The following is a 113857-nucleotide window of genomic DNA, read 5'->3' as shown; positions in this document are numbered from 1 at the left end:
GGCGCCGGCCTACCTCAAGGCCCTGCGGGTCAAGGACGGGCGCGGCGAGGACGTGTCGCGCCTCTCCCTGCGCATGGTGGCCCTCGCCGTGGCCATCGCGGTGTTCTGCGCCGTGGCCCTCGCCCTCCTCGGGATGCAGGGATAGCCCGTGGCGGCCCTCAAGCGGGACCGGACCCCGCAGAACCCCACCGGCCAGAGGCGCCCGGCGCCGGCGGCCCCCAAGGCCATGCGCGTGGGCACCGTGCTCGCGGCCATGGGCCCGGGCCTCATCGCCGCCCTCTCCGGCACCGACGCCGGCGGCATCGCCACCTACTCCAACGCCGGCGCGCTCTTTGGCTTCGGCCAGCTCTGGACCGTGCCCATCATGGGGTTCCTCATGATCGTGGTCCAGGAGACCGCCGCCCGCATGGGCTGCGTCACCGGCAAGGGCTTCGCAAGCCTCATCCGGGAGCAGTTCGGCGTGCGCATGAGCGCGTTCGCCATGCTGGCGCTGCTCGTCTCCAACACCATGGTCACGCTGTCCGAGTTCGCCGGCATCGCGAGCGGCATGGCCCTCTTTGGCATCCCGGCCGCCGTGAGCGTGCCGACGGCGGCCATCGTCATCTGGCTGCTCACCATGAGCGGCAGCTACAAGCGCATCGAGAAGGTGCTGCTGGCCATCTGCTGCGTCTTCATCACCTATGTGATCGCCGGCTTCATGGTGGGCCCCGACTGGGGAGACGCCCTCAACGCCACCCTGGTGCCCCGGGTCCAGGCCACGCCCGAGTACCTGAGCCTGCTCGTGGCCAACATCGGCACCACCATCGCGCCGTGGATGATCTTCCTCGCCCAGTCCAACGTGGTGGACAAGAACGTGGGGGCCGCCGAGATCCCGTTCCAGCGCATCGACACCGCCACCGGGGCCATCCTGGCCTCCGCCATCTCCTGGTTCATCATCATGGCCACCGGCGTGACCCTGCACCCGGCGGGCATCGCCGTGGACGATGCGGCCCAGGCGGCCCAGGCCCTGGTCCCCATCGCCGGCGCCTACGCCGAGAGGCTCTTCGGCCTGGGGCTCGTGGGGGCCTCGGTGCTCGCCGCCTCGGTGCTGCCCGGCATCACCTCGAGCGCCGTGTGCGAGGCCTTTGGCTGGGAGCACGGGGCCGACCGCACCTGGGGAGAGGCCCCGGTGTACCGCGGCATCATCACCGCCATCATCGCCCTCTCGGCCGGCGTGGTGCTCGTCCCCAACGTGGACCTCTTTGGCATCATGATGGCGGCCCAGGTGGTCAACGGCGTGCTGCTGCCGGTGCTCATGGTCTACATGGTGCGCATCGCCAGCGACCGGCGGATCATGGGCCGCTACGTCAACGGCCGCGTGTGGACGGCCATCACGTGGGCGACCATCGGCGTCATCGCGGCCCTCACCGTGGTGATGTTCGTGCTGCAGGCTCTGGGCTACTGAGCCCCTGTCCCAACAGTCGGACACTTTTGTCCCAATGGTCGGACACTTTTGTCCCACATTGACCGGGCGCCCCGGCCGGTCGCACCCCCTGGTGCGCCCCCGCCGCACCCCCGGGCCCCTCGGTCCCTCGCCCCTTCGGCACCTGAACGCGGTCGAGGGCGCCCCTCCCCGCACCTGAACGCGCCTGAGGGCGGATTCCGCCTCCCTGAACGTGGATGAGGGCGACTTCCGGCACGTTTCCGCGCTGGAAGTCGCCCTCAATCGCATTCAGGTGCCGATAGGGGGGTGCCGGTGGGGGGCGCCGATCGGTGGCGGCCGATGGCAGCCGGGGGCAGCCGGGGGCAGCCGCCCTACTCCGCGGCGGACACCTTGGCCCAGTCGGCCTCGAAGGCGGCCAGGCCGGCGTCGGTCAGCGGGTGGTGCAGGCACTTCTCCATGGCGGCGAAGGGCACGGTGGCGATGTCGGCGCCGAGGAGGGCGGCCTGGGTCACGTGGTTGGGGGTGCGCAGGCTCGCCGCGATGATCTCGGTGTGCTCGGGGCCGTAGTAGTTCTTGACGGCGGTCACGATGGCGGAGAGCTGGTCGATGCCGTCCTCGGCGATGTCGTCGAAGCGGCCCACGAACGGGGAGACGTAGCGGGCGCCGGCGGAGCAGGCCATGAGGGCCTGGGGCACGGTGAAGATGAGCGTCATGTTGACGTCGACGCCGTGCTTCTTGAGCTCCTTGGTGGCGGCGAGGCTCTCGGCGCAGATGGGCAGCTTCACCACGATGTTGGGGGCGAGGGCGGCCAGGCGCAGGCCCTCGGCCACCATCTCCTCGGTGGTGGTGGCGGTGGACTCGGCGGACACCGGCACGTCGGGGCAGGCCTCGGCGATCTTGACCATGTGGGCCTCGAAGTCGGCGAGCTTGCCGCCGGTCTTGGCGTAGAGGGAGGGGTTGGTGGTCACGCCGGCGACGCAGCCCCAGCTGTAGGCGGTCTTGATCTGCTCGAGGTCGGCGGTGTCGATGAAGAACTTCATAGTGTGTCCCTTCTCGGAAGTGCCGGGTCACGACGTTGGTACCCAGCCTGATTGGTTGAAGAACCCACCCGGGTCGGCTGACGGCCGAACGGTCGTGGCCGCGGGCTACCCAGCGACGATGGCGATGCCGGAGCTGGTGCCGATGCGGTCCGCGCCGGCCTCCACCATGGCGGCGGCCTCCTCGGCGGTGTGGATGCCGCCCGAGGCCTTGACCTTGCAGGCGTCGCCCACGGCGGCGCGCATGAGCGCCACGTCGTGCACGGTGGCGCCGCCGGTGCCGAAGCCGGTGCTCGTCTTCACGAATGCGGCCCCGGCCTCCACGGAGAGGCGGCAGGCGCGCTCCACCTGCGCGTCGTCGAGGTAGCAGGTCTCGAGGATGACCTTGACGCAGCGGCCCTGGGAGGCGCGCACCACCGCGGCGACGTCCTCGCGCACGGCGTCGTCCGCGCCCTCGAGCAGCCAGCCCACGTTGAGGACCATGTCCACCTCGTCGGCGCCGTTCTCCACGGCCCACTTGGCCTCGTAGGCCTTGGGGTCGGTGGCCATGGCGCCCAGGGGGAAGCCCACCACGCAGCAGGTCTTCACGGGGGTGCCGGCGAGGCGCTCGGCCACCATGGGCACCCAGCAGGTGTTCACGCACACCGAGGCGAAGCCGTGCTCGACGGCCTCGTCGCAGAGGCGGGCAACGTCGTCGCGGGTGGCGGTGGCCTTGAGGACGGTGTGGTCGATCAACGCGTTCAGGTTCACGGGACCTACCCCTTTCCACGGTTGGTATCAGTGGTTATCAGTACTTGAATAGGCGAAGTGACAGATGGGCCAGGCACCTCTGTCACGCGCGCGTCGTGCGGCGGGTGGCTAGGCCAGCGCCTCGGCGACCGTGGCCACGAGGGCGTCGGCGGTCAGGCCGTACTCCTCCTGCAGGAAGGAGGCGGGGCCCACCTGGCCGAAGCGCTCCTCCACGCCGTGGCGCACGAGCGGCACGGCGATGGCGCGCTCGGCCATGACCTCGGCCACGGCGGAGCCCAGGCCGCCGATGACGTTGTGGTTCTCAAAGGCCACGACGGCCTTCTTGCCGGCGGCCTCGGAGACGAGCAGGTCCACGTCCAGCGGCTTGATGCAGAACATGTCCACCACCTCGACGGAGACGCCCTTCTCGGCCAGGGCCTCGGCGGCGTCCAGCGCGTCGGAGACCAGCTGGCCCGCGGTCACCACGAGCACGTCGTCACCGGGGCGCACCACGTTGCCGCGGCCGATCTCGAAGGTGGAGCCGGGGGCGTAGACGTCGCGGACGGCCTTGCGGTTGCCGCGCACGTAGTGCACGCCGGTGCCCAGGCCGGCGAACTCCCGCACGATCCAGGCCATCTGGGTGGCGTCGGCGGCGTCGGCCACCACGGCCCCGGGGATGGTGCGCATAAGCGCCACGTCCTCGTAGGTGGTGTGGGTGCCGCCGTTGGTGGCCACGGTGAAGCCGGGGTCGGAGCCGTAGATGTTGAGGGTGTTGCCGGCATAGGCGCCGGAGAGGAACACCTGGTCGAAGGCGCGACGCGTGGCGAAGGGCCCGAAGGTGTGGCAGAACGGCACGAAGCCCTCGGAGGACATGCCGGCGGCGATGCCCATCATGTCGGCCTCGGCGATGCCGCACTGCACGAAGCGGTCGGGGTTGGTCTTGGCGATCTTGGTGAAGCCGCTGGCGCCGCCGAGGTCGGCCTCGAGGGCCACCACGTCGTCGCGCTCGGCCATGAGCTCCTGGAGGGTGGAGACCACCACGGCACGGAGCTCGGTCCCCATCTGGGAACGGTCCTTGGCGAGGGTGAACATCAGGCTCGGCTCCCTTCGATGACGGCCTCGAGCTCGGCGATGGCGGCCTCGGCGGCTGCCTTGGCCTCGGCGTTGAACTTCACGGAGTGGTTGTCCATCAGCTGCTCGAAGTAGGGGACGCCGGCGCCCTTGACGGTGTCCATGACAATGGCCACGGCGCTGTCCTCGGTGTGCTTGGCGCAGGTGATGGCGGCGTCCAGGGCCACGACGTCCTGGCCGTTCACGCGCTGGGTGGCAAAGCCGAAGGCCCGCATCTTCGCGGCGATGTCGAAGGGGTTCATGACGTCGACGGTGTAGCCGTCGAGCTGCTTCTTGTTGTCGTCGATGATGACGATGCAGCGGTTGAGGCGGTTGTGGGCTATGAACTGGAACGCCTCCCAGCACTGGCCCTCGTTGAGCTCGCCGTCGCCCACGATGAGGTAGGTGTAGGCGTCGGAGCCCTTGAGGCGGTTGGCGTAGGCGATGCCCGCGGCGGTGGAGCAGCCCTGGCCGAGGGACCCGGTGGTCATGTCCACGCCCGGGGTCTTGAGGCGGTCGGGGTGGCTCGGCAGGTCGGTGTGACCCTGGTTGAGCGTGAGCAGCATGTCGCGGTCGAAGAACCCGCTCTCGGCGAGGGCCGCGTACCAAGCGGGGCCGGCGTGGCCCTTGGAGAGGACCACGCGGTCGCGGCCCTCCCAGCGGGGGTTCTCGGGGTCGTAGGCCAGGACCTTGCCGTAGAGCAGGGCCATGAGGTCGGCGATGGAGAAGGACCCTCCCAGGTGGCCGGCCCCCAGGGGGAGCAGCATCTCGAGCACGTCGCGGCGAATCTTGGCCGCGAGGGCGGTCACGCGCTCCAGCTCTTCTGCCTGCATCGTGTCTCCTTTCTTGACGGTGAATCGCTATGACAAAGGCGGGCGGTCCTGGAGGGCCGCCCGCCTGGGGCTCTCATCAGGTAGTCGCGGCCCAGATCAGGGGCCGCACTGATCCTGCGTTGTGGTGGGTGGGGCGCCCGCGCCTACTCGGCGTCGAACTTCGCCTTGAGCTTGTCGCGCAGCTCGTTCTTGTCGACGATGTTCACGAGGACGACCTTCTGCTCCTCGGGGATGTCGTTGACGAAGTTCTCGAGGTCGCGGCCGATGACGAAGAGGTCGGCGGCACCGGGCTGGACGTCGGAGATGGTGGTGTGGTCCACCGTGACGTCGGTGCGGCCGAGCTCGGCCAGGACGTCGTCGATGTTCATCTGGACCATCAGGCTGGAGCCGAGGCCGGAGCCGCAGGCGCACATGATCTTGGAGATAGCCATGGTGGTGACTTCCTTTCCATTGCTTGCGCCCTGGGGCGCCGGGTAGTAGGTACGGGTTCCATCGTGGAACTTTGATACGTCCACGGTGTGGAGAAATCGGCGGGGGCGCCTTCCGCGCCGGTGAGGCTCAGGGCGCCCCCGCCGGGAGTGCACGGGCGCGGAGGCTTACTTGGCCTCCTCGACCTTCTTGGGCGCCACGAGGTTGAAGACGATGGGCGCCAGGTAGCAGGCCACGCAGATGACGAGGAGCGGCCAGCCGGGCAGCACCTGGGCAAGGTTGCCGAAGGCGATGCCGAGGATGGAGAAGTCGAAGTCGGAGAAGGTGGCGCTGGTGAAGCCGAGGGCGGTGAAGACGGGCATGCACAGGGCCGGCAGGAAGGTGATGAGCAGGCCGTGGATGAAGGAGCCGGCCACGCAGCCCTTGATACCGCCGCGGGCGTTGCCGAAGACACCGGCGGTGGCGCCGCAGAAGAAGTGGGGGACGACGCCGGGGAGGATCAGGGCGACGGGCACCAGGGAGGCGTTGATGGCGCCGAGGATCACGAGGCCCACGATGCCGGCCACGAAGGACACGAGGAAGCCGATGATCACGGCGTTGGGGGCGTAGGGGAAGGCGACGGGGCAGTCGATGGCGGGCACGGCGCCGGGCACGAGCTTGGTGGCGATGCCCTTGAAGGCGGGGACGATCTCGCCCACGACGAGGCGCACGCCGGAGAGGATGATGTACACGCCGCCGGCGAAGGCCATGCCGGAGGTGAGGGCCCAGACGAGCCAGTTGGTGTGGGTCTCGGTGCCGACGTTGAGCAGCTCGTTCAGGTACTGGAACTGGGTGGGGTCGGCGTCGAGGATGCCGCGGCCCACGGCCACGCCGGTGACGACGATGAAGAACACCATCATGGTGATGGAGATGGAGACCACGGTGTCACGCAGGAAGGTGAGGCGCTTGGGGAAGCTGATGTCCTCGGTGGAGGTGCTGCCCTCGAAGAAGTGGCCCACCCAGCCGGAGATGGCGTAGCCGATGCCGCCGAAGTGGCCGAGGGCGATGGAGTCGGTGCCGGTGACCTTGCGGAAGGTGAACTGGCAGAAGAACGGCGAGAGCACCATGATCAGGCCGAGCACGCAGCCGCCGGCCACGTAGAGGCCCCAGCCCTCGAGGCCGCCGATGGAGAGCACGACGGCGAGCATGCAGGCCATGTACAGGGTGTGGTGGCCGGTGAGGAAGATGTAGGGCATGCGGGAGAAGCGGGCGAGCACGATGTTGAGCACCATGCCCAGGCACATGATGATGGCCGTGGCCTGACCGAAGTCCTTGAGGGCCATGGACACGACGGCCTCGTTGTTGGGGACGACGCCCTGCATGTTGAAGGCGTAGTTGAAGACCTCGCCGAAGGCGAGCAGGGAGCCGCTCTGGAGGTAGGCGGCGCCGGCGGAGAGCACCAGGAAGCCCACGATGGTCTTGATGGTGCCGCTCACGACGTCCTCGACGGGCTTCTTCTGAAGCACGAGGCCGATGAGCGAGAGGAGGCCGACGAGGATCGCCGGAGTGGACAGGATGTTGACGAAGAAGTCGAGCACTGCCATCATCCGTCTCCTTTCTTGTCGCGTTGGTTCCTTACACGTTTCCTATGGCTGCCGACCCGGAGGCCGGATGATGCCCTGTCAGGCAGACGCCTCGGCGTCGTCGACGAACAGGCGGTAGGCCTCGTCGGCGTCGGCGGCGCAGGCCACAGCCTCGATGGTGGCCGGGTCGGAGAACATCGTGGCGAGCTCGCGCATGACCTCGATGTGGGAGTTGGAGTCGGTGGCGGCCAGCGTCACCAGGACGCGCACGCCGGGGCCCTCGGGCTTGAAGAAGACCGGCTCGCGCATGACCGTGACGGCCAGCTGGGTCTTGAGGGCGCCCTGCTCGGGACGGGCATGGAGAAGGGCGAGGTCGGGGCAGATCACGAAGTACGGGCCGAACTCGGCGGCGTTGTCGATGATGCCCTGGATGTAGCGGTCCTCCACGAAGCCACCGTCCACCAGGGGGGTGACGGCCACCTTCACGGCCTCCTCCCAGGAGTCAGCCCCTTCCCAGATCTGGACGTTCTCGCGCTTGAGCATGGACTCGATAGCGTTGGCCATGGCGCCCCTTTCCTCTTCAGACAACTTAATGATGCTTGGACAGCCCTGACAATGACAGGACTTCCTAGGTTTTTCCTGTTTCTTCCGGTTTTCTCCCGCGAACGGTTGGTATTTGACGATGAACGGTAGATGAATCAGGAAGAAGCTGGAAAAGACGCCATACAGCGACTAAATTGAGTCTCGAGACAGTCTGCTTTTCCCGGTTTTTCACCCCAACCCGCCGCCAACCGCCCGAGGAGCCCCGTGTTTCCCAAAGAGCGCCGCCGCGCCATGGCCGCATACATCGACGCCGAGGGCCACGCCACCGTGGAGGAGCTGGCCCAGCGGTTCTCCGTCTCGGTGGACAGCATCCGCAAGGACCTCAAGGTCCTGGCGGCGGAGGGGCTCTGCCGCCGCGAGTACGGCGGCGCCACCCGAATCGACCGGCCCGAGCCCGAGCCCGCCAGCGAGGCGGCCCTGCTCCACGGGGCCCTCGACCTTGCCGAGGAGGACTCCGCCGAGCACAGCCGCAGGGCCGTGGCCGCCCGGGCCTACATGGAGATCGCCGACGGCGACGCCATCTTCCTGGACGTCTCCAAGACCTGCCTCTACATCGCCGAGCTTCTGGCCGCGGGCGACAAGCGCTGCATCGTGACCACCAACATGATCGACATCCCCACGGTGCTGGCCAAGAACCCCAAGGTCACGGCCTTGGCCACCGGCGGGTACCTCTCCCCCGACATGCGCGGCTTCACCGGCCCCACCACCATCAGCCTGCTCGAGCCGCTCCTCTTTGAGAAGGCCTTCGTCTCGTGCTCGAGCATCTCGCTGCAAAAGCACGCCGTCATGGCCGACGTCATGGACGACGGCCTGGTGAAGCAGCGCGCCATAGAGAACGCCACCTACAGGTTCCTACTGGCCGAGGACTGGAAGTTCTCCAACCGGGCCGGCTACCGCTTTGCCTCCATCGGGGACTTCACGGCCGTGGTCACCAACGAGAGCGACGTGGCGGTGCTGGGCCAGATCGCGTCCATGGGGATCCCCACGCTCTGCTAGGGGTGGGCGGGGCGCCGCGCTCCTGCCGCGACTCCGCTGCTGCCATCGCCGCTATCCCGCTGTCCCCGGACCTGCCACTGCGCGTGCCCCCCTGCGCCAACTCATCTAGAATGAAATAGAGCACGTGACAAATGGCACCGTCCCCTGTCACACGAAAGAGGGAGGCACCGTGGCAGCTATTTCCCGGCGGCACCTCATGACAATCGCCGGCCTACTGGCCGGAGGCGCCCTGACCTCATGCGCACCAAGCACACAAACCGAGACAGCGCGCTCGCCGAACGCGGGCGACGGCGACGCCTCCCAGGCGCAGACCGGCGGCGAGGGTGCGGCGGCCGGAACATCCGAGGGCGAGGCGGTCTTCTCGCAAAGGGAAGGAGAGCAGCTCCTTGTGGTTGCCAAGGTGCTCGACAGCCCCCGGCTCGAGGCTGGCTCTTACGTGCTCGTGACATTTCGCAATGTCGCAGCTGCCGTAACCGTATCGCCCGGCACCCGCATCACCTGGATGAGCACCCTCGCACCCGAAACCCTGGGCTACATATCCGGATGGGACCTGCGCGTCGAGCCAACGAGCGAGTGGCCCGCAGCAGTCGTGCACACTCAGATGGAGGCGGACGCAATAAATGCAATGCGGCCTTGAAGTAACCCTGCGCCGACTAATTCTCTTCTAATATCGAAAAAAGTAGATACTCACAGATATTTTAAGATACCACTGCCTCAGCAGGACACAAGCATCTTTCCGATAAGCGAAAGAACACTCCTCGATATTGATGCCCGCTCAATACTTAAAAAACGGTCAGACCATGAACACGCTGCACGTTTACGATGGTTGGGGAAGCATGGTGTTTCTTAACTATTCATATAGTGGATATGGTTACACCCATGGCACCTACTTCTAAAAGGCCCCTTCCCATTGCGATCGTCATTGCAAGTCTCTCTTTTTTGCTGATCTCAGGCTGCTCGTCCAGCCCGAGCATCGACAGCATGGTCAAGGTTGCATCCACCGGCGAGGTCGTAATGAAGGGCGTACAGGACGAAAAGTACCTGGTAGTTACGAGAGTGCTGGACAGCAACTCCCTCAACAATGGCATCTGCGTGCTCGTGACATTCAAAAGCGACGAGCCGTCAGTTCAAGACGTCATGGCGACCCTGGAGAAGGGCGACATCATCACGTGGACACACCTCTATCCCTCGGACACCTCCGGTTACGTAAGCGGCTGGGAGCTCGCCAAAGGCTACGACGAAGCCGGGGAGCTGCTCGGCACGCCCTTGGAACGCTTTGACAGCTAGAGCCTCGGCAGCAAGCGATAGCCCAACATAACCAGCAAGACCAGAGGATGGGACCTGCGCGTTGAGCCAACGAGCGAGTGGCCCGCTCCCGCCATGCCCCCTTGCGCAGGTAGAACGCCCTACGGGATCCAGCGGAACGCCCTCACCACAAGGGCGACCTGCCCACGCTCCTCTCCTTGGGCCGCAGCCGTCTTTTTGTTCGCCTCGATCCATCGCCGCACAAAGGACTCCAGCTCCTCCTTGAGCAAGGCGGCCTCATCAACTGTGAGGGCAAGAACCGTGTCCACCCCCGCCTCGGCCTCGATCCAGGCGTCGGACAAGTTGTCTTTGCTTGCCAGATACCGGTCGTAGGCGTCTCCATAGGCGCTGTTTGCGGCCTGGAACAAAGAGACCTCCTCGTGCCCTTCCAACCGGCTCTCCCCATCAACCGCTCGCCACCAGCTTTTTCTCTTATCGCCATCAGGGCGGTCGGCCCTCTCCACAAGCCCTCCGTCGACCAGGCAGCCAATGTGGTAACTCGCGCTTCCCGGAGCGACGGAGAGCGCCTTTGCCACATCGCCGACAGTGGCCTCCCCCGCGTTTCGCAAAAACGCCAGCACGCGCAACCGCTCCGCATTGCCGAGCGCCCTGAGGCGCAGCTGGACGTCCCTCTTTCCTTCCATGGGCCCCTCCGAGAAGTATATGTACAACACATATTGTCTTTATTTGAAAGACACCCTACCATGAGGATACGGCACCCGAGAGAGGCGCTCGCAAAAACCCGCACAAGGGAAAGACCGATGACCCTACCCAAGAACACGGCCCGATGGCTCGGGTCCTATGCGGTCGGACTGCTAGCGGACCAAGCCTATTACCTCAGCCTGTCGTGGTATGCGGCCGCATTGACACCGAACCCGATGGTCGTGGGTGCGGTCATGGGCATCGGCAGCCTCCCAAGAGCCCTGCTCCTGCTCCCCGGAGGAATGCTCGCAGACCGCTTTGGGACAAAAAGGGTCGCAACCATATCCAGCGCTCTCAAGGCGGCGGTGATTTTCATCGCGTGCCTTAGCACGGCTCGCTCTGGCGCCGAGACCGTGACGGGCCTCGCGATGACCGCAGTCCTTGTCGGCGCCTTCGACGCGATCTTTCTTCCCGCTATCCAATCCATGCCGTGGGCAGTGGCGGAGCCCTCCCGGGTTCCCATGGTCCAGAAGCAGTTCTCGGTGGTGCAGCGGTGCGGCGTGGTGCTTGGCCCGGCACTTGCCGGCCTTATGCTCGCCCAATGGCCCGTGGCGCTCGTATATGGGGCCATCGGCGCCTGCTTTGCGCTGTCCGCCATCGCCTTGAACTCGGTGACGACCAGAACCGGACCCGACGACATCGACGCCCGCCCTCAAAAGGGAACCCTGCGAACGCTCGTCGAACTCATGCAAAAAAGGCCGTGCCGAGCCATGCTCGCACTTGTGGCCGTATCCGAGCTCGTCTGCTCCGGGGCCTTCTCCACGGGCATAACGCTCCTCGTGGACTACCGTGGATGGGGAGCGGCGACCATGGGGTTGCTTGTGACGGCCTATGGCGCCGGGTCCGTGGCAGGGGCCGCCGCCTCCCTCACGTCGAGAGGCCGCCACCCCCTGGGCCTCGTTGTGGCGGCTTCCATGACAATCATGGGGATTGCCCTCTGCCTCGTTGCCGCAGCCCCCTCCGCCGAGCTGGCAGCCGCAGGGGTCGCCCTGTCGGGGGCCGCCGCCGGTGCAGCCTCCGCGTTTCTCACCGCCAGCTACCTCGGGTCGGTCGAGTCAGGGGAAGGTGGTCGGTCCATGGCCATCCTGAGCCTCGCCTCTTTTGGGACGGCCTCCCTGTCCTCGTTCCTCTGCGGGGCCATCGCCCAGGCGTGGGGGGCCGCTGCCGTCTTCACCGTGTTCGGGTTCGCCCTTGTCGCCATCGCGGTATGGGCCGCCCGCTGCGCCGCCCTTCGAATCCCCGTCTGACGGCAGGTGGGCCCGCGGCCCCGATCAAAAAAAGGGGGTGCCCCGTCACCAGGGGCACCCCTACGGCCGTGCTTCATGTCTCGGAGCGCCTTAGTCCTCCAGGGCGGCGAGGATCCTCTTGCCCAGCTCGTCGTACTCCTCGGGGGTGAGGGCCACGCGGCCGGGATTCATGGCAAAGACGTCGCCCCACTCGTACTCGTCGTTCTCGTACTTGGGCACCAGGTGGAAGTGCAGGTGGTGCATCAGGTCGCCGTAGGCGCCGAAGTTGATCTTCTGCGGGGCGAAGGCCTTGTGCAGGGCCGCAGCTACGCGGCGGACGTCGGCCATGTAGGCCAGGGCCTCGTCCTCGGTGAGGTCGGAGATGTCGTCCACATGCTGCTTGGCGGCCACGATCACGCGGCCCGGGTGGCTCTGCTCCTTGAACAGGATGAGGTTGGAGTTCTCGAGCTCGGCCAGGGGGATGCCGTAGGCGTCCATGAGGCTGGGGTCGTCCCAGGCCATGCAGTAGGCGCACTTCTCGTCTTTCATGGGGACCTCCTTACGGGGTTGGTTGCGAGGGGTCGAACGCGGGTGGGACAGGGACGGCGACGGGGCCGGGGCCTCCCCTACTCCGCCCGGGCGCCGGCGTGGGCGGCCTTGAGGCGGGCCACCTTGGAGCGGTGGGCGTTGAGGACCAGGGCGTCCACCAGGCCCACGACGCCGAAGCAGGCCATGACCACGAGCACCGTGGCCAGGGAGCCCACGGCCTGGAGCAGCACGCCGGAGCCGATGGAGCCCACGAGGGCCGCGAAGATGCCGTAGGAGTTCACGACGGCCAGGTTCTCGGCGAAGTTGGCCTGGCCCCACACCTTGCGCACCACGAAGGCCATGGTGACGATGACCGCGCCCCAGGCGAGGCCGGTGACCAGGCATCCCGCCACCTGGACGGCGATGGAGCCGGTGACCTGGGCCGCCAGCATGATCAGCGCGCCGGCGATGGAGAGGCAGGCGGTGCCAACCATGAACGGGGCGCGGCCGATGCGGTCGAGCAGGGTGCCGCCGATGAGGCGCCCGAGGCCGCTGCCGATGTTGACGAAGCCGATGACGAAGGCGGCGGTCACAGCGTCGGCGCCGAGGCTCGTGGGGAACTCGCGGCCGATGCCCGTGGTGGCCATGCCCACGGCACCCAGCAGGAACATCCACAGGTAGAAGAAGTAGAACGTGGGGTCGCGGAAGAGGCCCTTGGTGGGCACGTCCTCGGTGCCGGCGGCATTGCCGGCGTTGTCGCCCGCGGCGCGGGAGACGGGCAGCTCGGCGGCCTCCTCGGCGGTGGGCATGTGGATCACCACGGAGCTGGCGAAGACGAGGGCCGAGAAGACCACGGCCATGGCAACGAACACGATGCGCCAGTCGACCACGGTGTAGAGCTGGGTGAGCACGGGGCCGAGGACGAAGCCGCCCAGGCCGTAGCCCATGAGGCAGATGCCCTGGGCCATGCCGGTCTTGTCGGGGAACCACGCGGTGACGGTGGGCACGATGACGTTGTAGACGAAGCCGATGCCCACCGAGGCCACGATGCCGTAGGTGAGCCACACCACCGGCAGGCTGGCGGTGCCGTCGGCGAAGGCGGAGCCCACGAAGCCCACCAGGAGGAAGGCGATGGCCACGGTCATGACGAACCGCACGTTATGGCGCTTGAGGAGCTTGCCGGCCACGAGGTTGCCCACGGTGAAGGCGATCATGGACAGGGCGAAGATGGTGGTCATGCCCGAGACCGACCAGTCGAACTGGGCCTTGAGCGGTGCCATGACCACGGAGTAGCCGTAGATGAGGCCGAGGAACAGCAGGGTCACCGTGCCCACGACCAGGATGGGGATGCGCTTGCGCATGGGTCCTCCTCGGGGTTAGTCCAGGTGGTTGACGGGGTAGCGGATGGGCTCGCCGCAGGCGAAGGCCACGGCCTCCTCGGCCACCTTGGTGTTGAGCTCGTCGGCGGCCTCCTCGGAGTACCAGGCCATGTGGGGCGTGACGAGGAGGTTCTCGTGGGCGAACAGGGGGTTGCCCGGGGCCACGGGCTCGTTCTCCATGCAGTCGAGGGCGGCGCCGGCGATCTGCCCCTCGGTGAGGGCCACCTCGAGGTCGGCCTCGTTGACGATGCCGCCGCGGGCCACGTTGATGAGGTAGGCGGTGTCCTTCATGCGGGCGAAGGCGTCCTTGTTGAACATGTCCATGGCGTGCTCCGGCGGGCAGTGCACGGAGATGACGTCGGAGCGGCCCATGAGGTCGTCGAGGTCCACCTGCTCCACGAAGGAGAACTCCTCGCCGGGGGTGAAGTAGGGGTCGTAGCCGATCACCTTCATGCCCAGGGCGTGGGCGCGCTTGGCGAACTCGCGGCCGATGCGGCCGAGGCCGATGACGCCGCAGGTGAGCTCGGAGAGGCGGTGCACGGGCACCGAGCGGGTGTAGTCCCAGCCCTCGGTCTTGGTGTAGTCGTTCATGAGGACCACCTTGCGCAGGAGGGCCATCATGAGGGCGATGGCCTGGTCGGCCACCTCGTTCATGCCGTAGTCGGGCACGTTCTCCACCTGCACGCCGTGCTCGGTGCAGGCCTCGACGTCCACGTTGTTGACGCCCACGCCGTAGCGCACCACGAGCTTGAGGTTGGGCAGGGCCTCCACCACGCGGCGGGTGATGGGGGCGTACTGGTTGAGGAAGATCTCGCCGTCGGCACAGCGCTCGATGACGTCGTCCTCGGTGACGCACTGCTCGAGGCGGAAAGGCACGCCGGCCTCCTCCAGGATGCGGCGCTCGGTGTCGATGTCGGCGTGATCGTTGTCGGTGATGATGACCTGCATGGTCTAAGGGCTCCTTCCGGGGGCTTGTTCGGGGGCGATTACTTGACGAGGTAGCCGCCGTCGACGGGGATGACCGCGCCGTTGAGGTAGTCGGAGGCGGCGGAGGCCAGGAAGATCGCGGCGCCCTTCATGTCGTCGCCGGTGCCCCAGCGGTGGGCCGGGATGCGGTCGGTGATCTCCTTGTAGCGGGGGTTCGTGGGGTCGGTGAGGGCGGTGTTCATGTCGGTGGCCATGTAGCCGGGGGCGATGGCGTTGACGTTGATGCCCTTGGAGGCCCACTCGTTGCAGAGGGCCTTGGTGAGCTGCGCGACGGCGCCCTTGGAGGCGGCGTAGGCCGGGACGGTGAAGCCGCCGAAGAAGGAGAGCATGGAGGCGAGGTTGATGATCTTGCCGTGGCCCTGGGCGATGAAGGTGTTGCCGGCCAGCTGGCAGAGCTCGAACGTGGCGTTGAGGTTCACGTTGATGACCCAGTCCCAGTCCTCGAAGGGGAACTCCTCGGAGGGGTGGCGGGACTGCACGCCGGCGCAGTTGACGAGGATGTCGAGGCCGCCCATGGCCTCCACGGCCTCGTCGTAGGCCTCCTTGCAGGCCACGCGGTCGCCGATGTCCACGATGATGCCGCGGCAGTCGAAGCCCTTCTTGCAGAACTCGTCGGCCACGGTCTTGGCGGACCCGCCGGTGCCGAAGATGGTGACGGAGGCGCCGGCCTCCATGAGGCCCTCGGCGATGCCGTGGCCGAGGCCGCGGGTGCCGCCGGTGACGATGGCCTTCTTGCCGGTGAGATCGAAAAGGGAAGTCATCTGTTCCTCCTCTGGGTCGCGGGCCTGTGTCGGCCAGGCCCGGTGTCTGGTTATATATTTCTATGGCCGTCCCCTTAGGTGATGTTCAGACGGTAGACGGTATATTTCCCCCCGCAGACGGTAGTTCGGGATATTTTTCAATTACGTTTATAGATGCTGGACAATTCCTAGCATTTACGGCATTTCAACTGTAGTTTTATGGGATTCTTGATGCAAGGACTTTCAGTTTGTTCTCACGCGATAACGTTCACGGAAAAAAGGGGTCCATTGGCCAAAAACCGCGATTCTCGTCCCCATCGCCCGCCATGAGTGGAAATATATAAGCACTGAGCCCGGAGGGGCACCAATGCGAAAGGAGCCGCACCATGTCCGACAAGGTCCTGCTCGTGGGTGAGCCCATGGGCCTGTTCATCGCCGACAACCCCGGCCCGCTCGACTCGGTGGGCAGCTACACGTTCGCCGTGGCCGGAGCCGAGTTCAACGTGGCCGTGGGCCTCACCCGCCTGGGTCACGAGGCGGCCTTCCTCACCAAGCTCGGCCCCGACCCCTTCGGGGCCCGCATCGTCAAGTCCATGGACGAGATCGGCATCGACACCAAGATGGTGATCAAGACCGACGAGCGCAACACGGGCTTCATGCTCAAAAGCCAGGTGACCGAGGGCGACCCCGAGATCTACTACTTCCGCGCCGGCTCCGCCGCCAGCACCCTCTCGCCCGAGGACCTCGCCGGCATCGACCTCTCCGAGTGCGCCATGGTGCACCTCACCGGCATCCTGCCGGCCCTCTCCGACCCCTGCCGTGCCGCCACCCTCGACCTCATGGGCAAGGCCAGGGACGCCGGCGTGACGGTGTCGTTCGACTGCAACCTGCGCCCGCAGCTCTGGCCCGACACCCAGACCATGGTCGAGACCACCAACGCCCTGGCGGCCCTGTCCGACATCTTCCTGCCCGGCATCAACGAGTGCGAGGTGCTCCTCGGCACCCGCGACGAGCGCGAGGCCGCGGCCCGCTACCTCGAGGCCGGCTCCAAGCTCGTGGTGGTGAAGCTGGGGGCCGACGGCGCCTACTACGCCTGCGAGGACGGGCGCGAGGGCTACGTGCCCGGCTTCCGGGTAGACGAGATCGTGGACACCGTGGGCGCCGGCGACGGCTTCGCGGCCGGCGTCATCTCGGCCCTGCTCGAGGGCCAGGACGTGGAGCAGGCCGTCTCGCGCGGCTGCGCCATCGGTGCCATCCAGCTCACCAGCCGTGGCGACAACGAGGGTCTTCCCACCCGCGAGCAGCTCGACGCCTTCATGGCCGACCCGTCCCACGCCCCCGTCAAGGAGTAACCATGTACAAGGACAACCCCGCCGTCACCGCCGTGCTCGACCGGTTCGAGCAGATCGGCATCATCCCCGTCATCACCATCGACAACCCGGAGTTCGCCGTGCCCCTGGGCCGCGCCCTCGTGGCCGGCGGCCTGCCCGCGGCCGAGGTGACCTTCCGCACGCCCTGCGCCGCCGAGTGCATCCGCCGCATGGCCGAGGAGGTGCCCGACCTGCTCGTGGGCGCCGGCACCGTCATCGACGTGCCCACCACCGAGGCCGCCGTGGAGGCCGGCGCCAAGTTCATCGTGAGCCCGGGCCTCGCCGAGGACTCCGTGCGCTGGTGCGTGCGCCACGAGGTCCCCGTGGTGCCGGGCCTCGCCACCCCGAGCGAGGTCGTGCGCGCCATCGACCTGGGCGTGGACCACGTGAAGCTCTTCCCCGCCTCCGTGGTGGGCGGTACCGCCATGCTCCACGCCATGAGCGGCCCCTTCCCCGGCGTCAAGTTCATGTGCACCGGCGGCGTGAAGCCGGGCAACGCCCACGAGTACCTGGACGCCCCCAACGTGTTCTGCGTGGGCGGCACCTGGGTGGCCCCGGCCGACGTGGTGGCCGCCGGCGACTTCGCCACGGTGGAGCGCCTGGTGCGCGAGGCCGCCGCGCTGGTGGGGTAGGCCCCACGGCCGGGGCGCCACACCCCGCACCCATGGACGGCACCCGAGGGGCCGCGTGCATCCGACGATGCGCGCGACCCCTTTACTTGCCGTCTCCGCCGACGGCGGCCCTAGGCGAAGTAGTCGGGGTGGTCGGCCGCCAGGCGGTCGATGAAGCGGCGGTAGCCCTTGAGGTGGGCGTCAACCATGTCGTAGATGTCCACCACGGGAACGTCGCCGGTCTCGAGGATGTCGAGGAGGAAGTCGTGCTCCCCCACCATGAGGCGCTCGTAGCCCAGGACCAGGCCCATGTAGCGCACGCGGTCGAACTGGGCCGACACCATGCGGTTGGCCTCCCACACGAGCTCGTTGCCGGTGTGGGTGTAGAGCAGGTGGTGGAACTCGTCGTCCACGGTCACCACGTCGCGCGGGTTGGCGCCCAGGCGGGCCATCTCCGCCTGCCGGGCGATGTTGGCCTCGTAGTCGGCGCGCTGCCCGGGCGTGAGCCGGCCCTGCAGCTTGGCGATGAGCAGGGGCTCCACCGCCGTGCGGGCGAAGCGCCCCTGGGCGTGGACGTCCATGTCGATGAGGGAGACGAACGTGGCCCGCTTGGGCGCCACGAAGACCAGGTGCGCCTCGACGAGCCGCTTGACCGCCTCGTGCACCGGCGTCCGGGACACCCCCATGCGCGCGGCGAGGTCCGGCTCCCGCAGGATGGAGCCCGGCGGCATGTACAGCATCTGGATGTTGTGGAGCAGCACCCGGTGGCACCAGTCGGCCGCCTGCTCCCGCGGCTCGCGATCGAGCAGGTGCATGCACGAGGCGGCGTCGATGCTCGCCTCTATGCGCTGAGCGATACCCACGGGGCCCCTAGGCGTCGCCGAGCTCGGTGGGCCACACGCAGCCCTCGGGCACCGTGGCGTCGCCGGTGGCGATGTCCTCGGGCACGTTGGGGTCGCTGGCCAGGAGCTCGTCGACGGTCACGAGCTTGTAGCCGTCGGCCTGGAGGCGCTGGATGATGGTGGGCAGCGCCTCCACGTCCTGGTCGCGATTCCCGCCACCGTCGTGCATGAGGATGATGGACCCCGGCGTGATGTTGACCAGCGAGTTGTCCACGATGGTGGAGGCGCCGGGCCGCTTCCAGTCGAGGGAGTCCTGGTTCCAGAGCACCGAGAGGCTCATGAGCCCGCCGCTCTCCAGCCAGGTGCGCTCCTTGAAGTCGCCGTAGGGCGGGCGGATGACCGTGGTCTTGACGCCCGCGGCCTTCTCGATCTCGTCGAACGTGGCCTTGAGCTCGGACTGGAGCTTCTCGGCGCCCAGGGTGGGCAGCTGCTGGTGCGTCTGGGTGTGGCTGGCCAGCTGGCAGCCGGCGTCGACGATGGCCTTGGCCTGGTCGGGGTAGTTGGCGATGTTCTCGCCGAGGTTGAAGAAGGTGGCCTTGGCGTCGTACTGCTTGAGGATGTCCAGGTACTTCTGGGTGTACTCGGAGGGGCCGTCGTCGAAGGTGAGGGCCACGAGCTTCTCGCCGTCCTTGGGCTCCACGTTGCGGACGGTGATGACGCAGTTCTGGACCTCCTGGATGACGTCGCCCTGGGCGGTCTCGCCGGAGATGGAGCCGGTGCGCATCTCCACCTTGCCCACCTTGCCCCACTGGCTCACGTAGCTCACGGCGCCCCAGGTGCCGTCCATGACGAGCTTGGGCTGCTCCTCCTGCACCTGGGTGGTGTAGGGCTCGGTGGTGTCGGTGCCGTCGCCCAGCTCGATGGTCTCGCCGCCCTGGATGCGGTAGGCGCGGGCGTCGTCCACGGAGAGGTCGCTGTCGTCCACCTTGGCCGAGAAGGGGTTGCCCTCGCCCTGCTTGAGCACCTCGCCCTTGACGCTGAGCATGTCGCCGGGGGTGTAGGAGAGGCCCTTGTCGGCCATGAGCTGCTCGATGGTGGTGCCTACCTTCACGGTGGCGTCGGACCCGTTGAGGCTGAACGTGACGCTGCGGTTGAGCCACGAGACGAGCGCCATGGCGCCGATGAGCGCGAACACCAGCACGATCGCGAGGATGGCGCGGTTGCGCTTCTTGGGGTCGAGGCGGCGCCGGCCCGAGCCGGGCTGCTCGCGCACGGGCTTGAAGCCGAGCTCGGTGTGGCCGATGGGGGCGTCGCTCGAGAGCACGGGGTTGGGCTCCGGGGCGCGGTAGCCGGTCTGGGCGCCGGCGGCGGGCTCCGCGGGCGGGATGTAGGGGTTCTCGACCGCGGGGCGGGTGACGGGCTTCTGGGCCGCGGCGGGCTGCGCCTTGGCGGCGGCCGCCTTGACGGGATGGGCGGCCTTCCCCTGCCCGGCCGGTGCGGCGTGGGCGGGGGCGTCGCTGCGACGCGATGCCTTGCGGGCCATGTGGCTCGCCACGCGCCGGTCGTTGTCTTTGCTGTGCTTCATGGTACGCACCGTTTCCGATCCCGTGGCCTCGCGCCACGTCTATGGCGTGGGCCCGCTACTTGCTGGCCTCTTCGAACTCTTTGAGAAAGGACTTGAACATCCCCTGGGTCTTGCCGAGCTGGCGCCCCACGGCCTTGGCGGCCCGGGCGGCGGCGTCGTTCCCGGCGGCCTCGGGGGCGGGCTCCGCCTCGGGGGCCGGGTCGGCCGCCGCGGCCTCGGGGGCGTCCCCTGTGCCCGCGGGGGCGTAGAGTGGCGGCTCGCCGGCCTCGCCGGCCACGGCCTTGGGCTCGGCGGGGGCCTCCACGCGCACGGCCTCGGCGGCCGCGCTGGGCAGCGGGTCGTCGGAGCCGTCGTCGGTCATGGCCTCGGCGATGGAGCGCTTGGCCGAGCCCAGGGCGCGGCCGAGGGCGAACGAGCCCTTGTCCACGGCCTTGCCCGCCGCGGCGCCAGCCTTGCTCGCGGCCTCCTTGCCGGCGATCCTGGCATGGGCGAGGCCCTCCCCCGCCTTGGCAGCCAGGCCGCCGGTGAGCGCGAGGTCGGCGGCCTCGTCGGCCACCACCATGAAGCCCTTGGAGTACCCCACGAGCATGGTGCCCGGCACCGGCACCGAGCCCACCATGGAGGCGGCCACTGCGCCGTCGGTCACGTAGACCGTGTCCACCGCGCCGGTGCCGTAGTCAAACTGCACGTCGGTCACGTAGCCGAGCTGGCGGCCCGAGCGGGTGGCGACGTCCATGCCGCCCCAGATGATGCAGCGGTCGAGGTCCAGGCCCCGAGCCTTGGCGGCGGCGTCGCCCGTGCCGGCCTCGTCCACGAGCATGCCGCCCTCGAACGTGCCCACGGCGTCGAGCGCCACGAACAGGTCGTCGCGCTTGACCATGCCGGCCACGTCGGGGCGCTTGACCATGAGGCCCACCACGGAGGTGCCCTCCGGGGAGAAGACGAGGTTGTGCACCTTGCCGATGCGCTTGGGGGGAGCCGGGGTGCCGTCCGCCTTGGTGCGTCTGCCCTCGGGACGGGGCACGAACACCTTCTGGCCCACGAGCTGCTCCATGGTTAGCATCAACAATCCCATCGTTCGAGCCGTTGCGACTGTGGCCATCATAACCCGGCCGGACGCCGTGCGCGACACCGCCGCCACGGTGTTCCGGCAAGAAAAAACCCGCCGGGCCACAGGTCCGGCGGGGTGTCTCGGACATGCCCGGTCGCCGGGCACCCTTGGGCCGGCGCCCTTAGGCCTCGACGTTCTCCACCTTGACGTCGGCGGCAGCGGCCTCGGCCTTCTCGGCGGCGTCGTCGGCCTTGCTGGCCACCGTGTTGATGGCGTCCTGCACGTTGGCGGAGGCCTGGTTCACGGAGTCGGACAGGGTGGAGCGGAGCTGGTCCACACGCTCGCGGGCGAGGTCCACCTTGGCGCGGAGCTCGTCGGTCTTGGCGTTGACCGTGGGGGTCACGGAGTTGATCTTGCTGGCCACCTGGTTGGCGCCCTTCTCGTAGGCGTCCACGGCCTTGTCCCACACGTCGTTCATGGAGTCCGCGGCCATGGCGCGGGTCTCCTCGCCGGAGCGGGGGGCCAGAAGCAGGCCGGCCACCGCACCGATGCCGGCACCGATGACCGCGCCGAAGACGAACCCGAGACCACCGTTAGCGTTGCTCATGACACTTCCTCCTTTGGCGCCCGCGCGCCTTCCGAATGCTGCTTCGAGGGCACAGAGGCCCGTGTTCGAGTTGGTGCTATACCCCAGTTTAGACGCGGTTTACCGGCAGACGCCCAGGGCCGCGCGTTTCCCCGACAATAAACAGCCGGGGCGTCAGGAGACGGGCCCCTCGGCCCCCTCCGCCACGGCGCCCGCGACCGCGTCGCCCGCCGGGCCCTCCTCGGCCACGACCTCCTCCACGGCGTCGTCCCCGTCGGAATCGGGATCGGACACGGCCTCGGGCGCGGGCTCGGGGTCGCCCTCGGCGTCCTCGGCGGGCCCCGCCCCGTCGCCGGCGGTGGCGTAGGCGGCCTGCACGAGCTGGGCCAGGCCCTCCACGATGGCGTCCACGTCGGGCTCGGTGGCAGGGTTGGCCCCCGCGAAGGCCCACTGGAGGATCCACGCGGCGCTCGACAGGGCGCCGGTCACCAGCACGTCGTCGGGGCACGGGAACGAGACCTCCCAGGTGCGCCCGTCGTCCGTGGCGCGGGTGCGGCCGCAGGCGATGTCGCCCGCCATGTTCGTGCGGGCGAGGAGCTCCACCGTCACGTGCTCGAGCAGGTGGGCGAGCTCGGTGTCGCCCATGACGTCCTGGAAGGTGGGGGCGGCGTCGCCGAGGCAGGCGTGGGACGCGATCTGGGGCATGAGCCAGTAGACATGGGCCGTGGCCTCGACGTCCTCGCTCGTCATGAGGGGCGCGCCCTCGGCGACGCGCACCGTGGCCGTGAGGTCTTTGGGTCCGACGACCACCTTCTGGATGTCGATGAGCTGTGCCACGGGGCCTCCTTGGTCGACTGCGCGCCGGGTCCGACGCTCCCGGATTCCTCCCATTCTACCCGCCGCGGGCGGCGACCCGCCCGGTGCGGGACGGTTCCCACCGCGGCCCCACGGCCCCTTGCACAAAGGGACCCCGCCGCAGGGAGGGTGCGACGGGGTCCCGGGTTTGCTGCGGTGCCTGGCGGCAGGCCCCTACCAGGTGCGGTTCTCGCGGTAGAACTCGATGAGGCTCCGGGTGGAGGCGTCCTGCTCGGCGAGGGCCGCGTCGGACTCCGAGAGGGCCGGGGTGATCTGCTTGGCGAGCTGCTTGCCCAGCTCGACGCCCCACTGGTCGTAGGAGTCGATGCCCCAGACGGTGCCCTCGACGAAGGTGATGTGCTCGTAGAGCGCGATGAGCTCGCCCAGGGAGAAGGGCGTGAGGGCCACGCCGAAGATGGACGTGGAGGGGCGGTTGCCCTCGAAGACGCGGGCGGGCACGATCTCCTCGGGCGTGCCCTCGGCGCGCACCTCGTCGGCCGTCTTGCCGAAGGCCAGGGCCTTGGTCTGGGCCAGGAAGTTGCCGAGGAAGAGCTCCTGGACGTCCTGCTCGCCGTCGCGGGTGGGGTTGGGCGTGTTGACGAAGGCGATGAAGTCGGCCGGGATCATCGAGGTGCCCTGGTGCAGCAGCTGGTAGAAGGCGTGCTGGCCGTTGGTGCCGGGCTCGCCCCAGAAGACCTCGCCGGTGTGGCAGTCAACGGGCGTGCCGTCCCAGCGCACGGACTTGCCGTTGGACTCCATGGTGAGCTGCTGGAGGTAGGCCGGGAAACGGGAGAGGTACTGGTTGTAGGGCAGCACGGCGTGGCTGTAGCTCTTGAAGAAGTCCACGTACCACACGTTGATGAGGCCCATGAGCGCGACGGCGTTCTCCTCGAGGGGCGTGTGGGCGAAGTAGTGGTCCATGGCGTGCATGCCGGCCAGGAAGTCCTGGAAGCGCTCGGGGCCGAGCACCACGGCGAGAATGGTGCCCACGGCGGAGTCAACGGAGTAGCGGCCGCCGACCCAGTTCCAGAAGCCGAAGGCGTTCTTGGGGTCGATGCCGAACTCCTCCACCAGCTCGAGGTTGGTGGAGACGGCCACGAAGTGGCGGGACACGGCCTCCTTGGCGGCGTCCTCGGAGCCGTCGATGGCGCCGGCGTCGCGCAGGGCATCGAGGAGCCACGTGCGGGCCTCGCGGGCGTTGGTGATGGTCTCGAGGGTGGTAAAGGTCTTGGAGACCACGATGAACAGCGTGGTCTCGGGGTCGAGGCCGCGGGTCTTCTCGGCCATGTCGTTGGGGTCGATGTTGCTCACGAAACGGGCGGTGAGGCCGGCGTCGGCGTAGACCTTGAGGGCCTCGTAGGCCATGGCCGGGCCGAGGTCGGAGCCGCCGATGCCGATGTTCACCACGGTCTCGATGGGGCGGCCGGTGACGCCGGTCCAGGCGCCGGAGCGCACCTTGTCGGCGAAGTCGTAGATGGAGGCGAGGGTCTCGTGGACGTCGGCCACGACGTCCTGGCCGTCCACCACGAAGGAGCCGGACTGCTCCTTGGGGCGGCGCAGGGCGGTGTGGAGCACGGCGCGGTCCTCGGTGGTGTTGATGTGCTCGCCGCGGACCATGGAGCGGAAGCGCCCCTCGAGGTCGACGGCGCGGCCGAGCTTGACGAGGAGGTCGAGGGTCTCCTCGGTCACGAGGTTCTTGGAGAGGTCGAACCGCAGGTCCTCGACGTCGAAGGTCATGGACGCCACGCGGCCGGGGTCGTCGGCGAACCATCTCTTGAGGGAGACACCCTCCTCCTGGAGGCGGTCGAAGTGCTCCTGGAGGGCGGCCCACTCGGGGGTCTCGGTGACGTCGACGGGCTTGGGCATGGCCATGGCTGTTCCCTTCTCTCCGCGGGTCGCAAGGCCCCCGCGCACTCGTTTTCTTCAGCCTACTCCAAAGGTGGCGCGCCGGACGGCCTGTGGGCACTCATATGTTTTTTACAAAACCGCGGGCGTCGGGCGGGGCCTCAGAACGGCTGGTCGAGCGGGGGGAGCTGCTTGAGGCGCTCCCACATGACGCGCTTGCGCCCGGGGTCGTCGAGGGCGGCCTCGAAGCCGCCGAGGGCCATGACGCGCATGCCCCGGGCGCGCACCGGCCACCCGGGGCTGAGCATGGCCTCCTCGATGGAGGCAAGCCCCACGAGGTCGGCCGCCAGGGCGTCGCGCACCGCCGCGCTGCCCGCCTCGTCGAGCACCACCACGGTGAGCGGGGAGAGGGTCGAGACCACGAGGTCCATGAGCCCCGCCGTCACCGGGGCGCCCGTGCGGTCCCACGCGGCCGCCGCGCACCAGTCCTCCGGGGCGTAGCCCAGGGCCGCGAGGGCGCTCCTCAGCGCCGTGCCGTCGGGGCCCGAGAGGAGCGGCGCGCCGGAGCGCTCGGCCGGGCCGGGCTCGCCCTTGACGAGCAGGACGCTCGAGTAGGCGTTGCCCGCCAGCACGGCGCCGGCGGCCTCGAGGGCCGCGAGCTCCTCGCGCGCCTTGGCCCCGTACTGGGAGCGGACCTTGCCCCGGGTGTCTTCCATGGACCCTCCTCGCCCCGTGCCGGCCGCCGGTTCGTGGAGAGCCGGAGATGGGCCGGCGCCCCCGGCACGTCCACGGTATCGCAAGAGGGTGGTCCGGGGTAGACACCCCCAAGAACACAGCGCGACGGGCGCCCGCGGTGCCCGTCCTTACCGAGGAGGTTGTCATGGCAGCCAAAGAGCTCAACGCCGCGAACTTCGACGAGACCATCAACAACGCGCAGAAGCCCGTCCTCGTGGACTTCTGGGCCAGCTGGTGCGGCCCCTGCCGCATGCTCTCCCCCATCGTCGAGGACCTCGCCGACCAGATGGCCGACGTCCTTGACGTCTGCAAGGTGAACGTCGAGGAGAACCAGGACCTGGCCGTGCGCTTCCAGGTCATGTCCATCCCCACGCTCATCCTGTTCAAGGACGGCAAGCCGGTGCACACCATGGTGGGTGCCCAGCCCCGCGACGTCCTCGCCCAGGAGATCGCCAAGTACCTGTAAGGCCCGCGCCCCACAACGGTCGAGGCGCCCTGCCGGCGGCGGGGCGCCTTTTTTCATGACCCGGAACCCCGGAGAGATGACATCTCTGAAAGACAGGGGAAACCCCGGGGCCGCCCGGGGGCCACAGGGCCATAATCACCACGAGCCGGAACGGCACGCAAGGAAGGAGCCACCGTTGCCCCAGAGCCACCGCACCCCGTGGACCGCCAGGTTCGCCGGGCTGTGCCGCAACCACTGGCGCACCATCGTGGTGTGCCTCGCCCTCATCGTCCTGATCGCCATCCTGGAGGAAGTGCTCTTCTCGGACATCGTGCGCATGGACCAGCTGGCCTACTGGCTCGTGGTGCTCCACATGCGCACCGACTGGCTCACGCCCGTCATGACGAGCGTCACCAACCTGGCCGCGCCGGTCCCGCTGCTGGTGATGCTGGTCATCGTGGCGGCCTTCGCCCCGGGACGGCGCCCCGGCTGGTGCTGCGCCCTCAACCTCGTGCTCGTGGTGGCCCTGAACGAGCTGCTCAAGTACATCGTGCACCGGCCCCGTCCCGACGGCTTCCGCCTCATCTCCGAGGTGGGCTACAGCTTCCCGAGCGGCCACTCCATGGTGTCCATGGCGTTCTTCGGGCTGCTGGTGTGGATGATCTGGCGCTACGAGCGCGACCGCACCATGCGCGTGCTCTGGAGCCTGTTCTTTGGCGCCGTCATCTTCATGGTGGGCTTCTCCCGCATCTACCTGGGCGTCCACTACGCGAGCGACGTGGTGGCCGGCTTCTGCGTCTCGCTCGTGTGGCTGGCGTTCTACACCCGCGTCGTGGCCCCGCTCTTCCTGCCCAAGCCCGCCAACCCGCGCCACAGCTCGGCCCTGGCCGCGCGCATCGCGCCCGAGAAGGCCGCGCGCCCCGACCCCACCATGGACACGGCCATGTGGAACACCACGCCCGACGTACCGCCCGAGCCCAGGCACCGGCGCACGGAGAGGGACCGCTGAGCGGGTTGCCCGCCCGGCGGCCCCTCGGGTCCGTCGCGTTCCTGCAGCCGCCTACATCCCCATGAAGAACCAGGGGCTCGACGCCTGGGCCTCGCTCAGGGGGAGCTGGATGATCTGGGGGTCCTCCACGAGGCCGTCGCGCACCCAGAGCCTCGCCATGGTGGGGCCCAGGCTCGTGCGGGGCAGCGTGGGACTACCGGGGTTGATGAGCCACGCGCCGGGCTCGTCGTCCACGGCCTGGGGCCGTGAGAGCAGCTCGGAGCCGTCCTGGAGCGCCGTGACGTTCACGTGGTCGCCCACGGTGCGGCCGCGCCGGCGGCGGAGCACCTGTCCGCCCTCGGGCGAGCGCTCGATGGAGGGGCGGTGGGTGTGGCCGAAGACGCAGACGTCGGCGGCGGCCGGCGTGAGCTTGTCCCGGTAGTGGGCCACCTCGAAGCGGACCCCGTCCACCGAGAAGCGCATCTTGCGCTTGATGTCGGGGCCGTACTGGCCCGTGTAGTCGTTGTTGCCCAGGCACAGGTGCACCGGGGCGATGGATTTGAGCAGGGCGTAGTCGGAGGACGACGTGATGTCGCCGGCGTGGACGATGACGTCGGCCCCCGCGAGCTCGTGACGCAGCTCGTCGGTGATCAGGCCGTGGGTGTCGCTGACGATGTCGACGCGGATCTCGCGCAAAGGGGTGCCTCCTTGTCGGTGCCGGTCCTAGATGCCCAGGGCGCGCTTGAGCTGGACCACACGGCGGCGCGAGACGGAGATCTTCTTGTCGGGGATGCCGTCGAGGCCCAGCTGCAGGATGCCGCTGGAAACCACCTCGACGTCCTCCACATGCTCGAGGTTGACGATGTAGCCCCGGTGCACGCGGAAGAACCCGTGGGGGGCCAGGCGGTTCTCGAGCTGGGCGAGGGAGATGGTGGAGAGGAACCGGTCGTTGTCGGTGTAGATGCAGGAGTAGTCGTCCTTGGCCTCGATGTAGCGGATCTGGTCCACCGGGACGAGCACCTTGCGGCCGCCCTTCTCGACGGGGATGCGCTCCTGCGGGGTGTGGGAGGCGGGGGCGGCCGGGACGGCGCGGGCCTCCACCTTGTCGAGCGCCGTGCCCAGGCGCTCGGTCTCCACGGGCTTCATGAGGTAGTCCACGGCGTCGACGTCGAAGGCGTTGACGGCGTACTCGCTGTAGGCGGTGACGAACACCACCGCGGGCGGGTTCTTGAGCTTGTGGAGGGCCTCCGCCAGCTGCATGCCGGTGGTCTTGGGCATGGAGATGTCCAGGAACAGGACGTCGGGACGGTTCTCGATGATCTTCTCCACGGCCTCGCGGGCACTGGCGGCCTCGTCGATGCCGTCGATGCGTCCGGTCTCCTCCAGGATGTAGCGGAGCTCGGAACGGGCAGGGGCCTCGTCGTCTACGATCATCGCACTGAGCATGGAATCACCTCGCGGTACAAGGGACAGGGTCTCCGCCACCGAGTTTAGGGGTTATTGCCCCCCGTTGCCAATTCCGGCGCCCTCCAGGGCGTCGGGGGCATCCGGCTCGGGGCCCTCCACCGCGGCGAGGCGCAGCGTGACGACGGTGCCCTCGTCGGGGCGGCTCACGATGTCCACGCCCGACCCCACGCCGAAGAAGCGCTCCAGCCGCTCCGCGACGTTGCGCAGGGCGATGCCGGTGCCCTTCTCCTCGGTGGAGAAGCCCTCGGCCTTGGCGAGCATGGCGTCCACGGCCGCCTGCTCCATGCCCACGCCGTCGTCGGCCACGGCGATGAGCACGTCTCCGTCCTCGCGGGTCACGTGGATGTCGATGTGCAGCACCCCCTCCTCGCGCATGGCGTGGCGCACCGCGTTCTCCACGATGGGCTGGACGATGAAGGCGGGCACCATCACGGCCCGGCAGTCGGGGTCGACGTGCTCCACCTCCACGATGCGGTCCTCGCCGAACCGGGCGTGCTCGAACGTGAGGTAGCGGCGCGTCTGCTCGATCTCGCGCCCCAGCGGGATGAGGGAGTCGGAGTTCTCCAGCGTCTGCCGGTAGAACGTGGCGAACTCCCTGAGCAGCGAGCGGGCCCGCATGGGGTCGGTGCGCGTGAAGGCGGCGATGGTGTTGAGGGTGTTGAACAGGAAGTGCGGGTTGATCTGGGCCTGGAGCGCCTTGACCTCGGCCTGGGCCGTGAGCTGGGCCTGGCGCTCGAGCTCGTAGAAGGACAGCTGGGTGCCCAGCAGCTCGCCGAAGCCCTCGGCCACGGCGTACTGGGTGTGGTCGATGTCCTTGTAGTCGCGGTAGTAGAACTTGAGGGTGCCGATGGTCTGGTCGCGCACCGAGAGGGGCACCACGATACCGGCCGGCATGAAGCCCATGAGGCGCAGGCGGCTGCCGGCGTCGAGGTTGGCCATGGCGTCCTCGTCGATGCGCCGCACGAGCGAGAAGGTCTGCATGCGGCCGCTGGCCAGCACGTCGCGGGTGGCCTGGGTGGAGATGAGGCTGCCCGGCGGGAAGTCCTCCTCGTACTCGCCCACGTAGGCCATGACGCGCTCGTGGTCGGTGATGGCCACGGCCATGGCGCAGGTCTCGGGGAGCAGGAGCTGGCACACGGCGCGGCAGCCCTCCATGGTGAGGCCCCCGCGCAGGTACTCGAGGGTGGTGGAGGCCGTGCGCAGGGTGCGCTCGGTGGCCTGGGATCGCAGGGAGTCGGGGGCGCCCGAGGCGCCGGCGCCGGCGAAGATCACCACGACGATGCCCACGCCCGAGATGGCCGCCACTACAGGCTCGCCCTTGGCGAGGCCCCACACCAGGAGGATCAGCATGGTGAACACGCAGAGGGCGAGGATGATGGTGATGAAGTTGTCCAGGTAGTGGTGCTGGCCGTCGCGTCGCGCCATCAGGAGGGCGCCCCCTCGCCGGTGCCCACCGGGCCCGTGGCGGCCGCGGTGGAGGGACCGTCGCCGACGTAGGGGTTGTAGGCCGCGACGCCGGGGGGCGTGCCGTGGTCCACGAGCCACGCCGCGAGGTCGCGCTCGCCCCAGAGGTGCTGGACGATGGCGGGCCACCACGACATGAACGAGAGGTACGAGCGGGCGTTGCGCTCGGCGTTCTGAAGGGCCTCCCGGTAGCCGGAGGACCAGACGGCCAGGTACTCGGCGTGGTCGCGGGTGCCGACGGCCCGTCGCAGCGCGGTGCTGCGGATACGGCGGTCGAGGTCGTCGGAGACCCACGGCCCCGGGTAGGGCATGAGCGACTCCGGGGTGACCTGGCTGAGGTCCTGCTTGGTGGCCGCATGGGCAAGCTTGGCGCGCTCGTAGAGCCAGCGGAAGACGTTCTGCTTGAAGCGGTTGGCCGGCCGCGGCGTCGACGGCGGCAGGTGGCGCACGCACCATTGGTTGTCGAACCACATATCCATGCCGTAGAGCCGCAGGCTGAAGAGGTAGTCCATGTCCTCGCCGCGGGTGATGTAGGGGTCGAAGGCCACCTGGGAGAACGCCTCGGCGTGGATGGCCATGCACCCGCCGCAGGCGAAGTTGGAGCGCGAGATGCGCGTGCCCTCCTGGGCCGTCCTCATCCAGCGGTTGAAGCCGATGTTCTTGTCCCAGTCGCGGTCGTACCAGGGGAGCCTCTCGTTGGCAAGGCAGGACCCCTCGGCGTCGATGAAGAAGCCGCTCTTGGCCGCCACCGGGAGGTTCTGGCGGGTGAGCTGGCCCAGGCCGTAGACCGCCTCCACGAGGAAGTCGGGGCCGAGGGCCACCTCGTCGTCGTCGAGGAAGACCACGACGTCGTGGGAGAGGATGGTGGCCACCATGAGGCCGAGGTTGCGGATGGCGCCGTAGCCGCGCAGGCTCACGGTCTCCCCGCTCAGGCGGGGCGCGGCGGCGATGACGGCGTTCTGCACCGTGCGGGCCTCGGGCGCGCCCACCACGAGCGGCGTGAGGTTGGGGTGCTCGGCGCAGATGGCGTCCACGCGCGAGCGGGCGGCCTCCGCGGCCTCAGGCGGGGCCACGAGCAGGACCACGGTCCGCATGACGCCCCGCACCTGCTCCAGGGACTCCAGGCAGCGCGCGAGCTCGGGCTCGGGGGCGTCCACGGGGGTGGCGTGGTCGTAGGTGCCCACGACCTCCTCGGAGGTGGTCCAGTAGCTCGGGATGACGATGACGGGGTTCACCGGGTTCCTCCCATCGGGCGCGGGTCGGTGCCGCCGGCGAGCATCGCCGGCAGGGGCGTGCGTTCGAGTGCGCGGTACAGGGGCAGCCCCAGGACGTACATGACCACGGCCTCGCCCACGGAGGTGCACACCAGGCCGAAGAGGTACATGGCCGGCCACGCCCCCTCGAGCGAGATCGACGTGAACGGGACGGTGTAGAAGCCCAGACCCGCCAGGAGCAGGGGCAGGTAGGCGGGGACGATGAGCCCGTTGGCCACCACGGGGCCGAGGACGGCCAGCGACGGCCGCGACCTCCAGCGCCACATGACCCAGGCGCCGACGGCCGTAGCGGCGGACCCGAACACGACGTCGAGGAGCCCGAGCGTGCCGGTGCCGCCGAGCACGATGTTGGCGCCGTTGGCCACGGCGCAGCCCAGGGCGAGGCCCGGTATGGCGTCGGGGGTGAAGAGCGCCAGGACGCAGAGAGCCTCGGAGAGGCGCAGCTGCACCGGCCCCCAGGCAAGGCCGCCCATGAACAGCATGCAGAACAGGGTCGCCGCCCCGTAGAGCGCCGCGATCATGGCGATGCGGGCCATGGTCGCAGGGCTCATGGTCGCGCTGGGTCTCCGGCCCATGGAATCCCCCCTCCGTACCGGCCCGCGGGCCCCTCCGGTTGCTTCTTTTCCATAGTAGCGACTGAAAAAACCGTCGCCCGCACGAAAACGGGCCTCCCCCGCGGCATCGGGGGAGGCCCGTGGCCTCAGACGAGGTCAGGGAAGGAGCCTAGGAGAGGCGACCGGTCTTCCAGTCGAAGTAGAAGCGGTGGCCGCCCTCGGTCATCCAGCCGCGGGCAGCGGTGCCCTTGGGGCCCCACTGGTTGGCCGCGCGGCGCAGGAAGTAGGTGTGGCCGCCGTCATTGAGCCAGCCGGTGCCCAGGGTGCCGCGGGGGCCCCACTGGTTGTCGGTGCGGCGCAGGAAGTAGGCCTGACCGCCCTCGTAGAGCCAGCCGGTGCCCAGGGTGCCCTTGGGGCCGTAGGCGTTGTCGGAGCGACGGAGGAAGTAGGTCTGGCCGTCGGCCTCGGTGAGCCAGCCGGTGCCGAGGGAGCCCTTGGGGCCGTAGGCGTTGTCGGCGCGGCGCAGGAAGTAGGCGTGGCCGCCCTCGTTGAGCCAGCCGGTGCCCATGGAGCCCTCGGGGCCGTAGGCGCTGTCGGCACGACGCAGGAAGTAGGTCTGGCCGTCCTCGTCGGTGATCCAGCCGGTCTCGGCGTAGCCGTCCTCGTCGAGGTGGTACCGGTGACCCTCGAGGTCGATCCACTGGTCGGTCACGGCCTCGCCGCTGTCGTCCACGAGCTTCTTGCCGTTCTCATCCTGCTGCCAGGTGTAGGTGGGCTCCACGACGGGGTCCTCGCCGAGGGTGGCATCGGCGTAGCCGAGCGGGGTCTTGAGGGCGCCCTTCTCGGCGTCGTAGTCGGAGGCGGCGAAGGGCTTCTCGCGGCTGCCGTTGAGCCACTCGCGGGCCTCCTGCAGCACCTTGTAGCAGCGCTCCCAGGTCTTCTCGGCCGCCTTGTCGGCGGCGCGGGTGGCCAGGGCCTCCCGGGCCTCGGTGCCCTGGGTCTTGCGGAGCTCGGCCTCGACCACGTCGTTGTCGGCGATGAGCTCCTTCTGGAGGGCGTCGAGGTAGGCGCGCAGGCCGGGGGCCAGGTCGGAGCGGTTGGCGTTGGCGAGGGTGTTGAGGTCCATCATCACGTAGGGCAGGTACTGGTCCCACTCGCCGGCGGCGCGGGCCGTGGCCACGGAGTCGCTGTTGTAGCGGTCGCCCTGGTGGAGGGTGCTGAGCTCCTGGGAGCCGTAGCGCCAGTTGACCTCGGTGACGAGGGCGCCGAAGGACGGGATGGCCACGGAGTACTCGTCGCGGTTGAGGGCGAGCCACTCAACGGTGGCCACCTGGGCGTCGGTGCCGCGCTTGATCTCGAAGATGTGGCTCTCGAGGGAGTCCTGGCGACCCACACCGGTGACCGTGGTGGCGACACCGTCCTTGAGGCCGGTGACGTTGTCGGCCCGGGCGGCCAGGGAGCGGATCATGTCGAAGGTGGTCCAGTCACTGCGGCCCGGGGTGAAGAAGAGGGAGCCGTCGGTGACGCCGGTGATGCGGCCCTGGTCGTCGACGGTGTAGTCGAGGCCGTCAAGGGCGTCGAAGTAGGCGCGGCCGATGACATAGCGGGAGAACTGGCCGTTGCCCTCGTTGGTGCGGCTGTAGGAGCGGGCGATGTCGGGGGTGCCGTCGTCGAACTTCTTGAGGAAGCCGCCGTCCTCGGCCGTCTTCACGAGGTCCTCGGAGTGGATGCACTTCTCCTCGTCGTCGAGGTCCACCTTGTACCAGAGGCTGCCCATGTTGGGGTTGACGCTGGCCTGGTCCTCCGGCAGTTGGAAGGCCACCCACTGGTGGCCGGAGACCACGTCGAGCAGCCAGCTCTCGGTGTTGTCGGAGATGATGATCTGGTCGCAGCTGCAGGCGCCGTGCTCGTCCACGAGCTTGCCGAGGAGCTCCACGGCCTCGCGGGCGGTCTTGGACTGGCCCAGGGCGATGGAGACGTAGTTGTACTCGCCGATGCCGGAGTCGACGTTGGGGTCGGCGGTCTTGACCTCGGTGCTGGGATAGATGCTCAGCGTGGCCGAGCAGGAGACGCCCCACTCGTTGATGCCGGCGGCGGAGTAGGCGTTGTCAAAGCCCTCCCAGCCGTTGTTGCCGTGGTCGCGCACGTAGGTGTAGCGGTAGGTGGCGGTGGGCGACGTCCACTGGAAGTTGTCGCCCTCGGCGCCGTCGCCGTTCTCGTTGGACTGGTAGACGAAGCCGGCCTCGTGGCGAGGCTCCACACCGAAGATCTTGACGGCACGGGCGTAGGAGTCCTCGGCACGCCCGGCGTACCAGGTGTTCTCCTCGGCCGTGAGCGCGTCGGGCATCCACACCTGGGTGCATGCCAGGGCGTTCACGGGCACGGCCATGGTGGCCGCAGCCGCAAAGGCCAGGCCGGTCATGGCCCTCTTGAACCATCGGGTCTTCATAGGCTCTCTCCTTCTCTCGCGGGGCCCCGCCCCGCTCCCGATACGGCACCGACGCCCCAGGCCAAAACCTGAAAGACGTCTGTACTCACCTATGTATCCTATTATCAAGGGACGGGCTTTGCTGGGGACAGTCGCGTGAACGGTCGTTCCCTATGCGTGAACGGAGGGACTTCAATCGCAAGATAATGGATATTTCTCTCATCACAGCGAATAATACGAGGTAGAAGAAGTGTAAAAAGAGCGGACTCCTTCGATCGGGGCCGCTGGTTTATACATCGAATATTTTTCTCCCCGCGCCATGGGGCACGGGTATAGACAGGGTCGGACATCCCGGCGGCCACGTTCCGCCGCCCTCTGGAAAGGAGAGTGCCATGGCGTGCACGACACTGCTGGTAGGCAAGGGGGCCACCTACGACGGCTCCACCATGATCGCCCGCAACGAGGACGACGGCGACGGCTCGTTCTGCGCCAAGAAGATGGTGGTGGTGGAGCCGGCCGACCAGCCGCGCACCTACCGCTGCGTCATCTCGCACCTCACCATCGACCTGCCGGAAAACCCGCTCCGCTACACGGCGATGCCCAACGTCGACCCCGTCGAGGGCGTCTGGGCCGAGGCCGGCGTCAACAGCGCCAATGTGGGCATGAGCGCCACCGAGACCATCACCACCAACTCCCGGGTGCTGGGGGCCGACCCCCTGGTGGCCTACCGCCCCGCCGTGGGCACCGAGGGCGAGCCCGGCTACGAGCCCGAGCGGGTGGGCGGCATCGGCGAGGAGGACATCGTCACCGTCTGCCTGCCCTACGTCACGAGCGCGCGCCAGGGCGTGGAGCGCCTGGGGGCCCTGCACGAGAAGTACGGCACCTACGAGTCCAACGGCATCGCCGTGAGCGACCCCGACGAGGTCTGGTACTTCGAGACCGTGGGCGGCCACCACTGGATCGCCCGCCGCGTGCCCGACGACGCCTACGTGAGCCAACCCAACCAGCTGGGCATCGACCGCCTGGACCTCGTGGACGCCCTCGGCGAGGGCAAGGACTACCGCTGCAGCGCCGACCTCGTGGACTTCATCGTGGACAACCACCTCTACCTGGGAATGCCCAAGGAATCCGTGGCCAAGACCGTGCTCGGGGCCGCCGCGGCGGCCGTGGGCGCCGGCGGTGCCGACGAGCGCCTGCGCGGCTTGCCCCGCGTCATCGACCCGCGGCCCGTCTTTGGCAGCCACGACTACGCCGACCACGTGTACAACACGCCGCGCGCCTGGTACATGCAGCGCTGCCTCAACCCGTCCGACTCCTACGACGGCCCCGACGCCACCTACCGGCCCGACAGCGACGACCTGCCCTGGTGCCGCGTGCCCGAGCGCAAGGTGACCGTGGAGGACGTCAAGACCGTGCTCTCGAGCCACTACCAGGACACCGTCTACGACCCCTACGGCACCCTCGGCACCAAGGAGCAGGGCAAGCTCTACCGGCCCATCGGCATCAACCGCAACAACGAGACCTCGCTCATCCAGATCCGCCCCTCCGTGGCCGCCAGCCACCGCTCCGTGCAGTGGGTCTCCATGGGCGACATGACCTACTCCACCTTCATCCCGATGTTCACCAACGTGGGCGCGGTGCCGGACTACCTGGCCGTGACCCCGCGGGTGACCACCGAGACCTTCTACTGGGAGATGCGCGTGCTGGCCGCCCTGGCCGACGCGCAGTTCGGCAGCAACTGGAACACCGTGGCCGCCTACCAGGAGGCCACCCTGGGCCAGGGCCACGCCCAGGTGGCGGCCGCCGACAAGGCCGTGGACGCCCTGGGCGACGGCGCCGACGAGGCCGCGGTGCGGGCCGAGCTCGAGAAGGCCAACCAGGCCACCTGCGACCTCATCCAGAAGGCCACCGACGAGGTGCTCGGCAAGGTGCTCTTCACCACGAGCGTGAACATGCGCGACCGCTTCAACATGAACGACCGGTAGCCCGCCGCCCCTGTCCCACCACCCGGACACTTTTGTCCCACTGGTCGGGCACTTTTGTCCCACTGGTCGGGCACTTTTGTCCCACCCCCGGTCCCGGTCGCGCACGTTCCGGCGGCGGGCCCGTGCGGGTGGGACGGGTCGAACGGCGGCGTGTATCCGACGATACGCGCCGCCGTTCTGTCCCATCGGTCGGGCACTTTTGTCCCACCTCGGTCGGGCCCCTCCGGCGTCACATGCCCGTCGCGCAGAACAGGCGCATGGGGCCCGTGAGGCGTACCTCCCCCGTCGCCGCCGGCACGAATGCACCCGACAGGGACGCCAACCTCGCCGCGCCGCCGTCCCAGGAGGCACGGCCGGAGCCGGCCACCACCATGAGGGCGGCGGGGCGACCGCCGAAATCCCACACGAGGTCCTCGGGCACGTCGAGGACGAACGCCTCGTAGCCGTCGGCCGACACCGACGCCGCCACACCCTCGCCGAGGGACGTGCCGCACGCCGTCACCTCGGGACGACTGGACGGGTCCACCACGGCGAGGCCCTGCCCCACATGGAGCTCGCGGGGGTTGCCCTCCCCGTCCATGCGCCCGTAGTCGTAGAAGCGGTAGGTGACGTCGGAGTCGTTCCCCAGCTCCGCGGCCAGCACTCCGGCGCCCAGGGCGTGGAGCGTGCCCGCGGGCACATGCACGAGGTCGCCGGCCTCCACAGGGACGCGGACGAGCAACCCGTCCAAGGCGCCGCCGGCCACGGCCGTCTCGAGCTCCTCCACGGAGCCGGCGGACGTCCCCGCCACGATGGTGGCGCCGGGCTCAGCATCCACCACGTACCAGGTCTCGGTCTTGCCGTGGTCCCCCTCGTGAGCCAGCGCGTAGGCCTCCTGCGGGTGCACCTGCACCGAGAGGGGCTCCGCCGCGTCGAGGAACGCGCCGCGCACCATGGCGTGGCCGCCCAGGCAGCCCTCGGGATCCGCAATCAGCACGGCGTCCAGGCCCACGCCGGCCCACGGCCCCTCGGCCACGGAGCTCTCGCCGTGCGGGTGGCGGCTCACCTCCCAGCTCGTGCCCACGGTGCCCTCCAGCCCGCGGGCGGCGGCCACACGGGCGGCGCCCCAGACGGTGCGCACGAGGCACGGGTCCTGCACGAGGACGCCGCGGGGGGCGGGACGGGTCTTGTCTCGGGCCATGGCTCTCCTTGGTCTCGGTCGCGCACGTTCCGGCGACGGGCCCGTGCGGGTAGGGCAGGGCGCCGGTCAGTCCCCCGTGGTGAGGCTTACGGTGAAGGTGTTGGTGTCACCCCGGTAGAGGGCCACCGAGTACTCGATGGCCCGACCCGTCCTGGCCCTGCCCACGCTCTTGAAGAGAAAGCACGGCTGCCCCTCGTCGATGCCGAGCAGCCCCGCCTCCACGGGCTCGGGGAGCACCGCCTCGAGCACGCGCCGGACGGTCTCCACAGGAAGGCCGCTCTCGGCGAAGACGTCGTAGAGGCTCTCGCGCTCGAAGTCGTGGGAGAGCAGGTCGGGGAAGGCCGCTGCAGGCACCCAGGTGCGCAGCAGCACCGCGGGCTCGCCGTCCATGGAACGCAGGCGCATGAGGCCCATGACGGTGTCGCCCTCCTCGAGCCCGAGCGCCTCGGCCACCCCCGCCGTGGCCCCCTGGGCCCGGGCCTGCAGCACACGCGTGGCCGGGATGGCCCCTTGGGCCCCGACGTCCGCGCCGTAGCTCATGAGGGTGTCCATGAAGCGCTGCTCCACCTTGCGCCGACGCACCACCGTGCCGCGACGCCGGCGCTTCTCCACGTAGCCGGCGTCGGTCAGAAGCTGGATGGCCCGGCGCAGGGTGGGGCGGCTCACGCCGTAGGCCTCGGCGAGCTCGGGCTCCGGCGGCAGGATGGCGCCCGGCGGGTAGGTGCCGTCGCACACCCGGGCCAGGATGTCGTCGCGGATCTCGATGTAGCGGGGGGTCTGACTCACCGAAGTCTTTCCTTTTCTCCATTAGGTTAGGTCGTCTCAGCGATTCTATCGCAAGTTCCGTTTGATTACACTGACATATTCTGTAATATGTTCAGTCAAAGGCACGCCACCGCACCCGAGGGGGACCATGAACCGCTACGCCGCCATGATCGACCACACCAACCTCCATGCCGACGCCTCCGAGAAGGACATGGAGGTGCTCTGCCGGGAGGCCCGCGACAACGGCTTCGCCATGGTGGCCGTGAACTCCGTGCAGGCGGCGCTCTGCTCGTCGCTGCTGGCCAACACCGGCGTCCACACCGGCGCCGCCATCGGCTTCCCGCTGGGCCAGACCACCATCGCCACCAAGGTCTTTGAGACCCGCGACGCCATCGCCAACGGCGCCGACGAGATCGACTACGTGGTCAACCTCACCGCCGTCAAGAACGGCCAGTGGGACCTCGTGAAGCGGGAGATGATCGAGGTCGTGGACGCATGCCGTGAGAACGGCGTCACCGTGAAGGCCATCTTCGAGAACTGCTACCTCACCGACGACGAGAAGGTCCGCCTCTGCGAGGTCGCCTCCGAGGTGCGCCCCGACTTCGTCAAGACCAGCACGGGCTTCGGCACTGGCGGCGCCACCTTCGAGGATGTGGCCCTCATGCGCGAGAACGTGGACCCCGCCGTGAAGGTCAAGGCCGCCGGCGGCATCCGCGACGCGGAGATATTCCTCAAGATGGTGGAGCTCGGGGCCGAGCGCATCGGCACCTCCGCCGGCGTGGCCATCATGGCCGAGCTCGCCGAGCGGGGCCTCGCCTAGGGCGGCCGTTTGACAAGACCGGCCGTCCGACCCATCCTTCAAGCCGACAGCACAACCGCTTGAAGGGCGGACCCGGTGACACCCGACCAGAGACCCAAGACCTACGTACCGCCCATGAGAAGCGCCGCCCCCGCCGTGCTCGACGAGGGGCGGCGCGCACAGTCGCGCCGGGAGAGGCCCAGCCTCGCCCGCACGGCCGTCTTCGTCAACCTGGGGCTCATCCTCACGGCCCTGGGCATCGTGATCTTCAAGGCCCCCAACCACTTCGCCCTCGGGGGCACCTCGGGCGTGGCCATCATCCTGTCCACGCTCTTCCCCACCCTCGACGTGGGCGCGTTCATGTGGATCCTCAACGTGGCCCTCGTGGTGGCAGGCCTCGTGTTCCTCGACGTGCGCACCATGGGCTGGACCATCTTCGCGTCGTTCGCGCTGTCGTTCTACGTCTCGCTCTTCGAGTGGGTCTGGCCCGTCGTGGACCCGCTCACCTCCAACAAGCTCCTCGAGCTCTGCTTCGCCGTGATGCTGCCCGCCGCCGGCAGCGCCCTCGTGTTCAACGTGGGCGCCTCCACCGGCGGCACCGACATCCTGGCGATGATCCTCAAGGCCCGCACCAACCTCCAGATCGGCCGCGCGCTCCTCGTGGTGGACGGCCTCATCGTCGCGTTCTCCGTGGGCCTCTACGGCGCCGAGACGGGCATGCTCTGCATCCTGGGCCTGCTCGCCAAGACCATGATCGTGGACGACGCCATCGAGGGCTTCAACCAGTCAAAGGTGTGCACGGTGGTCACGCAGCACCCCGAGGAGATCGAGGCGTTCCTGGTGGACGAGCTGCACCGCACCTCCACCATGTGCGACGCCCGCGGAGGCTTCTCCGGCATGCCCCTCACCGAGGTCACCTGCGTGCTCACGCGCTCCGAGGCCGTGAGGCTGCGCAACCACCTGCACCTCACCCAGCCCGGCACCTTCATGACCATCGTGAGCACCTCCGAGATCGTGGGCCGCGGGTTCCGCAACGTCTAGGTCCCGTGCCGTTGCCGTGGCGACGGCCCGCGCGACCGCTCCCCCGCCCCCGGCCGGGTACGTACCTCCCCACGGAAACACGACGCTGCGGCGCCCCGACAGAGGAGGAACCATGGACCTGGAAAAGAAGGCTGCCGAGATGGAGGCCAACGCGGCCGACCCGACGATCGTGGAGGACGCCCAGTCCGTGGCGGAGGAGGTCGAGGGGGCCGACGTGTCCCTGGCCACCGACCCCGACGAGCCCGCCGACAAGGGCTTCGTCCCCCAGAGCCAGGTGGAGCTCGAGGACTAGCCTCCCACACCGCCCGCGGCCGCGGCCCGTGGCAGCCCGCCCGCTCCGCCCGTACGGGCCGCCCGCACCATCGCCGACCCACAGAAAAGGGACCGCACCTCCTCGGGTGCGGTCCCTTTCTCAAAGACCTCGGGGTGTGGGGTCGGGCCTACTCGGCCTTGCCCTCCTCGTCGTACATGTCCTTGAGCTTGACCAGGTGGTCGTAGCGGTCCATGGCGGCCTGCTCGTTCTCGGCGAAGAGCTCGGAGGCGCGGTCAGGGAAGAAGCGACGCAGCGAGGCGTAGCGGTTCTCGTTCTCCAGGAACTCCTGGTAGCCGCCCTTGGGCGCCTTGGAGTCGAGGGTGAACCGCTTGCCGGCCGGGGCGGCGGGGTTGAAGCGGAAGAGGTTCCAGTAGCCGCAGTCCACGGCGCGCTTCTGCTCCTCCTGGCAGTGGAGCATGCCACCCTTCTTGATGGAGTGCATCTCGCAGGGGCTGTAGCCGATGATGAGGGACGGGCCGTCGTAGGCCTCGGCCTCGGCAAGGGCCTTGAGCAGCTGGGAGGGGTTGGCGCCCATGGCCACCTGGGCCACGTAGACGTAGCCGTAGCTCATCATCATCTCGGCGAGCGGCTTCTTCTTGATGCCCTTGCCCTCGGCGGCGAACTGCGCCACCTGGCCGAGGTTGGAGGCCTTGGAGGCCTGGCCGCCGGTGTTGGAGTAGACCTCGGTGTCGAAGACGAAGACGTTCACGTTCTTGCCGGAGGCCAGCACGTGGTCGAGGCCGCCGAAGCCGATGTCGTAGGCCCAGCCGTCGCCGCCGAAGATCCAGAAGGACTTCTTGGACAGGTAGCACTTGTTGGCGGCGATATCCTCGGCCAGCGGGTCGTCGCTCTTGACGAGCGCGGCCGCGTAGTCGGCGGACACCTGCTGGGAGACGCCGGTGACGTCCTTGTTCTCGAGCCACGCGGTGGCGGCGTCCTTGAGGCCCTCGGGCAGGCCCTCGACCTCGAGGAGCTTCTCGGTCTGGGCGACGAGGCGGTTCTGCTCGGCCTCGTAGCCGATGAGCAGACCCATGCCGTGCTCGGCGTTGTCCTCGAACAGGGAGTTGTTCCACGCGGGGCCGTGGCCGGCGGCGTTGCAGGTGAACGGCGAGGTGGCCGCGGGGTTGCCCCAGATGGAGGAGCAGCCGGTGGCGTTGGAGATGAACATGCGGTCGCCGAAGAGCTGGGTCACCAGGCGGGCGTAGCCGGTCTCGGCGCAGCCGGCGCAGGAGCCGGAGAACTCGAGCATGGGCATGGAGAACTGGCTGCCGCGGGTGTTCTTGTCGCTGAAGAGCTCACGCTTCTCGGAGACCTCGTTGACCGCGTAGTCCCACACGGGCACCTGCGCGGCCTCCTCGGCCTGCGGGACCATGGTGAGGGCGCCGCCGTCCTGCTGGGTGGACTTGGGGCAGGCGGAGAGGCAGTTGTAGCAGCCCATGCAGTCCAGCGGGGACACGGCCACGGTGAAGGTGTAGTCGGTGCCCTTGGGGACCTTGAGGGCCATGGTCTTCATGGCCTCGGGCGCGTTGGCGGCCTCCTCCGGGTCCATGACGATGGGACGGATGGCGGCGTGGGGGCACACGTAGGCGCAGTTGTTGCACTGGATGCAGAGCTCGGGGTTCCAACGGGGGACCATGACGGCGGTGCCGCGCTTCTCGTAGGCAGAGGCGCCGAGCTCCCAGGTGCCGTCGGCGTTGTCGACAAAGGCGCTCACGGGCAGGCTGTCGCCGTCCATGCGGTTGATGGGGCCGAGCAGCTCGCGCACCTGCTTGACGATGGCCTCGCGGCCCTTGAGGTCGTCGTCGACCGGGGCGTCGGTGGCGTTGGCCCAGTCGGCGGGCACCTCGAACTTGTGGAAGGCGGTGGCGCCGGCGTCGATGGCCTTGTGGTTGGCCGCGACCACGGCGTCGCCCTTCTTGGAGTAGGACTTGGTGGCGGCGTCCTTCATGTACTGGAGGGCCTCCTCGGCGGGCAGGATGTCGGCCAGCGCGAAGAAGGCGGACTGGAGCACGGTGTTGGTGCGCTTGCCCATGCCCACCTGCTCGGCGAGGTCGATGGCGTCGATGAGGTAGACGTTGACGTCGTTCTCGGCGATGTAGCGCTTGGCCTCGGCGGGCAGGTGCTCGGCGAACTCCTCGTCGGACCACTGGGAGTTGACCAGGAAGATGCCGCCCGGCTTGACGTCGCGCACCATCTTGAAGCCCTTGATGATGTAGCTGGGGTTGTGGCAGGCCACGAAGTCGGCCTTGGTCACGTAGTAGGGCGAGCGGATGGGCGAGTCGCCGAAGCGCAGGTGGCTCACGGTCACGCCGCCGGTCTTCTTGGAGTCGTACTGGAAGTACGCCTGGACGTACTTGTCGGTGTGGTCGCCGATGATCTTGATCGAGTTCTTGTTGGCGCCCACGGTGCCGTCGCCGCCGAGGCCCCAGAACTTGCACTCGATGGTGCCGGGGGCCGCGGTGCCGGGGGCGTTGGGGTCCATGGGGAGCGACAGGTTGGTGACGTCGTCCACGATGCCGATGGTGAACTCGCGCTTGGGCTCGTCCTTGGCAAGCTCCTCGTAGACCGAGAAGGCCGCCGCAGGGGGCTCGTCCTTGGAACCGAGGCCGTAGCGGCCGCCGATGACGGTGAGACCCTCGATGCCGGCCTCGGCCAGGGAGGTGATCACGTCCTGGTAAAGGGGCTCGCCGATGGAGCCGGGCTCCTTGGTGCGGTCGAGCACGGCGATGGACTTCACGGTGTCGGGCAGGGCCGCGGCGAAGTCCTCCACGGACCACGGGCGGTACAGGCGGACCTTGACCAGGCCGACCTTCTCGCCGTGGGCGTTGAGGTAGTCGATGACCTCCTCGAGGGTGTCGCAGAAGGAGCCCATGCAGACGACCACGCGGTCGGCGTCGGGGGCGCCGTAGTAGTCGAACAGGTGGTAGCTGGTGCCGAGCTTCTCGTTGATCTTGTCCATGTAGCCCTGGACGATCTGCGGCAGCGCGTTGTAGGCGCCGTTGCAGGCCTCGCGGTGCTGGAAGAAGATGTCGCCGTTCTCATGGGAGCCGCGGGCGGTGGGGTGCTCGGGGTTGAGGGCGTGGTCGCGGAAGGCCTGGACGGCGTCCATGTCGACCATGTCCTTGAGGTCCTCGAAGTCCCACACGGCGACCTTCTGGATCTCGTGGGAGGTGCGGAAGCCGTCGAAGAAGTTGAGGAACGGCACGCCGCCCTCGATGGCGGCCAGGTGGGCCACCGGCGAGAGGTCCATGACCTCCTGGACGTTGCCCTCGGCGAGCATGGCGTAGCCGGTCTGGCGGCAGGCCATGACGTCGGAGTGGTCGCCGAAGATGTTGAGCGCCTGGGTGGCGACGGTGCGCGCGCTCACGTGGAGCACGTTGGGCAGGCCCTCGCCGGCCATCTTGTACATGTTGGGGATCATCAGGAGCAGGCCCTGGGAGGCGGTGTAGCTCGTGGTGAGCGCACCGGCGCCGAGGGAGCCGTGGACGGCGCCGGCGGCACCGGCCTCCGACTCCATCTCCTGGATCTTCACCGGGGTGCCGAAGATGTTCTTCAGACCCTGGGCGGCCCACTGATCGACGTGGTCGGCCATGGGGCTCGACGGCGTGATCGGGTAGATGCTCGCCACCTCGGTGTAGGCATACGAGACCCAGGCTGCGGCCTCGTTGCCGTCCATTGACTTGAACTTCCTTGCCATACCCTCTCCTTCTGAAGCGTTGTGGGCCGCCCCGTCAAGGCGGCCCTGTACCGGGGCTTTCCCCGGGAGATCCCTTGGTGCCGGAAGCCCGGAGGCACCGGCGCCGCCCCTGTGGCCCCATGGCTGGGACGACGGGGGCGGATCGGGTGCCGACGCACCGTTACCCTCGATTATCGCTCAATCTCAACAGAAATATGAGAGATTCGGCACCCTGTATGACCGTTTCGCCGTGGTCAACGCGTTTCCGCTGTTGGGGCACCCACCGGCCCGGTATGGAGGAGCGGGGTGCAACCGGTTCCACGGCGCCGCCGGTCCCCCACGGGGCCTTGGACGGTAAAAGATATATCAAATCCCCGGCGACGGGCGCCCCTACGGGAGCTGCCTCCGGGGCGTCGAGAGCCCGCGGGCGAGGGCGTCGAACGTGCGCTCGCCGAGGAGGGCGGCCACGGCGTCGCGGTCCGTGAGGAAGGCGGACAGCCGGCCGAACAGCCCCTCGAAGCGGTCGCCGTCGCCCTCGCCGAACCCGAACAGGAACACGGCCTCCGCCCGCTCGCCCGACTCGTCCCAGAGCACCGGCTCGTCGAGCAGGCCCACGGCCACGAACGTGCGGGGGCACATGCGCCCCATGGGGTGCGGGAGGGCGATGCCCCCGCCGAAGGCCGTGGACGCCGCCTCCTCGCGGTCCCACACGGCGCCCTCGAACCCGGCGTCGACGTAACCGGCCGCCCGGGCCGCCTCACAGAGGGCGTGGAGCGCCTCGGCCTTGGTGCCCGCGGACAGGTGCCCGAGGAACAGCCCTTCGGGGAAGAACGGCAGAAGGTCCAGGTCGCCCTCGTCGGAGAGCAGGCCGCGCACGCGGTCGGCCTCGGAGTCGCTGAAGAAGTAGCTGATGGTCACCGTGGGCACCGGCAGCTGGGCGTCGACGGGCACGGTGGTGAAGACGTAGTCCACGTGGGAGAGGTCGCGGAACAGCAGGTCGTCGCGGTCGCAGAGCTCCACGCGGCCCAGCTGGGGGCCGAACTCGCTGCGGATGCGGTGCTCGAGCATGCGGGCGCTCGTGTGGCCCGTGGCGCACACCACCACGATGTTCTTGCGGGGCACGCGCTCGCGGCCCCGCTCGAGGGCCAGGGCGAAGGCGAGGGCGATGAAGCCCAGCTCGTCGTCGGAGGGCTTGGCGCCGTAGGCCCCCTCGAGCACGCCGGAGGTCGAGGCCGCCATGGCGAAGGCCAGCGGGTAGCGGCTCTTGACGTCGCCCAGCAGCGGGTTCTCCACCGCCTCGCCGGACCGCAGGCGCTCGCCCAGGGGCTCCACGTGGCGGGCGAGGTTCATGCGCAGCTCGAGGTCGTCGGAGAACTCGTGGGAGAAGGCCTCCTCGGCGGCGTCCACCATGGCGCCCGCCACCTCCCAGGCCTTGCCGGAGAGCTCGAGGGGGAGGTCCCGCCCCTCCTCCTCCACGGCCTGGGCGGCGTCGGCCGGGCCGTCGGCGATGAGGGCGCGCAGCCGGGCGCCGTCGACGACCTCGACGCGCAGGTGGCCGCGGGACAGCACGACCTCGGCGGCGCCGGCGAGGTCGTAGTTGGCGCGCTTGCGGTAGTCGCGCGCCGTGCGGTCGCTCACGGAGAACCGCTCGGCGACCTCGTCGACGGTGGCGCCGGGATGGGCCATGACGTAGGCCGTGAAGGCCCTGAGCCGCTCGTCCACGCCGTCACCCCTCTCGCTCCCCCGCTGACACGCCGCCCCCATTGTAGGCAATGGCCGGAAACCCGGCGGCCATGGCGGGCACCGGGCTCAGACGCCCGGCGCCGGCGTCCCCGCGCCCGTGCCGGCCGCTCGGCCCCGGGACCTGCCCCGGCGGCACGCCAGCCGCACGGCCTCGCCGGCCGCGAGCAGCACGGCCGTGCCCATGAGCAACGGGAGCTTGACCGCCTCGTCGGGCCCGGGGCCGAGCGGCACCACCGTGGCCGCCACGGCGAGCACGATCTCGACCATGGGAGCCGCCAGCACCGCGGCGAGGGCGCGGCCGCCGAACGGCGCTCGGAACACGCGCTCGGTGGGGTCGGTGCGCCGCAGCCGGGCGAAGGCCGGGAACATGGGCAGGTAGCTCAGGAGCAGGAACACCACGTTCATGGAGAAGAACACCCAGAAGACCTCGGAGTCCTCGCCGAGGGGCACCTGGAGCAGGAGCACCAGGCTCGCCACGACGCCCGTCATGAGGGCGCTGCCGTTGGGCATGGAGGTGGCGGCGGACCTCCGGGCGAAGGGCCGGGGCATGTTGCCGTCCTCGGCGGCGCGGCAGGCCACGGAGTTGATGCCGAACGACCAGCTCACCATGTTGGCGAAGAGCGTGACAAGGAACGCGGCGCCCACCGCCCACACGAGGGGCGACGAGCCGCCCACCATGGCGGTCACGGCGTCCACGATGCCGGAGTCGAGGTTGAGCGCCTCGGTGGGCACGGCCGCGCCGATGCCCACGCCGCACAGGATGTAGACGGCCGCGATGGTGACGCCGCCCACGACGATGGCCACGGGGATGTCGCGGCGGGGGTTGTCCATGGACCCGGCGAAGGTGGCCACCACCTCGAAGCCCATGAAGTTGAACAGGATGATGGAGAGGTACGTGAGCGAGTCGGGGTTGGCGAGGTCGGGCAGGAAGGTCTCGGGCCCCATGGGGTTGGCGAACCCGTTCTCCACCGCGAACCACACGCCCACACCGCCCACCACGAGCGTGATGAACACCTTGATTATCGCACCGCCGTTGAGGATCCAGTCGGCGTCGCTCACGGGCGAGCACGCGGCCCACGTGACGCCCCACACGAAGACGAGCTCCACGCCTATGCGCGCCCAGAGCGGCAGCGCGACGCCCCAGACGCCTGCGAGCACGCTCGGGAAGATGCAGGCCACGCTCGCGATCCAGAGGGGGAAGTTCACCCAGTAGTACCAGGCGCAGCGCGACCCCCAGGCGTCGCCCAGCCCCGAGCGCACCCAGTCGTAGAGGCCGCCCTCGGAGTCGAAGGTGCTGCCGAGCTCGGCCACCACCATGCCGTAGGGCAAAAGGAACGTGACGATGAGCACGCCCCACCAGAAGAACTGCACGTTGCCCATGGCCGACGCCGGCGCCACCGCCTCGATGGTGAAGACCACGCAGATCACGGACAACACCACGTCTACTAACGAGAACCTCTTGGCCGGCATGGCGGCCTCCTCCCAAGGTATGGGGGCCCGCGCCGACGGGTAGGCGCGGGCCCCTTGTCAGATGGGCCCCTCGGCCGGACCGCCCCTAGGCGACGCTCGGCTGCTGCTGGGTGATGCAGTGGATGTTGCCGCCGCCGTAGACGACCTCCCAGCTCTGGCAGCCCACGACCTCGTGGTCGGGGTAGATGGCCTGGAGCTGCTCGATGGCCAGGGCGTCGTTCTCGTCGCCGTACTGGGGCACAATGACGCCCTTGTTGGTCACGAGGTAGTTGAGGTAGCTGGCGATAAGCGGCTCGTCGGCCACGCGGGGCTCGGCGTTCTCGTCGACGTCGATGGTGTCGCAGGCCTCCTGGGTCATGTACAGGGGCTTCTTGGGCAGGCAGAGGGTGTGCACCTTGAGGGTGCGGCCGCGGGCGTCGGTGGCGGCGGCGAGGGTGGCCTGGGCGGCCTTGGCCTCCTTGTAGAAGGGGTAGTCCTCGTCGTCGGTGTCGATCACCACGACCTCGCCGGGGCGCACGAAGCAGGCCACGTCGTCGATGTGGCCGTTGGTCTCCTCGGGGTCGATGCCGTCCTTGACCCAGAGGACCTTCTCGACGCCCAGGTACGCGCGGAGCTTCTCCTCGCACCACGCGCGCAGCTCCTCGCTCCAGGGCTCGAGGCCGTTGACGGAGGCGGAGCGGCCCGGGGAGAGCAGGCACATGTCGGTGGTGAGGCAGGTGCCCTCGCCGTCCACGTGGATGGAGCCGCCCTCGAGGATGAACTCCTCGGGACGGTAGCGGTCGCACCCCACGATGCCCGCCATCTTGGACGCGATCTCGTCGTCCTTGTCCCACGGGAAGTAGAGGCCGTCGTAGAGGCCGCCGTAGGCGTTGAAGTGCCAGTCCACGGCGCGCAGCTCGCCGGCGCCGTTGACCACGAAGGTGGCGCCGGTGTCGCGGATCCAGGCGTCATCGGAGGTGAGCTCGATGACCTGGACGTTGTCGACGCCGTCGAACACGGCCTGGGCGTTCTTGAAGTCGGGCTCGTTCACGCAGACGTAGACCGGGGTGAAGCGGGCGATGGTGCGGGCGATCTGGGCGTACTGGGCCTGGGCCGGCTTGGCGCCGAAGCTCCAGGTGTCGGTGCGGCGGGGCCAGAGCATCCAGACGCGGTCCTGGGGCTCGAACTCGGCGGGCATGTGGAAGCCGTCGGCGGCGGGGGTGGAGACGGACTCGGGGATGACCTTCATGGGGGACTCCTTTCGATGGGTCAGGCAGGTCGGGAACCGTCGGGGTCGACGGGGCTACTGGTGGTCCTCGCCGTGCTCGGCCTCGTCGGCCAGGCGCTCCGCGGCGAGCTCGGGGGTGAGGCCCGCGAACTCCTCGGCGCGGCCGCGGGCGGAGACGATGCGCACGACCTCGCCCAGGGCCACGAAGATGAGCACGCCCACGAGCATCGGGACCTTGGAGAGCTCGTCGGCCGAGCCGTTGAGCGGGACGATGGTGGCCACGATGGACAGCACCAGCTCGATGGCGGGCACCGCGAGGGCCACCTTCATGGCCGCACCCTTGAACGGGAAGGTGAAGACGCGCGGGCGGTCGGGGTCGACGGAGCGGAGCTTGAGGAAGGCCGGGAACATCGGGATGTAGCTGATGAGCAGGAACACGACGTTCATCGAGAAGAGCATCCAGAAGATCTGGTCGGAGATGAAGTCGACGGGGATGAGCTGCAGCATGAGGGCGAGGCTCGCCACGACTCCGTTGACCACGTTGGCGCCGTTGGGCATCTCGGTCTTCTTGGACTCGATGCCGAACACCTTGGGCATGTTCCCGTGCTTGGCGGCGTAGTCGGCCACGAAGTTCACGCCGAACGACCAGCTGGCCATGTTGGCGAAGAGCGTCACCAGGAACACGATGCAGATGACGGCGAAGAGCGGGGAGTCGCCCACCATGGTCTGGACGGCGAGGATCATGCCGAAGTCGGGGTCGATGTCGGCGGTGGGGATGGCGGCGCCGATGCCGAAGCCGCAGAACAGGTAGATGGCACCGATGGCGAGGCCGCCGAGGATGATGGCCTTGGGGATGTCCTTCTCCGGGTTCCTCATGGAGTCGGCGAAGGTGGTGACCACCTCGAAGCCCATGAAGTTGAACAGGATGATGGACAGGAACGTCAGGGCGCTCACGTTGGTGAGGTCGGGCAGGAACGTGGCCGGGCTCATGTCGTTGGCGAAGCCGTTGGCCGTGGCGTACCAGATGCCCAGGCAGCCCACCACCACGGCGATGGCCACCTTGAGGATGGCGCCGCCGTTGAGCACCCACGCGGAGTCGGAGACCTTGGACGTGGCCATGAGCACGACGATCCACACGAAGGCCAGCTCGATGGCCAGCTTGCCGAGCACCGTGAACTCCATGCCGGTCACGAAGCCGATGATGTCGGGGAAGAGCGTGGCGCACGAGGCGATCCACAGGGGGAAGTTGATCCAGTAGTACCAGGCGACGCGGGAGCCCCACTTGTCCCCCAGGGCGTCTCGGACCCAGTCGTAGAGGCCGCCGTCGGAGTCGTAGGTGGTGCCGAGCTCGGCCACCACCATGCCGTAGGGCAGAAGGAACGTGACGATCAGGAAGATCCACCAGAAGAACTGGGCGTTGCCGATGGCGGCCGCGGGGGCGGCGGCCTCGGCCACGAAGACGACGCAGATCACGGAGAGGATCACGTCGAGGAACGAGAACTTCTTGCCGGCCACGGCGCTCCTCCTTTCTCTTGAGGAAGGGAAGGGGCCCGGCCGCGGAGGCAGTGCGGCCGGGCCCCGGGGATGGGCCTACTCGACGGAGGAGACGGGAAGGTCCATGGCCTCGAGGGCGCCGACGAGCTGCTGCTTGGCGGCGTCGACCTCGTCGGTCACGACGTTCCAGGGGCAGAAGGTGGCGAGCAGGCCGCGGATGGAGTGCTTGCGGTTCTCGGCCTCGACCCAGCAGAGGGAGCGCTCGGGGTCGTCCATGACCTCGTCGGTGACCTCCTCGCCGCGGGTGGCGGGCAGGCAGTGCATGAACTTGGAGTCGGGGCCGGCCAGGTTCATCATGTCCATGGTCACCTGGTAGGTGGGATAGAAGACGTCCATGTAGGAGGCGCCGTCGACCTGCTCGTCGTAGAGGCCGTACCAGACGTCGGTGTAGACGAAGTCAGCACCCTTGATGCACTCGGGGTCGTCGGAGATGGTGATGGTGCCGCCGGAGACCTTGCAGTTGGCCTCGCCGATGGCGAGGAGGTCGATGTCGGAGTCGACCTGCAGGCCGCCGTCGGTGATCTGGTGGCCCTTGGGGCCGTACTGCACGAAGTCCATGCCCATCTTGGAGCAGATGAACATGAGGGAGACGCACACCTGGGTGGCGTCGCCGATGAAGGCGAGCTTGCAGTCCTCGATCCTCTTGCCCTCGGGCAGGTTCTCGATCATGGTCATGAGGTCGCCGATCTCCTGCGTGGGATGGTTGAACTCGCTCATGCCGTTGATCACGGGGGCGGGGCTGTACTTGGCGAGGGCGGCGACGTCCTTGTGGCGGTCGACGCGGGCCATGAGGATGTCCACGAGGGAGCCCATGACCCGGGCCGTGTCCTCCACCGACTCGTGGCCGCCGAGCTGGATGGTGCCGGGGCCGTAGAACTGGGCGTGGCCGCCGAGGTCGGTCATGGCCGTCTCGAAGGAGATGCGGGTGCGAGTGGACACCTGCTGGAAGATCATGCCCAGGGTCTTGTCCTGGAGCAGGTGGGGGTAGTAGCCGTTCTTGATGCACTTCTTGAGGGCGATGGAGAGGTCCACGATCTTGAGGATCTGCTCCTTGGTGAGGTCGTTGGAGTCGATGTAGTCCTTGGGGAACCCTGCGGCCATGGTGCGCTCCTTCTCTGCTAGAAGTGGGGCGGGCCCTTGGCGCCCGCCGTCTGTCCATGGCCCGACTATGCGGTCTGATATGCGAATCCGTCGAGGTTATTTGGGGTTTAGAGACCGTTCGTTGAAATCAACCCAAGATAAACCCCGGGCATGCCGCTCGCCGACCTAGGTTTAGGTCTTGTTCAGCCGCACAGACCGACGGTTGACTATGCGTTAGACTCGAAACCGGACCCGCAGCGGGAAGGGGGCGCCTGTGGACGGTTTTTTCTTCGCCTACACTCTGGCCGTGCTCGCGGTGTGCCTCGTCTCCACGGTCCTGCAGGCCATGGCGTGGAGCGTCAAGCGGAGCCGCGCCTTCGTGGCCGCGGGCTGGTTCTTCTCGGCCTACTTCGTGGAGCTCGGCGTCATATTCCTCGACGAGCACCTGCACCAGAACGTGGCCTTCCCCGCCGAGGCCTACTACGCCGTGACCTACCCCGTGGCCCGCGTGGCCATCGCCTGCGTGCTCTGGGGATCGCTCTGGGCCTGGGTGCTCACGGCCGTGGACGCCTACTCCCGGCGGCGCCTGCTCGTGCCCGTGGCGCTGTTCGCGGCGGCCCAGGTGGCCTGCCTGGCACTCCTCCCCTACGGGGCGCTCCGGCAGTTCCTCTTCTACACCTGCCGCCAGGTGTTCTGCATAGGCATGGGCCTCTTTGCCTGGCACGCCTGGCGGGCCGCCCCCACCGACGAGCAGCGCGCCTGGATAGGCCGTCACCGCCGGCTGCTCCTGTTCTTCATGGCGGGCGTGGCGCTCACCGTGGCCGAGGACGCCACGGTGATCCTCGCGATGGAGCCCGCGAAGGCGGGCGGGCTGCCCCTCTACCTCTCCGAGCGCAACTTCTGCGAGAACGTGCTCATGGTGGTGCTGGCTGCAGCCCTGGACCGCATCGCCTGGAGGGAGATCTCGTTCCGCCTGGCGGCCACGCCCGCGGCGCCGCCGGCACCCGCACCGGCGGCACCTGCGGCCACCGCGCCGGCGGCCGAGCCGGTCGCCGCGGCGGCGCCTGCAACCGCCGTGCCGCCGGCCTCCGGCGACACCTTCTCCGACCACGTGGACGAGCTCATGCCGCGATTCGCCTCGGCCCACGGCCTCACGGCCCGGGAGCGCGAGGTGCTGGGGCTCGTGCTGGCCGGGCGCACCAACCAGCAGATGGCCGACACGCTCGTGGTCTCCGTGGGCACCGTGAAGACCCACGTGCACAACATCGTGCGCAAGTGCGACGCCGAGAACCGCGCGGACCTCAAGGAGCTCTTCTGGAGCGAGTGAGGCGGCGCGTGACAGCGGTGCCTGGCCCATCTGTCACTTCTCCTATTGCGAAGGTTATGGTTGCCGGACGATCCGGGCCCCGGGACCGAGCGGCCCTCGCGCCGGGAGCGCCCCCAGCCGCACGCCCGGCCCCGTCCTCCGCGGCGGTCCCTCTATACTGGCAGGGCAGAGGCCAACGAGACCCAGGGAGCGCCCATGACCATCAAGCTCGCCGTCCTCATCAGCGGCAGCGGCACCAACCTCCAGGCCATCATCGACGCCGTCGAGGAGGGCAGCCTCGACGCCAGCATCGAGCTCGTGCTCTCCAGCCGCCCCGAGGCCTACGGCCTCAAGCGCGCCGCCAAGGCGGGCATCCCCGTCATGGCCCTCTCCAAGGAGGTCTACGCCGACCCCCAGGTGGCCGACGAGGTCATCGCCTCCGAGCTCAAGGCCCGCGGCGTGGACTACGTGGTGCTGGCCGGCTACATGCGCAAGATCGGCCCGGCGGTGCTCGCGTGCTTCCCCAACTCGGTGATCAACCTGCACCCGGCCCTGCTGCCGAGCTTCCCCGGCGCCCACGCCATCGAGAAGGCCTACGACTACGGCGTCAAGGTGACCGGCGTGACCGTGCACGTGGCCAACGCCGAGTACGACCGCGGGCCCATCATCGCCCAGCGGCCCGTGGCGGTGGAGGAGGGCTGGTCCGTCGACGACCTGGAGGCCGCCATCCACGCCGTGGAGCACGAGCTCTACCCCGAGGTGCTGCGCTGGCTGGCCGCCGACCGCGTGAAGATGGACGCTCTGGGGCGGGTGCACGTGGTGGGGGCCGAGTAGGGCGGCGGCGAACGGAGGCAGCCGGCGCGGCGCCACGGCCTTGCCCTAACGCCTTTTTTCGGGCGATTTCCGGCGTTAGACCTGTCCCTCCCTGCGCTCGGACCTCGAGGCTCCGCAAGGGAGGCGAGCCCCTGTAGAGCACAACGCAAAAGGGTGCCCGGCAACGGCCTCCGCCGTCGGGCACCCCGCCCTCATATCAAGATCGCACCAGCTTGATGCCATAACCCAGCAGCGCGCCGTCGAGCATGAAGAGCAGCGCCACGGGATGCCCCATGATGAGGGCCCTGTGCACGCCGCCGATCGCCGGCTCGAACTCGGCCCACACGCGGAACGCCCCACAGGCCGCAAGCAGGACGGCGGCGACCACGATGAGAACGACGCCCAAGGCACCCTTCCGCTCCTGGGGCCGTGGAGCCAGCTGGGCCGCCGCCATCCCCAGGCCCACCCACAGCAGGTTGCCCAAGAAGGAAACGACACCGCGCCAGAGGATGTCGCCCGTCGTGAGCGTGAGGTGGTCGAAGACACCCTGGCCGTACCACCCCATGCAGACGGCGCCGACAACGGCCACACAAAGGCCGGGGACCATGGAGCGAACCACAGCGGCAGACTTCATGACATCACGCCCCTTGTCTTGAACGCTTTTACTATTTTTAGCATCCGTTGAAAGCTATGGTCAACCTTGCAACGGTCAGACCCTCCTCGACACCGAGCGAGACCTCGCCTCCCAGAGCCGTCGCATAGGCAGCCACCACGGAAAGCCCGAGGCCGCAGGACCCTCCCTCACCGCGGTAGAAGCGGTCGAAGGCCCGGGCCGCCGATTCGGGAGAAAGGGTCTCGCCGTCGTTTGCCACCACGACCCGGAGGGCACCCTCCTCAGCCGTCACGGAGACCCGGACGCGCTCGGACGCATGACGTATGGCATTGGTCACGAGGTTCGTGACCATGGCCGCCAACATGCGCTCGTCGGTCTCGCCCCTGAGCGTCCCGGGGTCATCGAGGGAGACAGAGACGCCCTCCCCATCGGCGACCATGTCGAGGTCCTCCAACACGTCGCAGACGAGCTCCCGGGCATCCACGGGCTCCATCACCGGCCTCAGCGCGCCGGCGTCGGCCCTCGAGAGGGCGAGGATGTCCTCCACCTGCCGCCTCATCGAGTCGACGGCCCTCTCTACCACGGGAAGGCCCTCGCGCGGGTCCACCACTCCGGCCACCATGGCCTCCCGGTAGCCGTCTATCACGGCGATTGGGGTCTTGAGCTCGTGGGACGCGTTGGCAAAGAACTCGTTGAGGCGCCGTTCGTGGTCCCTGCTCGACCTCGCCAGACGGCACCCGAGCACGGCGATGCACCCCGCGGCCACGAACGACAGGGCGAACAGGGCGGCTGCCGTGTGACCGACGACCGAGAGCTGGGGCGTCACGTCCACGACCAAGGCGCTGGACACCCTGTGGTCCGCAGCCTGCGGGTTGAGCGTCCCCTCGGCGACGTAGAGGAGGGTCCTCCCGTCGCTCTCGAACCGCCGCACCCCGTCGCTCGGGGCGATACCGGCATCTTTGATATGGGAGGTCAGCGCCGGATAGTAGCCGTACGTCTCCGCGTCCCCCATTCCGGGCACCGTGAGGTCGACCCGTATGACCGGCGGCAGGCCGGGGTCGACGGGCTCCGACCCCGCAACCGCCGTCAACAACGCCTCCCGGGCCTGGGCCTCGACGGATCCGTGTTCCAACGCCACATATACGGCCGGGAAGACCATGACGCACGCGAGTGAGACGGCGGCGAACAACATCAGGCCGCGGGCCGGCCGACGGCCGTTATCCGAGGGCCCCACGGCGGTCACCGGCCGTCCGAGAACTCGTAGCCGACGCCCCGCACCGTACGGTTGTAGGCCGTGGCCCCCGCGGCGAGCAGCTTCTTTCGCAGTCGTCGGTTGGCCTCGTCGACAGCCCGCGTCTGGGTGACCCGGCCCTCCTCGAAGCCCCATACCGCCTCCAAGAGACGGTCCCTCGACAGGGCCTCCCCGGGATGCTCGAGGAAGAAGCCCAGAAGACGGCGCTCCTGGGCGGTCAGCCCGAGGGGCCTGTCCCCCACCACAAACCGGTTTCGGGCGGGGTCGAACCCCACGTTCCCAAGGGACACCGGTTGCCCGACAGCGGATTCCGGGCGGTCGTAGTCAACCCGTCGGAGCAGGGCCTTGATCCTCGCCATGAGGAGATGGGGCTTGAAGGGCTTGGCCACGTAGTCGTCGGCGCCGAGGGCCAGACCGCGACAGTAGTCCCCGTCATCCCCGCAGGCGGTCAGGATGACCACGGGGACGCTGGACCGCCCACGCACCCGGCGCAGCACCTCAAAACCATCCAGGCCCGGGAGCATGAGGTCGAGCACCACGAGGTCGGGGGCGGTATCCTCAAGGGCCGCGAGGAAGTCCTCCCCCGTAGGGAAGAGTCGGGCGTCGAACCCGTCGTTGGCGAGAAACGCGCCGACAAGGTCGAGCAGCTCCGGATTGTCGTCGACTACGCAGACCGTGGCCATGGCTTCCCTCGTGCCGGGAGGCACCGGCCATCCGCCGGCCGGCGCCAGGATCGATCGGTGTTGATTCAGTTTACATGAAAGTATTTATATCGGTAGACCCGATATGCACCGCGCCTGAAGGTGTCTGCCACGGTGACGGCACCGGCGCTACCCGTCCCTCACCTCCCCGTATACGCGCCGGTACAGCTCCTCCGCACCCGCGGGCGTCCCCACCCGGCCGTCGATACGGATGGCTCCCCCATCGATATAGGCCAGCCTGTCGGCCAACCTGCCGAGCTGCGGGAGGAGGTGGGACGAGACCAGGGCGCCGGCCCCCCTCTCCACCAGCTCCCGCACGATCCCCTCGTTCCGTCCCACGGCCGTCGGGTCGAGGCCGTTGAAGGGCTCGTCGAGCAGGAGGTACCGGGGACCCGCGGCAAACGCCACGGCGAGGAGTGCCTGCTGGGCCATTCCCCTCGAGAGGCGACGTACCGGGACATCCGCGTACCCGCCCATTCCGCACCGCTCGACCCAACCTCCCACATCGACGGGCACTCCCCAGATGCGGCCCACGGCCTGAAGGTGCTGGCGCGGGGACAGGCCGGGATACAGCGGGCTCCTGTCGCCCGAGACGTAGAAGACGTGCCGGCCGAGGGATTTGGGGTCTCTCACCCGGTCGTTGCCCAGCGTCACCGCCGAGGCCGACCCGAGGGCCCACGTCCCTGCCAGAAAGCGCAGCAACGTGGTCTTGCCCATGCCGTTGGGGGCGACAAGTCCCAGGACCTCGCCAGAACGCACCGTGCACGACGCGCCCCTGAAGACCGGGCGCCCCTTGCGAGAGATGGACAGGCCTTCCACGCGATACATGGGACCTCCTAAAGACGGTTCGTTCGCCGTAGGGCGTTACCGACAAGCGCGAGGACCGACAGACCGGTCACCCATCCGAACAGGACGGTCAATGCCAAGGGGAAGGCCTGCGGCGTCTCCGAAAGGGACCCGCCGTTGAAGTAGGCGCACACACCGGCGGTCTGGGCCACATGGACGTAGGACCACGGTGCCCATGGGGCGCCGTCATGCCCGACCACCATAGGCAGCAGGGCAAAGACCGCCACCACGGCCGCGGGGACACGCCCGTCGCCCACCGGGGAGAAGGCAGCCTCCACAAGCATCCCGACGAACAGGGACAGCGCGAGGATCACCGCGGACGCCCGAAGGAGGACGTCGGCGCACCCCAGCGTCTCGAGCCGGTCTCCCTGCACGAACACCGCGGGATAGGCAGGGTCGCCCCACCCGCCTCGCGCGGCAACGACGAGGGCGGCGAGGACGAAGGCCCCCATGACCATGGCCCACGAGAGCAGCCCGGAGAACAACCCGGACCCGAGCGACCCGACGACCTGGCAGGGACCCAGGGCCAAGAGCCTCCCGTTGGTCCGGGAGAGCACACCGGCAACGGCGACCAGGCACGGGGTTCCCACCCACAGGAGCCACGGCACCTGCTCGTAGACAAACGCCAGGTACGGGAGGGCCGGAAGCTCACCCACCGCGGTGTAGACCACCGGCTCTGCCAGCCCAGCGATCCTTACGACGTTGAGGGAGTTCGCCCTCATGAAGAGCTCGTCGTCCTCCCACACACCGCGCTCGACAAGGGCCAACGTGACGTTCTCGTAGTCCGCCGCCGCCCGGAAGAACGCCTTGTCGTCGGTCGCCTCCCGGGCGCGGCCGAGGGCCTCGAGGGCCCGCTCCTCCAGCGCCACGAGCTCGCCGTCCACACCGTCGTCCCTCCACTGCTGAAGACGGCGCGACGTCTCCATGTAGTTCTCCGCTCCGTATCGCTCGAGGATGTCGGCACCGCCGGTCGACGCCTCGGGGTAGAGGGAGGGAAGGAGGAGAAAGAGCGCCACCAGGGCGGGGAGGACGTATATCCACGGCGTCCTCGTCGTCACCGCGGCGACCGTGCGAACCTGACCCATGGCCACTCCCTCCTGTCGTCTAACTTAAAAGTGAGATTAAGGGAGGTTCCACGACCGTCGATACGCAAGCAGGCCACGGTTGTGCCTCAGAAATGCCACAGAGGGGAGGGGCCCGGGTTGCTTGACCCGGGCCCCTCCCCTCGTTGACCAGCCAATCTTTTGAGGCGGGTTCCCTACGCCGTGTACCGCACCTTGCCCTCGCCGGGCACCACGCGGCCCACGGCAAACGTCGGGAAGCCCTGCTCGGCGAAGGCCGCGGAGACCCTCTCGGCGTCCCCGGGCGCGCAGACCACGGCCATGCCCACGCCCATGTTGAAGGTCTTGAAGGCCTCGTCTGCCGTGAGGCCGGCGGCGCGGCTCACGTAGCCGATCACCGGCGGCACGTCCCAGGCCACCGAGCCGTCGGCGCCGCGCTCCACCAGGGCGTCGAGGTGGGCCGGCATGGCGCGGTCGAGGTTCTCGGTGATGCCGCCGCCCGTGATGTGGGCCAGGGCGTGCACGGGGGCGCCCGCCGCGAGGGCCCGCACCACGGCGCCGGAGTAGATGGCGGTGGGCGCCAGCAGGGCGTCCGCCAGCGACTCGCCGCCCAGCTCGGCGCGGGGCTCCAACAGGCCGGCGTCGTCCATGCGGTCGGTCACCGCCGCGCGCACGAGGGAGTAGCCGTTGGAGTGGATGCCGCTCGAGGCCAGGCCGAGGATGACGTCGCCCTCGCGCACGTTGTCCTTGCCCAGCATGGCGGGCTTGTCCACCACGCCCACGCAGAAGCCGGCAAGGTCGTAGTCGTCCGCGGCCATGACGCCGGGGTGCTCGGCCATCTCGCCACCGATGAGGGCGCAGCCGGCCTTGCGACACCCCGCGGCGATACCTCCCACCACCTGGGCCATCTCATCGGCACGGAGCTTTCCCACGGCCACGTAGTCCAAGAAGAACAGAGGCTCGGCGCCGGTGACCACCACGTCGTCGGCGCACATGGCCACGAGGTCCTCGCCCACGGTGTCGTTGCGGCCCAGGCGCTGGGCCAGGGCCAGCTTGGTTCCCACGCCGTCGGTGCCGCTCACGAGCACCGGGTGCTCCATGGCCTTGAACGGCGCAGCGTCGAACAGGCAGCCGAAGCCACCCAGCCCCTCCATGACGCCGGGGCGGTCTGTGGAGGCCGCGGCCCCCTTGATGGCGTCCACGGCGCGGGCGCCCTCGTCCACATCCACGCCGGCGTCGGCATAGCTCATGTGCTCGCTCATGTCTCTCCCGTCTCTCTCTGCTCCCCCAACCTTATCCCATTGGGGGACTCCTCCCCGCGAGACGGCAGGCCGTCCCATCGAGGACGGCACCACCCGCAGGACGTTTTACGGGTGATTTTGAGGCCCGCCGCCGCCCGCAGAAGGTTCTGCGGGCGGCACCCCCGACGGGCTGCCCCGCACCTCGACCCCTCACCAGAACCTGTGGGGCCCCATGATCCGGTCATGGAGCCCGCGTCGCGCCTGCGAGAGGGAGTGGTCCCAGGAGAACGGGCAGCCCAGGTGGCCGGCGAGGCTCTCGACGGCGAGGCCCAGAGATACTGGGTCCGCCACCGTGAGGTTGTCCCGAGGGACGATGGAGATCCCCAGGGCGTCGGCCACGGCACGGCGCCTACGGTCCTTGGCAACGGCGAGCCCCTCGCTGTGATGCGCCGCACTGTCGTACTCCACCGCCCACCCCGTCTCGGGCCAGCAGAGGTCGAGGTACATCGTCCGCTGGCCCCCTATGAGCCTGCCGAGCTCCCGAGGGATGTCGACACGGTGGTTGAGCCGGGGAAGCGGGAGCCCGTAGCCGCCGAGGGACCCCGGCGCGGAGAGCCCCACGCTCAGGGCCGTCTCCATGGGCGAGCGCGACCCCTCGGCCGTGAGGGCGAGGGCACGGCGCAGCGTGGAGGCCCCCTGGCACCGGGAGGGTAGGTTCTCCGAGAAGCCCTCCAGGACCGCCTTGCCCACAAGGGGCTCGCGTCTGCCCGGGCACTCGCCTAGGTCGGGCCTCGGCACGTAGGCCGAACACAGCGTGGTCGCAACCATCGCCAGGGCGGCCACGTCCAGCTCCCGGGCCCGCATGAGCAGGTAGAGGTCGGGCGGCACCACGTACAACGGCTCGCCCGCCTCGGCAAAGAATCCCTCCATGCGGAGCAGGGGGAACGGCCCCATGCCCTTGGGGGGCAGGTGGGGCCGGCAGAGGTCCAACCCATGGCGGCGCCGGTCGTCGGTGACGAGAAGGTCCACCATGAGCCGACGGTCCCGGGGCGTCTCGGCCAGACAGTGGGCGAGGTCGAGAAGCTCCTGGAAGGCCGGCAACCGGCAGAGGTCCTCCGCCTGCCGGGCGCCGCACGCAGCGTCGCGCAGGATGGGGGTCGCCTCTTCCTTCGGGATCACGGTGAACGGGGCTCGAGAGGCGTATACGATCCAAGCACCCAGGTCGCACAGCACGGTACTCATGGGACCCACGGTACAGGACGGTCCTGACCGGACTTCGACCGGGTCTCGACCGCCTTCCGACGGCTTCCGTCAGGTCGGCGCCGCGATCCCTGGAGGGGGACAGCGAGACGGACCGCCACCCGCAGAACGTTCTACGGGTGGCTTGGAGACGGGCCGCCACCCGCAAAAGCTTCTACGGGTGGAAAAGTACCCGCAAGAGCTTCTACGGGCGGTCTGGGGCGTCGTTCCCACTCGCAGAACGTTCTGCGGGCGACCCGGCACCCGCCAGCACCCGACGCGGGCCCCGCAGGCGGTCCGGCCCCTCAGCCCTCCTGCTCGCCGCGGCCGGAGGCGCCCACGACCTCGTGGCCCCAGGCGTTCTCGGACTCCTCGCGGCAGACCTCCAGGACGTCGGCCACCTCCTGGACGCTCATGAGGGCCGTCGGCGACGGGTCCGTGAGGTTGGTGGGCTCGTAGCCCTCGAGGAAGCTGCCCCGGGAGAAGACCTCCGGGATGGCCACGGGGTAGTCGCCGGTGAAGCAGGCGCAGCAGTGGCCGGGCGCAGGCGGCACGGAGGCGAGCAGCCCCTCCACCGACAGGAACGCCAGGGAGTCGGCCCCGATGAACCCGCGGATCTCGTCCACCGACTTGTTGGCGCTGATGAGCTGGTCCTGGGTGTCGGTGTCGATGCCGTAGAAGCAGGGCCAGCGCACCTCCGGCGAGTTGATGCGCACGTGCACCTCGGCGGCGCCGGCGTCGCGCAGCATGCGGACGATCTGGGCCATGGTGGTGCCGCGCACGATGGAGTCGTCCACGAGCACGAGGCGCTTGCCGGCCACGACGTCCTTGAGGGCGTTGAGCTTGAGGCGCACGCCCATCTCGCGGAGCTCCTGGGTGGGCTGGATGAAGGTGCGGGCCACGTAGCGGTTCTTGATGAGGCCCTCGCCAAAGGGCAGGCCGCTGGCCCGGGCGAAGCCCTCCGCCGGGGGCAGGCCGGAGTCGGGCACGCCGATCACGAGGTCGGCGTCGGCCGGCGCCTCCTGGGCCAGGCGCTCGCCCATACGGCGGCGGGCCGAGTAGACCGTGCCGCCACCCATGACGGAGTCGGGGCGGGCGAAGTACACCTGCTCGAATATGCACGGGGACGACGTTGCCGAGCGGTACTCCTGCTGGCTCTCCAGGCCGTCGTCGCTGATCTTGACGATCTCGCCCGGCTCGATGTCGCGCACGTAGGAGGCGTCCACGATATCGAGGGCGCAGGTCTCGCTGGCCACGACCCACCCCTTGCCGCACGCCAGCTCGCCCAACACGAGGGGGCGGATGCCGTCGGGGTCGCGGAAGGCGTAGATGGCGTCCTCACGCACGAGGGCCATGGCGTAGGCGCCCTCGAGCATGGCCATGGTGCTGGCGATGCCCTCGCGGATGCGGTGGGTCTCCTGGGTGAAGTAGCCGATGAGCTTGGCCGCCACCTCGGAGTCGGTGTGGGTGCGGAACGGGATGCCCATGTTGATGAGCTCCCGGCGCATGGCGTCGGTGTTCACCAGGGTGCCGTTGTGGGCGAGGGCGATGATGGTGTCGTTGATGGTGGAGAGGTGCGGCTGCGCGCCCTCCCAGCCGCCGCCGCCGCTCGTGCCGTAGCGCACGTGGCCGCAGGCCACCTTGCCGGGCATGGCCTTGAGGTCGGCGTCGGTGAAGACCTGGTCCACCAGGCCCTCGTCCTTGCGCACGAGCACCGTGGAGCCGTTGCCCACGGCGATGCCGGCGGACTCCTGGCCGCGGTGCTGGAGGGCCTTGAGGCCGAAGTACGTCATGCGGGCCACGTCGAGGCCCGGGGCCCAGACGCCGAAGACCCCGCACTCCTCGTGCAGGGTGTCGCCGTCTGCGGCCGGCACGGTGTTGACAGGATGCATCTCTCTCCTCGTCCGGAGGTCCCCCGACCCCGGCCTCCCCTAGGCCGCGGGTGTGCGGGACGCCTCGTCCACGGTCTGCTGAGGCACGCACACCACGAGGGTGCGTCCCCGGCCGTACTTGTCGTAGTTGCAGGTCACAAGGGTGAGCACATGGTCCGTGGCGTCGATGACCGCGTCGGCGTCCGGCCGGCTCGTCTCGGCGATGGACAGGTCGTGGCGCAGGTAGTCGCGGAACTCCTGCTCGGTGGGCCACGACAGCGGCACCTCCATGTGGTCGGTCTCGGGCAGCACGTAGGAGTAGAGCGGCGTCAGGCGCCACGTCTGCTGCTCGGTGACCCACCACACGAGGGGGTGCTCGTCAAAGACCTGCTGGTCGTTGTAGGTGTCGATCCAGGCGAACATGGAGCTCGCCGGGTCCTGGCTGTTGATGTGGTGCCCGTAGACCATGGTCTGCTGGTCCGTGAGGTCCGGGCCCGTGTTCTGGGAGTCGATGAAGATGAGCCCTCCCAGGGAGTAGTTGCCGTCGGCGCCCGTGCGCAGGTAGGTGTCGTTGGTCTCGCCCTGGTACACCGGGAAGTTCACCGGCGTGCCCGGAATCTGCACCCAGGCGCAGACGTCGGGGTTCTCGGCCTTGAGGGCAGCCCAGTCCACCTTGGGCGGGGTGTCGTCGGTGCCCGCCTCCACATGGGTCTGGGCCTGGGCCACCTGGTCGGCCACGGTCCGCTCCTGGCCCATGCGGTCGAACCAGAACCACAGGGCGGCGCCGATGAGCACCACGTCGAGCACCAGCAGCAGGCAGAAGAGCACCTTGCGCCGCAAAGTCCACTTTCTCTTGGGCTTCTTGGCCACGGACGCCTCCCTAGGAGAGCTTGGACCCGGCGTAGGCCGCCGCGGCCGGCTTGTCGAAGTTGCCCTGGGTCTCGCGGGTGAGCGCCCCCATGACCTTGCCCATGTCGCGCTTGGTGGAGAGACCCTCCCCGGCGATGATGGCGTCGATACGGGCCTCGAGCTCGGCGCCCTCGAGCTGGGCGGGCAGCAGCCCCTTGAGGACCTCGCCCTGCTCGCGGAGCATGGCGAGACGCTCCTCGTGGCCGGCGGCGCCCGCGCGCTCGATGGCCTCCTCTTCCTCCTTCGTGACCTTCTGCAGCTTCTTGACGGCGGCGGTGAGGTCGGCCTCGGTGACGTCGCGGCGCTCGTCCACCTCGATCTGCTTCATGGCCTGGTTGACCTGGCGCAGGATGGAGAGGCGGTTCTTGTCCTTGGCACGCATGGCGTCCTTGATCTGGTCGAGCAGCTGGCTCTTGTCCACAGGGTGCTCCCTAGATGATGGTTTGATGGTTGGGCGAGGTGTCAGCCCTCGGCCATGGAGGCCTTCAGGCCCTCTACAGCCTCGCGGTACCCGCCCATGGTAGCACCCAGGATCTGGGTGGCGAAAATGGCGGCGTTCTTTGCACCGTTGATGGCCACGCAGGCCACGGGCACGCCGCCGGGCATCTGCACCATGGAGAGCAGCGAGTCCAGGCCGCCGAGGTCGCTCGTGCGGATGGGCACGCCCACCACGGGCAGGGGCGTGAAGGCGGCCACGACGCCGCCGAGGTGCGCGGCCTTGCCGGCGGCGGCGACGATGACCTTGAGGCCGCGGTCCGCCGCGGTGGAGGCCCACTCGTGGACCTTGGCGGGGTTGCGGTGGGCGCTGGCCACCACGAGCTCCCAGGGCACGCCCAACTCGTCGAGCTGCGTGCAGCACGCCTCCATGACCGGCCTGTCCGACTCGGAACCCATGATGATGCCCACCAGCGGCTGTGCCACGGCGTCTCCCCTCTCCCGCCCCGCGACCCGGGGCCCGTCCCGACCAGACAAAGATAACACCTGAACGAGGGGTGAATCCGCGGCCCGCGAGGGGTAGCATCGTGCGGGTACGTCGGTCCATAAGTCCACGTCTGAAAGAAGGAACCCATGACCTGCGTTGCGAACCCCAACGACGTCTACCTCTACGAGCGCGAGGGCGCCTACATCCCCCGGGTGGGGGCCGTGCACGACCTCTGCGGCTACGGCAAGTGCTCCCTCGGCGTCGCCATCCCCGTGCTCTCCGCCGCCGGCTGCGACGTGTGCCCCGTGCCCACGTCGCTCTTCTCGGCCCACACGCTCTACCCCGAGTTCTACATGCTCGACACCACCGACATGCTGTCGCCCTACCTGGACGCCTGGCAGAAGGAGGGCGTGGAGCTCGACGCCGTGTACTCCGGCTTCCTGGGCGCCCCCGAGCAGGTGGCCTCCATCCAGCGCCTCTACCGCGAGCACCCCGGCGCCCTGCGCGTGGTGGACCCCGTCATGGGCGACGGCGGCAAGATCTACCCCACCTACACCCCCGAGCTCTGCGAGGCCATGAAGGGCCTCGTGGAGGGCGCCGACATCCTCACCCCCAACCTCACCGAGGCAGCCATCCTCACCGGCATCGATTACCGGGGCCAGGACGTGGACGAGGCCTTCGTGGAGGAGAACGTGGAGGCGCTGCTGGCCATGGGCGCCAAGACCGTGGTGGTAAAGGGCGTGGACCACGGCGACGGTCAGATCCGCAACTACGTGGCCGGCAGCGGCATCGAGGCCCTGGAGGTCTCCGGCGAGAAGCTGCCCTTCATGCTCCACGGCACGGGCGACCTGTTCTGCTCGAGCCTCCTGGCCGCCGTCATGTGCGGCCGGTCCCTCGGCAACGCCGTGGACTTCGCGGGCAGGTTCGTCCACGACGCCATGGTGGTCACCCAGGACCAGCCCGAGCACGCCATGCGCGGCGTGAGCTTCGAATCCAAGCTCGGCGAGGTGGCGAGGCTGCTCGAGGCCTGAGGCCCCGGGGGCGGCAACCGCCTGTGACGGGAGGGGCGGCCTGCGGACACACCGCGGGCCGCCCCTCCTTTGGGTGACGGTGATGTGGCGGGCAGGGGCCCGGCTATGGGGCAGGGTGGCCGGCCAAAAAAGCGACGGGGCGTCAGGCCGCCGGCTGCGACCCCCCTGCCGCCTTGGCCGGCGCGGACGCCGGGGATGCGGCGTCGGTCGTGGCGGCGGAGTCCGAGCCGTCGGAGGCACCGTCGGCGGAGGTGTCCCCGGCATCCGAGGAGTCGGTGCCCAGGAAGTCCAGCGGCGAGGAGCTGATCTTCTCGCGCAGGCGCTCCATGGTGGGGCCGTCGATGCCGGTGATGGTGCAGAAGATGTTGAAGCCGCCCGACTTGGACGTGGCCTTGGTGAAGATGAACGTCATGAAGTTCTTCACCGGCGCCGTGGGCTGCAGGAAGCCAAAGAGCTGGGCGTTCTCGATCTTGCCGTCTCCGCCGTCGTGGACGTCGATGTGGTAGATCACGGTGTTGATGTTGGGGTTGAGCAGCGCGTTGGTGGCGAAGGCCGTGGCCTGGATGTAGCCGCCCGACATGGCCTCCATCTCGTTGGCGCTGGTGACGTCCACCACGGTGACCTCCACGCGGCCGGTGGCCTCGTCGGCCTCCTGCACGGAGAAGTCCTCGGGGAACTGCGTGAAGCCGTTGCCCCACTCCACGCCGCCCTGGAGGGCGGAGGCCACGGACTGCGGCGTCACGCTGGCGGTGAGGTTGGCGGTGGAGGAGCGGCGCATGACGCCGTAGCCCACCTGGGCACCCACGATGGCGATGAGCAGCACGACGACGAACGCCACAGCGGTGCGGGCGATGACGGTGCCCACGTTGGAGCCGGAGGGGTCCTTGCCGGAGAGGGGGTCGACCTCGAGGCCCACGCCCTTGCGACGACGGCGGCGGTGCTCCTTCTCGGCGGTGGCGGTGTTGGAGTGGCCGGTCTCGTCGACCGTGGCGAACAGGGCCTCGACCTCGTCGTCGGTCAGCCACTTGCTCCGCTTCTCACGCGCCATCGAGTCTCCCACCCGGTCGTGCCATCGATGATCGGCCCCGTCCATGACCAGCCCATTGTAGGCAACCGGGCCCGCAGCGCCCGTGCGGGACGTTCAATCCCCGCAACTCCCATAGGGAGGGACGGGGAGGGACGGTCACGGATGCCGGCGTCCCAGCACCTTCTGGGAGAGGGAGGCCCGGGGCGTGTCCCCGCTCCCAATGCCGCGGATGGCGGGGGCGTGCGCCGCCGCCATGAGGGCGAGGAGCACCGTGGCGCAGCCGAGCATGGTCCACGCGCTCACGTAGGCGGAGAGGATCGCCGGCGGAACCATGAGGAGCTGCAGGAGGCAGAAGAACTCGTAGACGCCGGTGATGGCCACGGCACCCCAGCAGAGGTAGCCGCCGAACACCACGGCGGCGAGGCCCGCGAGGCAGGAGACCACGCCCGCCGCCGGCCACGCCAGGATGATGGCGGCGCAGGTGGTGGAGACGCCCTTGCCGCCGCGGAAGCGGTGCCACGCGGGGAAGTTGTGGCCCAGGGTGGCGCCGACGCCGGCGAGGGAGGCGGACAGCGGGAGGAGGATGTCGAGGAAGTGCCAGCAGATGAGCGTGGCCACGACCACCTTGAGGCAGTCGCCGACGAGGACGACCGCGGCCCAGCCCCGACCGAGCTCGTGGCCGATGTTGGCCATGCCGGGGTTGCCGTCCCCCACCTCGAACGCGCTCCTGTGGACCACGAGCCGGCACACGACGTCGGCCGTGAGGAACATGCCGCACACATATCCGACGGCGATGCATGCCAGGAAGAACCATATCCACACTGTCGCGATCACGGGTCCTCCTTAAGCCCGGGGCGTAGGGATGTCCCTAGAAGGTTACTTGTTAGGGACTGTCAAAACTTTCAGGAACCGGCCAACGATACATCGAAATCGGTCGATGGTATTGGAAAACGGCCTTAGCCGCGGTCCCCCTCGAACTGCATGCGGTAGTAGCGCGCGTAGGTGCCGCCGCGGGCCAGCAGCTCATCGTGGGTGCCCACCTCGGCCACACGGCCGCCGTCCACCGTGACGATGACGTCGGCGTCCTTGATGGTGGAGAGGCGGTGGGCGATCACGAGGGTGGTGCGGCCCTCGGCCAGGCGCGCCAGCGACTCCTGGACGGCGTGCTCGCTCTCGTTGTCGAGGGCGCTCGTGGCCTCGTCGAGCACGAGGATCTGGGGGTCCTTGAGGAACACGCGGGCGATGGCGATGCGCTGCTTCTGGCCGCCGGAGAGGTGACCGCCACGCTCGCCCACCTCGGTCTCGTAGCCGTCGGGCAGGCCGCAGACGAAGTCGTGGATGTTGGCCTTGCGGGCGGCCTCCACGATCTCCTCGAACGTGGCGTCGGGGCGGCCGTAGGAGATGTTCTCGGCGATGGTGCCGTTGAACAGGTAGACGTCCTGCTGCACGAGGCCGATGGCCCGGTGCAGGCTGTCCAGCTGCACGTCGCGCACGTCCTGGCCGTCGATGGTCACCGAGCCGCGGTCCACGTCGTAGAAGCGCGGGAGCAGTGCGCAGGTGGTGGACTTGCCGCCACCCGAGGGCCCCACGAGGGCGTAGATGCGGCCCGGCTCGATATCGAGGTCGAAGCCCTGGAGCACGGCCTTGTGGGTGTCCTGGACGTCGTCGCCGTAGGAGAACCAGACGTCGCTGTAGCGCACGTGGCCGTGGGTGACCTCGAGGGGCTTGGCGTGGGGCGCGTCGGCGATGTCGGGCTTGGTGGCGAGCACCTCGTCGAAGCGCTTGAAGCCGGCGCGGGCCTTCTGGAACATCTCGGTGAAGTCGATGAGGGTCTGGAGCGGCGTGGTGAACAGGCTCACGTAGAGGGCGTAGGTGGCGAGGTCCGTCACGGTCATGGACCCGGCCGCCACGAGGTAGCCGCCGAAGACGATGATGATGGTGTAGAGGGCGCCGGTGAGCAGCGCCGCGGCGGCCTGGTAGCTGCCCATGGCGCGGTACATGGCCTCCTTGGAGCCCAGGTAGGCGTCGTTGGAGCGGCCGAACTTGGCGCGCTCCAGGTCCTCGTTGGCAAAGGACTTCACCACGCGGGCGCCACCGAGGGAGTCCTCCAGCTGGCTGTTGACGTCGGAGATGCGCTCGCGGTTCTCGGTGAAGATGCGCTTCATGCGGCGGTTCACCCGCAGGCACCAGTAGCCGAGCACCGCGGTGACCACGGCCATGGCGAGGGCCAGCTGCCAGTTGATGAGGAACATGACCACGAAGGCGCCCACGACCTCGATGGTGCAGACGATGATGGCCTCGGGCAGGTGGTGGGCGGCCTCGGCGATGTCGAAGAGGTCCGAGACCAGGCGGCTCATGAGGTCGCCGGTGTTGTGGCGGTCGAAGTAGGAGAACGAGAAGCGCTCGTACTGGTCGAAGAGGTCGCGGCGCATGGCGCTCTCCATGCGGGCGCCCATGATGTGGCCCCAGCAGCTCACGAAGTAGCGGCAGCCGTAGCGCACGGCGTACATGAGCACGAGGCCCAGGCAGATCCACCAGAGGTTGGAGAGGATGGCCTCGGAGCCGTCGGAGAAGAGGCCGTCGGCCAGGCCGCGGAGGATGACGGGAAAGGCGAGCTCGGTGCCGGCCTGCACGATGGCGCAGGCGGTGTCGCCCCAGAAGAGGGCCCAGTGGGGGCGGTAGTACTCGAGGAACGAGCGGAACAGGGTGGGGCGGTGCGAAGACACGGGTGGCTCCTCGGGACGGGAAAACGGCGGACTGTAGAGACTCTACCCCTCGCGGCCGCGCGGGATGCGGGCGGGGCGGGTCTCGACGCAGGAGGGGTGGCGCCGGGTGCAATCGGCCGTGGCGCGCGGTTGCGCGATAGTAAAACTCAAACTACCGAGGAATATGCACCGTTTTGGGCGATACCCCCTATTTGATGCAGAATCGGCCCCATGGCATTCATGTATGACAGTTTATATCGCACACACGACGAAGGGAGCCGGGCGGAGCCGGGCCAGAAGGTGGACGTGCGGTACTCGGTGTCCGGGGAGACCGTGGAGCGGTCCTCCCACGAGCTGCCGACGGTGCGCGAGTCGCGGGTGGTCAACACGGCGACGTCGGTGGCGGTGAAATGACCCGATGACGTCATGGATCATTCACTTGATTCTATGTCTCTATCATAGTGATTAAATTATGGACTTACTTACGCTTACATGAATATATATACCTTTTACCGACACATTTTACTCTTATATATTAAGACGCTCTTAGAGAGACGTATAGTGGTCATGGGCCCATTGGTAGAGGCAGTTCCATTCAAGATGGGAGGCTGATAATGACCGTGCAACGCATTCGTTTTGCCACGCTTTTCATGGCGATGGTTTCCGCTCTGATAATTTTCACCCCTAAGACCGCCCTTGCTTCGAACGACAACACGATTGCTGTTGACATCAACAGCAAGAACGCCCAAGAAATTACCGTCAGTCTTCCCGACGGCACAGAAGGAACCCTTGGGTTGGCCCCCGTCAATAATCCACCCACTCTTACTCGGGCTTCGTATGACCTTGGCAACGGGAGTGGAACCTGGAAGGTTTACTGGTACACCGCTGTCCTCAACACCAGTTACATGGTTCAAATCAAGAACTATAATATCGTTCGGTGCTATGACAACTATTCCAGTGGAATAGGCGTGCTGATTGATAGTTGCACCCTAAACTGGGGATCAAAATGGTCCACTCAAACCACTCGGCACCATGAGCCCATTCTTCAAACATCAGATACACGATTCCTAAAAGGAAATATCAGTGGATCGCAACTCGTTACTAGCGTTCACTACGGTTAACCAATTACGAAGATGGGATTATGCCATGGACCCTCTGATCGTCGCCAAAATCGCCGGGGTCGCCATCGGGGTCGTCCTGCTCGTCCGCGGAGCCTACTGCCTCCTCGTCGTGGGGGTCAGTGCCGCCGACGAGATCAAGAAGGGCTGAGCGGCACCGATCGGCCCCGCCGTGTGACAGAACCCTCCGTCCCCTTTGACACTGGCAACGGGGCTGGCGCGCATCCGCGCCAGCCCCGTTTTTTTGGGACAGAAGTGCCCGACCATTGGGACAAAAGTGTCCGGGTGGTGGGACAGGGGGTCAGCCGAGGCGGCGGCTGATGGCGTCCAGGGCCAGCGCGCCCACCACGGTCTTGGCGTCCTCCACGCAGCCGTCGAGGACGGCGTCGACGAACTCCTCCGTGGCCACGAGGTCCACGTTGAGGAACTCGTCGGCATCGGGGTCCGACCCGGCGAACGTGAGGCCCGTGGCCATGTAGATGTGGATGAGCTCGTCGGAGAAGCCGCAGCTCGTAACGATGGACGTGAGCAGGGCGAGCTTCTCGGCCTTGAAGCCGGTCTCCTCGAGCAGCTCGCGGCGGGCGCAGTGCTCCGGGTCCTCGCCGGGGTCGAGCTTGCCGGCGGGCAGCTCCACGGTCACCCGGTCGAGGGCCGTGCGGTACTGGCGCACGAGGCAGACGCGCCCGTCGTCGGTGAGGGCCACGAGGGCCACGGCCCCCGGGTGGCGCACCACGTCGCGGCGGGCGGGGCGCCCGTCGGGCAGGGTCACCCGCAGCGTGTCGACGTCGAATATCTTGCCTTCCCAGGCCTTCTCCTCGGAGTCGATGACCTCGCAGAGGTCGCGGTCGCGCGGGTCGTCTCCCCCACCCACGAACGCCCTCCGGCAAGGCGCCCCCGACGCGTGGTCACAGCCGTCGGAGGCCTCCTCCGCCGGCTCCTCCACCACGGTCACGTCCTCGGTCTCCTCGTCCACGTCCTAGACCTCCCAAGCCTCGCGGCCCCGCAGGGCCTTGGCGCCGATGTCGCGGCGCAGGGTCTTGCCCTCGAACCCGATTCTGTCGCAGGCGGCGTACGCGGCGTCGCGCGCCCCCTCGAAGGTGGGCGCCACGGCGGTCACGTCGAGCACGCGGCCACCGGCGGTGACCAGGGTGCCGTCGTCTGCGAGGGCGGTGCCGGCATGGTACACCGTGACGCCGGGCACCTCCTCGGCCTCCTCGATACCCGTGATGGGCTTTCCCTTCTCATAGGAACCGGGGTAGCCCTCCGAGACGAGCACCACCGACACGGCCCAGTCGTCGTCCCAGGAGGCCATGGCGGCGTCCAGCGTGCCGGTGGCCGCCGCGTAGAGGAACCGCAGCAGGTCGCCCTTGAAGCGCGGCACGATCACCTGGGTCTCGGGGTCGCCGAACCGGGCGTTGAACTCGAGCACCTTGGGCCCCTCGGGCGTGAGCATGAAGCCGCCGTAGATGACCCCTCGGTACGGGATCCCCATGGCCGCCAGGGTGCGCACCACCTTCTCGTTGGCGGTCTCCATGGCCGCCTGCTCCTGCGGCGTCACGAAGGGCACCGGCGAGTAGACGCCCATGCCGCCCGTGTTGGGGCCGAGGTCGCCCTCCAGGGCGCGCTTGTGATCCTGGGCGCAGGCCAGGGGCACCACGGCGGTGCCGTCGGTCACCGAGAGGAGCGAGCACTCCGGGCCGGTGAGCATCTCCTCGACCACCACGCACGACCCGGCCTCGCCGAAGGCGCCCGAGAAGCACGAGCGCACGGCCTCGGCGGCCTCCTCCACGGTCTGGGCCACCACCACGCCCTTGCCGGCGGCCAGGCCGTCGGCCTTCACCACGAGCGGGGCGCCCTGCTCCTCGACGTAGGCCAGGGCCGGGGCCTCCTCGGTGAACGAGGCATAGGCGGCCGTGGGCACGCCGGCGCGCTCCATGACCCGCTTGGCAAAGAGCTTGGACCCCTCCAGCTGCGCGGCCTCGGCGCCGGGGCCGAAGACCGGCACGCCGGCGTCGCGACAGGCGTCGGCCACACCGGCCACGAGCGGGGCCTCGGGGCCGATGACCACGAGGTCGACGCCGTTGCCCGTGGCGAAGTCGGCCACGGCGGCCGGGCTGTTCTCGTCGATGGGGGCGACGTCGGCGCCCGCCATGCCGCCGTTACCGGGGGCCACCCACACGCGGCCGCACTCCGGCGATGCCTGGATGGCCCTGAGCAGCGCGTGCTCGCGGCCGCCGGCACCCAAAAGCAGAACGTCCATGGTCTGTGTCCTCTCTCTTCTCTCTCGTGGGCGCCGCGGCGGTGCCGGGCGCAAAAGGGGCGGCCCCGCTCCCCCGCGGGACCGCCCGGATCAGAGCCCGACCTCTTCGAGCTCCTCCTCGTGGAAGTAGCCGGCCCCCTCGTCGAGGTCGCCGCCCACGAGGTAGCACGCCGGCGCGTAGGCGATGCCCACGGACCCCAGCCCCAGCTGGCAGGCCACGGCGCCCGACACGTTGGCCACCGAGGTGCGGCGGCTGATGAACTCGTTGGTGTCCAGGGGCTTCTCGAGCACCGAGAGGCTCCTGGGGTAGCCCACGCAGATCTCGACGTAGCGGAGGGACCCGTCGCGCTGGGCGTCGAGGCTCATGAGGCGGGCGATGCGGCCGGCAAGCATGCGCTGGTCCGCGGCATGGCCCACCGTGACCAGGCGCCCCTGCTCGTCGAGGGTGACGAGCCCGTAGGCCCCCATCCAGCCCTCCATGACGCGGCGGAGGCGCCTGATGGGGGCGCGGTGGCCCGGGCGCGGGAAGAGCCGGGCACCGGGCGGGGTGATGAGCAGCAGCGTCACGTGGCGCACGAGGCGGGCGGCGTGGTCCACAGCCTCCTCGAAGCCCATGCCGACCTCGCGGCCGTGGACGATGTCCGCCACGACGATACCCTCGGCCGCCGACAGCGTCTTGGAGTCGATCACGGCCACCTGGCCGCGCTTGTTGGCGGCGCGGGCGGCGGCCACGGCGTTGTCGTAGGTCTGGGACAGCGCCGCGGAGGCCGTCACGCACAGGATCTGGGTCACGCCGGAGTCGAGCAGGCCGTCGAAGACCTCGGTGAACTCCGAGGGGGACGGCTGCGAGGTGCGCACGGACGACGGCTTGGTGGCGAGGGTCACGTAGGTGTCGGCGGGATGCACCTCCAGCACGTCGCGGGAGTCGCCGGCCCGCGTGCGCAGGTGCATGGGCACCAGCCGCACGTCGTGCTCGTCGCACCACTCCAGCGGGAGGTCTGACAGCGTGTCTGTCACGATGGCGAACAAACGGTCCCCCTTTCCGGTGCGGGGTCGCGGGCTGTTTGCCTAGTTCCAGTGGCGGTTGATGGTCTGCTCGCGGTCGGGACCCACGGCGATGATGGAGACGCGCACGCCGGAGAGGCGCTCGATGAGGTCGATGTAGTCCTTGGCCTCGCGGGGCAGCTCGGTGTAGCTGCGCACGTTCGAGATGTCGCACTTCCAGCCGGGGAGCTCGATGTAGACGGGCTTGGCGTCGTAGAACAGCGACTGGTGCTCGGGGACCGTGGTGTAGCGCACGCCGTCCACGTCGTAGGCGATGCAGACCTTGATGGTGTCGAGGCAGCCGAGGACGTCGAGCTTGGTCACGGCGAGGTCGGTGAGGCCGTTGACACGGGCGGCGTAGTTGACGATGACGGCGTCGTACCAGCCGCAACGGCGCTTGCGACCCGTGGTCACGCCGTACTCGTGGCCGGTCTCGCAGAGGAGCTCGCCGATCTCGTCGCCCTGGGGCAGCTCCGTGGGGAACGGGCCCGAGCCCACGCGGGTGAGGTAGGCCTTGGCGATGCCGAGCACGCGGTCCACGTGCTTGGGGCCCACGCCCGAGCCGGTGATGGCGCCGCCGGCCGTGCAGTTGGAGCTCGTGACAAAGGGGTAGGTGCCGAAGTCGATGTCGAGCATGGTGGCCTGGGAGCCCTCGAACAGGATGTTCTTGCCCTCGTCGATGCACTCGTTGAGGAAGCGCGAGCTCTCGATGATGTAGGGGCGCAGGCGCTCGGCGTAGGGCAGATAGGTCTCGCAGATCTGGTCCACGGTGTAGCCGGGCAGCTCGTAGATCTTCTCGAGGATGGGGTTCTTCTCGAGCAGGGCGCACTCGAGCTTCTGGCGGAAGATCTTCTCGTCGAGCATGTCCTGCATGCGCAGGCCGATGCGGGCGGCCTTGTCGGAGTAGCACGGGCCGACGCCGCGGCGCGTGGTGCCGATGAGGTTCTTGCCGAGGCGCCGCTCGTTGGCGCCGTCGAGGTCCTTGTGATAGGGCATCACGATGTGCGCGTTGCCGCTGATCTTGAGGTTGTCGTAGGAGACGCCCTGGGCGTCCAGGGTGGCGAACTCCTCGAGCACCACCGAGGGGTCGACGATGCAGCCGTTGCCGATGACGGGCACCACGCCGTCGTACATGACGCCGGACGGGATCTGGTGAAGGCCGAACTTGTGGCCGTTGGCCATCACGGTGTGACCCGCGTTGGCGCCGCCCTGACAGCGGCAGACCACGTCGTATTCACCGGAGATGAGGTCGGTCACCTTGCCCTTGCCCTCATCGCCCCACTGGGTACCCACAAGAATCGTCGAGGCCATACGCTCTCTCCCCTAACAGACAGTGGCGCCGCTTCCCCCGCGGCGCGGGAACCCCTCCAGTATAGATAAGACCGGGGCGCCGGCAGGGCGCCGGCCGAAGCGGGAGGGGTCGCCGCCTGGAGCGGGACGGAGCTGCCGCCCCTTCGGCCGAGCTGCCGCCCCCTCGAAGCGCCTGCTTCGGCCGTTTGGTACTTTTCGATTTCCAAACTCATCTAAACCACCAAACAACCCACGGTTTGGTGGTTTTCGGGCCCCTTGCCCGTGAAAAAGCACCAAACGGCGAGAAGGGCCGGCCGACGTCGCCGGGTGGGGACCAAGACACCCGAGCCACGCCGTCATAAACGCGGGAAGATACGGGGTGTATAGAGACACGAGCGGCCCCGCGGTCCACGATGCCAGCATGCACGGCGACCGTTGAAGGAGTCCTATGGAAACCGTCCCTCCTAACCGCGAGATGCGCGCTGTGGCGCTGGCGGGCGCCGTCGGGGTCGCCTGCTGGCTCCTCGCCGTGCGCTCGGGCCACCCCAACCAGGTATGGCCCGTCGTCGCGCTACCCGCCCTCACATGGGTCTATAGGCGGTTTCCCGAAGGGTTCTGGCGGGGAGGGGAGCAACCGGGCACGATGCTCACCATCGCGTCGCTCGCGTTCGGGGCGGCGACGCTCCTCCTTTTCACCCGCTACATCCCGATATGGCAGGGTCCGCGACCGGCATTTCTCACCGTGCCCGTCTGGTTCTGGTGGTTTGCCGCGGGCGTCGGTGTGGTGAGGGGATGGGTGGCCTACCTGCGAGACAAAGTCTCTTGAGCTACGACAGGGGTAGGTGTGTGTCCGACGCCAGAGCGTCCGCAACGAGTTTTCGGAGCTCGGTAACCGAGTGCACGCCCATCCGCGCATACCCACGGCACCCCTCCCCGTCGAATGCATCACTGAATATATTTCTATAATGATAACATTGCGGTGGGACAGAAGTGCCCGACCATTGGGACAAAAGTGTCCGGGTGGAGGGACGGAGCGGCGGTGCTAGGCGTCGTGGTTGCGGTCCAGCTGCATGAAGCGCGTGGACTCCTTGAGGAAGACCATCTCGATGGTGCCCACGGGGCCCGAGCGGTTCTTGGCCACGATGAACTCGGTGATGCCCTCGTCGGGACGGTCGGCCCGCTCGGCCTCCTCGGGGGTGGAGGAGCGGTCGAGCAGGATGACGATGTCGGCGTCCTGCTCGATGGAGCCGGACTCGCGCAGGTCGGAGAGCTGCGGGCGCTTGCCGGTGCGGTTCTCGGACGTACGGTTGAGCTGCGACAGGGCCACCACGGGCACGCGGAGGTCCTTGGCCATGATCTTGATGCCACGGCTCATCTCGGAGACCTCCGTGGCGCGGGAGTCCGAGCGCTTGGAGGGCGGCGGGCTCACGAGCTGCAGATAGTCGAGGATGATCACGGCCTTCTCCTTGTTGCGGAGCATGCGGCGGGCCTTGGCCCTCACCTCGGTGACCGTGGTGCCGGGGGTGTCGTCGATGAGGATGTCCAGCTGGGAGAGGCGCGCGGAAGCGTCCATGAGGTTGGCCCAGTCCTCGCCGGCGATCCTGGCGGAGCGGATCTTCTGGAGCGGCACCTGCGAGTACGCGGACAGCAGGCGCTGCGCGATCTCGGTCGAGCTCATCTCCAGGGAGAAGAACGCCACGGTGGCGCCGGCCTCGGCTGCCTGCACGGCCAGGTTGAGGGCGAACGACGTCTTGCCCACGCCGGGGCGGGCGCCCACGACCACCATCTGGCCCTCGCGCATGCCGAGGAGCATGTCGTCCAGGCGCTGGAAGCCCGTGCGCACGCCGGCGATCTCCTCGCCGCTCTCGGCCTGGGCCTGGAGCTCGGCGTAGAGGGCCTGCATGGCGTCCTGCATGGAGATGTAGTTGGAGCGCACGTCGCGGTCGGTCACGGAGAGGATCATGCGCTCCGCGGAGTCCACGACCTCCTTGGTGTCCTCCGGGGCGTCGAAGGCCAGGCTCGTGATCTGGGCCGAGGCCGTGATGATCTGGCGCAGGGTGGCGTCGCGCCGCAGTATCTCGGCGTGGTGGCGCCAGGAGGAGAGCGAGAAGGTGTTGGCCGCGAGCTCCGCCAGGTAGGCGGGGCCGCCCACGCTCTCCAGCTTCTTGGCGCTCTGGAGACGGTCGGCCACGCTCAGAGGGTCGATGGGCAGCGAGTTGTCGAACATGTCGCGCAGGGTCTGGTAGACCACCTGGTTGCGCGGCAGGTAGAAGTCGTTGTCCTCGAGCTCGACGAGGCACTCCTGCAGGACGTCCTGGGACAGCATCATGGCCGAGAGCACGGACTTCTCGGCCTCGACGTCCTGGGGCATGGCGGGGGGCGCGGCGCCGAACGTGGGCGCCGGCACGGTGGCGATGGCCATGGGCTCCTCTCGGCTCACGACGGGTGCGGCACCGGTATCCTAGCCCATCGGGACCGGTAAGAGGTTAGACAGATTATGGGAAATCGGGCGTTCTGCCTTATCATCACCCCGATGTTTCCAAGGAGAGGCCCCCGTGCTGGGCCTTCGCCGGTTTTGAACGTTTTCGACAAACTTTGCGGGCACTCCCGCGACGGTTGTCAACACAGGTAGAACCTCTGTTCGTATTCACGCAAAACCATGGGCCCTACCAGCGGTTCTTTCATCGCTCCGCACAAAATAGCAGGTAGATGGCACCATTTTGGAAAACCACAGGAAAGAGGAGGCCGCCCGTCGACCTTGACGGGCAGCCTCCTCTTATGATCGTGCAGGTAAAAGCCAGTGGAATGCCACGGGTGGACGAAAAGCCGTTGTTGAAAGCGGGCCACTCGCCGTACCCGGGAACCCCTTAGGCCTCCTCGGACTCCGTGGCCTCGGAGGCGTCCTCGGCGACGATCTCCTCGTCGGCGGGAACGTCCTCGTCGCCCTCGGGCAGGTCCTCGGGGGCACCCACCTGGACGCCGATGGTGGCGAAGATGGTGCGGTAGATGCCCACGACGACCTCGTGGAGGCCGGCGGTCTTGATGGGCTTGTTGATCTCGATGCGCTTGCGGTCGATCTCGATGCCGTACTGCTCCTTGAGGGCGTCGCCCACCATGGCGTTGGTGACCGAGCCGAAGAGCTGGCCCTCGTCGCCGATCTTCACATCGATGACGACGACCTTGCCGTCGAGCTGCTCGCGGAGGGCCTCGGCATCGGCGATGCGCTTGGCCTCACGGATGGCGATGTTGTTGCGACGCTGCTCGAGCTGCTTGATGTTGCCCGGGGTGGCGGGCTGGGCGATGCCGTTGGGGAACAGGTAGTTCTCGGCATATCCCTGGGCGACGTCGATGATGTCGCCCTCTCCGCCCTTGCCCCGAAGCTCACCCAGAAGGATGACTTTCATGGGACTCTCCTTTTTCTGACGCCGGCGCCAGGGCCGGCACTTCCTTTTCCTACTCCCCCTGTGCCCCTGAACGGCCGTCCCCCGCCCGCATATGGCGGAAGTCGGCCCAGAAGTCCACAAGGCCCAGGAGGCTCACGACGAAGAACGTGACCTCGAGGTCGATCGCCACCACCAGCACCAGGGTGCGGAGGAGGCAGCCCACGCCGTGGCGGTTGAACCACCAGGTGAGCACCGCGTAGCCGTCCATGAGGAAGACGAACCTCACGGCAAGCACGCAGGTGAGGCCGATGGCCTGGGCCACCTGCGCGCCGGCCCCGAAGACGCCGCCGAAGGCGAACAGGGCGACGCCCGCGATGAGGACCACGACCGACCACAGGGGCGAGTCGAAGGTCACGGGCCGCCACGGCGCCGTGCCCGCGGACGGGCCGCGGGCGAGGAAACCGCCGTAGTGGCCGGCCAGGACGTTCATGCCCGCCAGGACGAAGTAGCCGAACGGCCAGAGGAGGCCGAGAAGCCACGAGAACGACCTGAGCTGGGCGGCGACGTCGAGGCCGTAGGTCGAGGCGGCCTCGTCCACCGCGGACGAGATCGCCTGGGTGAGGACCGCCGCGCCGTCGAGGCCCGCGAGGGCCGCGAACCCGAAGTCGATGGCGATGTAGGCCGCGCAGGCCACGGCCGCCACCGCGTAGTCCGTGGTGACGGTGGCCCGGCGACCGGCGGCCAGGGAGCCGACGACCCACGCGAGCGCGCAGTCGACGACACCCTTCACCAGGACGGCGGCCGCGCCCTGGACCCACAGGAGGCCGAGGACCAACCCGACGGCGCACGCGAGGGCCACGAGGGCCTTGCGCGGCCGCGAGAGGCCGTTGACCTGGGCGAAGGAGACGCCGTACGCGACCATGGCCACCCCGATGACGGAGAGGCCCGTGACCGCCACCGAGCCGAGCCCGGCCCAGAGCAGCGCGGTCACCAGGCTGCGGGAGTCACCCTGACGGTTGCCCCCGTACCTGACGATCGATGTCTCCTTCTCGGGCGCCTCGTCGCGCCCGTCCCTGCCGCCGGGACCCACTGCCGAGGTCTCCGGGTGCTAGTCGCGACGACGGCCGCCGCGGTTGGAGACCACGGGAACCGTGTAGGGCAGGAGCGCCATGATGCGGGCGCGCTTGATGGCGTTGGCGATGTCGTGCTGGTGCTGCGTGCAGGCGCCGGTGACGCGACGGGGCTTGATCTTGCCGCGGTCGGTCATGTACTTGCGAAGGAGCTGGGTGTCCTTGTAGTCGATGAACTCGACATCCTCCTTGCAGAACTGGCAATACTTGCGACGCGGCTGACGCTGATACTCAGTGGCCATGTCTTAGGTACCTTTCATTGCGGCGGCCGCGGGGCCGCCGGGAAGTTAGAACGGGATGTCGGCCTCGTAGGTCTCGCCCATGGGGGGCTGGGCCTGCGTTGCCGGGGCCGGGGTCTCCGGCGTGGCGGCCGCCCAGTTGGGCTGCGCCGCCTGCTGGGGGGCGTAGGGCTCGCGGACCTGCGGGGCCTGCTGAGCCTGGGCCTGATAGGACCCCTGGCCTCCCTGGGGGTAACCCCCCTGCCCGTAGCCTCCGGGGTTGCCCTGGCCGTCGCCGCGCTGCCCCATGAACTCGATGTCGTCCACGACGACCTCGATCTTGGAGCGGTTCTTCTGCGTGTCGCGGTCGACCCACTGGCTCCAGCGGAGTCGGCCCTCGACGGCGACCTTGGTCCCCTTGGTGAGGAAACGGGAGATGGACTGGGCGCGGTTGCCGAACATGACGCAATCGATGTAGTTGGGGCGGTCCTCCCACTGGTCGGTCTGGGGGTTGCGCCACCGGTCGTTGACGGCCACGCCGATGTGCAGGATGCTCGTCCCGCTCTGCGCGGCACGAAGCTCGGCATCACGGGTGAGGTTGCCGGTGATGATGACTCGATTGATGCTCATGGACGTTCACGCCCCTCTCATCCGGCAGGCTCCGCCTGCCTCCTTCAAGGCTTACTCCTCGTGGTCGGGACGACGCACGATCATGTGACGCTTGATGGCATCGGTGATGCGGCACACACGGTCGAGCTCGGCGATCTGGTCGGGGTCTGCCTGGAAGTTGATGAGGGTGTAGTCGCCCTCGGTCAGCTTGTCGATCTCGTAGGCGAGCTTGCGCTTGCCCCAGTTGTCGACGTTGTCGATCACGCCGCCGTTCTCGGTGATGGCGGTGTCGATGCGCTTCATGGCGCCGGCACGCGTCTCGTCGTTGATGGTGGGGTCGACGATGAACAGGATCTCATAGGCCTTCATGGTTTCACCTCCTCTGGGCTGATGGCCCCGGGTCGTGAAGGTCTGCGCCCGGGGCAGGAAAGGTTCGGCGAAAGATAGTAGCACACGCCGGACCCTTCCTCGGCAAACACACACCCGTGTCTCGCCGCGGCGTCCCTGGGACCAGCGTAGCGGTCGCCCCCGACCGGTTTCCGACCGGCTTTCGACGGGGTCCTGACCGCCGCGGTCGGGCCCCGGCACGGAAGAGGGGCCGTCCCCCCGCGTGGGAGGCGGCCCCTCTCGAGAAGGTCTTCGTGCGGACGGGCCTACTCGGCGTCCTCGTCGTCGTGCTTGATGAGCGGGGTGACCACGGAGCCGTCGTCCTGGGCGACCTCCTCGGCGGCGGCCACGGAGGAGTCGGCGTAGTTGTACTCGGGGGAGTCGGCCGATGCCGTGGCGGCCACACCGTAGGTGTCGGCGGGGGTGGGCGGGGTCACGCCGTTGTCGGGCGAGGTGGCGGGGCGCACCGTGGGGTCGTCCTCGTACTCCATGTGGTCGACGGCCTGGGCGTCGGGGTCGAGCCTGCCGCTCTTGTCGGCGACGGCCTCGGCGGCGTCCCAGACATCCTCGTTGGTAGGCGCGGTGACGTTCTCGTTTGCCTTGTAGTCCATGGGTAGGGCCTCCTTGGGTTGGTCATTGGGAGCCTGATACCCACTATCGGGAGGCAGGGCGCCGCCCGGGACCGGATTCACAGGAGGAGCGGGCGCCGACGGGCCGCCGACCACGGGCACCGGGTCGGAGGGGTCGCCCCAGGCCGGGACGTCGAACTGCCGCATCCAGATGGCGGCGGCGGTGACCGCGAGCATGGTGAACACGATCTGGACGGCGATGGTCACGTAGGTGGCCAGCACGACGAGGGGCAGCCACGCCGAGAGGAGCGAGCCCACGGTCTGGAGGAGCCAGTACAGGGCGTAGGCGTCGCCGTCGCCCCAGGTGGCCAGGGACGCGACCTGGGCGAGCGCGGGGAGCGCGGCGGCAAAGAGACAGAGCCCCACGACCACGCCGATAAGCGCCTCCGCGACGGCGCCGAGAAGCTCGATACCCAGGACCCGGACGAGGCCCGAGAAGTCGTGGCTCACCATGGTCCACACCTTGGAGAAGCCGTAGCCCGGCCCGATCCTGCCGTAGATGACGGCGCGCAGGGCCGCCACCATGATGAACACGCCGCAGATCCACTGGCCCACGAAGAGGACGAGGTTCATGAAGGAGGAGACGCCCGAGCCCATGGGCGAGAACGCGGCCTTGAGCACGTACACGACGGCGGCCAGCAACACACCCCAGCCAAGGTAGACCACGAGGGCCGTCCAGCCGGCCTTGAAGCAGCCGCCCACGTCCACCCGGGTCTGCTTGGGGGCGGCGTCCACGCCCCAGGCCGTGAGGCGGGCCCAGGCGAAGATGTAGCCCATCACGGCGATGGGGCCCGCGATGGGCACGAACGTGCAGAGGGCGAGGACGAGGACGGGCTTCCACCAGCCCTTGTCCTGGGTGAGCATCGCCCAGGCGCGGGACAGGTAGTGGCCGTTGCCGAACGCGGTGTCAGCCATGGAGACCCTTTCATCGAGAGCTGCGCGGTTGAAACGAGGGTACCCCAAACCGGGCCATCCTCAGGCGCCCTTCCCGTCGGTCCTGCCATCGGAGGGGCCGTCCCCCTCGCCACGGGCGTGCTCCAGGCGGTCCATGGTCTCCGGCGTGCCGAAGATGGCCTCGGCCGAGCCGGTGGCCTGACCGGCGTCGGCCAGGCGCTCCTCGGCGGCGAGCTCCTCCTTGATCTCTGCCTTGAGCTCGTCTTTCAGCTGGGCGCGCTCCTGCTCCTCCACCCGCTGGTGCCGGGCCTGCTCGGCCACGGTGAGCGGCCGCGTGGGCTCCTGGGGCCCCCGCACGCCGTGGCCGTAGCGACTGGCGCGGTAGGGGATGTGGTAGCTCACGTCGCCGGGCTGCCGCGCCTTGAGGCGCCGGGTGTAGTCGATGACCCGCGGCGTGAGGTCCACTTGGGAGGGCGTCTGGATGTTGTAGCGGAGGCTCGCCCAGCGCAGGAGGCAGCACACGGCCACGCAGGCCACCACGGCCACGCCCTTGACGAGCCCCATGTAGACCAGGCCGTAGTACACGGCACCCGAGAGCAGGGCGCAGCAGGCGTAGAGGTTGCCTGGGCGGAAGATCTGCGGGACGTCGCCCAGGAAGATGTCGCGGAGCATGCCGCCGCCCACGCCCGTGAGCACGCCCATGAGCAGGCAGGCCACGAAGGTGAGGCCGGCCACCACGGCCTTGTCGGTGCCCGTGGCGGTGTAGATGCCCACCGAGAGGATGTCCACGACGGCGGTGATGCGGTCGATGCGGCGGAAAAGGCCGGAGAAGAAGAAGGCCACCATGCCGGCCACGGCGGCCACGGGGATGGCCCAGGGGGAGTCGAGCATAAAGACGGTGCCGCGCTGCATGATCATGTCGCGGATGAGGCCGCCGCCGAGGCCGCAGAGCATGCCGAGGCCTGCGGCGCCGAAGAGGTCGAGCTTGCGCTCGGTGGCGGTGAGCCCACCGAAGGCCGCGCCCACAACCACGGCGGCCATGTCGATCCACTGGGGCATGGCGAGCACCGAGAACTGGGGGCTCAACGACGTGAAGAACGACTCCATGGACGGCTCCCCGGCTCGAGGTGTGGACTCACGATTTTGCTGTGGCACATGCGCGCGTTGTGTTATTCTAGCCGTTGCAATCGCATCTGGAGAGTTGTCCGAGCGGCTGAAGGAGCACGATTGGAAATCGTGTAGGCGGTAACCCCGTCTCCCGGGTTCAAATCCCGGACTCTCCGCCAGATTCCTAACGCGGCGTCCCACGGGGCGCCGCGCACCCTATATACGGAGGGGTGGCAGAGTGGTTGATTGCGGCGGTCTCGAAAACCGTTTACGTGCTCCGCACGTACGAGGGTTCGAATCCCTCCTCCTCCGCCATTGAGAGTCGGAAGGCCCGGGACACCCCGGGCCTTCTCCTTTTTCGGCCGCCTGTCACCTTGGTCGGCGGGCTCCGTTGCCGTCACAGCGCGGCGCCGCCAGCGGGAGGCCATGCCAAAGGCCCCTTTGGCATGGGTCGAGCCCACCTGCGGGCCGTAACCCCTGGGCCGACCCCCGGCCGTGCCGCCCCGTCACCCGCGGTGGGCGAGGGCATCGCGCACCCAGAGGACGGCGACCACGGCCCAGGGGAGCCACGTCTCGCCCAATGTCACCAGGAGGCCGCCGGGTGGGAACGAGTAGTACATCCCCTGGTATGGGATGACCCACTCCCACCGGAGCCAGAAGCACACCGCCCAGAGAAGCGTCAGGTACGTGGCGGGGTTCTTGATGAATGACCGGACAAACATGTTTACATCGACCTACGGACTTTCATGTTTCTCCCTTCGTTCATTAGAACCACGTCATTAAAATGACAGCACAATTGCAACGAAAGATATGATGGTCCCCTAATTCTATGAACGGTCGATAACCCCTCTGAACGGTATCTGTCGTACTTTTCGAGAAATGATTCACCGCCATGGCCCACCGCACACCCGAAGGATCGCCCGCCCCCATGGGCCGCTTCACCGCGGCCGTGCGCTCGTGGTTCCTCGCCGAGTTCGAGACCCCCACACCGGTGCAGGCCGAGGCCTGGGACGCCATCCAGGACGGCGAGAACGTGCTGGCCATCGCCCCCACGGGCTCCGGCAAGACGCTGGCGGCGTTCCTCGCCGCCATAGACCGCCTGGTGGCCGACCCTCCCTCACCCGCGGAGCCCGGCGTGCGGATCCTCTACGTCTCGCCCATGAAGGCGCTGGCGGCCGATGTGGAGAGGAACCTCCGCCGGCCCCTCTCCGCCATCGCGGACGAGGCCGCAGCGGCGGGCCTCGACATCGCCGCCCCCACCACGGCCATGCGCACCGGCGACACCACCCCGGCCGAGCGCCGGCGCATCGCGAGCAGGCCGCCCCAGATCCTCATCACCACGCCGGAGTCGCTCTACCTCATGCTCACCTCCAAGGCGGCCCGGGTGCTGGAACGCGTGGAGACCGTGATCGTGGATGAGGTCCACTCCCTCGCCGGCTCCAAGCGCGGCGCCCACCTGGCCCTCTCCCTGGAGCGGCTCGACTGCCTGCTGGAACGCCCCGCCCAGCGCGTGGGCCTCTCGGCCACGGTGCGGCCGCCCGAGCGTGTGGCGCGCTTCCTGGGCGGCAGCCGCCCCGTGCGGGTGGTGGGCACCGGCGCCGCGCCCGACATGGACCTCTCCGTGCGCGTGCCCGTGCCCGACATGGCCCGGGTGGCCGCCCTCTCCACCCGGGCGGCCGAGCGGGGCTCCGCGGTACCGCCGGCCAAGGACGCCTGGAAGACCGACCGCACCATGGCGGCGGCCATGGCTGCCGGGAAGAACAGCAACATCAAGGCCTCCAAGCCTTTGCCCCGGGAGAGCCGCGCCGGGTCGCGCTCGGTCTGGCCGCACCTGGAAGCCAAGATCCTCGACCTCGTGGAGACGCACTCCTCCACCATCGTCTTCGTCAACAGCCGCGGCCTCTGCGAGCGCCTGTGTGCCCGGCTGAACGAGCTCTACGCCCAGCGCCACGGCCTGGCCCCCGCCGCCCCCTCGGGACCCGAGAGGGCGTTCCACTCGGCCATGGGTTCGGCCGAGACCCACACGCAGCCGCTGCCCGAGGGTTTCGCCCCCGTGGCCGAGGCCCACCACGGCTCGGTGTCCAAGGAGCGCCGCGCCGAGGTGGAGGCCAGGCTCAAATCGGGCGAGCTCCGCTGCGTGGTGGCCACCTCCAGCCTCGAGCTGGGCATCGACATGGGCTTCGTGGACCTCGTGGTGCAGGTGGCACCGCCCCTCTCGGTGGCCGGCGGCCTGCAGCGCGTGGGCCGCGCCAACCACTCCGTGGGCGGCCGGTCGCGGGCCGTCATGTTCCCGCGCACCCGCCTGGAGCTCGTGGACTGCGCCGTGGCGGCCGAGGCCATGGGGGTCGGCGCCATCGAGGAGACGCACCTGGTGGAGAACCCCCTCGACGTCCTGGCCCAGCAGACCGTGGCCGCCGTGGCCGAGCGCCCATGGAAGGCCGACGAGTGGTTCTCCCGCGTGACCATGGCCGAGAACTACCGCGACCTGCCCCGGGCGGCCTTCGACGCGGTGCTCGCCATGCTGGCCGGGGACTTCGGGGCCGAGGGGCTCGGGGCCTTCTCGCCGCGCCTGACCTGGGACCGCGAGACCGGCGAGCTCACGGCGCTGCCCAACAGCCGCAACCTGGCCGTGTCGGGCGCAGGCACCATCCCCGACCGCGGCCTCTACCCGGTGTTCGTGGAGGGCGAGCGCACGGGCCGGGAGCGGCGGCGCGTGGGCGAGCTCGACGAGGAGATGGTCCACGAGAGCCGCGTGGGCGACGTCATCACCCTGGGCACGAGCACCTGGCGCATCAAGCGCATCCACGACGACCGCGTGCTCGTGGAGCGCACCGGGGCCCGGGCGTCGCGCCTGCCCTTCTGGCACGGCGAGGGCGCGGGCCGACCCTTCGAGGACGGCATGGCCAAGGGCGAGTTCCTCGACGCCGCGGCCACCGGCACCCACCGGGGCCGCCCCGACGGGGCGCTCGCCGAGCGCCTGGCCGCTGCGGGCCTCACGGACGAGGCCGCCGACAACCTCTGCGCCCTCCTGTCCCAGCAGCGCGCCGCAACCGGGGCCGTGCCGGGGGCGTCGCACCTGGTCATGGAGTACGCGGACGACGAAGAGGGCGACCTCCGCCTCATCCTCCACTCGCCCTTCGGCCGGTCCGTGCACGCCCCCTGGGCCCTGGCCGTGGCCGACCGCGTGCGGCGCCGCTACGGGTTCGACCCGGAGGTCATGGCCGCCGACGACGGCATCGTCCTGCGCATGCAGCCTATGGAGGAGCTGCCGGGGCCGGAGCTCTTCGTGTTCGACGGCGACGTCCTCGCCCAGACCGTGCGCTCCTGTGTGGCCGACACGGCGCTCTTCTCCGCGCGGTTCCGCGAGTGTGCCGCCCGAGCCCTCCTCATGCGCCCCGCGGGCTTTGGCAAGCGGGCGCCCCTCTGGCTCCAGCGCGTGCAGGGGGGCCAGCTCCTCGAGGCGGCCCGGCGCATCGAGGGCTTTCCCATCCTCCTGGAGGCCATGCGCGAGTGCCTGCGCGACGTCTACGACCTGCCGGCCCTGGAGGAGGTGCAGCGGCGCCTGCGCAGCCGGCGCACGGCCGTGACGGTGGCCCACACGGCCACGCCGTCGCCCTTTGCCGCCAATCTGCTCTTTGGCTACGTCATGGAGCACCTCTACGACGACGACCGCCCCCACGCCGAGAAGGCCGCCGACCTGCTCTCCGTGGACCCGTCGCTCCTGGCCGAGCTCGTCGGCGGCGACGACCTGGCCTCCCTCGTGCCGCCCGAGGTGGCCGCCGAGGTGGAGGCCGAGCTCCAGTGGCTCGCGCCCGGCACCCAGGCCGCCTCCGAGGCCGACGTCGAGCGCATGCTGCGCACCCTGGGCCCGCTGTCGGACGGCGGGGTGGCCGAGCGCTGCGACGACCCGTCCCACGCCGCGGGGTGGCTCACGGCCCTCGCCGACCGCCGGCGCGTGTTCCGCTCCGTGGTGGCCGGCGAGGTGCGCTGGGTCGCCGCGCCCGACGGCGCCGTGCTGGCCGACGCCCTCGGGGTGACTGTGCCCGCCTGGGCCGCGGCGGAGCGGGAGGCGTTCGCGGGCTTTGCCGGCGCCGAGGCGGCCGTCGTCGAGAGGCACCCCCTGGACGGCCTCGTGGCGCGCTTCGCCGCCTGCCACGGCCCCTTCTCGGCGGGCGAGGTCGCCCGCTCCCTGGGGTGCGGGCCGGCCGTGGCCGCGGAGTCCGTGGCACGGCTCACCCGCGACGGCACGCTCCTCCAAGCGCCGTTCGGCCCGGACGGCCGCGGCGGGGAGCGCGGCTCCGTGGCGGCCTCGGTCTTCCGGCGTATGCGCTCCCGGGCCCGGGAGCGGGCCGTGGGCGCGGCGGCCCCTGTGGACGACGCCACCTACACGGCCTCGCTCCTCGGGCGCCAGCAGGTGCCCCACGCGGGCGGAGAGGCCGGCGACCCCGTGGACCTGCTTGCCGACACCGTCGCGCTCTTTGAGGGTGTCTTCCTGCCACCGGAGGTGTGGGAGGGCACCGTCTTCCCGGACCGCGTGCCCGGCTACCGGCCCGCCATGCTCGACGAGCTCCTGGCCTCGGGCGACGTGGTGTGGCAGGGCAGGCTGGCGCCTGCGTCCAAGGACGGCGGGCAGCGCCGGCTGGCGGCGTTCTGGCCCACCGACTCTCCCTTCGCCCCGCTGCCGGCCCCCGGCGCCGGTGCCGCACCGGCGCGCCCGGAGGCGCTGGACGACGGGGGCGAGGGCCCCAGGTCGCAGGTATGGGACGTGCTGGCCCGGGAGGGCGCCGCGCCCTTCGCCGTGGTGGACGCGCGCTGCGGCGAGGCCGCGGGCGGTGCCGTGGCCGTGGCGGAGACGCTCGAGGCCCTACTCTGGGACGGCATCTGCCTCGTCGACTCCTTCGACGCCGCGCGGTCCAAGGCGCCCGGCCAGGTCCCGGCCCCGAGGCGCCGATCGCACAGCCGCTACCGGGGGCACGCCGCCCGACGCGCGGCCCGGGCCCTCTCCGAGGCCCCGGCCGTGTCCCCCGCCGCAGCGACGTCCGGGCGCTGGTCGCTCGCCTGCCCGAGCGACGCCTCCGACACCGAGCGGGCCTGCGCCCTCGCGGAGTCGCTCCTCGACCGCTACGGCGTGGCCTGCCCCGCCACGGCCGAGGCGGCTGGGGTCCCCGGCGGCCTCTCCCTGGTCTACCCCGTGCTCAAGGCCATGGAGGAGGCCGGGTCGCTGCTGCGCGGCACCTTCGTGGAGGGGCTCGGCCCCCTGCAGTTTGCCGCCGCCGACACCGTGGAGGCGCTCCGCGAGGACCGCGACGGCACGGGGGACGGCGAGGGTCCCGTGGCCGCCCGCCAGCTGCGCGTGCTCTGCTCGGCCGACCCGGGGCAGCCCCTGGGAGCGATCCTCCCCTGGCCCGACGGCGCCGAGCGCCCCAAGCGTTCCGCGGACTCCTGGACGGTCTTCCTCGGTGGGGTGCCCGTGCTCTGGGCGGCGCCCCGCCTCAAGGCCGTGGCGCTCTTTGGCTGCGAGGACGCCTGGGGCGGCGCCGTGGCCGCCGTGCTCGACGCCATGGAGGACCGGGCGCGGGCCCAGGGCCGGTCCTGGGCCCTGGAGCGGATCGAGGTGCGCTCCGTGAACGGCGAGGCCGTCCGCGAGGGGCCGTTGGCGCCGGTGCTCGCGGGGCTTGGGTTCGTCCCCACCCCCGACGGCATGCGGTTCTACCCGAAGCCGTACTGACGGGCGCCCCGCGGCGCCCGGGTCCGGGCCTGGCCGACGTTCTACGTGAAACGTAAAGCGCCCGGGTCTGGGATCCCAGACCCGGGCGCTCGCATTCGACGGGGGCTGAACGGCTACTTGGACACCTTGCCCCTGCGCACGTTGTCCTTCTTGCGCTCGATGGCGTTGAGGATGCGCTTGCGCATGCGGATGTTCTTGGGCGTCACCTCGACGAGCTCGTCGTCCATGATGTACTCGAGGGCCTCCTCGAGGGTGAAGGTCTTGGGCGGCGTGAGCTGCACGGCGATGTCGGCGGTGGAGCTGCGCTGGTTGCCCAGGCTCTTGGTGCGTGCGATGTTGACCACCATGTCGCCGGGCTTGGAGCGCTCGCCGACGAGCATGCCCTCGTAGCACTCCTCGCCGGGGCCCACGAACATGGTGCCGCGCTCCTGCAGGGTGCCCAGGGCGTAGCCCACGGACTTCTCGGTGCTCATGGAGATCATGGCGCCGTTGTTGCGTACTCCCAGCTCGCCGGCGTAGGGGCCGTACTCGGAGAACGTGTGGTAGAAGACGCCCTCGCCGTGGGTGGCGTTGAGGATGCGGTTCTTGAGGCCCATGATGCCGCGCGTGGGGATCTTGAACTCCAGGTGCGTGTGGGTCTCGCCGGCCTGCATGCTCGACATGGTGCCGCCGGACTCGCCGAAGGCCTCGATGACCTTGCCGGAGAACTCGTTGGGGCACTCCACGACGGCGAGCTCCACGGGCTCCAGCCGGTGGCCGTGCTCGTCCTCCTTGAAGAGCACGCGGGGGCGGCCCACCTGGAACTCGAAGCCCTCGCGGCGCATGGCCTCCATGAGGACGGAGAGGTGCAGGATGCCGCGGCCGGCCACCTCGACACCGGTCTTGTCGCCCAGCTCCTCGATGCGCATGGTCACGTTGTTCTCGGCCTCGCGCATGAGGCGCTCCTTGAGCTGGCGGGCGCCCACGATGTCGCCGTCGCGGCCCACGAGGGGGCTCGTGGAGGCCTCGAAGACCACGGAGAGGGTGGGCGGGTCGATCTCGATGGGCTCCAGCTCCACGGGGTTCTCGGGGTCGGTGTAGACGTCGCCGATGTCGGTGCGGTCGATGCCCACCACGGCGCCGATGTCGCCGGCGCGGATCTCGTCGCACTCGGTGCGGCCGAGGTAGTCGAAGGTGAAGAGCTGCTTGGCCTGGGCCATGGCGCGGCTGCCGTCGTTCTTGACCACGAGGATCTGCTCGCCGGCGTGGATGGTGCCGGAGTAGACGCGGCCGATGCCGATGCGCCCCACGTAGCTGGAGTGGTCGATGGTGACGCACTGCATGGCCAGGGGGCCGTCGGGGTCGCAGTCGGGGGCGGGCAGGCAGTCGACGATCATGTCGAGGAGGGGGTACATGTCGTCGTTGCCGTCGTCCGGGGAGAGACGGGCGAAGCCGTTGACGGCGCTCGCGTAGACCACGTGCTCCATGGCGAACTCGAGCTGCTCGTCGGTGGCGCCGAGGTCCATCATGAGGTCGAGGGAGTCGTTGACCACGGCCTCGGGACGGGCTCCCGGGCGGTCGATCTTGTTGACCACGATCATGATGGCGAGGCCGGCGTCGATGGCGTGGCGCAGCACGAAGCGGGTCTGGGGCATGGGGCCCTCGAAGGCGTCCACGAGGAGCAGGGCGGAGTCGGCCATGCGCAGCACGCGCTCCACCTCGCCGCCGAAGTCGGCGTGGCCCGGGGTGTCGATGACGTTGATCTTGACGCCCTTGTACTCGATGGAGATGTTCTTGGCCAGGATGGTGATGCCGCGCTCGCGCTCCTGGTCGTTGGAGTCGAGGACGCGGTCCTCCACCTGCTGGTTTGCCCTGAAGGCGTCGGTGGCCCGCAGCAGCTTGTCGACGAGGGTGGTCTTGCCATGGTCGACGTGGGCGATGATGGCGACGTTTCTCAGGTTCTCTTGCAGCATGGAGCTCTCTTTCTTATAACAGCGGTTCTGTCTCCCCCGCCGGGGCCGGGTCGCTCCAGCGGAGGGCGCTGCCCGAACCCACCCCGTCGAGCAGGAGGAAGGCCGAGTAGTCGACGTCGTTGCCCTTGTCCCCAAATTCCGTGACGAGCGCGTCGGAGAAGCCCGACCCCGTGTCGACGGCGCCGGCGTAGGCGATGGCGTAGCACACGGGCTTGGAGAAGCCGGGCTCCTTGAGGGTGCCGGCCGCGAGGCGGCGCACCCAGTCATGGGCGGCCTCGAGGCACATGTCGGCCCCGTCGTCGTCAAAGGCGCAGGTCACACGCATGGAGTTCCCGTCGAGCGCGGTGGCCACGACACCGAGGTCGGCGCTTTCGGCCAACCGGTCGAGGCACTCGCCGATGAGGTTGCACGACAGCTCGTCGAGCTCGGGGCTGATCATGGGGACCTCCTCTGCGGCATGGTGGTGGCGACTGTACAACGCTACACCCAAAGGGCCGCCTTCATGGAGTCACCACTCCGGGGGCCGGGGCTGGGGGCCGGTCGGCCCCTGACATCAGAAAAGAAATAGGCAGCGTGATAGATGGGCCAGACCCCTCTGTCACATGTCGCGCCATGGGGACGGGGGCCTGCATCGGTGGATGCGGACCCCCGTCCCAGTTGCCTTCGATGATGCCCGGAGCACGGGACCCTACGTCAGAGGACCTTGCCCAGGAACTCCTTCAGGCGCTCGCTCGGCGGGTTCTCCGAGAAGAGCTCCTCCGGGGAGCCCTGGGCCTCGATGAGGCCGCCCTCGGTGAAGATCACGCGGTCGCTCACCTCGCGGGCAAAGCCCATCTCGTGGGTGACCACGATCATGGTGTCGCCCTCGTCGGCCAGGCGGCGCATGATGTCGAGGACGTCCTTGACCATCTCGGGGTCCAGGGCGCTCGTGGCCTCGTCGAACAGCAGCACGTCGGGCTTCATGGCCAGGGCCCGGGCGATGGCCACACGCTGCTTCTGACCGCCGGAAAGCGACCGGGGCATGGCGTCGGCCTTCTCGGCAAGACCCACGATGTCCAGGAGCTTGCGCGCCGTGGCCTCGGCGTCCTCCTTGGAGACCCCGAGGTTGTGCATGGGGGCGAAGGTGACGTTCTCGAGCACGCTCATGTGCGGGAACAGGTTGAAGTTCTGGAACACCATGCCGATGCGGCAGCGCACGGCGTCGATGTCCACGGAGGGGTCGGTGAGGTCGATGCCCTCGAAGCTCACCGTGCCGCTCGTGGGTTCCTCCAGGCGGTTGAGGCAGCGCAGCAGCGTGGACTTACCGCCGCCGGACGGGCCGATGATGGTGATGACCTCGCCACGCCTGACGTCGAGGTCGATGCCCTTGAGCACCTCGTTCTTGCCGAAGGACTTGTGCAGGTCGCGGACGCTGATGATGACGTCGTCGGCCTGGACGTCGTCACGGGCGGTGTTGTCGCTCATTCGGAGAACCTCCTCGTGGCCCAGTTGGCGAGCATGGTGAGCAGCGAGATCGTGACCAGGTAGAACAGGGCCACGATGAAGAGCACCTCGCTGACGCGGAAGTTGGCGGCATAGATCTGCTGGGCCTGGTAGAGCAGCTCGCCGAAGCCGATGGCCAGGAGGATCGAGGAGTCCTTGACCATGATGATCAGCTGGTTGATGAGGGAGGGCGTGGCGATCTTGGCGGCCTGGGGGAGCACCACGGAACGCATGGTGAGGCCGGCGGAGCAGCCCAGGGACCGGGCGGCCTCGGTCTGACCCGGGTCCACCGACTGGATGGCGCCGCGCACGATCTCGGTGATGTAGGCGCCGGCGTTGAGGGCCAGGGCGATGGCGCCCACGGCGAAGACCGACAGCTTGATGCCAAAGAGCTGCGGGACGGCGAAGTAGAAGAAGAAGGCCCAGATGAGCAGGGGGGTGCCGCGGAAGAGCCACACGTAGAACGACGCGACGGCGCGCACCACGCGGTTGTGCGCGACCTTGAGCAGGCCGAAGAAGATGCCGAGCACGAGGGCGCCGGCGAAGGCCACGACGGTCACCAGCAGCGTGTTCTTGACGCCGGTCAGGAGCGCCGGGGCGCTCTGCTGGAGCAGGCCGACGAAGCTGGGCTGCTCGGCCTTGACGGCGTTGTCGCCCAGGTACCTCTCCATGATCTGGTCGTAGGTGCCGTTGGCCTTGAGCTTGGCGAGACCCTCGTTGAAGGCCTGGAGCAGCTCGGGGTTCTTGCCCTTGGCCACCAGGGCGCCGTAGGAGTTGCCGGCCTCCTTGTCGGTGACCGCCTTCATGCCGTTGCCCTGGGCGATGCCGTAGGCCACGACGGGGTAGTCGTCGAACATGGCATCGGCCTGACCCGACTGCAGCATCTGGACCATGGTGGAGGTCTGGTCCACCGAGATGGTGTCGAAGCCGTACTGGCCCGCGATGGACCTGGCGAAGGTCTCGCCCTCGGTGCCGGTCTTCACCGCGACGGTCTTGCCGGCGAGGTCCCCGTACCCGGAGATGTCGCTGGACTCGGGCACGGCCATGAGCACGCCGGAGTCGAAGTACGGGTCGGAGAAGTCGTACATCTGCTTGCGCTCGTCGGTGATGGAGGCGCCGGCGATGGCCATGTCGTAGTTGCCCGACTGCACGCCCTGGAGCGCGGCGTTGAAGCCCAGGGACTGGATGTCGACGTCGAAGCCCTCCTCCTCGGCGATGGCCCTGATGAGGTCCATATCGATGCCCACGAGCTGGCCGTTGTCGGAATACTCGAAGGGGGCGAAGGTGGTGTCGGTGGCAATGCGGTAGGTCTTGCCCTGGACACCCTCGACCTCGGCGCGGGCCGTGGTCGGGAAAACGAGGAGCACGGCCAGGGCCACAACACCCAGCACATGCCAAAGGGCCCACGAGGGGCGGCGTTTGATCTGGTTCATCCACACACTCCAAGGACTGGCGACAAACTACATGGGCCCATTTTACGGACCCCCCGCGGCCAACACAGAACCCGCGGACGCTGTTCACAAGGACGCAAGCTACGGCGCCCAAAACGAACAACATGTTAGGGGATTTCATTCCCTTATTTAAATCGGGCTATACGCAGAAAAAAGCCCGGGGCGGACCCCGGGCAGGCGAATCGCTGGTGGAGACGATGGGTCTCGAACCCACGACCTCAGGCTTGCAAAGCCCGCGCTCTCCCAGCTGAGCTACGTCCCCATATATCAATAATCGCCCCAGCGGCGACTCGGCTCACGCTGGGGCGATTATTATCAAAAAAGTGGTGGGCCCAACAAGGTTCGAACTTGTGACCTCCCGGTTATCAGCCGGACGCTCTGACCAACTGAGCTATGGGCCCAACGCAAGAAATGATGCTATGCCTTCCAACCCGCCCCGTCAACCCACGTCGGAGGATTTTTTCTCCGACGTGCCTCAGGGACGGCCGCTGCCGGCACCCGTGGTGAAGTCCTCGGGCGAGAGCGTGGAGATGAACTTGTCGAACTCCTGGATGTCCAGGCGGTCCTGTTCGCGCTTGACCGCGTCGAAATCCGGGTAGCTCGCCGTGTTCATGACCGACTCCGCCACGAAGATGGGGCTCTTGCTGCGCACGGCCAGCGCGATGGCGTCGCTGGGCCGGGCGTCCAGGGAGAGGTGGCAGCCGGACTGCGTGGTGAGGTTGACCTCCGCGAAGAACGTGGTGCCCTCCACCTTGGTGATGGCCACCGACGTGATGGTGGCCCCGAGGCCGGTGATGGCCTGCCCGAGCAGGTCGTGGGTCATGGGACGGTCCGTCCCCGGATGCTCCACGCCCATGCCGATGGCCGTGGCCTCGACGGAGCCGATGCGGATGGGAAGGGGCTCCACCCGGCTGTTTGACCGGGGTTTGAGCACCACCAAGGAGGCCACAGGACCGCCGCCGATGACCACCGTCTCTATGTCGACCCTAATCATCGTCATGGCTCGCCTCCTTTGTCTCTCTCGTGCTCTTCTTGAAAGTCGCCTGTGCTCCTGTGTTCCGTACGTACCCATCCGGACGAGAAAACCATGGCGGCACTGTGGACCGCATTGGATGGTTAGCATAGCCGAAGTCCCATCCGCGGGCGTCGGCGACGGCGCTCGATTCGCCAGCCGGAATCCGGGGACCCTCTCGGGAACGCGAGGGGCCCGGCCGCACCGTGGCGCGACCGGGCCCCTCATGCAGGTCCGTTCATGCGGGTCCGTCCCCGGGACGGCCCCGGCTAGTCGTCGAGCAGCGACTCGTCGTAGCTCTCCTCGCCGCCCACGTCGAGCGGCTCGTCGTCGGCGTCCTCTGCCTCGACGCCGAGGGCGAGGGAGCTCTGTCCCTCGTCGACCTTGGGGGCGTCCTTGGCCTTGGGCTTGCCGGCCACCATGCGGGCCACGCTCGTGACCCTGTCGCCGTCGGCCACGTTCATGACCTTGACGCCCTGGGTGGAGCGGCCCAGGCGGCTGATCTCCGCCGTCTTCACGCGGATGACCGTGCCGTCCGTGCTCATGATCATGAGCTCGTGCTGCGGGCCCACCACCTTCACGGCGGCGAGGTCGCCCTTCTTGGCGGTCATCTGGATGGTGTAGACGCCCTGGCCGCCGCGGTTGTGCTCGGTGTACTCCGAGACGGGCGTGCGTTTGCCATAGCCCTTCTCGGTGATCACGAAGAGGTCGCCCTTGCCGTTGGAGACCTCCATGCCCAGCATGAGCGCGTCGCCCTTGAGGGTGATGCCCTTGACGCCGACGGTGTCGCGGGCCTTGGGGCGCACGTCGCCCTCGTCGAACACGATGGTCTTGCCGTCGGACGAGGTGAGGATGATCTTCTCGCCGGGCTTCACGCGGCGCACGGTGACCAGCTGGTCGTCGGCACGGAGCTTGATGGCGATCATGCCGTCGCGGCGCGTGCGGTCGTAGGCGGAGAGCGCCGTCTTCTTCACCCAGCCCCTGGCGGTGGCGAACATGAGGTACTCGTCGGCCGGGAAGCCGCTCGTGGTGAAGACCGAGGTGGCGTGCTCGCCGTCGGCGAGGTCGAGCAGGTTCACCAGCGCGTTGCCCTTGGCCTGGCGGCCGCCCACCGGCAGCTCGTGGACCTTGAGGCGGTACACCTTGCCGAGGTTGGTGAAGAAGAGGATGTAGTCGTGGGTGCTGGCCACGAACAGCTCCTCCACGAAGTCGTTGTCCTTGAGGGTGACGCCCTGGACGCCCTTGCCGCCGCGCTTCTGGGAGCGGTAGTCGGCCACGGGGGTGCGCTTGATGTAGCCGGCGTGGGTGATGGTGATGACCATGTCCTCGTCGGCGATGAGGTCCTCCACATCCAGCGTGATGGGGGCGTTGGAGATGGTGGTGCGGCGCGGGCGGCCGTACTTGGCCTTGATCTCGCCCATCTCGTCCTTGATGACGCCCAGGAGCTTGGTGCGGTCGGCCAGGAGCCCCTCGAGGTAGGCGATCTCCTCCTTGAGGCGCTCGATCTCGGCCACGAGCTTCTCGCGCTCCAGGCCGGTGAGGCGCTTGAGGCGCATCTCGAGGATGGCGTTGGACTGGATCTCGTCCAGGCCGAACCGGTCGAGGAAGCGCTCGCGCACCTCGGCATCGGAGTAGGAGCTCCGGATGATGTGAACGACCTCGTCGATGTTGTCCACGGCCACGAGCAGGCCCTCGCGGACGTGCAGCTCCCTCTTGGCCTTCTTGAGGCGGTACTGGGTGCGGCGGGTCACGACGTCGACCTGGTGGTCGATGTAGTGGCCGATCATCTCGCGCAGGGTGAGGGTCTTGGGCACGCCGTCCACCAGGGCGATGTTGATGGCGCCGAAGGTGGTCTGGAGCTGGGTGTGCTTGTAGAGGTTGTTGAGCACGACCTCTGGCACCACGTTGGTCTTGAGGTCGATGACGAGGCGCATGCCCTTGCGGTTGGTCTCGTCGCGCATGTCGGAGATGCCCTCGATCGTCTTGTCGTTGACGAGCTTGGCGATCTTCTCCTGGAGCAGGCCCTTGTTGACCTGATAGGGGATCTCGGTGATGACGATGCGCTGGCGATTGCCCTTGATCTTCTCCACATGGGCCTTGGCGCGCACGCAGATGGAGCCGCGGCCGGTCTCGTAGGAGTCGCGGATGCCCTTGGTGCCCATGATGACGGCACCCGTGGGGAAGTCGGGGCCCGGCATGACGGTCATGAGCTCGTCGACCGTGACGTCGGGGTCGTCTATCATCATGCACACGGCGTCGATGGCCTCGCCCAGGTTGTGCGGGGCGATGTTGGTGGCCATGCCCACGGCGATGCCCGATGAGCCGTTGACCAGCAGGTTGGGGAAGCGGCTGGGCAGCACGGCGGGCTCCATGATGGACTCGTCGTAGTTGGGCTGCCAGTCCACCGTGTCGTCGTTGAGGTCGCGCAGGAGCTCCATGGCGGGCTTTGCCAGACGGCTCTCGGTGTAGCGCATGGCGGCGGCGGGGTCGCCGTCCACGGAGCCGAAGTTGCCGTGGCCGTCGATCAGGGGCACCGACATGGAGAAGTCCTGGGCCAGGCGCACCATGGCGTCGTAGACCGCGGAGTCTCCGTGGGGGTGGTACTTGCCGATGACCTCGCCGACGGTCCAGGCGCTCTTCTTGTGCTGCTTGGTGGGGAGCACGCCGGAGTCGAGCATGGCGTACAGGATGCGGCGGTGCACCGGCTTGAGGCCGTCGCGCACGTCGGGGAGGGCGCGGGCCACGATGACCGACATGGAGTACTCGATGAAGCTCGTCTGCATCTCGCTGGAGAGGCCGATGGGCTTCAGGGTGCCGCCGTGGATGTCGGTGAGGTCGAGGCGGGTGCCGCCCTCGTCGGAGAGCAGGCCCGTCGTGGAGTCCAGCTCGATGGAGTCGGGGTCGATGCCGGCCCCTTCGCCGTCCTCCTCGTAGGTCATCTCGATGTCGTCGCCGTCGTCGGGGTCGACGTCGCCGTCGGGACCCACGGCGCCCTCCAGGACCTCGTCGTTCTCAAAGAGATCGCCCTCGTTGACGCCGGAGTCGAGCTCGTCGTCGAACCCGCCGTCACCGAGTCGCTTGTCGTCTGCCACAGGTCAAACCTCTCTGTCTAGATGTCAAGGAAGCGGGCGTCTTTGGCGCGGCGCTGGATGAACTCGCGGCGCTTCTCCACCTGGGTGCCCATGAGGTCGGACACGGTGCGCTCCGCCGCCGCGGCGTCGTCGATGCCCACCTGGAGCAGGATGCGGTTCTTGGGCTCCATGGTGGTCTCCCACAGCTGCTCGGGGTCCATCTCGCCGAGGCCCTTGTAGCGCTGGACGGTGTACTTGCCCTTCTCCAGGCCCTTGACCTCGAGGGCGAGCTCCTCGTCGGTGTAGATGTACTTGCCCTTGCGCGCGCGGCTGCCCTTGGGCTTGAGCTGGAACAGGGGCGGCTGCGCGATGAAGATGTGGCCGGCGTCGATCATGGGGCGCATGTAGCGGTAGAAGAACGTGAGCAGCAGGATGCGGATGTGGGCGCCGTCGACGTCGGCGTCCGTCATGATCACGATCTTGTGGTAGCGCGCCTTGGAGATGTCGAACTCGTCGCCCACGCCGGTGCCGATGGCCGTGATGAGGCTCTGGATGGTCTCCGCCGAGAGGGCGCGGCTGGGTCCCACGCGCTCCACGTTGAGGATCTTGCCGCGCAGCGGCAGGATGGCCTGGGTGGAGCGGTCGCGGGCCATCTTGGCCGAGCCGCCTGCGGAGTCGCCCTCGACGATGAAGAGCTCGGTCATCGCCGGGTCCCTCACCGAGCAGTCCGCCAGCTTGCCGAGGAGCGAGGCGCTCTCGAGCAGGCCCTTGCGGCGCGTGGCCTCGCGGGCCTTGCGGGCGGCCTGGCGGGCCTTGGCGGCGGAGGACGCCTTGTTGACGATGGCACGGGCCTGCTTGGGGTGCTCCTCTAGGTACTCGGCGAAGCCCTGGGCCACGGTCTTCTGCACGAGGGGCTTCATGTAGGAGCTGCCGAGCTTGGCCTTGGTCTGGCCCTCGAACTGCGGGTCGCCCAGCTTGACCGACACCACGGCGCAGAGGCCCTCGCGGACGTCGGAGCCCTCGAGGTTCTTGTCCTTGTCCTTGAGGATGTTGGCCTTGCGGGCGTAGTCGTTGATCACGCGGGTGAGGGCCGTGCGGAAGCCCTCGAGGTGCATGCCGCCCTCGGGGGTGTAGATGTTGTTGGCGAAGCTCATGACGTTCTCGCCGTAGCCCGAGTTCCACTGCAGGGCCACCTCGACCTCGCCCATCTTGGCCGGGTCGTCGGTGTCGGCGGCGCCCTCCATGTAGATGGGGGTCTTGATGTCGCCCACGAGCTCCTTGCCGTCGTTCAGGAACTTGACGAAGTCGATGATGCCGCCGGAGTAGCAGAACTCGTCCACGCGGGGGGTGAGCTCGCGCTCGTCGGTGAGCACGATCTTGAGGTTGCGGTTGAGGAACGCCATCTCCTGCATGCGGTCGCGCAGGGTGTCGTAGTTGAACACGCAGGTCTCGAAGATCTCGTCGTCGGGCCAGAAGGTGACCGTGGTGCCGGTGCCCTTGGCCTTGCCCACGACCTTCATCTTCCCGGTGGTCCTGCCGCGGGAGAAGGCCATCTCGTAGATGTTGCCGTCGCGCTTGACCTGCACCACGACCTTCTTGGACAGGGCGTTGACCACGGAGATGCCCACGCCGTGGAGGCCGCCCGACACCTTGTAGGCGTTGTTGTCGAACTTGCCGCCGGCGTGGAGCACCGTGAGGACCACCTCGAGGGTGGGGATCTTGCGCTGGGGGTGCTTGTCGGTGGGGATGCCTCGGCCGTTGTCCACCACGGTGACGGAGTTGTCCGGGTGGATGGTCACGAGGATCTTGGTGCAGAAGCCCGCGAGGGCCTCGTCCACGGAGTTGTCGACCACCTCGTAGACCAGGTGGTGGAGGCCGGAGGCGCTGGTGGACCCGATGTACATGCCGGGACGCTTGCGCACGGCCTCGAGGCCCTCGAGGATCTTGATCTCGGAGCCGTCGTATTCCTGCTTCTTTGCCACGGGAGTCCTCTCTTGGGAAGGGACTTGAGCCTAACTTATCCAGTCTATCGTTTTTTTGGCCGTCGATACAGGGGGCAAATGGCCCCCACGGCCGCCACGACGGCCCTGGAGCGCCTTCCAGGCACCGCAAGGTACCCGGATACCGGGGCAGGGGGCAACGGGGTCTGAAACCGCCTACCCGCGCCCCTGCGGGCGGGGCGCGCGGGCGCGGCGCAGGCAGGCCTCCATGGCGGAGCGCGCCTGCTGGGCCACGGTGTCGGGCAACCCGGCGCAGGTCTCCTCCACGAGGGCGGCATCGGCGGCCGAGAGGGGCGGCAGCGGCGGCGCCGGGGCCGCGGACGGGGCGGCAGCGCGGGCCGGGTCGGCCTTGGGGGTGCCCACCTTGCGGGAGAGCTGGAACACCACGCGGCTCACGGGGAAGCCGCTCCAGCGGAGGCGCTGCTCGTAGAGGCCGTGGTCGGTCTGGAAGTCCTGGATGAGGGGCGAGGAGTCCAGGTAGACGTGGAGCACGGGGTCGGCCCCCTCCACCTCCTCCACGTAGAGGCCGCGGGTGTGGCGGCGGCCGGAGTCGCCGGCGATGCGGTTCCACACGCAGCCGGCCTTCTCGGTGCCCCGGGCGCCGAACGCCAGGGTGTCCACGCAGGCGCCCACGAGGTCGCCGGCCCGCACGGCCTCGCAGCGGCGCTCCACGGCGCCGCGGCCCGGCACCTGCCTGCCGCCGTTCCTGTCAGGCACGCTCGCCATAGGGCACCACCTCGGCTCCCGCCAACGTCTCGCTGTCAAAGTACCCCAGGTGGGTGGTGGTGACCACCGTCTGGATGCCGGTGTCCACGTACGACGACACCGCCGAGCGCCGGGTGCCGTCGAGCTCGCTCATCACGTCGTCGAGCAGGAGCACCGGGCGCTCGCCCAGGCGCTCCTCGGCGAACCGCACCTGGGCTAGCTTCCAGGCCAGCACCGCCGTGCGCTGCTGGCCCTGGCTGCCGAACGTGCGGAGCGGCCTGCCCTCGAGGGAGAAGTCCACGTCGTCGCGGTGCGGCCCCACGCCGGTGGCGCCTCGGCGCAGGTCGTCGGCGCGCCCGGCGGCCAGCGCAGCGGCCATGGCATCGGCCATGGCGTCGCGGCCCATGCCCTCCTCCACGCCGGGCACGGTGCAGCGGTAGGCCACCTCCAGGCGCTCCCCTCCCGCGATGTCGCCGTAGACCTCCTGCACGAGGGGCGCGAGCTTCCGTACGAGCCCCATACGGTGGTAGAGGAGCGTCGCGCCGCCCAGGGCCACCGAGGCGTCCCAGGCGTCGAGCACCGACAGGTCGCAGGCGGGGTCCTTGAGCAGGCGGTTGCGCTGCTCGACGGAGCGCGCGTAGGCGCGGCACACCCGGGAGAAGCCCGCGTTGGCCTGGCTGCCAAAGCCGTCCACCTCGCCGCGGCGCCCCCTGGCCGGCCCTTTCACAAGGTCGAGGTCGTCGGGGGTGAACAGCACCGAGAGCAGGGTGCCCGGCACGGCCGACGGGCGGACCGCCTTGCCGTTTCTCGTGAAACGTCGCGAGGATACGGTGGCGGTGCAGGCGACGTCCACCACCCGCCCGTCGCCCTCGAGCCGGAGCTCCGCCCGACCGGCCTCGCAGCCCTGGCGCACGAGGTCCGCGGGCGACGGGCGGCGGAACGAGGTCCCGGCCGTGAGCAGCTGCAGCACCTCCACGGTGTTGGTCTTGCCGCTGGCGTTGGGGCCCACGAGCACGGTCATGGCCGGGGAGAACCCGACCTCGAGCTCGTGGGCGCACCGCCAGTCGGACAGCGTGGCGCGGACCAGGGCAAGACCCATGGGCTAGAGCCTCGTGGGCATGATGAGCTGCAGGTAGTTGGGTGTGCCGAACGACTTGAACACCGCGGGCTGCATCTCGCCCTGGAGCTCGAGCAGCACCTTCTCGCGGTCGCTCACGGCGCTCAGGCAGTCCGAGACGTAGCGGTGGTTGAGGCCGATGGCCACGGAGGAGCCCTCGACGGGCACCTCCACCTGCTCGGACGCGTCGCCCACGTCGGAGTCCATGGCGCTCATGGTCACGAGGTCGCCGTCGGCGTCGATGTCGAACCGCACGCGCGGGTTCTGCGCCGCCACGAGCGACACGCGGCGCAGGCCCTCGGAGGCCTCCTCCACCGGGAGCTCGAGCGACGTGGAGCAGCTCTTGGGCAGGAGCTGGCGGTAGTCGGGGAACGTGCCCTCGATGCGGCGGGAGACGTAGACCGTGTCGCCGAAGGAGAACACCGCCTGGGACGCGGCGGCGCCGATGAGCACGGGGGCGTCGGCGTCGGCGATGGACAGGGCGTCGTGGAAGGCGCTGCCGGTCACGATCATGGAGAAGGGCTCGGTGAGGGTCGAGGTCTCCAGGGTGGTGTCGCAGACGGCCAGGCGGTAGGAGTCCGTGGCCACGAGGCGCACGAGGTTCTCGTCCACCGTGAGGTAGATGCCGCCGAGGATGGGCTTGGAGAGGTCGCGGGACACCACGCGGTACACGCGGTCGACCATGGTGGCCAGCACACCGGCGGGCAGCTCCACGGACCGCTCGGCCTCCACGGCCGGGAACTCGGGGAAGTCCTTGGGGTCGAGGGTGTTGAGGTTGAACTTGGAGCGCTGGCAGGAGAGGCGCACGGAGTTGCCCTCGGAGTCGAAGGTCACGGGCGCGTCCGGCAGGCTCTTCACGATGCCGGCGATCATCTTGCCCGAGACCACCGTGGTCCCGCCCTCCTCGACGTTGGCGGGGATGCGGTGCTTGAGGGATATGTCGAGGTCGGTGGCCTGGAACTCCAGGGTCCCCTCCCCGGCGGTGATCTTGATGCCGGTGAGGATGGGCAGGGTCGAGGACGCGGCGGTGCCCTTGATCACCACGGAAAGGGCTTTCTGCAGGGCCGTCTGGCTTACGGTGAATCTCATTACTAACCCTTTCTTTAGAAAGAAGAATACATGGTGGTATCAGTAGGACGTGTCGAAATGTTCAAGACCGTCGACGGTGCAGGTGGGTGGGTGTGAACAGAACATCTGTAGCTGTTCACAACCGGGGGCGAAATCGACAGCCGGGAGGCCTGTCGAAAACCCCGTCGACAGCGGGAGGCCGGTTTTGAACGGCTTTCTCGACGTTTTGAACGCGGTCATGTTCACGAACCTCCCAGGCGGTCGCGCAGGCGCATGACCTGGTCGTGGAAGAGGCGGTCCTGGTCCATGCGGTCCTCCACCCAGGCGATGGAGTGCTTGACCGTGGCGTGGCTGCGCCCGCCGAACTTGCGGCCGATCTCCTGGAGTGTGGAGTCGGTGAGCTCGCGGGCGAGGTAGATGGCCACGTGTCTGGGCTGGGCGATCTCCTTGTTGCGCTTGTTGCTCACGAGGTCCTGGCGGCTCACGGAGAACTGCGACTGCACCATCTGCTGGATGTCGTCGATGGAGACGAGCACGCCGTCGGCGGGCCAGACCTCGGCGGCCGCGGCCACGATGTCGGCGGGTTCGATGAACTTGCCTTCGGCCGCCAGGGCCGCCGAGGTGAACAGGCACTTCTGCACGAAGCCGCGGATGGAGCGGATGTTGCCGCCGGCGCGCTCGGCCATGAGGAAGAGGTCGTCGGAGGTGAGGTCGCCGGCCGCCTCGGGGCCGTCGCCGCCCTTCATGCGCTGGTAGAAGGTGTCGATGAGCACCCGTTTGAACTCGAGGGACGGGGACTGCACCGCCACGGGGAGGCCCTGCAGCATACGGCTCGTGAAGCGCTCATCCATGCCGATCTCGGCCGGCGGGACGTCGGCCGCCAGCACGATCTGCTTGCCGTGCTCGATGAGGTGATTGAACGTCTCGAAGAAGAACGTCATGGTCCCCTGGGCGTTGGCGATGTGCTGGATGTCGTCGAGGATGAGGACGTCGATGTCCTTGTAGTTGCGGGAGAGGTTCTCCTTGACGGAGCGGTCCTTGCCGTTCATGGCAGCCACGTAGTCGTCGCGGAAGTCGCTGGCCACGCGGTAGACGCACTGGCGCTCCGGGTCGTTGGTGGCGATGTAGTTCTGGATGGCGCGGAGCAGGTGGGTCTTGCCCAGGCCGGAGCTGCCGTGGATGAACAGCGGGTTGTAGGCCGTGGACCCGTTGGCCACCTGCTTGGCGGCCTGGAGGGCGAAGCGGTTCTCGTCGGCCTCGACGAAGGTGTCGAAGGTGAGGCTGGCGTCGCCCTCGCCGCAGAGCTCCACGAGGGGGTTGGCGGCGCGGCCCGCGGGCTGGGGCCCGGCGTCCTGCCCCGAGGGAGCGGCCGGCTCCTGCGAGGGGGAGCCTTTGCCGTACAGGGCGAGGTAGTCCTCGTAGGTCATGGTGTTGGGGTCGCCCGCGGTGGAGACCGGGCGCGGCTGGGTCCGGGGTTCCGGGGCCTGGGCGGCGGGTGCCGGCTGGGGCGACGGGGCGGCGGGAGCTGCGGGAGCCGACGGGGCTGCCTGGGCGGCGGGGACCTCGCGCGACGGTGCGGAGAAGGCCACCGTCACCGGCTCGAAGGCCGCGCTGCTCAGCGCCTCCTCCAGCCGGGGGCGCTCGCGCTCGAGCACCCGGCTGGCAAAGCCGGAGGGCGCGCCCACCGTGAGGGTGCCGCCCGAGAAGTCCTGGGGGTCGCACGACGCCATCATGCGCACGAGCTGCTCGGGGGCGTCGGTACCGGCCAGAAGGTCGGTGGCGTCGTCCCAGAGCAGGCGGGCGTCCGATTGCATCGATTGGTCCATGGGGTCTCCTCGTGCGGGAAACAGTGGGAGAACCATTATAGGGGCATGGGCGCCGCCGCCGAGCCCGTTGTCGAAAACTCGTCGACGGCCGCGCCGCCCATCGCCCTCCCCTGCCGCCGCCCCCTCGGCGCCCCCGGCACCTCTCCCGGCACGTCTCTCGGCACCTGAATGCGGTTGAGGGCGACTTCGGGCGAGGGGCCGTGTCAAAATCCGCCCTCAACCGCGTTCAGGCGTGCGAAATCCGCCCCCACTCGCGTTCAGGTGCCGAGAGGGTCGCCCTCAACTGCGTTCAGGTGCGGAAGGCGTTCCGGAAGGAGGGGGGGCGGAAGAAGGGGAGGCGACGGGAGCAGGGGGGCGTCCGGCCGGGGTGTCAGCGCTGGGGTGCCGAGAGGTACGCCGCCCCCGCCTGCGTGGGGACGTAGCGCTGCCCCTGCTTCACGGCAAAGCCCGCCTTGGCGAGCCACGAGAGGGCGCGCGACCACGTGGGGGCCGACGACCCGTAGAGCTCCGCGAGCTCGGAGGCGCCGCCGGAGCCCGCGGCCACCAGGTGCTGGAGGGCCTGGAGCTGCCGGCTGTTGAGGGGCTCCGACATCGGCTGCGCGGGTGCGGGCGCCGTCTGGGCCGGTAGTCCGGGCGTGGGCGCCGCCGGGTACGCGCCCGGGTAGCCCGGGACACCGGGAGCCGGGTATGCGGCGGGGTATGCAGACGGGTATCCGGCCGGGTAGGCAGCGGGTTGCCCGTAGGCCGTGGTCGCGGGGGCCGCCAGGTACGGCGACCCGTAGGGCTGCGGGGCGCCGTAGGCCGGGGCCGCGGCCGCCGGGGGCTGCGTCATGGGCACCGGGTTGCCCGTGGGCGCCCCGGCCTGCGCCGCGTAGGGGGCCGCGGGGGCCTGTGCCGGCCACACGTCCCCCTCGGCCGCCAGGGAGATGGTGACCACGCAGCCGCCCTGGATGTTGTCCTCGATGGTGAGGGAGCCGCCCTTGTCCTCCATGTACTGGGAGGCGTAGGGCAGGCCCGAGCCCACACCGCGGATGTAGCGCTTCATCTCCTCCGTGGCACTCGACGTGCCGTACTCCAGGGCCAGGCGCTTGTCGGCGATGCCGGGCCCCTGGTCGGAGAAGCGGATCGTGTCTCCCCCGTCGAGGATGGAGACCGTGGGGGCGGTGAAGTAGGCGTGGATGAGGTTCTCCACGCACTCGCGGATGACGGTGAACGGGATGGACCCGCCCTGCTCCTTGGCGAGGCGGTTGACCGTCGCGGTGACCTCCTCGAGGTACGTGCGCACGTCGGAGGGCTCCACCACGACCACGCGGGGCGCCGCCGCGGCGTCGTCGTAGACGGCCACGCGCGCCGGGCTGCGGACCTCCATGGCCCCCTCGGGCGCTTGGGGCGCCCCTTCGGGCCCGTTCTCGACGAACGGATAGAACGAATCGGCCATGGAGGTCTCGCTTTCGACAGTATTTCGTCGGGTGTTGAAATCTTGCGGTGGATTTCTTTCGTTGCGGAAGTCGTGTTTTCAACAAGGGGTGAAATGCTGTTGAAAACCGTGAATCCCGGTGCAATGGACCGCGCAAACCCATAGTATCCGATGGCGTTTTTTCATGGACCGCGAATGGTTTCTTTCACCGTGCGGAACACGGTGCACGATTGCGCGGGGACGGTGGGCATACGCCGTCGCCCCCGTTCACGTGGTCTTTGTGTGACAATTGACAGTTCGTGAAGGTGGCTCCTACAATCGTGGAGCTTGTGCTGCAACCAACCGCAGCTAGAACGCAGTATCCAGGAGGGTTTCCCAATGAAGCGTACGTACCAGCCCAATAAGCGGAAGCGCGCCAAGTGCCACGGCTTCCGTTCCCGCATGGCCACTTCCGCCGGTCGTAAGGTGCTCGCCCGCCGTCGTGCCAAGGGCCGCAAGCGCCTCACCGTGTCCAAGACCCGCCCCCGCTAAGGCCTCCTCTCCGTGAGAACGCTCAAGTCGGCCAAGGCCTTTGAGCGCGTCTTCAAGAAGGGGCGCCGCGGCCGATCGCCGTTCGTTCGCGTGTCGGTGCTGGCGTGTGAGGGATCGGAGCAGCCGAGCGTCGCGTTCGTGGCGCCCAAGCGGCTCGGTAACGCGGTCTATCGCAATCGCTGCAAACGCGTCTTGAGAGAGGCAGCCCGCGCGAGTGGGCTGCCTCTGCTTGGCTATGACGTCATTCTCTTTGCGACGGACCGCACCCACGACGCCTCTCCCGAGGAGCTCCGGCGGGGCCTCCGCACGGCCCTCGCCAAGGCAGGTGTGGGGGCGCTCCGTGGAGATGAATAGGCGGAGTATTGCGGCGCGAATACTGCTGAAGATATTCTTGGGCTACCAGCGCTACATCTCTCCCCTGCTCCCGGCGTGCTGCATCTACCGACCGACGTGCTCCCAGTACGCCGTCGAGGCCGTGCAACGCTACGGGGCCCTCAAGGGCGGGTGGCTGGCCGTGCGACGCATCTGCCGGTGCCACCCCTTCCACAAGGGCGGCTACGACCCGGTTCCCTGACCGCAACTATCTAAGGAATTACACCTATGTGGGAATGGTTCATCGGCTTTCTGACCCAGGTCCTGGCCGGTATCGCCGGCTTCTGTGGCGACTGGGGTCTCGCCATCATCCTGCTCACGTTCATCATCCGTATCCTGCTGACGCCGCTCACCATCAAGTCGACCCGCTCGTCGGCCCAGATGCAGGTGCTGCAGCCCCGCATGATGGAGATCCAGGAGCGCTACGCTGACGACCCCGTCCGCCAGCAGGAGGAGCTCCGCAAGATCTACTCCGAGCACAAGTTCAACCCCCTCGGTGGCTGCCTGCCCCTGTTCCTGCAGATGCCGGTCTTCTTCGCCCTCTTCACGGTGCTCAAGAACGTGCCGTCCGGCGCGCACTTCTACAACATCCTCCCCGCCCTCGACGGCTCCTGCGCGGGAGTGCTCGCCTCCGGCGGCATCGGCGCGGCCTGGGTGTACATCCTGCTCGACGTGCTCTTCGGCGCCCTGACCTTCCTGCCCATGTACCTCAACACCCGCAACTCCACGGCCGGGCAGCAGCAGTCCCAGACGCTCATCATGGGCGTGGTCATGGCCGGCATGATGATGTGGTTCGGCTGGACCGTGCCCGTCGGCGTGGTGCTCTACTACAACACATCCGCCGCATGGGGCGTCATCCAGCAGCTCTTCATCACCAACCGCATCATGGAGAAGTTCAAGAAGGAAGAGGAGGAGCGCTTGGCCAACGCCCCCGTTCAGGTGAACGTGGTGCGCAAGGAGAAGGCCCCCCGCCCCCGCAAGAAGTCCTAGACAGAGTCGAAGTCGTCTGAACGAGGCACGGGCAGAGCACCGTGCCTCGTTTTGTATCAATGGAAGGAGATCCTATGGACCCCCAGGAAATCATGGACACCGAGGGCGAGGCCCTGGAGGAGGCCCTCGATGCTGCCGTCGACTTCGAGGCGGTCAAGGCCCACTTCGTGGAGAACGGCTCCATCGACGACGCGGAGGTCGACGCCGTGGCCGACCTCTCCGTGAGCTATCTGCGCCAGCTCCTGGCCTGCTTCGGCGAGCACGACGTGGTGATCGACGAGTACGAGGGTGACGAGGGAGAGCTCATCCTCGACGTCTCTCAGGGCGACCTCGCCATCCTCATCGGCCGCCACGGCCGCACCCTGGAGGCTCTCCAGCAGATCCTCTCGTCCCTCGTGAACAGGCAGCTGGGCTTCCATTACCCCGTGGTCGTGGACATCGAGGGGTACCGTGAGCGCCGTCGCCGCAAGGTTCGCGATATGGCCCGCCGTGCCGCGGACCGCGCCAAGCGCTCGGACAAGCCCGTGTCCCTCTCCCCCATGAGCGCCTACGAGCGTCGCCTCGTGCACATCGCGCTTCGCGACGACCCCGAGGTCTCCACGCATTCCGAGGGCGAGGACCCCGACCGGTACGTGGTGGTGGAGCCCGTCGACGACACCGATAGGTAATTTGGTGCATACTTGGGTCAGCCCGCGTCTTTAAAGGAGAGCCCGCATTCCGGTGCGGGCTCTCCTTTTTCTATGGCAAGGTGGGACCGGTGCGGTGGGTTCGTCCGTGCCAGATTCTGGTGGTTCGTCGGTTCTTGGCAGGGAGCGTGCATCATGGAGAAGGACACTGTCGGCGGCGTGGGCCGGGCTATGCTCGACCGCAGGCTGGGCGAGTTGCTCACCTCCCAAGGCGTCGCCTGCACGGAGGGCCAGAGGACGCTTCTTCTCGACCACCTTGACATGGTGCTCGAGAAGAACAGGGTCATGAACCTCACCCGCATTACCTCCCCCGAGGACGCCCTGGTGCTCCACATCCTAGACTCCCTGCTGTTGGAGGACGAGGTCGCCAAGACCGACGGCCCGGTCCTGGACATCGGGACCGGTGCCGGCTACCCGGGGATCCCTCTGGCCGTCATGGAGGACCGCCCCTTCGTCCTGATGGACTCGGTGGGCAAGAAGGCCCGTGCCGTGGCCGAGTTCGCCGACGCCATGGGGCTCGGCGCCGTGGGGACGACGCAGGAGCGGGCCGAGAGTTATGCGGTCGACCATAGGGGCGAGTTCGGCGCCGTGGTTGCCCGAGCCGTCGCCCCCCTGGGGGTGTTGGTCGAGTACGCCCAGCCGCTCCTGTCCAAGGGCGGCCGCCTCGTCGTGTCGAAGGGGCGGCTCTCTGACGAGGAGTTCGGCTCTGGGCAGAAGACGGCGGAGAAGGTCGGTATGAGGCTCGTTTCACGTGAAACGCTCAGCCTGCCCGAGGGCATGGGGCACCGGGAGATCGTCGTCTACGAAAAGGACGGCCGCTCCTCCATAAAGCTCCCCCGTCCTGTCGGGGAGGCGAAGAACAAGCCCCTCGCCTGAGCAGGCCGCCACTCCCCTATCGGGCGCGGCAGCCCGTTTCACGTGAAACATGGCTCAGGGACGCTGTGCGGCCATCCGGCCAGTGTGCAACCGCCTGCCATTTGTTCCACGTGAAACGTCGTGGGCGTCGCTGTCACCGTAGCTTCCTGTTTCACGTGGAACGTCAGGGCACCTGCCGTCTGTATACTTGCCGTAGTGAAGCGTTGGGGTCACGGTAGACAGGAGGAACGGTGCCGTATACGGAGGAAGATCGCAGCGGTCAGGAACACTCGCCCGTGGTCTTGGCCATTATCAACCAGAAGGGCGGTGTGGGTAAGTCCACCACCGCCGTCAACCTCTCCGCAGCCCTTGGAGAGGCGGGAAAGAAGGTCCTCGTCGTGGACCTGGACCCACAGGGCAACACCACGAGCGGCTACGGCATCGAGAAGGAGGACCTGACCAGCGACGTGTACGACGCGCTGCTCCAGGACCGTCCCATGGACGAGGCCATCGTGGGCACCGTCGAGGAGAACGTCTCCATCGTGCCCGCCACCATCCAGCTGGCCGGTGCCGAGATCGAGCTTGTGAGCCGTATGGCCCGCGAGTCCATCCTCAAGAACGCCCTCGAGGACGTGAAGGGCAGCTATGACTACGTCTTCATCGACTGCCCGCCGTCCCTGGGCCTGCTCACGCTGAACGCCCTCACGGCCGCCGACGGTCTGCTCATCCCCATCCAGTGCGAGTATTACGCGCTGGAGGGCGTCACCAAGCTCATGGAGACCACCTCCATGGTCCAGAAGAGCTTGAACCCGGCCCTCGACATCTTCGGTGTCCTGATGACCATGTACGACAAGCGAACCACGCTCTCCAACCAGGTCGTGGCCGAGGTCCGTCGCTTCTTTGGCGACCAGGTCTTTGAGACGGTGATCCCGCGCAGCGTCAAACTGAGCGAGGCGCCGTCCTACGGTCTTCCCATCACCCAGTACAACCCCACCAACAAGGGCGCCGTCGCATACACGGCCCTCGCCCAGGAGGTGATCGACCGTGGCTAAGAAGACAGGTCTGGGAAAGGGCCTCAACGCCCTTATGGCCGAGTCGTCGGCCGAGGTGGGCAAGGAGACCGAGGCCACCCTCCCCATCTCCAAGGTCAAGCCCAACCCGGACCAACCCCGTCAGAACTTCGACGAGGAGGCCCTGGAGCAGCTGGCCGACTCAATCAGGCAGCATGGTGTGCTCCAGCCCATCCTCGTGCGCAAGGTGGGACGCGAGTACCAGATCATCGCCGGTGAGCGCCGTTACCAGGCGTCCAAGCTGGCGGGCCTCACGGAGGTCCCCGTGCTCGTGCGCGAGGTGGACGACGACGCGGTGTTCTCCCTCGCCCTCATCGAGAACCTTCAGCGCAGCGACCTCGACCCCATCGAGGAGGCCCGGGGCTACCGGCAGCTCATAGAGTCCCAGGGCCTCACCCAGGAGGGGCTGGCGAAGATTCTCTCCAAGTCGAGGCCGGCCATCGCCAACGCCCTCCGTCTGCTGGACCTCCCCGACGAGGTGCAGGTGCTCCTCTGCGAGCGCCTGCTCACCCCAGGCCACGCCCGGGCCATCCTCGCCGTGCCGAACGAGGAGGGTCGAATCAAGCTCGCCCGCAAGGTCGTGGAGGAGAGTCTGTCGGTGCGTCAGACAGAAACCCTCGCACCGTTGTTTTCTGGCACGGAATCGCCCAAGCCGACCCGGCCCCCCGCGCCCCAGGCCTTCAAGCGTGCGGCACGGCGTCTGCGCATGGCCCTCGACACCACTGTCAGGGTGAAGCAGAGCCGGGGAAAGAACCGCATCGAGATCGAGTTCAAGGATGAGGAGGACCTCAAGCGTCTCATGGGGCTCCTTGCCGCCAACGGAGAGGATGGTGCCCATGCGTAGGTCCCTTGGGATGTTCGTGGTGACCGGTGTGGTCGTTGGCGGGGCCGTGGCCGCCTTCATGGCGCTGCTGACCCCGCAGGCCCGGGGGAACCTGACCTCGACGGCCAAGCGGGTCGTGGAGGTGGGCCGTTCCATGGCCGAGCGCTTCTCCGGCGACCCCGGTGCCGCCCAGGACGCCGCCCGCCTCGAGGCCAACCGGGCCTGGATCGAGCGGCAGTGGGAGGAGGCAGGCTACTAGCCCCTCCCCCACCGGCCGTCACGGCAACGACGCACAGCGAACGGGCCTCCCTGCCTCATCGGCTGGGAGGCCCGTTCTCCTTTGGACCGCTCTGTCCCGTGCGTCCTAGCGCAGGCGCTGCTTCAGCTGCCCGCAGGCGGCGTCGATGTCGGCCCCTCGGCTGCGGCGCACGGTGGTCTCCACACCCACGCCCTCGAGCACCTTCACAAAGCGGTCGATGCGCTCCTCGGACGAGGTCTTGAGCTTGGAGCCGGAGTGCTCGTTGAAGGGGATGAGGTTCACGTGGCAGAGGGTGCCGCGGCAGAAGTCGACGAGGGCGTCCAGGTGCGGCTCGTCGTCGTTGACCCCGGCGATCATGGCGTACTCGTAGGTGGGGCGGCGGTGGGTCTTCTCGGTGTAGTCCTTCATGACGTCGTGAAGGCGTTTGAGGCTGTGCTTCCTCACGCCCGGCATGAGGAGGTTGCGGGTCTCGGGCACGGCGGAGTGCAGCGAGAGGGCCAGGCCGAACTGCTCGGGCTCGGAGGCGAAGCGGCGGATCTGCGGGACCACGCCGCAGGTGGACACCGTGATGTGGCGGGCGCCGATCCCCAGGCCGTCCTCGCTGTTCATGAGCCGCATGGCGGCGAGGGTCTCGTCGTAGTTGTTGAAGGGCTCGCCCTGACCCATGAGCACCACGGAGGTCACGCGCTGGCCGAAGTCCTGGCCCACGTGGGCGACCTGGGCGTAGATCTCGTCGGCCGTGAGGTTGCGGGTGAACCCGGCCTCCCCGGTGGCGCAGAACCGGCAGCCCATGCGGCAGCCGGCCTGGGTGGACACGCAGACGGCGAGGCGGTCGCCGTTGGGCATGCCCACGCACTCCACCGACACGCCGTCGTCGAAGGTCAGCAGATACTTGCGGGAGCCGTCCAGGGACTCCTGGCGCGCGACCTCGGTCACGCCGCCGAGCGTGGCCACCTCGGCCAGCTGGGCACGGAGGGCCTTGGAGAGGTTGGTCATCTCGTCGAAGGAGCGCACGTTCTTGTGGCGCACCCAGTCCTCCACCTGCTTGGCGCGGAAGGAGGGCTGGCCGATGGACTCCATGAAGGCCACGAGCTCGTCGTGGTCCATGGCGGTGAGGTCGGCCTTGGGGCCGCGCCTCGCGGGGGTGGCGTTCTGTTCCGCGTTCTCGCGGCTGGGGCTTGTGGGCTGGGTTTTCTCGGGCATTCTGGCACCTGATCCTATGGGAGAGGGTGGGTGGAGTATCCTCGACTCCGGTACCTGCGTACCGTCCCAGTCTACCCGTTCATGCAAGCCCGATCGGAGCCCCTATGAGCAGCAACGACGTCACCAAATCCCATGTGTGCCTCCTGTGGGGCGGTTGGGCCGACGAGCGCGACGTGAGCCACAGCTCCGCCGTCGCCGTGCAGGGCGCCCTCGCCGAGGCGGGGTTCGAGTCCGTGGACCTGGTGGATGCGGCCGACCCCGAGCTGGGTGTCAGGCTCTCCACCGGTGCCTACGACGTGGCCTTCATCGCCATGCACGGCAAGTACGGCGAGGACGGCTGCATCCAGGGCATGCTCGAGGTGCTGCACATCCCCTACACCTTCTCCGGTGTGGTGGCGAGCGCCACGGCCGCCGACAAGGACCTCGCCAAGCTCGTGTACCGCGACGCGGGCATCCCCTGCCCCGCCGGTATCTGCGTGGCGCGCGGTGAGGAGGTCGACCCCGAGGCCGTGGTGGCCCGGCTGGGCCTCCCCCTCTTCGTCAAGCCGGTGCTCAACGGCTCCAGCTACGGCGTCACCCGCGTAACCGAGACCTGCCAGCTGGCGGACGCCATCGCGGTCGCCCACGAGTCGTCCGACCGCGCCCTCGTCGAGGAGTGCGTCACCGGCACCGAGATCACGGTGCCGGTCATCGGCAACGGCGAGCCCGAGGCCCTGCAGATCGTGGAGGTCGTCACCGGCGCCGAGTTCTACGACCTCAAGGCCAAGTACGAGCCCAGCGAGCTGCACCACGTGATCCCCGCGCGCCTGGACCCCGCGGCCTACGCGCGCGCCCAGGAGCTCGCGGTGGCCGCCCACAAGGCCCTCGGCTGCTCCGGCTGCTCCCGCAGCGACTTCATCGTCACCGACGCCGGTGAGCCCGTGCTGCTCGAGACCAACACCATCCCCGGCATGACCGAGCGTTCCCTCCTGCCCGACAGCGCCCAGCGCTCCGGCATCCCCTTCCCCGAGCTGTGCCGCCGCTTTGTGGAATGGGCCTTGGAGGAGGGCGCGGGTCGTCTCTAACGTCCCTCCGCCGTCAAAAGGAGCCCTGTGAGCACCACTTCCGAGCCCCGCACCGTCGACGACCTGCTCATGGCGGGCACGCCGGCGGCCGTCGCCGACCTGTACCGGTCCCTTGCCGAGAGGGCGGCCGACCCTGCCTGCGACTTCGGCCCCATCGAGGAGGACGTCGTCGTCCTCGACACCGAGACCACGGGCCTGTCGTTCAGGGACTGCGAGCTCATCGAGGTCGCGGCGGCCCGCCTGAGCGGACGGGAGGTGGTGGACCGCTTCGAGTCGTACGTGAGGCCCTCCAGGCCCATCCCGCCCGAGATCGAGGAGCTCACCGGCATCTCCAACGCCATGGTGGTGGACGCCCCGAGTGCCGAGGAGGTCGTGGCCCGGCTCGCCGACTTCGTGGGCGGCTGCCCCGTCATCGCCCACAACGCCACGTTCGACCGTACGTTCGTGGAGAAGGTCCGCGGCGGCTCCGAGGTCTCGGACCTCTGGATCGACTCCCTCGCCCTCTCCCGCATAGCCCTCCCCCGCCTCTCCAGCCACAGGCTCCAGGACCTCGCCCGCGTGTTCGGCTGCCCCTCCGTGTCCCACCGGGCCATGGCCGACGTCGAGGCCCTCGCCGGCATGTGGCGCGTCATCCTGTGCGGCCTCGCGGCGCTTCCGCCCGGCCTCGCGGGCCAGCTGGCCTCCATGCACCCGGAGGTCGACTGGCCCTACCGGCCGCTCTTTGCCTATATCGCCGGGGAGGCGGGCGCGCAGGTGCCCTTCTCCCTGGTGCAGGTGCGCCGCGACCTCGTGCGCGCCCAGCGGACGCAGGTGAAGGTGGACGCCAAGGACCGCCTCTGCGACCCGGTGACGGTGCCCGGGGGCGAGCTCGAGGCGGCGTTTTGCGAGGACGGCGTCGTGGGGTCGCTCTACGAGGAGTTCGAGCCCCGGCCCGCGCAGAAGGCCATGGCGCAGGCGGTCAACGAGGCACTGGCCACGTCCACCGACCTCGTGGTGGAGGCGGGTACCGGCGTGGGCAAGTCCATGGCCTACCTGCTGCCGCTCGCGCTTTTCGCCAAGGAGAACGG

Annotated in this window: 106 protein-coding genes and 4 tRNA genes (2 of these 110 cut by a window edge); 35 read left to right on the top strand and 75 right to left on the bottom strand. The window is 68.6% G+C overall.

Features of this window, described 5'->3' with window-relative positions:
• Positions 1-145 carry the final stretch of a magnesium transporter MgtE N-terminal domain-containing protein gene (locus tag NFR49_RS06670; protein WP_251158827.1) on the top strand. It extends 1685 nt beyond the left edge of the window, so the window shows 145 of its 1830 coding nt (coding positions 1686-1830); its start codon lies off the left edge, out of view; it ends in the stop codon at positions 143-145.
• An 81-nt stretch (positions 146-226) separates the two neighbouring features.
• A complete protein-coding gene (locus tag NFR49_RS06665; RefSeq protein WP_251158951.1) occupies positions 227-1444 on the top strand; it encodes an Nramp family divalent metal transporter in 1218 nt (405 codons plus the stop codon).
• A 350-nt stretch (positions 1445-1794) separates the two neighbouring features.
• On the opposite strand, the gene NFR49_RS06660 is transcribed toward NFR49_RS06665, so the two are convergent.
• From NFR49_RS06660 to NFR49_RS06630, 7 genes are all read right to left on the bottom strand, one after another.
• Entirely contained in the window at positions 1795-2463 is a 669-nt protein-coding gene (locus NFR49_RS06660) for a transaldolase family protein (RefSeq protein WP_251158826.1), read from the bottom strand.
• Between the two features lie 105 nt (positions 2464-2568).
• Positions 2569-3210, bottom strand: a complete 642-nt coding sequence (deoC, locus tag NFR49_RS06655) for a deoxyribose-phosphate aldolase (protein ID WP_251158825.1) — start codon at positions 3208-3210, stop codon at positions 2569-2571.
• A 108-nt stretch (positions 3211-3318) separates the two neighbouring features.
• Positions 3319-4281, bottom strand: a complete 963-nt coding sequence (locus NFR49_RS06650) for a transketolase family protein (RefSeq protein WP_251158824.1) — start codon at positions 4279-4281, stop codon at positions 3319-3321.
• Positions 4281-5132 carry a transketolase gene (locus NFR49_RS06645; RefSeq protein ID WP_251158823.1) on the bottom strand — a complete coding sequence of 284 codons (852 nt, stop codon included), beginning with the start codon at positions 5130-5132 and terminating at the stop codon, positions 4281-4283. Before NFR49_RS06645 ends, NFR49_RS06650 begins: the two co-directional genes overlap by 1 nt.
• A 143-nt stretch (positions 5133-5275) precedes the next feature.
• Positions 5276-5563, bottom strand: a complete 288-nt coding sequence (locus NFR49_RS06640) for a PTS sugar transporter subunit IIB (RefSeq protein ID WP_135977948.1) — start codon at positions 5561-5563, stop codon at positions 5276-5278.
• 165 nt (positions 5564-5728) lie between these two features.
• Complete coding sequence (locus NFR49_RS06635) at positions 5729-7144, bottom strand: PTS ascorbate transporter subunit IIC (protein WP_251158822.1); 1416 nt, start codon at positions 7142-7144, stop codon at positions 5729-5731.
• Between the two features lie 78 nt (positions 7145-7222).
• Positions 7223-7687: a PTS sugar transporter subunit IIA gene (locus NFR49_RS06630; RefSeq protein WP_204406857.1), complete on the bottom strand. Its 465-nt coding sequence runs from the start codon at positions 7685-7687 to the stop codon at positions 7223-7225.
• 243 nt (positions 7688-7930) lie between these two features.
• Here NFR49_RS06630 and NFR49_RS06625 point away from each other — a divergent pair, with 243 nt between their 5' ends.
• The 3 genes from NFR49_RS06625 to NFR49_RS06615 all read left to right on the top strand — a co-directional run bounded on the left by NFR49_RS06625 (position 7931) and on the right by NFR49_RS06615 (position 10009).
• A complete protein-coding gene (locus NFR49_RS06625; protein WP_135977946.1) occupies positions 7931-8722 on the top strand; it encodes a DeoR/GlpR family DNA-binding transcription regulator in 792 nt (263 codons plus the stop codon).
• Between the two features lie 169 nt (positions 8723-8891).
• Positions 8892-9359 carry a hypothetical protein gene (locus NFR49_RS06620; protein WP_251158821.1) on the top strand — a complete coding sequence of 156 codons (468 nt, stop codon included), beginning with the start codon at positions 8892-8894 and terminating at the stop codon, positions 9357-9359.
• Between the two features lie 344 nt (positions 9360-9703).
• A complete protein-coding gene (locus NFR49_RS06615) occupies positions 9704-10009 on the top strand; it encodes a hypothetical protein (RefSeq protein WP_251158820.1) in 306 nt (101 codons plus the stop codon).
• Between the two features lie 119 nt (positions 10010-10128).
• Here the strand turns inward: NFR49_RS06615 and NFR49_RS06610 are convergent, their stop codons facing one another.
• A complete protein-coding gene (locus NFR49_RS06610; protein ID WP_251158819.1) occupies positions 10129-10671 on the bottom strand; it encodes an ArsR/SmtB family transcription factor in 543 nt (180 codons plus the stop codon).
• 117 nt (positions 10672-10788) lie between these two features.
• On the opposite strand from NFR49_RS06610, the gene NFR49_RS06605 reads away from it, so the two are divergent.
• The gene (locus NFR49_RS06605; protein ID WP_251158818.1) at positions 10789-11976 is read left to right on the top strand and encodes an MFS transporter; all 1188 of its coding nucleotides are present in this window, start codon (positions 10789-10791) and stop codon (positions 11974-11976) included.
• 90 nt (positions 11977-12066) lie between these two features.
• Here the strand turns inward: NFR49_RS06605 and NFR49_RS06600 are convergent, their stop codons facing one another.
• From NFR49_RS06600 to NFR49_RS06585, 4 genes are all read right to left on the bottom strand, one after another.
• Positions 12067-12504 (bottom strand): HIT family protein, encoded by a 438-nt coding sequence (locus NFR49_RS06600; RefSeq protein ID WP_251158817.1) that lies wholly within the window; start codon positions 12502-12504, stop codon positions 12067-12069.
• A 77-nt stretch (positions 12505-12581) separates the two neighbouring features.
• On the bottom strand, positions 12582-13844 hold the full coding sequence (locus tag NFR49_RS06595; protein ID WP_251158816.1) for an MFS transporter: 1263 nt from the start codon (positions 13842-13844) through the stop codon (positions 12582-12584).
• 15 nt (positions 13845-13859) lie between these two features.
• Positions 13860-14810, bottom strand: coding sequence for a C-terminal binding protein (locus tag NFR49_RS06590; protein WP_251158815.1), 951 nt, complete (start codon positions 14808-14810; stop codon positions 13860-13862).
• A 38-nt stretch (positions 14811-14848) separates the two neighbouring features.
• Positions 14849-15610, bottom strand: coding sequence for an SDR family NAD(P)-dependent oxidoreductase (locus tag NFR49_RS06585; protein WP_251158814.1), 762 nt, complete (start codon positions 15608-15610; stop codon positions 14849-14851).
• A gap of 365 nt (positions 15611-15975) precedes the next feature.
• Between NFR49_RS06585 and NFR49_RS06580 the strand changes: the two genes are divergently transcribed.
• Positions 15976-16941 carry a sugar kinase gene (locus tag NFR49_RS06580; RefSeq protein ID WP_251158813.1) on the top strand — a complete coding sequence of 322 codons (966 nt, stop codon included), beginning with the start codon at positions 15976-15978 and terminating at the stop codon, positions 16939-16941.
• Positions 16942-16943: 2 nt separating this feature from the next.
• The gene (gene eda, locus NFR49_RS06575; protein ID WP_251158812.1) at positions 16944-17591 is read left to right on the top strand and encodes a bifunctional 4-hydroxy-2-oxoglutarate aldolase/2-dehydro-3-deoxy-phosphogluconate aldolase; all 648 of its coding nucleotides are present in this window, start codon (positions 16944-16946) and stop codon (positions 17589-17591) included.
• Between the two features lie 110 nt (positions 17592-17701).
• Here the strand turns inward: eda and NFR49_RS06570 are convergent, their stop codons facing one another.
• The 7 genes from NFR49_RS06570 to NFR49_RS06540 form a co-directional block, all read right to left on the bottom strand.
• Complete coding sequence (locus tag NFR49_RS06570; protein ID WP_251158811.1) at positions 17702-18433, bottom strand: GntR family transcriptional regulator; 732 nt, start codon at positions 18431-18433, stop codon at positions 17702-17704.
• Positions 18434-18440: 7 nt separating this feature from the next.
• A complete protein-coding gene (locus NFR49_RS06565; RefSeq protein WP_251158810.1) occupies positions 18441-19997 on the bottom strand; it encodes a polysaccharide deacetylase family protein in 1557 nt (518 codons plus the stop codon).
• 55 nt (positions 19998-20052) lie between these two features.
• A complete protein-coding gene (locus NFR49_RS06560; RefSeq protein ID WP_251158809.1) occupies positions 20053-21060 on the bottom strand; it encodes a PRC-barrel domain-containing protein in 1008 nt (335 codons plus the stop codon).
• Positions 21061-21229: 169 nt separating this feature from the next.
• Positions 21230-21655, bottom strand: coding sequence for a YtxH domain-containing protein (locus NFR49_RS06555; protein ID WP_251158808.1), 426 nt, complete (start codon positions 21653-21655; stop codon positions 21230-21232).
• A 153-nt stretch (positions 21656-21808) separates the two neighbouring features.
• On the bottom strand, positions 21809-22471 hold the full coding sequence (locus NFR49_RS06550; RefSeq protein ID WP_251158807.1) for a cyanophycin synthetase family protein: 663 nt from the start codon (positions 22469-22471) through the stop codon (positions 21809-21811).
• A gap of 192 nt (positions 22472-22663) precedes the next feature.
• Positions 22664-24361, bottom strand: a complete 1698-nt coding sequence (gene pgi, locus NFR49_RS06545; protein WP_251158806.1) for a glucose-6-phosphate isomerase — start codon at positions 24359-24361, stop codon at positions 22664-22666.
• 134 nt (positions 24362-24495) lie between these two features.
• On the bottom strand, positions 24496-25050 hold the full coding sequence (locus tag NFR49_RS06540) for a hypothetical protein (protein ID WP_251158805.1): 555 nt from the start codon (positions 25048-25050) through the stop codon (positions 24496-24498).
• A 164-nt stretch (positions 25051-25214) separates the two neighbouring features.
• Between NFR49_RS06540 and trxA the strand changes: the two genes are divergently transcribed.
• Positions 25215-25535, top strand: coding sequence for a thioredoxin (gene trxA, locus NFR49_RS06535; protein ID WP_135977929.1), 321 nt, complete (start codon positions 25215-25217; stop codon positions 25533-25535).
• A 175-nt stretch (positions 25536-25710) separates the two neighbouring features.
• Positions 25711-26523: a phosphatase PAP2 family protein gene (locus NFR49_RS06530; protein ID WP_251158804.1), complete on the top strand. Its 813-nt coding sequence runs from the start codon at positions 25711-25713 to the stop codon at positions 26521-26523.
• 51 nt (positions 26524-26574) lie between these two features.
• Here NFR49_RS06530 and NFR49_RS06525 read toward each other — a convergent pair whose 3' ends face one another.
• The 6 genes from NFR49_RS06525 to NFR49_RS06500 form a co-directional block, all read right to left on the bottom strand.
• Positions 26575-27198, bottom strand: coding sequence for a metallophosphoesterase family protein (locus tag NFR49_RS06525; protein ID WP_251158803.1), 624 nt, complete (start codon positions 27196-27198; stop codon positions 26575-26577).
• A gap of 27 nt (positions 27199-27225) precedes the next feature.
• Complete coding sequence (locus NFR49_RS06520) at positions 27226-27948, bottom strand: LytR/AlgR family response regulator transcription factor (protein WP_251158802.1); 723 nt, start codon at positions 27946-27948, stop codon at positions 27226-27228.
• Positions 27949-27999: 51 nt separating this feature from the next.
• Positions 28000-29394: a sensor histidine kinase gene (locus NFR49_RS06515; RefSeq protein WP_251158801.1), complete on the bottom strand. Its 1395-nt coding sequence runs from the start codon at positions 29392-29394 to the stop codon at positions 28000-28002.
• Positions 29394-30668: a glycosyltransferase gene (locus NFR49_RS06510; protein WP_251158800.1), complete on the bottom strand. Its 1275-nt coding sequence runs from the start codon at positions 30666-30668 to the stop codon at positions 29394-29396. The genes NFR49_RS06515 and NFR49_RS06510 overlap by 1 nt, the downstream gene beginning before the upstream one ends.
• Positions 30665-31282 (bottom strand): QueT transporter family protein, encoded by a 618-nt coding sequence (locus NFR49_RS06505; protein ID WP_251158799.1) that lies wholly within the window; start codon positions 31280-31282, stop codon positions 30665-30667. The genes NFR49_RS06510 and NFR49_RS06505 overlap by 4 nt, the downstream gene beginning before the upstream one ends.
• Positions 31283-31430: 148 nt before the next feature.
• A complete protein-coding gene (locus tag NFR49_RS06500; RefSeq protein ID WP_251158798.1) occupies positions 31431-33710 on the bottom strand; it encodes a C69 family dipeptidase in 2280 nt (759 codons plus the stop codon).
• 371 nt (positions 33711-34081) lie between these two features.
• Here NFR49_RS06500 and NFR49_RS06495 point away from each other — a divergent pair, with 371 nt between their 5' ends.
• Complete coding sequence (locus NFR49_RS06495) at positions 34082-35674, top strand: C69 family dipeptidase (protein ID WP_251158797.1); 1593 nt, start codon at positions 34082-34084, stop codon at positions 35672-35674.
• Between the two features lie 229 nt (positions 35675-35903).
• On the opposite strand, the gene NFR49_RS06490 is transcribed toward NFR49_RS06495, so the two are convergent.
• Positions 35904-36854 carry a class I mannose-6-phosphate isomerase gene (locus NFR49_RS06490; RefSeq protein WP_251158796.1) on the bottom strand — a complete coding sequence of 317 codons (951 nt, stop codon included), beginning with the start codon at positions 36852-36854 and terminating at the stop codon, positions 35904-35906.
• 66 nt (positions 36855-36920) lie between these two features.
• On the bottom strand, positions 36921-37640 hold the full coding sequence (locus NFR49_RS06485) for a GntR family transcriptional regulator (protein ID WP_251158795.1): 720 nt from the start codon (positions 37638-37640) through the stop codon (positions 36921-36923).
• 127 nt (positions 37641-37767) lie between these two features.
• Between NFR49_RS06485 and deoC (NFR49_RS06480) the strand changes: the two genes are divergently transcribed.
• The 3 genes from deoC (NFR49_RS06480) to NFR49_RS06470 all read left to right on the top strand — a co-directional run bounded on the left by deoC (NFR49_RS06480) (position 37768) and on the right by NFR49_RS06470 (position 39751).
• Positions 37768-38439 (top strand): deoxyribose-phosphate aldolase, encoded by a 672-nt coding sequence (gene deoC / locus NFR49_RS06480; RefSeq protein ID WP_251158794.1) that lies wholly within the window; start codon positions 37768-37770, stop codon positions 38437-38439.
• Positions 38440-38553: 114 nt separating this feature from the next.
• A complete protein-coding gene (locus tag NFR49_RS06475) occupies positions 38554-39459 on the top strand; it encodes a YitT family protein (protein ID WP_251158793.1) in 906 nt (301 codons plus the stop codon).
• A 112-nt stretch (positions 39460-39571) separates the two neighbouring features.
• Positions 39572-39751, top strand: coding sequence for a hypothetical protein (locus NFR49_RS06470; RefSeq protein ID WP_251158792.1), 180 nt, complete (start codon positions 39572-39574; stop codon positions 39749-39751).
• Between the two features lie 148 nt (positions 39752-39899).
• Here NFR49_RS06470 and nifJ read toward each other — a convergent pair whose 3' ends face one another.
• The 6 genes from nifJ to ptcA form a co-directional block, all read right to left on the bottom strand.
• The gene (nifJ, locus tag NFR49_RS06465) at positions 39900-43469 is read right to left on the bottom strand and encodes a pyruvate:ferredoxin (flavodoxin) oxidoreductase (RefSeq protein ID WP_251158791.1); all 3570 of its coding nucleotides are present in this window, start codon (positions 43467-43469) and stop codon (positions 39900-39902) included.
• A gap of 369 nt (positions 43470-43838) precedes the next feature.
• Positions 43839-45170, bottom strand: coding sequence for a PTS sugar transporter subunit IIA (locus NFR49_RS06460; protein WP_251158790.1), 1332 nt, complete (start codon positions 45168-45170; stop codon positions 43839-43841).
• Positions 45171-45257: 87 nt separating this feature from the next.
• The gene (locus tag NFR49_RS06455) at positions 45258-46661 is read right to left on the bottom strand and encodes an APC family permease (protein ID WP_251158789.1); all 1404 of its coding nucleotides are present in this window, start codon (positions 46659-46661) and stop codon (positions 45258-45260) included.
• 85 nt (positions 46662-46746) lie between these two features.
• Positions 46747-47889, bottom strand: a complete 1143-nt coding sequence (gene aguA, locus NFR49_RS06450) for an agmatine deiminase (protein WP_251158788.1) — start codon at positions 47887-47889, stop codon at positions 46747-46749.
• 54 nt (positions 47890-47943) lie between these two features.
• The gene (locus NFR49_RS06445; RefSeq protein ID WP_251158787.1) at positions 47944-49383 is read right to left on the bottom strand and encodes an APC family permease; all 1440 of its coding nucleotides are present in this window, start codon (positions 49381-49383) and stop codon (positions 47944-47946) included.
• 75 nt (positions 49384-49458) lie between these two features.
• The gene (gene ptcA / locus NFR49_RS06440; protein WP_251158786.1) at positions 49459-50523 is read right to left on the bottom strand and encodes a putrescine carbamoyltransferase; all 1065 of its coding nucleotides are present in this window, start codon (positions 50521-50523) and stop codon (positions 49459-49461) included.
• 253 nt (positions 50524-50776) lie between these two features.
• Here ptcA and NFR49_RS06435 point away from each other — a divergent pair, with 253 nt between their 5' ends.
• Positions 50777-51829 (top strand): helix-turn-helix transcriptional regulator, encoded by a 1053-nt coding sequence (locus NFR49_RS06435; RefSeq protein ID WP_251158785.1) that lies wholly within the window; start codon positions 50777-50779, stop codon positions 51827-51829.
• Positions 51830-52024: 195 nt separating this feature from the next.
• Positions 52025-52642 (top strand): phosphoribosylglycinamide formyltransferase, encoded by a 618-nt coding sequence (purN, locus tag NFR49_RS06430; protein ID WP_251158784.1) that lies wholly within the window; start codon positions 52025-52027, stop codon positions 52640-52642.
• A 196-nt stretch (positions 52643-52838) separates the two neighbouring features.
• On the opposite strand, the gene NFR49_RS06425 is transcribed toward purN, so the two are convergent.
• From NFR49_RS06425 to purE, 11 genes are all read right to left on the bottom strand, one after another.
• Positions 52839-53255 carry a hypothetical protein gene (locus NFR49_RS06425; protein WP_251158783.1) on the bottom strand — a complete coding sequence of 139 codons (417 nt, stop codon included), beginning with the start codon at positions 53253-53255 and terminating at the stop codon, positions 52839-52841.
• A gap of 37 nt (positions 53256-53292) precedes the next feature.
• Positions 53293-54426, bottom strand: a complete 1134-nt coding sequence (locus NFR49_RS06420; RefSeq protein ID WP_251158782.1) for a sensor histidine kinase — start codon at positions 54424-54426, stop codon at positions 53293-53295.
• Between the two features lie 47 nt (positions 54427-54473).
• Positions 54474-55169 carry a response regulator transcription factor gene (locus NFR49_RS06415; RefSeq protein WP_251158781.1) on the bottom strand — a complete coding sequence of 232 codons (696 nt, stop codon included), beginning with the start codon at positions 55167-55169 and terminating at the stop codon, positions 54474-54476.
• A 147-nt stretch (positions 55170-55316) separates the two neighbouring features.
• Complete coding sequence (locus tag NFR49_RS06410; RefSeq protein WP_251158780.1) at positions 55317-56015, bottom strand: ATP-binding cassette domain-containing protein; 699 nt, start codon at positions 56013-56015, stop codon at positions 55317-55319.
• An 8-nt stretch (positions 56016-56023) separates the two neighbouring features.
• Positions 56024-57118 (bottom strand): hypothetical protein, encoded by a 1095-nt coding sequence (locus NFR49_RS06405; RefSeq protein WP_251158779.1) that lies wholly within the window; start codon positions 57116-57118, stop codon positions 56024-56026.
• A 173-nt stretch (positions 57119-57291) separates the two neighbouring features.
• Entirely contained in the window at positions 57292-58356 is a 1065-nt protein-coding gene (gene purM, locus NFR49_RS06400; RefSeq protein ID WP_251158778.1) for a phosphoribosylformylglycinamidine cyclo-ligase, read from the bottom strand.
• Between the two features lie 189 nt (positions 58357-58545).
• Positions 58546-59577 carry a hypothetical protein gene (locus NFR49_RS06395; protein ID WP_251158777.1) on the bottom strand — a complete coding sequence of 344 codons (1032 nt, stop codon included), beginning with the start codon at positions 59575-59577 and terminating at the stop codon, positions 58546-58548.
• A gap of 302 nt (positions 59578-59879) precedes the next feature.
• Positions 59880-61466: an amidophosphoribosyltransferase gene (gene purF, locus NFR49_RS06390; RefSeq protein ID WP_251158776.1), complete on the bottom strand. Its 1587-nt coding sequence runs from the start codon at positions 61464-61466 to the stop codon at positions 59880-59882.
• A 39-nt stretch (positions 61467-61505) separates the two neighbouring features.
• On the bottom strand, positions 61506-62315 hold the full coding sequence (locus NFR49_RS06385; RefSeq protein WP_251158775.1) for a class B sortase: 810 nt from the start codon (positions 62313-62315) through the stop codon (positions 61506-61508).
• A gap of 10 nt (positions 62316-62325) precedes the next feature.
• Complete coding sequence (locus NFR49_RS06380; protein WP_251158774.1) at positions 62326-62775, bottom strand: GatB/YqeY domain-containing protein; 450 nt, start codon at positions 62773-62775, stop codon at positions 62326-62328.
• 41 nt (positions 62776-62816) lie between these two features.
• Positions 62817-63248, bottom strand: a complete 432-nt coding sequence (gene purE, locus NFR49_RS06375; RefSeq protein ID WP_135978061.1) for a 5-(carboxyamino)imidazole ribonucleotide mutase — start codon at positions 63246-63248, stop codon at positions 62817-62819.
• Between the two features lie 174 nt (positions 63249-63422).
• On the opposite strand from purE, the gene NFR49_RS06370 reads away from it, so the two are divergent.
• Entirely contained in the window at positions 63423-64307 is an 885-nt protein-coding gene (locus NFR49_RS06370) for a bifunctional hydroxymethylpyrimidine kinase/phosphomethylpyrimidine kinase (protein WP_251158773.1), read from the top strand.
• 142 nt (positions 64308-64449) lie between these two features.
• Here NFR49_RS06370 and NFR49_RS06365 read toward each other — a convergent pair whose 3' ends face one another.
• The 3 genes from NFR49_RS06365 to NFR49_RS06355 all read right to left on the bottom strand — a co-directional run bounded on the left by NFR49_RS06365 (position 64450) and on the right by NFR49_RS06355 (position 68060).
• Entirely contained in the window at positions 64450-65355 is a 906-nt protein-coding gene (locus tag NFR49_RS06365) for a hypothetical protein (protein WP_251158772.1), read from the bottom strand.
• Positions 65356-65490: 135 nt separating this feature from the next.
• Complete coding sequence (locus NFR49_RS06360; protein ID WP_251158771.1) at positions 65491-66168, bottom strand: glycerol-3-phosphate acyltransferase; 678 nt, start codon at positions 66166-66168, stop codon at positions 65491-65493.
• Positions 66169-66290: 122 nt separating this feature from the next.
• Entirely contained in the window at positions 66291-68060 is a 1770-nt protein-coding gene (locus tag NFR49_RS06355) for an ABC transporter ATP-binding protein (protein ID WP_251158770.1), read from the bottom strand.
• A 210-nt stretch (positions 68061-68270) separates the two neighbouring features.
• Here NFR49_RS06355 and NFR49_RS06350 point away from each other — a divergent pair, with 210 nt between their 5' ends.
• The 3 genes from NFR49_RS06350 to NFR49_RS10165 all read left to right on the top strand — a co-directional run bounded on the left by NFR49_RS06350 (position 68271) and on the right by NFR49_RS10165 (position 69308).
• Positions 68271-68453 (top strand): hypothetical protein, encoded by a 183-nt coding sequence (locus tag NFR49_RS06350; RefSeq protein ID WP_251158769.1) that lies wholly within the window; start codon positions 68271-68273, stop codon positions 68451-68453.
• A 200-nt stretch (positions 68454-68653) separates the two neighbouring features.
• Entirely contained in the window at positions 68654-69160 is a 507-nt protein-coding gene (locus tag NFR49_RS06345) for a DUF5626 family protein (protein WP_251158768.1), read from the top strand.
• A gap of 25 nt (positions 69161-69185) precedes the next feature.
• A complete protein-coding gene (locus NFR49_RS10165) occupies positions 69186-69308 on the top strand; it encodes a hypothetical protein (RefSeq protein WP_275557144.1) in 123 nt (40 codons plus the stop codon).
• A gap of 150 nt (positions 69309-69458) precedes the next feature.
• Here the strand turns inward: NFR49_RS10165 and NFR49_RS06340 are convergent, their stop codons facing one another.
• The 4 genes from NFR49_RS06340 to NFR49_RS06325 all read right to left on the bottom strand — a co-directional run bounded on the left by NFR49_RS06340 (position 69459) and on the right by NFR49_RS06325 (position 73772).
• A complete protein-coding gene (locus NFR49_RS06340) occupies positions 69459-70130 on the bottom strand; it encodes an NUDIX domain-containing protein (protein WP_420840263.1) in 672 nt (223 codons plus the stop codon).
• Positions 70131-70133: 3 nt separating this feature from the next.
• Positions 70134-71417, bottom strand: coding sequence for a phosphoribosylamine--glycine ligase (purD, locus tag NFR49_RS06335; protein WP_251158767.1), 1284 nt, complete (start codon positions 71415-71417; stop codon positions 70134-70136).
• A 90-nt stretch (positions 71418-71507) separates the two neighbouring features.
• Positions 71508-72446, bottom strand: coding sequence for a DegV family protein (locus tag NFR49_RS06330; RefSeq protein WP_251158766.1), 939 nt, complete (start codon positions 72444-72446; stop codon positions 71508-71510).
• Between the two features lie 39 nt (positions 72447-72485).
• Positions 72486-73772, bottom strand: a complete 1287-nt coding sequence (locus NFR49_RS06325) for an adenylosuccinate synthase (RefSeq protein ID WP_251158765.1) — start codon at positions 73770-73772, stop codon at positions 72486-72488.
• 427 nt (positions 73773-74199) lie between these two features.
• On the opposite strand from NFR49_RS06325, the gene NFR49_RS06320 reads away from it, so the two are divergent.
• The gene (locus tag NFR49_RS06320; protein WP_251158764.1) at positions 74200-74577 is read left to right on the top strand and encodes a hypothetical protein; all 378 of its coding nucleotides are present in this window, start codon (positions 74200-74202) and stop codon (positions 74575-74577) included.
• Positions 74578-74793: 216 nt separating this feature from the next.
• On the opposite strand, the gene dnaB is transcribed toward NFR49_RS06320, so the two are convergent.
• The 8 genes from dnaB to NFR49_RS06280 all read right to left on the bottom strand — a co-directional run bounded on the left by dnaB (position 74794) and on the right by NFR49_RS06280 (position 82108).
• On the bottom strand, positions 74794-76173 hold the full coding sequence (gene dnaB, locus NFR49_RS06315) for a replicative DNA helicase (protein ID WP_251158763.1): 1380 nt from the start codon (positions 76171-76173) through the stop codon (positions 74794-74796).
• A gap of 445 nt (positions 76174-76618) precedes the next feature.
• Complete coding sequence (gene rplI, locus NFR49_RS06310) at positions 76619-77155, bottom strand: 50S ribosomal protein L9 (protein ID WP_251158762.1); 537 nt, start codon at positions 77153-77155, stop codon at positions 76619-76621.
• A gap of 49 nt (positions 77156-77204) precedes the next feature.
• Positions 77205-78224 carry a DUF2232 domain-containing protein gene (locus NFR49_RS06305; RefSeq protein ID WP_251158761.1) on the bottom strand — a complete coding sequence of 340 codons (1020 nt, stop codon included), beginning with the start codon at positions 78222-78224 and terminating at the stop codon, positions 77205-77207.
• Positions 78225-78242: 18 nt separating this feature from the next.
• Complete coding sequence (gene rpsR / locus NFR49_RS06300; protein WP_135977887.1) at positions 78243-78506, bottom strand: 30S ribosomal protein S18; 264 nt, start codon at positions 78504-78506, stop codon at positions 78243-78245.
• Between the two features lie 45 nt (positions 78507-78551).
• Positions 78552-79112, bottom strand: coding sequence for a single-stranded DNA-binding protein (locus NFR49_RS06295; protein WP_135977886.1), 561 nt, complete (start codon positions 79110-79112; stop codon positions 78552-78554).
• Between the two features lie 51 nt (positions 79113-79163).
• Positions 79164-79460 (bottom strand): 30S ribosomal protein S6, encoded by a 297-nt coding sequence (gene rpsF / locus NFR49_RS06290; protein ID WP_135977885.1) that lies wholly within the window; start codon positions 79458-79460, stop codon positions 79164-79166.
• Positions 79461-79744: 284 nt separating this feature from the next.
• Positions 79745-81022: a DUF4013 domain-containing protein gene (locus NFR49_RS06285; RefSeq protein WP_251158760.1), complete on the bottom strand. Its 1278-nt coding sequence runs from the start codon at positions 81020-81022 to the stop codon at positions 79745-79747.
• Between the two features lie 60 nt (positions 81023-81082).
• Complete coding sequence (locus NFR49_RS06280; RefSeq protein ID WP_251158759.1) at positions 81083-82108, bottom strand: trimeric intracellular cation channel family protein; 1026 nt, start codon at positions 82106-82108, stop codon at positions 81083-81085.
• Between the two features lie 88 nt (positions 82109-82196).
• On the opposite strand from NFR49_RS06280, the gene NFR49_RS06275 reads away from it, so the two are divergent.
• A tRNA-Ser gene (locus NFR49_RS06275) sits at positions 82197-82287 on the top strand.
• Between the two features lie 45 nt (positions 82288-82332).
• Positions 82333-82423 (top strand) — tRNA-Ser (locus tag NFR49_RS06270).
• 191 nt (positions 82424-82614) lie between these two features.
• On the opposite strand, the gene NFR49_RS06265 is transcribed toward NFR49_RS06270, so the two are convergent.
• Complete coding sequence (locus NFR49_RS06265) at positions 82615-82830, bottom strand: hypothetical protein (RefSeq protein WP_251158758.1); 216 nt, start codon at positions 82828-82830, stop codon at positions 82615-82617.
• A gap of 206 nt (positions 82831-83036) precedes the next feature.
• Between NFR49_RS06265 and NFR49_RS06260 the strand changes: the two genes are divergently transcribed.
• A complete protein-coding gene (locus tag NFR49_RS06260) occupies positions 83037-87836 on the top strand; it encodes a DEAD/DEAH box helicase (protein WP_251158757.1) in 4800 nt (1599 codons plus the stop codon).
• 113 nt (positions 87837-87949) lie between these two features.
• Here NFR49_RS06260 and typA read toward each other — a convergent pair whose 3' ends face one another.
• From typA to NFR49_RS06190, 14 genes are all read right to left on the bottom strand, one after another.
• Complete coding sequence (gene typA / locus NFR49_RS06255) at positions 87950-89788, bottom strand: translational GTPase TypA (protein ID WP_251158756.1); 1839 nt, start codon at positions 89786-89788, stop codon at positions 87950-87952.
• 13 nt (positions 89789-89801) lie between these two features.
• On the bottom strand, positions 89802-90227 hold the full coding sequence (locus NFR49_RS06250) for a hypothetical protein (protein ID WP_251158755.1): 426 nt from the start codon (positions 90225-90227) through the stop codon (positions 89802-89804).
• A gap of 254 nt (positions 90228-90481) precedes the next feature.
• The gene (locus tag NFR49_RS06245) at positions 90482-91252 is read right to left on the bottom strand and encodes an amino acid ABC transporter ATP-binding protein (RefSeq protein ID WP_275557143.1); all 771 of its coding nucleotides are present in this window, start codon (positions 91250-91252) and stop codon (positions 90482-90484) included.
• Positions 91249-92703 (bottom strand): ABC transporter substrate-binding protein/permease, encoded by a 1455-nt coding sequence (locus NFR49_RS06240; RefSeq protein WP_251158754.1) that lies wholly within the window; start codon positions 92701-92703, stop codon positions 91249-91251. The genes NFR49_RS06245 and NFR49_RS06240 overlap by 4 nt, the downstream gene beginning before the upstream one ends.
• A gap of 204 nt (positions 92704-92907) precedes the next feature.
• A tRNA-Ala gene (locus NFR49_RS06235) sits at positions 92908-92983 on the bottom strand.
• Between the two features lie 62 nt (positions 92984-93045).
• Positions 93046-93122, bottom strand: a tRNA-Ile gene (locus NFR49_RS06230).
• Between the two features lie 74 nt (positions 93123-93196).
• On the bottom strand, positions 93197-93721 hold the full coding sequence (locus NFR49_RS06225) for a bifunctional nuclease family protein (RefSeq protein ID WP_204406745.1): 525 nt from the start codon (positions 93719-93721) through the stop codon (positions 93197-93199).
• Positions 93722-94002: 281 nt separating this feature from the next.
• Complete coding sequence (gyrA, locus tag NFR49_RS06220) at positions 94003-96825, bottom strand: DNA gyrase subunit A (RefSeq protein ID WP_420840262.1); 2823 nt, start codon at positions 96823-96825, stop codon at positions 94003-94005.
• Between the two features lie 17 nt (positions 96826-96842).
• Positions 96843-98786, bottom strand: a complete 1944-nt coding sequence (gene gyrB, locus NFR49_RS06215; RefSeq protein ID WP_251158753.1) for a DNA topoisomerase (ATP-hydrolyzing) subunit B — start codon at positions 98784-98786, stop codon at positions 96843-96845.
• Positions 98787-98960: 174 nt separating this feature from the next.
• The gene (locus NFR49_RS06210) at positions 98961-99530 is read right to left on the bottom strand and encodes a hypothetical protein (protein ID WP_251158752.1); all 570 of its coding nucleotides are present in this window, start codon (positions 99528-99530) and stop codon (positions 98961-98963) included.
• Complete coding sequence (gene recF / locus NFR49_RS06205; RefSeq protein WP_251158751.1) at positions 99514-100608, bottom strand: DNA replication/repair protein RecF; 1095 nt, start codon at positions 100606-100608, stop codon at positions 99514-99516. The genes NFR49_RS06210 and recF overlap by 17 nt, the downstream gene beginning before the upstream one ends.
• A 3-nt stretch (positions 100609-100611) precedes the next feature.
• Positions 100612-101715 carry a DNA polymerase III subunit beta gene (dnaN, locus tag NFR49_RS06200; RefSeq protein WP_251158750.1) on the bottom strand — a complete coding sequence of 368 codons (1104 nt, stop codon included), beginning with the start codon at positions 101713-101715 and terminating at the stop codon, positions 100612-100614.
• 221 nt (positions 101716-101936) lie between these two features.
• Positions 101937-103520: a chromosomal replication initiator protein DnaA gene (locus NFR49_RS06195; protein ID WP_251158749.1), complete on the bottom strand. Its 1584-nt coding sequence runs from the start codon at positions 103518-103520 to the stop codon at positions 101937-101939.
• A 370-nt stretch (positions 103521-103890) separates the two neighbouring features.
• Entirely contained in the window at positions 103891-104958 is a 1068-nt protein-coding gene (locus tag NFR49_RS06190; RefSeq protein ID WP_251158748.1) for an ATP-binding protein, read from the bottom strand.
• A gap of 357 nt (positions 104959-105315) precedes the next feature.
• Between NFR49_RS06190 and rpmH the strand changes: the two genes are divergently transcribed.
• From rpmH to NFR49_RS06145, 9 genes are all read left to right on the top strand, one after another.
• Positions 105316-105468, top strand: a complete 153-nt coding sequence (gene rpmH, locus NFR49_RS06185; protein WP_135977869.1) for a 50S ribosomal protein L34 — start codon at positions 105316-105318, stop codon at positions 105466-105468.
• Between the two features lie 12 nt (positions 105469-105480).
• The gene (rnpA, locus tag NFR49_RS06180) at positions 105481-105822 is read left to right on the top strand and encodes a ribonuclease P protein component (RefSeq protein WP_251158747.1); all 342 of its coding nucleotides are present in this window, start codon (positions 105481-105483) and stop codon (positions 105820-105822) included.
• Positions 105815-106042 carry a membrane protein insertion efficiency factor YidD gene (gene yidD / locus NFR49_RS06175; RefSeq protein ID WP_420840267.1) on the top strand — a complete coding sequence of 76 codons (228 nt, stop codon included), beginning with the start codon at positions 105815-105817 and terminating at the stop codon, positions 106040-106042. The genes rnpA and yidD overlap by 8 nt, the downstream gene beginning before the upstream one ends.
• 26 nt (positions 106043-106068) lie before the next feature.
• Positions 106069-106830 carry a YidC/Oxa1 family membrane protein insertase gene (locus NFR49_RS06170; RefSeq protein WP_251158746.1) on the top strand — a complete coding sequence of 254 codons (762 nt, stop codon included), beginning with the start codon at positions 106069-106071 and terminating at the stop codon, positions 106828-106830.
• A 74-nt stretch (positions 106831-106904) separates the two neighbouring features.
• Positions 106905-107498, top strand: coding sequence for a Jag family protein (locus NFR49_RS06165; RefSeq protein WP_251158745.1), 594 nt, complete (start codon positions 106905-106907; stop codon positions 107496-107498).
• Positions 107499-107651: 153 nt separating this feature from the next.
• Positions 107652-108392 carry a 16S rRNA (guanine(527)-N(7))-methyltransferase RsmG gene (rsmG, locus tag NFR49_RS06160; RefSeq protein ID WP_251158744.1) on the top strand — a complete coding sequence of 247 codons (741 nt, stop codon included), beginning with the start codon at positions 107652-107654 and terminating at the stop codon, positions 108390-108392.
• Positions 108393-108622: 230 nt separating this feature from the next.
• Entirely contained in the window at positions 108623-109423 is an 801-nt protein-coding gene (locus tag NFR49_RS06155) for a ParA family protein (protein ID WP_420840261.1), read from the top strand.
• A gap of 34 nt (positions 109424-109457) precedes the next feature.
• Positions 109458-110285 carry a ParB/RepB/Spo0J family partition protein gene (locus tag NFR49_RS06150; protein WP_251158946.1) on the top strand — a complete coding sequence of 276 codons (828 nt, stop codon included), beginning with the start codon at positions 109458-109460 and terminating at the stop codon, positions 110283-110285.
• A complete protein-coding gene (locus NFR49_RS06145; RefSeq protein ID WP_251158742.1) occupies positions 110278-110523 on the top strand; it encodes a hypothetical protein in 246 nt (81 codons plus the stop codon). The genes NFR49_RS06150 and NFR49_RS06145 overlap by 8 nt, the downstream gene beginning before the upstream one ends.
• A gap of 105 nt (positions 110524-110628) precedes the next feature.
• Here the strand turns inward: NFR49_RS06145 and rlmN are convergent, their stop codons facing one another.
• On the bottom strand, positions 110629-111726 hold the full coding sequence (gene rlmN, locus NFR49_RS06140; RefSeq protein ID WP_275557142.1) for a dual-specificity RNA methyltransferase RlmN: 1098 nt from the start codon (positions 111724-111726) through the stop codon (positions 110629-110631).
• 104 nt (positions 111727-111830) lie between these two features.
• On the opposite strand from rlmN, the gene NFR49_RS06135 reads away from it, so the two are divergent.
• The gene (locus NFR49_RS06135) at positions 111831-112790 is read left to right on the top strand and encodes a D-alanine--D-alanine ligase family protein (protein WP_251158741.1); all 960 of its coding nucleotides are present in this window, start codon (positions 111831-111833) and stop codon (positions 112788-112790) included.
• A gap of 27 nt (positions 112791-112817) precedes the next feature.
• Positions 112818-113857, top strand: the 5' end (the start) of a protein-coding gene (locus tag NFR49_RS06130) for a helicase C-terminal domain-containing protein (protein ID WP_338032528.1). The gene runs 1912 nt beyond the window's last position; 1040 of the gene's 2952 nt are visible here — the first part of the coding sequence; the start codon lies at positions 112818-112820; its stop codon lies off the right edge, out of view.

This window comes from Caniella muris (assembly GCF_943193035.1).
Lineage (GTDB): Bacteria > Actinomycetota > Coriobacteriia > Coriobacteriales > Atopobiaceae > Granulimonas > Granulimonas faecalis.
The sequence above is the reverse complement of the archived record's forward strand: the minus strand, read 5'-3'. Positions and strand labels throughout refer to the sequence as shown.

Excerpts from the sequence above, each read along its gene's own strand:
- recF (WP_251158751.1), bottom strand. The coding sequence starts at position 100,608 with ATGGGTCTTGCCCTGGTCCGCGCCACGCTGTCCGACTGGCGGTGCGCC.
- NFR49_RS06210 (WP_251158752.1), bottom strand. The coding sequence starts at position 99,530 with ATGGCGAGCGTGCCTGACAGGAACGGCGGCAGGCAGGTGCCGGGCCGC.
- NFR49_RS06475 (WP_251158793.1), top strand. The coding sequence starts at position 38,554 with ATGAGAAGCGCCGCCCCCGCCGTGCTCGACGAGGGGCGGCGCGCACAG.
- NFR49_RS06495 (WP_251158797.1), top strand. The coding sequence starts at position 34,082 with ATGGCGTGCACGACACTGCTGGTAGGCAAGGGGGCCACCTACGACGGC.
- purM (WP_251158778.1), bottom strand. The coding sequence starts at position 58,356 with ATGAGCGAGCACATGAGCTATGCCGACGCCGGCGTGGATGTGGACGAG.
- NFR49_RS06630 (WP_204406857.1), bottom strand. The coding sequence starts at position 7,687 with ATGGCCAACGCTATCGAGTCCATGCTCAAGCGCGAGAACGTCCAGATC.
- NFR49_RS06325 (WP_251158765.1), bottom strand. The coding sequence starts at position 73,772 with ATGGCCTCGACGATTCTTGTGGGTACCCAGTGGGGCGATGAGGGCAAG.
- NFR49_RS06395 (WP_251158777.1), bottom strand. The coding sequence starts at position 59,577 with ATGAGTACCGTGCTGTGCGACCTGGGTGCTTGGATCGTATACGCCTCT.
- NFR49_RS06280 (WP_251158759.1), bottom strand. The coding sequence starts at position 82,108 with ATGGAGTCGTTCTTCACGTCGTTGAGCCCCCAGTTCTCGGTGCTCGCC.
- NFR49_RS06565 (WP_251158810.1), bottom strand. The coding sequence starts at position 19,997 with ATGAAGCACAGCAAAGACAACGACCGGCGCGTGGCGAGCCACATGGCC.
- NFR49_RS06190 (WP_251158748.1), bottom strand. The coding sequence starts at position 104,958 with ATGGCCGATTCGTTCTATCCGTTCGTCGAGAACGGGCCCGAAGGGGCG.
- NFR49_RS06540 (WP_251158805.1), bottom strand. The coding sequence starts at position 25,050 with ATGGAAGACACCCGGGGCAAGGTCCGCTCCCAGTACGGGGCCAAGGCG.
- NFR49_RS06145 (WP_251158742.1), top strand. The coding sequence starts at position 110,278 with ATGCGTAGGTCCCTTGGGATGTTCGTGGTGACCGGTGTGGTCGTTGGC.
- NFR49_RS06470 (WP_251158792.1), top strand. The coding sequence starts at position 39,572 with ATGGACCTGGAAAAGAAGGCTGCCGAGATGGAGGCCAACGCGGCCGAC.
- NFR49_RS06350 (WP_251158769.1), top strand. The coding sequence starts at position 68,271 with ATGGCATTCATGTATGACAGTTTATATCGCACACACGACGAAGGGAGC.
- NFR49_RS06505 (WP_251158799.1), bottom strand. The coding sequence starts at position 31,282 with ATGGGCCGGAGACCCAGCGCGACCATGAGCCCTGCGACCATGGCCCGC.
- NFR49_RS06520 (WP_251158802.1), bottom strand. The coding sequence starts at position 27,948 with ATGCTCAGTGCGATGATCGTAGACGACGAGGCCCCTGCCCGTTCCGAG.
- NFR49_RS06420 (WP_251158782.1), bottom strand. The coding sequence starts at position 54,426 with ATGTTGTTCGCCGCCGTCTCACTCGCGTGCGTCATGGTCTTCCCGGCC.
- rsmG (WP_251158744.1), top strand. The coding sequence starts at position 107,652 with ATGGAGAAGGACACTGTCGGCGGCGTGGGCCGGGCTATGCTCGACCGC.
- NFR49_RS06195 (WP_251158749.1), bottom strand. The coding sequence starts at position 103,520 with ATGGACCAATCGATGCAATCGGACGCCCGCCTGCTCTGGGACGACGCC.
- NFR49_RS06490 (WP_251158796.1), bottom strand. The coding sequence starts at position 36,854 with ATGGCCCGAGACAAGACCCGTCCCGCCCCCCGCGGCGTCCTCGTGCAG.
- NFR49_RS10165 (WP_275557144.1), top strand. The coding sequence starts at position 69,186 with ATGGACCCTCTGATCGTCGCCAAAATCGCCGGGGTCGCCATCGGGGTC.
- NFR49_RS06320 (WP_251158764.1), top strand. The coding sequence starts at position 74,200 with ATGGAAACCGTCCCTCCTAACCGCGAGATGCGCGCTGTGGCGCTGGCG.
- NFR49_RS06345 (WP_251158768.1), top strand. The coding sequence starts at position 68,654 with ATGACCGTGCAACGCATTCGTTTTGCCACGCTTTTCATGGCGATGGTT.
- rlmN (WP_275557142.1), bottom strand. The coding sequence starts at position 111,726 with ATGCCCGAGAAAACCCAGCCCACAAGCCCCAGCCGCGAGAACGCGGAA.
- NFR49_RS06245 (WP_275557143.1), bottom strand. The coding sequence starts at position 91,252 with ATGAGCGACAACACCGCCCGTGACGACGTCCAGGCCGACGACGTCATC.
- trxA (WP_135977929.1), top strand. The coding sequence starts at position 25,215 with ATGGCAGCCAAAGAGCTCAACGCCGCGAACTTCGACGAGACCATCAAC.
- NFR49_RS06515 (WP_251158801.1), bottom strand. The coding sequence starts at position 29,394 with ATGGCGCGACGCGACGGCCAGCACCACTACCTGGACAACTTCATCACC.
- NFR49_RS06645 (WP_251158823.1), bottom strand. The coding sequence starts at position 5,132 with ATGCAGGCAGAAGAGCTGGAGCGCGTGACCGCCCTCGCGGCCAAGATT.
- NFR49_RS06250 (WP_251158755.1), bottom strand. The coding sequence starts at position 90,227 with ATGATCAGCCCCGAGCTCGACGAGCTGTCGTGCAACCTCATCGGCGAG.
- NFR49_RS06260 (WP_251158757.1), top strand. The coding sequence starts at position 83,037 with ATGGGCCGCTTCACCGCGGCCGTGCGCTCGTGGTTCCTCGCCGAGTTC.
- NFR49_RS06615 (WP_251158820.1), top strand. The coding sequence starts at position 9,704 with ATGGTCAAGGTTGCATCCACCGGCGAGGTCGTAATGAAGGGCGTACAG.
- NFR49_RS06650 (WP_251158824.1), bottom strand. The coding sequence starts at position 4,281 with ATGTTCACCCTCGCCAAGGACCGTTCCCAGATGGGGACCGAGCTCCGT.
- NFR49_RS06225 (WP_204406745.1), bottom strand. The coding sequence starts at position 93,721 with ATGACGATGATTAGGGTCGACATAGAGACGGTGGTCATCGGCGGCGGT.
- dnaN (WP_251158750.1), bottom strand. The coding sequence starts at position 101,715 with ATGAGATTCACCGTAAGCCAGACGGCCCTGCAGAAAGCCCTTTCCGTG.
- NFR49_RS06265 (WP_251158758.1), bottom strand. The coding sequence starts at position 82,830 with ATGTTTGTCCGGTCATTCATCAAGAACCCCGCCACGTACCTGACGCTT.
- rplI (WP_251158762.1), bottom strand. The coding sequence starts at position 77,155 with ATGAAAGTCATCCTTCTGGGTGAGCTTCGGGGCAAGGGCGGAGAGGGC.
- purD (WP_251158767.1), bottom strand. The coding sequence starts at position 71,417 with ATGGACGTTCTGCTTTTGGGTGCCGGCGGCCGCGAGCACGCGCTGCTC.
- NFR49_RS06580 (WP_251158813.1), top strand. The coding sequence starts at position 15,976 with ATGTCCGACAAGGTCCTGCTCGTGGGTGAGCCCATGGGCCTGTTCATC.
- eda (WP_251158812.1), top strand. The coding sequence starts at position 16,944 with ATGTACAAGGACAACCCCGCCGTCACCGCCGTGCTCGACCGGTTCGAG.
- NFR49_RS06610 (WP_251158819.1), bottom strand. The coding sequence starts at position 10,671 with ATGGAAGGAAAGAGGGACGTCCAGCTGCGCCTCAGGGCGCTCGGCAAT.
- NFR49_RS06665 (WP_251158951.1), top strand. The coding sequence starts at position 227 with ATGCGCGTGGGCACCGTGCTCGCGGCCATGGGCCCGGGCCTCATCGCC.
- rpsR (WP_135977887.1), bottom strand. The coding sequence starts at position 78,506 with ATGGCCACTGAGTATCAGCGTCAGCCGCGTCGCAAGTATTGCCAGTTC.
- NFR49_RS06500 (WP_251158798.1), bottom strand. The coding sequence starts at position 33,710 with ATGAAGACCCGATGGTTCAAGAGGGCCATGACCGGCCTGGCCTTTGCG.
- purF (WP_251158776.1), bottom strand. The coding sequence starts at position 61,466 with ATGCATCCTGTCAACACCGTGCCGGCCGCAGACGGCGACACCCTGCAC.
- typA (WP_251158756.1), bottom strand. The coding sequence starts at position 89,788 with ATGCTGCAAGAGAACCTGAGAAACGTCGCCATCATCGCCCACGTCGAC.
- rpsF (WP_135977885.1), bottom strand. The coding sequence starts at position 79,460 with ATGAAGGCCTATGAGATCCTGTTCATCGTCGACCCCACCATCAACGAC.
- NFR49_RS06600 (WP_251158817.1), bottom strand. The coding sequence starts at position 12,504 with ATGAAAGACGAGAAGTGCGCCTACTGCATGGCCTGGGACGACCCCAGC.
- NFR49_RS06170 (WP_251158746.1), top strand. The coding sequence starts at position 106,069 with ATGTGGGAATGGTTCATCGGCTTTCTGACCCAGGTCCTGGCCGGTATC.
- NFR49_RS06425 (WP_251158783.1), bottom strand. The coding sequence starts at position 53,255 with ATGAAGTCTGCCGCTGTGGTTCGCTCCATGGTCCCCGGCCTTTGTGTG.
- NFR49_RS06635 (WP_251158822.1), bottom strand. The coding sequence starts at position 7,144 with ATGGCAGTGCTCGACTTCTTCGTCAACATCCTGTCCACTCCGGCGATC.
- NFR49_RS06455 (WP_251158789.1), bottom strand. The coding sequence starts at position 46,661 with ATGCCGGCCAAGAGGTTCTCGTTAGTAGACGTGGTGTTGTCCGTGATC.
- aguA (WP_251158788.1), bottom strand. The coding sequence starts at position 47,889 with ATGAAGGTCATCCCCGAGTCCGTCTCCACCCCCGCCGCCGACGGCTTC.
- purN (WP_251158784.1), top strand. The coding sequence starts at position 52,025 with ATGACCATCAAGCTCGCCGTCCTCATCAGCGGCAGCGGCACCAACCTC.
- NFR49_RS06605 (WP_251158818.1), top strand. The coding sequence starts at position 10,789 with ATGACCCTACCCAAGAACACGGCCCGATGGCTCGGGTCCTATGCGGTC.
- NFR49_RS06370 (WP_251158773.1), top strand. The coding sequence starts at position 63,423 with ATGACCTGCGTTGCGAACCCCAACGACGTCTACCTCTACGAGCGCGAG.
- rpmH (WP_135977869.1), top strand. The coding sequence starts at position 105,316 with ATGAAGCGTACGTACCAGCCCAATAAGCGGAAGCGCGCCAAGTGCCAC.
- NFR49_RS06595 (WP_251158816.1), bottom strand. The coding sequence starts at position 13,844 with ATGCGCAAGCGCATCCCCATCCTGGTCGTGGGCACGGTGACCCTGCTG.
- NFR49_RS06560 (WP_251158809.1), bottom strand. The coding sequence starts at position 21,060 with ATGCTAACCATGGAGCAGCTCGTGGGCCAGAAGGTGTTCGTGCCCCGT.
- NFR49_RS06660 (WP_251158826.1), bottom strand. The coding sequence starts at position 2,463 with ATGAAGTTCTTCATCGACACCGCCGACCTCGAGCAGATCAAGACCGCC.
- dnaB (WP_251158763.1), bottom strand. The coding sequence starts at position 76,173 with ATGGCCATCGCCACCGTGCCGGCGCCCACGTTCGGCGCCGCGCCCCCC.
- NFR49_RS06590 (WP_251158815.1), bottom strand. The coding sequence starts at position 14,810 with ATGCAGGTCATCATCACCGACAACGATCACGCCGACATCGACACCGAG.
- NFR49_RS06415 (WP_251158781.1), bottom strand. The coding sequence starts at position 55,169 with ATGGCCACGGTCTGCGTAGTCGACGACAATCCGGAGCTGCTCGACCTT.
- deoC (WP_251158794.1), top strand. The coding sequence starts at position 37,768 with ATGAACCGCTACGCCGCCATGATCGACCACACCAACCTCCATGCCGAC.
- pgi (WP_251158806.1), bottom strand. The coding sequence starts at position 24,361 with ATGGCCATGCCCAAGCCCGTCGACGTCACCGAGACCCCCGAGTGGGCC.
- NFR49_RS06640 (WP_135977948.1), bottom strand. The coding sequence starts at position 5,563 with ATGGCTATCTCCAAGATCATGTGCGCCTGCGGCTCCGGCCTCGGCTCC.
- NFR49_RS06240 (WP_251158754.1), bottom strand. The coding sequence starts at position 92,703 with ATGAACCAGATCAAACGCCGCCCCTCGTGGGCCCTTTGGCATGTGCTG.
- NFR49_RS06410 (WP_251158780.1), bottom strand. The coding sequence starts at position 56,015 with ATGTATCGCGTGGAAGGCCTGTCCATCTCTCGCAAGGGGCGCCCGGTC.
- nifJ (WP_251158791.1), bottom strand. The coding sequence starts at position 43,469 with ATGGCAAGGAAGTTCAAGTCAATGGACGGCAACGAGGCCGCAGCCTGG.
- NFR49_RS06285 (WP_251158760.1), bottom strand. The coding sequence starts at position 81,022 with ATGGCTGACACCGCGTTCGGCAACGGCCACTACCTGTCCCGCGCCTGG.
- NFR49_RS06165 (WP_251158745.1), top strand. The coding sequence starts at position 106,905 with ATGGACCCCCAGGAAATCATGGACACCGAGGGCGAGGCCCTGGAGGAG.
- NFR49_RS06585 (WP_251158814.1), bottom strand. The coding sequence starts at position 15,610 with ATGACTTCCCTTTTCGATCTCACCGGCAAGAAGGCCATCGTCACCGGC.
- ptcA (WP_251158786.1), bottom strand. The coding sequence starts at position 50,523 with ATGGCCGCAGGGTTCCCCAAGGACTACATCGACTCCAACGACCTCACC.
- purE (WP_135978061.1), bottom strand. The coding sequence starts at position 63,248 with ATGGGTTCCGAGTCGGACAGGCCGGTCATGGAGGCGTGCTGCACGCAG.
- NFR49_RS06135 (WP_251158741.1), top strand. The coding sequence starts at position 111,831 with ATGAGCAGCAACGACGTCACCAAATCCCATGTGTGCCTCCTGTGGGGC.
- NFR49_RS06405 (WP_251158779.1), bottom strand. The coding sequence starts at position 57,118 with ATGGGTCAGGTTCGCACGGTCGCCGCGGTGACGACGAGGACGCCGTGG.
- yidD (WP_420840267.1), top strand. The coding sequence starts at position 105,815 with ATGAATAGGCGGAGTATTGCGGCGCGAATACTGCTGAAGATATTCTTG.
- NFR49_RS06365 (WP_251158772.1), bottom strand. The coding sequence starts at position 65,355 with ATGGCGCGTGAGAAGCGGAGCAAGTGGCTGACCGACGACGAGGTCGAG.
- NFR49_RS06295 (WP_135977886.1), bottom strand. The coding sequence starts at position 79,112 with ATGAGCATCAATCGAGTCATCATCACCGGCAACCTCACCCGTGATGCC.
- NFR49_RS06555 (WP_251158808.1), bottom strand. The coding sequence starts at position 21,655 with ATGAGCAACGCTAACGGTGGTCTCGGGTTCGTCTTCGGCGCGGTCATC.
- NFR49_RS06150 (WP_251158946.1), top strand. The coding sequence starts at position 109,458 with ATGGCCGAGTCGTCGGCCGAGGTGGGCAAGGAGACCGAGGCCACCCTC.